Below are 115343 nucleotides of genomic sequence, written 5' to 3' on the forward strand. Positions count from 1 at the left end.
CTTTTCCTGGTCGGTCAGGCTGCGGACGAAACCCGGGTGGCGGAAGATGCGGTTGCCATAGTCCTCGATCGCCTTGCCATCCTTCGGCAGCGGCACGTCCAGCGACTGCAGCCGCCAGATGATCGGCGCCATCGCGCAGTCGGCCAGGCTCATTTCCGGATTGAGGAAGAACTTGCTGGCCTTGAACAGCGGCAGCGAGGCGGTCAGCAGTTCCTTCAGGCGCTTGCGGCCGGCCTCGGCCTGGGTCTTGTTGCCCAGCTGGATGGCCTGCACCTGCGGCACCCAGTCGTGCTCGATGCGCAGCATGGCCAGGCGGATGCGCGCACGCGAGAGCGGATCGACCGGCATCAGCGGCGGATGCGGGTAGCGTTCGTCCAGGTATTCGCTGACCACCGACGCGGCGTACAGCACCAGCTCGCGCTCGACCAGGGTCGGAACCGAGTGGTACGGATTGAGATCGATCAGGTCTTCAGGCGGGTTCTGCGGATCGACCGGAACGAAGTCGTAGGTGACCCCCTTGGCCGCCAGCACCAGGCGTACCCGGTGGCACAGTACGTCGTCGTTCGAGGAAAACAGCGTCAGTGTATTGCGCATGCGTACGCTCGCCGCCATCAAAGGCTCTCCCACGACAGGAGACCGCCTGCCGCATCGGCGCCGCCGGCACCGTGCCAGCGGTCGACTCCTCCCCGAGTGTGCAACCGACCATCACAAAAGCCAATAGGCCCGTGCGATGGCCGGCGGCAGAATCAGTGAACGTCCTTCCAGTATTCCTTCTTCAGCAGGTACAGCAGGAAGGTCAACAGGGCCAGGAACAGGATCACCCATACGCCCAGCTGCTGGCGCTTGAGCGCGGACGGTTCGCCGGCGTATTCGAGGAAGTTGGTGATGTCCCGCACGGCCTGGTCGTACTGGCCGGCATCCACCGAACCGGGCGTTTCGATGCGCAGGCCGGTCACCGGCGGGTCCATGCCGGGGGCCTCGGGCTTGCCATGCACGGCATGCTGCAGGCCCTGCATCTCCCACAACGGGTTGGGCATGGAGGCATTGGCGAACAGCGCGTTGTTCCAGCCCAGGGGCCGGCTGCTGTCCAGGTAGAACGACTTGAGGTAGGTGTAGACCCAGTCGCTGCCGCGTACCCGCGCGATCAGGCTGAGGTCCGGCGGCATCTTGCCGAACCACTTCTCGGCGTTCTCCTTCGGCATTGCCACCGGGATCGGGTCGCCGATCGCCGAGCCAGTGAAGTTGAGGTTGTTCATCACCTCTTCTTCGGTCAGGCCCAGGTCCTGCGCCATCCGCGAATAGCGCAGGTACTTCAGCGCATGGCAGCCGGAGCAATAGTTCATGTACAGCTGCGCGCCGCGCTGCAGCGAGGCGCGGTCACCGAGGTCGTTGCCGGCCTGCAGCAGCTTGGTGCCGCCCTCGGCGGCGGAAGCCAGGAAACTGCCCAGCATCAGGGTGGCCGCCAAGGCCAGCCGGACCATCCAGCGCTCAGTCATGCGTGGTCACCCTCTCCGGTACCGGCTTGGTCTTGTCCAACCTTGTCCATAGCGGCATGGTGATGAAGAACGCGAAGTACAGGAAGGTCAACACCCGCCCGATGTAGGTTTCGTGCACGTCGGTGCCCGGGCCGGAACCAATCACGCCCAGCCACACGAAGCACACCGCCAGCACGCCCAGCATCACCTTCGAGATCCAGCCGCGGTAGCGCACCGACTTCACCCGCGCCTTGTCCAGCCATGGCACCAGGAACAGGATCGCGATGGCCGAGAACATCACCAGCACGCCACCCAGCTTGTTCGGCACCACGCGCAACATCGCGTAGTACGGCGTGTAGTACCAGACCGGCTTGATGTGCTCCGGGGTCACCAGACGGTTGGCCTCGGTGAAGTTGTCATGCTCCAGGAACAGGCCGCCGAAACCGGGCGCGAAGAAGATGATGAAGGCGGCGATGATCAGCAGGAAGCCGGCACCGACGCCATCCTTGAGCGTGTAATAGGGATGGAACGGAATGCCGTCGGCCGGCGCGTTCGGCGACCAGCGATTGCCCTTCGGCCCCTTCTTGATCTCCACGCCATCCGGGTTGTTCGACCCCACTTCGTGCAGCGCGCCCAGGTGCAGCACCACCAGCAACAGCAGCACCAGCGGCAGTGCGATGACGTGCAGCGCGAAGAAGCGGTTGAGCGTGGCGTCACTGGGCAGGTAGTCGCCCATGATCCATTCGGTCAGGCCGTTGCCGATCACGGGTATCGCGCCGAACAGCGAGATGATCACCTTGGCGCCCCAGAACGACATCTGGCCCCACGGCAGCACGTAGCCCATGAAGGCTTCGGCCATCAGCACCAGGTAGATCATCATGCCCAGGATCCACACCAGCTCGCGCGGTTTCTGGTAGCTGCCGTACAACAGGCCACGGAACATGTGCAGGTAGACCACGATGAAGAACAGCGAGGCACCAGTGGAATGCATGTAGCGGATCAGCCAGCCCCACTCCACATCACGCATGATGTATTCGATGGAGCCGAACGCCTCGGCGGCGTTGGTCTTGTAGTGCATCGTCAGGAAGATGCCGGTGACGATCTGGTTGACCAGCACCAGCAGCGCCAGCGAACCGAAGTAGTACCAGATGTTGAAGTTCTTCGGCGCGTAGTACTCGGTGACGTGCTTGCGGTAGACCGGCATCAGGCCCGGCGCGCGGGCGTTGACCCAGTCGGCCACGCCGCTGGCGGTACGAGCGAGGATATTGGCCATCAGGCTGCCCCCTGCGGATCGACACCGATGATGATGGTGTTGTCGTCCTGGTAATGGTGCGCGGGCACCTTCAGGTTGATCGGCGCCGGCACGTCCTTGAAGACGCGGCCGGACATGTCGAAGCGCGACTTGTGGCAGGGGCAGAAGTAGCCGCCCTTCCACTGCGGGTCATAGGGCTCGGGCCGGATCTCGGCGACCATTTCCGGCGAGCAGCCCAGGTGCGTGCACAGGCCGACCAGCACGGAGATGTCCGGCTTGATCGAGCGCAGCTCGGGGTTCTGCTTCAGCACGTAGTCCGGCTGCTGGTCCTTCTCGCCGGACTCGGGGTCCTTGAGGCGGCCATCCAGCCCGTGCAGCGCATCCAGGATCGCCTTGGACCGCTTGACGATCCAGATCGGCTGGCCACGCCATTCCACGATCAGGCGTTGGCCTTCCTGCAGGGCACTGATGTCGGCCACCACCGGTGCGCCGGCAAGCTTGGCGCGGGCACTGGGGTTCCAGGATTTGATGAAAGGAACGGCGGTGAATCCGACGCCGACGGCGCCCACCACGGCTGTGGTGGCAGAAAGAAAACGCCGACGTCCGGTGTTGACTGGATCGTGTACCCCATCGTTGGCCATCCGGCACTCCGATATTGATTAGGTAGCTTTAAGGCTGCCAGCGGATCCGGTGGGGGCCAGAGCCGCATTGAATCATGGGCGAGTGTAGCGGAACCGTCGCGCGCCACACAACGCATTGCAACAACATTGATTGCGGGATTGCCGGCCAGCGGCCGGCACTACCCTTCAAAGAAGTGCCGACCAACGGTCGGCACCTACCGTTCAAGGCGTGCCGACTGACAGTCGGCACCTACCTGTTCAAGGTGTGCCGACCAACGGTCGGCACCTACTGGTGACTCAGGGCGGTGCGGTAACGCTCGGCCAGCTGCCCGACCCGGCGCACGTAGTACTGGGTCTCGCTGTAGGGCGGCACGCCACCGTGGCGGTCGACCGCGCCTTCGCCGGCGTTGTAGCCGGCCGCGGCCAGGGTCAGGTCGCCATTGAAGCGTTTCAGCAACCACGCAAGATACTGCACGCCGCCTCGGATGTTCTGCCCGGCATCGTAGGAGTCGCTGACCCCGAAACGGGCCGCGGTCGGCGGCATCAGCTGCATCAGGCCCTGCGCGCCAGCGCGGCTGAGCGCGGTCGGGTTGTAGGCCGACTCGGCGTGGATGATGGCGCGCACCACGGCTTCGTCGACGCCGAACTCGCGCGCGGCCGAGGTGATCTCGGTCTGGAACGCGGTGGTGTTCAAGCGCACCGAACCGAAGTCCACACGCGGGTTGACGCCGCAGGCGTAGCAGCGCTCCATGAAACTGTAGCGGATGGTGCGCACCGGGCCGAGGTTGGCCACCTGGGTCGGCCGCGCACTGGTGTAGTGGCGCACGCCATCCTTCATGAAGGAATAGACCTGGCCGCTGACCATGCGCCCGCTGCGCGAGGCGACCGGGGTCGCGGGTACGGCGGCTGGCGCAGCCGCCGGCGGGGACGCAGCCGCCGGTGCCGCAGCACTGGCTGCCACCGCCACCGGGTTGCGCTCGATGCTGGCCACGGTGGTCGGCGCCGGCTTCGCCGCGGCCACCACCGGGCGCGGTGCCGGGCGGAGGTCGCGGCTGTAGCTGATGGCGCTGCAGCGGGCCCCGGCCACGCGCTTGCTGACGTAGCTGGTGACGCCGTCGGCGCCCTGGCACTTGAACAGGGTGCCCGCGCTGGCCGGCGCAGCGGTCAGCGCAGCGATGATGATCGCCGTTGTCCCCAGTATCCCCTTCATGCCGGCGAGTGTCCCAGCTTCGCCGGGGCTTGCCAAGCGACGCGGCTCAGCCTGTGACCGGCGGCACAGCCAGCACCTGCCCCAATCCGGCCAGGCGCTGTGCCAGTTCATCGCGCAGGCCCGGCGGCGTGGTCCACAACGCCACCGGCACCCGGTCCAGGCTGAGGATCTGCGCCAGCATCATGCCGCGGCTCTCGGCGCCCATGCGCAGCAGGCAATGGTCGGGCCCATCGGCCTCCAGCACACCACACCAGGGCGGGATGCGGCCTTCCAGCTCGGCACGGCTGCCGGCCAGGCGGACGATCGCCTGCAGCGCGAACGGGGCCTGGCTGACCGCCTGCCGCACCATCACATCCGGCGGTGCGGGCGTACGTCGGTGCATGCCCGGCTCGGCGCATTCGCGCACCGCGCCCATCCGGTCCACGCGCAGGGTGCGCCAGTCCTGCCGGCCGAGGTCCCAGGCCAGCAGGTACCAACGCCGCCCGTAATTGACCAGGTGCTGCGCCTCGACCTCGCGATGGGTCACCGCTTCCTGGGCACTGCGGTATTCGAAGGCCAGCCGTGACGCCTGCCGGCAGTGCTGGGCCAGCCGTCCGAGCAGGCGTGCGTCGGTGGACGGAAGGTCGGACAGGGTGGCCGTCGCCGCATGCACCTCGCCGGCCTGCTGGCGGCGACGGGTCGGCACCAGCGGGTCGAGCTTGGACAACAGGCCGCGTGCGGTGTCGTCGATGCCGGCGACGGTCGCCGAGGCCGCGCGCAGGGCGATGGCCAGGGTGGTCGCCTCCTCCTCGTCCAGCAGCATCGGCAGCACCGGCGCCCCTGCCCCCAGCTGGTAGCCGCCGCCAACCCCGGACGAGGCCTGGACCGGATAGCCCAGTTCGCGCAGGCGCTCGATGTCACGGCGGATGCTGCGCCGGTCCACGCCCATGCGCTCGGCGAGCTCGGCCCCGGACCACTGGCGGCGGGCCTGCAGCAGGGCGATCAGGCGCAGCAGTCGATGGGCGGTGTGGCGCATGAAGGATCGAGGACAGAAGTCGTCCGCAATAGTGCCTCAGGATGGCCTCCAGTTCACCACCCACCGCAAGGAGCAATGCCATGACCTCACGCCAGATCACCCTGTACCACGCCGCCCGTTCGCGCTCGAGCGGCGCCGTGGCCCTGCTCGAGGCGCTGGGTGCGGACTACCGCATGCAGGTGCTGGACCTGAAGGCCGGCGCCAACCTGGCCCCGGCCTACCTGGCCATCAACCCGATGGGCAAGGTGCCGGCCATCGTCCATAACGGTGCGCTGGTGACCGAACAGGTGGCGATCTACCTGTACCTGGCCGACCTGTATCCGGAGGCCGGCCTGGCACCGCCGATCGGCGATGCCCTGCGCGGCCCCTACCTGCGCTGGATGGCCTTCTATGGCGCCTGTTTCGAGCCGGCGATGATCGACAAGGCGATGCACCGCGAGCCGCCGCCGCGCCTGATGTCGCCGTACAACGACGCCGAGACCGTGCTGCAGGTGATCGAGGCCCAGCTGGCGCAGGGCCCCTACCTGCTCGGCGAGACGATGAGCGCCGCCGACGTGCTGTGGGGCAATGCGCTGGCCTGGACCACGGCCTTCGGCCTGGTGCAGCCTGCGCCGGCCACGGCTGATTACATTGCACGGATGAGCGCGATGACCGCCTTCGACCGTTCGCGGCAGATCGATGCGGAGCTGGCAGCGGCGTAATCGCGTCGCGCCATCGCCGGGGCCGACCAACCACCGGCGGACGGCGGGAGGGCCGGGATGCGGGTAGAATTGCCCGCTTTCCCGCCACCCGAATGGATTAAGCGCCATGACCGGGACGCCAGACGTCTTTCCGCCCGCCACGCCGGGCGGTACCCCGCTCGTTGCCCTGCCCGCCGGTCCGCGCAAGCCCGACCAGGTGAAAGGCAAGCTGTACATCAAGACCCACGGTTGCCAGATGAACGAGTACGACTCGGCCAAGATGGCCGACGTGCTTGCCGCCAGCGATGGCCTGGAACTGACCGACAGCCCGGACGACGCCGACGTCATCCTGGTCAATACCTGCTCCATCCGCGAGAAGGCGCAGGAGAAGGTGTTCAGCCAGCTGGGCGTATGGAAGGGCCTGAAGAACAAGGGCCGTGAGGTCATCATCGGCGTGGGCGGCTGCGTTGCCTCGCAGGAAGGCGAAGCGATCATCAAGCGCGCGCCGTTCGTGGACCTGGTATTCGGCCCGCAGACCCTGCACCGCCTGCCGGAGCTGATCCGTGCACGTCGCGAGCAGAAGCGCCCGCAGGTGGACATCAGCTTCCCCGAGATCGAGAAGTTCGACCGCCTGCCCGAGCCGCGTGCCGAAGGCGCTTCGGCGTTCGTGTCGATCATGGAAGGCTGCTCCAAGTACTGCTCGTTCTGCGTGGTGCCCTACACCCGTGGCACCGAAGTCAGCCGCCCGTTCGAGGACGTGGTGGTGGAAGTGGCGCAGCTCGCCGCGCAGGGCGTGCGCGAGATCAACCTGCTCGGCCAGAACGTCAACGCCTACCGTGGACCCTATGGGGATGGCGAATTCGCCGACCTCGGCCTGCTGATCCGCACCATCGCCGAGATCGATGGCGTCGGCCGCATCCGCTTCACCACCTCGCATCCGCTGGAGTTCAGCGATTCGCTGATCGATGCGTTCCGCGACGTGCCGCAGCTGGCCAATTTCCTGCACCTGCCGGTACAGGCTGGCAGCGACCGCGTGCTGTCGGCGATGAAGCGCGGCTACACCGCGCTGGAATTCAAGTCGAAGATCCGCAAGCTGCGCGCGGTGCGCCCGGACATCTCGATCAGCTCGGACTTCATCGTCGGCTTCCCCGGCGAGACCGATGCCGATTTCGAAAAGACCATGAAGCTGATCGAGGACATCGGCTTCGACCACAGCTTCTCCTTCATCTATTCGCGTCGCCCGGGCACGCCGGCCGCGGACCTGGAGGACACGATCAGCGATGCCGAGAAGCACGCGCGCCTGTCGCGCCTGCAGGAACGCATCAATGCCCACGCCGCCGGCATCTCCGAAAAGATGGTCGGCACCGTGCAGACCGTGCTGGTGGAAGGGCCCTCGCGCAAGAACCCGAACGAGCTGACCGGCAAGACCGAAAACATGCGTTCGGTGAACTTCCCGGCGCCGGCGCGATTGATCGGCCAGTTCGTGGACGTGGTGATCACCGAAGCGCTGACCAATTCGCTGCGCGCGCGGGTGGTGGCGGAATAAGGCGTGCCGACCAACGGTCGGCACCCACCGAGAGAGATTTGCTGACCAACGGTCGGCACCCACCGAGAGAGATTTGCCGACCAACGGTCGGCACCCACCGAGAGAGATTTGCCGACCAACGGTCGGCACCCACCGAGAGAGATTTGCCGACCAACGGTCGGCACCTATCGGGGTGGATGCCGACCGTTGGTCGGCATGCCTTAATCCAGGCGTTTGCGGAAACGCAGGATGGCCAGGGTCATCATCACCACGATGAAGGCCAGCAGTGCCAGTGCGTCGTGCCACAGCTCCCACAGTGAGGCGCCGCGCAGCATGATGCCGCGCACCAGGCGCAGGAAGTGGGTCAGCGGCAGCACCTCGGCCAGCCACTGCACCGGCCGCGGCATGCCCGCGAACGGGAACATGAAGCCCGACAGCAGGATCGACGGCAGGAACAGGAACAGCGTCATCTGCATCGCCTGGAACTGCGAGCGCGCGCGCGTGGAGATCAGCAGGCCCAGCGCCAGGTTGGCCAGCACCAGCAGCACCGCAGCCAGGTAGATGTCCAGCAGGCTGCCGCGAATGGGTACCTGGAACAGCCAGGTGCCCAGCACCAGTACCAGCGTGGTCTGCAGCAGACCGATGGCCGCATAGGGCAGCACCTTGCCGACCATCAGCTCGCTGCGCGACACCGGTGTGGCGATCAGCAGTTCCATGTTGCCGCGCTCGCGTTCGCGCACCACCGCTACCGCCGTGAACATCACCAGGGTCATGGTCAGGATCACCCCGATCAGGCCCGGCACGATGTTCACCGCCGAGCGCCGTTGCGGGTTGTAGAAGCTGATCACGCTGACCGGACCACTGGCGATGCTGCCTTCGCGCAGCGGACGCGTGTTGCTGGTCGGACGCGTATCCAGCGGCACCTGCGCCAGCTGGATCGCCGCGCTCTGCACCACGGTGTCGCTGCCATCGACCAGCACCTGCACCGCTTCGCGACCGTCGAAGCGGCGACGCTCGAAGTCGGCCGGCACCACGATGCCGACACTGATCTCGCCACGGCGCAGCGCCTGCATCAGCTGGTCCGGCGTGTAGGCTTCGCTGCGCGGCGTGATCACGCCGGTGGCCACCATGTCCTGCACCAGTGCGCGCGAGGCGGCGCTGTTGGCCTGGTCGGCGACTCCCGCATCGAGATGGCGCAGGTTGAGATTGATCGCATAGCCGAACAGCAGCAGCTGCATCACCGGAATGCCGACGATCATCGCCAGCGTGATGCGGTCGCGGCGCAGCTGCCGCAGCTCCTTGAGCATGATTGCCCACAGCCGGCGCAGGTTCATGCCGCCGGCTCCCGGCCCCGACCGCGGGTGGCGGCCACGAACACGTCTTCCAGGTTCGGTGCGACGGCGTCGATCCGGGCCTGCGGATCAGCACTGGCCAGCGCCTGCCGCAATGCGGGCGTGTCGGCAGCCCCCTCGCTGCACAGCACGCGCAGCTGTGTGCCGATCTGCGCCACGCTCAGCACCCCGGGCAGTTCGGCCAGCGCGCGGCTGGCCTGGCGCGGCTGCGCAGACGTGACCTGCAGCGTGCGCCCTTCCAAACGCGCGCACAGCTCAGCCGGCGTGCCATCAGCCACCAGCGCGCCACGATCAAGGATCGCCAGCCGATGGCAGCGTTCGGCTTCGTCCATGTAATGGGTCGACACCAGCACCGTGGTTCCGGCATCGGCCAGCTCGAACAGCGCCTCCCAGAAATCGCGGCGCGATTCGGGATCGACCGCGCTGGTCGGTTCATCCAGGAACAGCAGTTCGGGCGAATGCACCACGGCGCCGGCCAGGGCCAGGCGCTGCTTCTGTCCACCACTGAGCGTACCGGCCAGCTGCGGCTGCCGGTCCTGCAGCCGGTACTGCTGCAGCAATGCGTCCACCCGTTGCCCAGCCTGCGCACGCGGCAGGTCCTGGATGGCGGCGAGAAACTCCAGGTTTTCGCGCACCGACAGGTCTTCATACAACGAGAAGCGCTGGGTCATGTAGCCGATGCGCCGGCGCAATGCCTCTGCCTGCTCGGGCACGGCCAGGCCCAGCACCTCGATCTGCCCCGCGCTGGGCTCCAGCAGGCCGCACAGCATGCGGATGGTGGTCGACTTGCCGGACCCGTTTGGGCCGAGGAATCCGTACACCTGTCCGCGTGGCACGGTCAGGTCGACGTTGTCCACGGCCAGAAGATCGCCGAAGCGGCGCGTCAGCCCGCGTGCGTGGACCGCAATGTCCTCGCCGGTATTCAGAAGCGCACCTGCACCGGCAGCCCGGCCGGAAGCTTCTGCATGTCGGCGGCCGCGTCCACTTCGATCTCGGCCAGATAGCTCAGCCGTTCGACGTCATCGCCGGTCAACGCGTAGTACGGGGTGAATGAAGGCTCGCTGCGGATCGCGCGCACGTGCCCCTTCAACACGGTGCTGCCGCCTTCCAGCTGTATCTGCGCGGCCTGCCCGACCTTGACCTGCAGGCGCAACGGCTGCGGCAGGTAGACACGTGCGTAGGGGCGTTCGCCGACCAGCATCACTGCCAGCGGCGCCCCGATCGGTGCCTGGTCACCCTGCCGGTACGGCAAGGCATCGACCACGCCATCGCGCGGTGCGCGCAGCTGCAGCTTCTGCAGGTTGACGCCCTGCACCACCTGCTGCGCCTGTGCAGCGTCGGCGGCTGCCTGGCCCTGGGCGATGTCCTGCGCGCGGCTGCCGTGCACCAGTTCCAGCCAGGCCTGCTCGGCGGCACGCACGCTGGCCTCGGCATTGCCGGCAGCGGCCCGCGCACGGTCCAGCTCGGCGGCGGCGATCAGGCGCTGCCGTGCCAGCGGCTGCACCCGGCGGTAGTAGGCACTGGCTTCGGCGGACCGCGCGCGCAACGCGGCCAGCTGCGCCTGGGCCTGTGCAATCTGTTCCTGGCGCGGGCCGATCTTCAGCTCTTCCAGCTGGGCCTGCGCGCGTACCGTGTCGGCCTGCGCTGCGGCGAACTGAGCGTCGCCGCGGGCGGGGTCGAGCTGCATCAGCACCGTCCCGGCCTTGACCTGCTGGCCCTCGCGCACCTCCACTGTGGCGATCACTTCGGCCGCCGGTGCCGGCACCGTGATCCGGTCCCACTCCAGCGTGCCGAGTGCTGCAGGCGGCGTCTGCCCACATCCCGCCAGCAGGCCGATGCCCGCCAGTCCGATTCCACGCATCCCGTTGCCGATGCCCATGCCATCCCCTCCTGCGACGGCGCCACGGTGCCATGCGCCCTGTGCACCCGCAATGATCCCGATCAGGGCTGACGGTTTTTTCACCACGCAGCGGCGAGCCGCTTGCCACAAGGCTCCGCGCCACCTATCCACAGGTTCGCTGCAACGCCGTCCACATCGCATGTGGAAAACCCGTTCGCGCCTGGCCATATTTTCACCACGGCATCATCTTCCTTGTGGCACAAGCGCTGCGAAGGACTATCCACAGCTTTCTGCAACGCCGGTCCACACCCGGTGTGGAAAACCGCGTGGCGCCACACCGTTCCGATGCCCGCGCTGGCCGCCCGCCCGGCACGCGCGTAACCTTGTCATCCCGAGTCCATCGCGGTGGACGGCGAACCCGCCCCACCCCAAGCAATGAAAAGCATCGAGCATCGAGACTTCACCCTGTCGCCGGAAGACAACGAGCGGCTGGCCAACCTGTGCGGCCCCTTCGACGGCCACCTGCGCCAGATCGAGCTGAAGCTCGGTGTGGAGATCGCCAACCGTGGCTTCGTGTTCCGCATCAGCGGGCCCGGCGAGGCGATCGTGGAAGCGCAGAAACTGGTCGAAGCGCTGTACGCCGAAGCCGGCGAGACCGTCTTCGACAACCATGCCATCCACCTGCGCCTCGCGCAGGCCAATGTCGAGCAGATCGCCGAGCGCTCCTACGAAGCGCAGGACGTGGCGATCAAGGTCAAGCGCGGCACGGTACGTGGCCGCGGCGCCAACCAGGGCCGCTACCTGCACCAGATCGCCACCCATGACATCAACTTCGGCATCGGCCCGGCCGGTACCGGCAAGACCTTCCTGGCCGTGGCCAGCGCGGTCGAAGCGCTGAACGAATCGCGGGTGCAGCGCCTGATCCTGGTGCGCCCGGCGGTGGAAGCCGGCGAGAAGCTGGGCTTCCTGCCCGGTGACCTGAGCCAGAAGGTCGACCCCTACCTGCGACCGCTGTACGACGCCCTGTACGAGATGATGGGCGTGGAGAAGGTGGTCAAGCTGCTGGAAAAGAACGTCATCGAGATCGCACCGCTGGCCTACATGCGGGGCCGCACGCTCAACGATGCCTTCGTGATCCTGGACGAAGCACAGAACACCACCATCGAGCAGATGAAGATGTTCCTGACCCGCCTCGGCTACGGCTCCACCGCCGTGGTCACCGGTGACCTGACCCAGACCGACCTGCCCAAGCACGTGAAGTCCGGCCTGCGCGATGCCATCGACGTGCTGCGCGAGGTCGAGGGCGTCAGCTTCACCTTCTTCGAATCCCGCGACGTGGTCCGTCATCCGCTGGTGGCGCGCATCGTCAGCGCCTACGACCGCCGCGACCTGCATCAGATCCAACCTGGAGCAACTCCATGACCCGTGGTCCCGTGCGACTGGACGTCGCCGTCAGTTATGCCCTGCCGCGCACCGGCCTGCCGGCGGCGGTGAGTTTCCGCAAGTGGGTGGCCGCTGCGCTGAAAGGCCGCATCCGCGAGGCCGACCTGGCCATCCGTGTGGTCGATGCCAAGGAAGGGCAGTCGCTGAACCGCCATTACCGCGGCAAGGACTACGCCACCAACGTACTCAGCTTCCCGGCCGAAGTGCCCGAAGGCCTGCCCAAGGGCGTGAAGTTCCCGCTGCTGGGCGACCTGGTGATCTGCGCACCGGTGGTGGCCCGCGAGGCCGATGAACAGGGCAAGGCGCTCAACGCCCACTACGCGCACCTGACCGTGCACGGCGTGCTGCACCTGCTCGGCTGGGACCACGAGGACGACAAGGAGGCCGACGCGATGGAACAGCTGGAGCGCGAGATCCTGGCCGAGCTCGGCATCGCCGACCCCTACGCCGGCGAACGCTGACGCCTGTGCAGCCGAGCCCACGCTCGGCTCCAATGCATCGCCCCCGCAAACCTGACCGAAATGCGGCCGAGCATGGGCTCGGCTCTACAACGGGAATTTCTTCGTGCTGCTGCGTATTGCCCTGCCCCTGCTGCTCGCCGTGTCCGCCCCGGCCGCCGCCCTGGACCTGCCGGCCCTGATTGAATGCCGTCAGGGCGTAGCCGATCACGCTGCGCTGGCGCCGCTGCTGGCTGATCCGCTGAAGGCCGTCGCCCAGGGCCTGCAGCCGCTACCGCAGGGCAACCAGTTCATGAGCGAGTACCGGCTGGCCCAGCCGATCAGCGTGTTCGGCACCCGCACCGAACGGGTCGCCGTGACCGGGTCCAGCGTCATGGCGATCCTCGACCAGGCCGATCCACGGCCGCTGGCCAAACAGCTGGGGCTGGAGACCGGCTACGACCAGGACGGCAAGTTCATGGCCGGCCGCGAGCTGGTCAGCCGCGACGTGACCGACCCGAAGTCCGGCGAGGCCCAGATCGAGTCGATCATCCTCAGCGTCTCCACCGTGGCCTCCCATCCCGGCAAGACCCTGGCCGGCTGCACCTACAGCCTGGACCTGCCCGAGGAAGAAGCGCCCGCCCGGCCTGAACTGGCCCCGCCGCCGATCACCGGACCGGGCAGCGACGGTCACTGACAGGCCGCTACATCCTGCTAGACTGGGGCCAACGCCCGGCCTGCCGGGTGCCTTTTTTCCAGAGATGTCAGAAGACGACAGTAGTAGCTCCGCACAGGAGCCCAGTGAAAAGAAGCGCGGCTGGCTTGAACGCCTGACCTCCGCCTTCTCCGGCGAACCCCATACCCGCGACGAGCTGGTCGCTGTCCTGCACACCGCGCAGGAAGAGGGCCTGATCGCCGCCGATACCCTGAAGATGATGGAAGGCGCCATTTCGGTGGCCGAGCTGACCGTGGGCGACGTGATGATCTCGCGCTCGCAGATGGTCTCGCTGCCGGTCGAAGCGCCCTTCCTCGAACTGATGAAGCAGGTGGTCGAATCCGGCCATTCGCGCTTCCCGGTGCACGGCGAGAACAAGGACGACATCCTTGGCATCCTGCTGGCCAAGGACCTGCTGCGCGGCGTGGTCGCCGACAACGGCCCGGCCAACGTGCGCGAGCTGCTACGCCCGGCGGTGCTGATTCCGGAGGCGAAGAAGCTCAACGTGCTGCTGAAGGAATTCCGCCTGTCGCGCAACCACATGGCCATCGTGGTCGACGAGTACGGCGGTGTCGCCGGCCTGGTCACCATCGAGGACGTGCTGGAACAGATCGTCGGCGAGATCGACGACGAGCATGACGAGGCCGAGGATCCGTCGGCGCAGATCGCCATCCAGTCCGACGGCCAGTACGTGGTCGACGCGCTGACCCCGATCGGCGACTTCAACGAACGCTTCGGCGCCACCTTCTCCGACGAGGACTACGACACCATCGGTGGCCTGGTCACCGAGGCCGTGGGCCACCTGCCGGAAGTCGGTGACGAGCTGGCGCTGGACCGCTTCATGTTCCGCGTGGCCCGCGCCGATGCGCGCCGGGTCCAGGCCTTCCACGTGACCGTGCTGCCGCCGGACGCGCAGGACGACGCTTGAAGCGCGGTGGCCCCCTCCTGGCACTGCGCCTGACGCTGTGGCTGGCACTGTGCGTGCTGGCCATGGCCCTGCCGCTGGCCGCCTTCGCGCAGCCGGCGGCAGCCACACCCACGCCTGTTGCGCGTGCCGCCGGCGCCGAGGCCCCCGCCCCACGCATCGGCGTGGTGACCATGCAGCCGGGCACGGTGTTCTTCGAGCGCTTCGGCCACGACGCCATCGTCGTGATCGATCCGGTCAGCGGCGAAGCGACGTCGTACAACTTCGGCTACTTCGATCCGTCCGAGGACGATTTCATCAGCCGCTTCGTGCGCGGCGACATGATGTATTACCTGGTGGCGCTGCCGCTGCAGCAGGACCTGTCGTACTACGATGAGACCGGCCGTGGCGCCAGCGTGCAGTGGCTGGACCTGCGCCCCGACCAGGCGCGTGCCCTGGCCGCCGACCTGGCCGAGCGGGCCAAGCCGGAAAACGCGCGCTACCACTACGACTACTACACCGCCAACTGCGCCACGATGGTGCGCGACACGGTGGACAAGGCGCTGGGTGGTGGCCTGCAGTCGCAGCTGTCGGGGCGCTCGCGCGGCAATACCTACCGCAGTGAATCGGTGCGCCTGGCCTCGCCGGCACCGTGGATGTGGCTGGGCTTCGATGTCGGCCTCGGGCCGTTCGCCGACCAGCCGCTGTCGCGCTGGCAGGAAGCCTTCGTGCCGATGCGCCTGGCCGACGCACTGCGCCAGGCGCGTAACAGCGATGGCCGGCCGCTGGTGCAGTCCGAACAGGAACTGCTGCCGCACCGCATCGACCCGGAGCCGAAGGAGTTCGCGCGGCGCTGGTGGCCGTGGTTGCTGTGTGGCCTGGTGATCGCCGCCGGCATACTGGCGCTGCGCAGCCGCCCGCGGCTGCTGGCCGGGCTGGCCCTGCCGTTCTGGCTGCTGTGTGCCCTCGCCGGCAGCCTGCTGGTGTTCCTGTGGGGCTTCAGCACCCACTACGCCGCTTGGGCCAACCGCAACCTGCTGCTGCTTTCGCCACTGGCCGTGCTGCTGCTGCCGGGTGCGATCAGCCTGCTGCGCAGGCGCGTGCCGGGCCGCATGTTCAGGATCGTGCTGTGGCTGCTGGCGGTGCAGGCGGTGGCGGCGCTGGTGCTGCACTGGCTGAGCCTGCAGGCGCAGTACAACGTGCAGTGGATCGTGCTGCTGCTGCCGGTGCATGTGGCGCTGGCGTGGGTACTGGGGCGCCATCCTCACTTGTCCGAAACACGGCACTGACGCACGATGGCGGGCATGTCATTGCCCGCCTCCGCTTCCGCCCCTGCCTCGGCCAACCCCGCCTGCGTCATCAACTGCGTCCACTACGATGACGAGGGCAAACGCCACGACATCAGCCTGGATGCCATCAGCGATGTCATTGCCAGTGGCAACGGCTTCGTCTGGGTGGGCCTGTACGACCCCAACGACGATGTGCTGCTGAAACTGCAGGAGGAATTCTGCCTGCACGACCTGGCCATCGAGGACGCGCGCAACGCACACCAGCGGCCCAAGGTCGAGACCTACGGCAACTCGCTGTTCGTGGTGGTGACCACCGCACAGATGGTCGACGAACGCATCCAGTACGGCGAAACCCACGCCTTCCTCGGCCCGCGTTTCCTGGTGACAGTGCGTCATGGCGCCTCGCTGTCCTATGCCCCGGTGCGGGCACGGGTGGAACGCGAGCCGCAGCTGCTGAAGATGGGCCCGTCGTACTGCCTGTACGCGGTAACCGACTTCGTGGTCGACAACTACCTGCCGATCGTGCACCGCTTCCGCGACACCCTGGACCTGCTGGAAAAAGACATCTTCGCCGACAACTACAAGCGCAGCACGGTGGTGCGGCTGTACGAGCTCAAGCGCGAACTGAACAAGATGCGGATGGCGGTGGCGCCGCTGCAGGATGTGCTGGCGCAGCTGCGCCGCTACCAGGGCGACCTGATTCCCGATGAAGTGAAGCTCTACGTGCGCGACGTGCACGACCATGCGGTACGCATCAGCGATGTGATCGACACCCTGCGCGAGATGCTGGGCACCGCACTGAGCGTGAACCTGTCACTGGTGACGCTGGCGCAGGGCGAGACGGTCAAGCGCCTCGGTGCGTGGGCCGCACTGCTGGCGGCGCCGACGCTGATCACCAGCTGGTACGGCATGAACTTCAGCCACATGCCGGAGCTGAGCGAACCGTGGTCGTACCCACTGATGATTGTTGGCGTGGGCGGCGTCTGCGTGGGGCTGTACCGGTTGTTCAAGCGCGCGAAGTGGTTGTAGGGCGTATCGACCAACGGTCGATACCCACCAGGCACGGAGGGCATCGATACCCACCAGGCACGGGGGCGTCGATACCCAGCAAACCGGTAGGCCACGACCGTTGGTCGTGGCACATGACCCGCCTTGGGTAGTGCCGGCCGCTGGCCGGCAACCAGGCAATGCCGGCCAGCGGCCGGCACTACCGTTGGGAATCAAGCCACGTAGACGGTCTTGATGTTCATGAACTCATGGATGCCGTGGTCGGCCAGCTCCCGACCGAAGCCGGACTGCTTGCTGCCACCGAACGGCAGCCGCGCGTCACTCTTGACGATGGCGTTGACGAACGCGGCGCCGCATTCCATGCGCTGTGCGAAGGCCTCGCCTCGCACCGGATCACGCGTCCACACGCTGCCGCCCAGGCCGAAGCGGGTGTCGTTGGCCACGCGCAGTGCCTCGGCCTCGTCCTTGACCCGGATCACCGCAGCCACCGGCCCGAACAGCTCCTCGTCGTAGGCCGGCATGCCCGGGCCGACCTGATCGAGCACGGTCGCCGGATAGCCGGCATGGGTGCCGGCAATCGGCTCACCGCCGAACAGAACGCGCGCGCCCTTGGCCACGCTGGCCTGCACCTGCTTGTGCAGTTCATCGCGCAGGTCCGCGCGCGCCATCGGCGCCAGCGTGGTGCCACGCTCATTGGGATCGCCGTACTGGCGCTCGCCCGCGGCTTCAACGAAGCGCCGGGTGAACTCATCGGCCACCGCATCGACCACGATGAAGCGCTTGGCCGCGATGCAGGTCTGCCCACTGTTGTCGAAGCGCGACTTCACCGCCGCCGCCACGGTCTTGTCGAGGTCGGCATCGTCGAGCACCACGAAGGCATCGCTTCCACCCAGCTCCATCACCGATTTCTTCAGCTGGCTGCCGGCATTGGAGGCGATCGAGCGCCCTGCCCGCTCGCTGCCGGTCAGTGTCACCGCCTTCACCCGTGCGTCGCGCAGCACCTCGGCGGCCTGGTCGTTGCCGATGTGCAGCACGTCGAACACACCGTCCGGCAGGCCTCCGTCCCGGCACACCGCCAGGATCAGGTCGGCGCACTGCGGCACGTTGCTGGCGTGCTTGAGCAGGGCCACGTTGCCAGCCATGAACGCCGGCGCGAGGAAACGGAACACCTGCCAGATCGGGAAATTCCACGGCATCACCGCGAACACGCAGCCGATCGGCTCGTAGCGCACGTAACTGCGCTGGGCTTCGGTATCGATCAGCTGCGGCTTCAGGTAGTCGGCAGCATGGTCGGCGTAGTACTCGCAAGCGGCCGCGCACTTGTCGACCTCGGCCAGCGCTTCGGCCTTGAGCTTGCCCATCTCGTGGGTCATCGCCTGCTGCAGATCGTCACGGCGCGCGCGCAGCTGCGCGGCAATCCGGCGCAGGATGGCACCGCGATCCTGCAACGAGTGATCAGCCCAGCCGGGGAAGGCATCGGCAGCAGCCTGCAGGCGCTGCTCGATGTCGGCAGCACCCATCAGTTCATGGCGGTAGGTCACCAGGCCGGTGGCCGGGTCGACAATCTCGACGGTCATGGGGGATCTCCATCTGGAAGATCCCCATTGTGCGCGGTTGCCCGTGAGCCGGATGTTGCCGGATCAGCCGGCAGGCCGCCGGCTCAGCCGTTGTCCTGCCGTGCCAGCTGCAGGTCGCGCTGGCGCCGTTTCTCGGCGCGGGCATTGATGTACCAGCCGATCACCGCGGCGATCGACACCGCCGACACCAGCAGCGTGGCCAATGCGTTGATCTTCGGGCTGATGCCCATGCGCACCGAGGCGAACACCTTCATCGGCAGCGTGGTCGAGCCCGGCGTGGCCACGAAGCTGGCCACCACCACGTCATCCAGCGACAGGGTGAACGCCAGCAGCCAGCCCGCCACCAGCGCCGGCGCAATGATCGGCAGGGTGATGCGGCCGAACACGGTCAACCGGCTGGCACCCAGGTCCATCGCCGCTTCTTCCAGCGACAGGTCCATTTCCTGCAGGCGCGAGGACACCACCACGGTGACGAAGCACAGGGTGAAGGTGACGTGCGCGATCCAGATCGTGGCCAGGCCGCGCGCCGGGAAGCCGGGGATCGCGCCCATCGAGGCCAGCAGCGCCATCAGCGAGAAGCCCAGGATCACATCCGGCATCACCAGCGGCGCGGTGACCAGCGCACCGAACATCGGCTTGCCACGGAATCGCTTGAAGCGGGTCATCACCATCGCCGCCAGCGTGCCCAGCACGGTGGCGGTACAGGCGGTCCAGAACGCCACCACCAGGCTGGTCCACATCGCATCCATCAGCGCGCGGTCGGCGAACAGGTCGCTGTAGGCGCGGGTGGAGAACCCGGCCCAGACCATCGCCAGCCGCGAGCTGTTGAACGAATAGAACATCAACAGCAGGATCGGCAGGTAAAGGAAGGCGAAGCCGAGCAGCAGCACGCCCAGCCCCAGGCCCTTGGCGGAACGCGGGCTCATGCCTGCTTCCCTTCCAGCAGGCGCTGCTGGGAACGGTTGAACAGCAGGATCGGCACGAGTAGCAGCAGGATCATCGCCACCGCCATCGCCGAGGCGCCCGGCCAGTTGCGGTTGTTGAAGAACTCGTTCCACAGCTGGCGGCCGACCATCAGCGTCTCCGAGCCACCCAGCATTTCCGGGATCACGAATTCACCCACCGCCGGGATCATCACCAGCATGCAGCCGGCGATGATGCCCGCCTTCGACAGCGGCAAGGTGATGCGCAGGAACGCCTGCCACGGCTTGGCGCCGAGGTCGTAGGCCGCTTCCAGCAGGCGGTGGTCATGCTTGACCAGGTTGGCGTACAGCGGCAGCACCATGAACGGCAGGTAGCAGTAGACGATGCCGATGTAGGCGGCGGTCGGGGTGTCGATCAACTGCAGTTTCGGCAGGCCCATCGACGTCATCAGCGACTGCAGGCCGGTGAACTGCAGGAACTGGTCGAGCAGGCCGTTGCGGTCCAGGATCGCCTTCCACGCGTACACGCGGATCAGGAACGAGGTCCACGACGGCAGCACCACCAGCATCATCGCCACGTTGCGTGCGGCCGGCGACAGGCGCGCGATGGCATAGGCCATCGGATAGCCGATCAGCAGGGTGAGGAAGGTGGAGATCGCCGCGATCTTGATCGAGCTCAGGAACGCCTGCGCATAGATCGAATCACGGAACAGCGCGAGGTAGTTCTCCAGGTTCAGCTTCAGCGAGAAGCCGCCGTCCGCGTACTGCAGCAGCCAGGTGTACGGCGGCGAGCCGACCCGGCTGAGCGAGAAGCTGATCATCAGCACGATCAGGAACGGCACTGCGAAGAACAGCAGCAACCACAGGTACGGAATGCCGATCACCGTGGCACGCAGCCCCGGCAGCCAGCGCTTCAGGCCGCTGACGCTCATGAGGTCAGCACCACGCCGTCGTTGTCGCGCCAGTGCACCCATACACTGTCGCCCCAGGTCAGGCCATCGCTGGCCCAGCGCTGCGAGTTGGCGAAGTTGGCCAGCACCTTGGCGCCGCTGGGCAGGCGCACGTGGTAGACCGAGTGGCTGCCGAAATAGGCGATGTCCTCGATCACGCCCTGCGCCTTGTTGGTATGCCCTTCCGGCTCGTCCTTGCCGATCATCACCTTCTCCGGACGCAGCGCGAACGCGACCGGCTGCCCTTCATAACCGGTGATGCCATGGGCGATGTAGATCGGTGCAGGGAACAGAGGCGAGCGCACGGTCACGTACTCGGGCAGGTCCTCGTCGATCACCCCGTCGAACAGGTTGACCGAACCGATGAACTCGGCGACGAAACGGTTGGCCGGCTGCTCGTAGACTTCGTCCGGCTTGCCGACCTGCTGGATCCAGCCAGCATCCATCACCGCGATGCGGGTGGCCATGGTCATCGCCTCTTCCTGGTCGTGGGTGACCATCACGCAGGTCACGCCCGACGATTCGATGATGCTGACCAGTTCCAGCTGCATCTGCGAGCGCAGCTTCTTGTCCAGCGCGCCCATCGGCTCGTCCAGCAGCAGCAGCTTCGGCCCCTTGGCCAGCGACCGCGCCAGCGCCACGCGCTGCTGCTGGCCACCGGACAGCTGGTGCGGCTTGCGCTTGCCCAGGTGGCCCATCTGCACCAGCTCCAGCATCTCGCCGACGCGCTTGCTGATCGCCTCCTTGCCCAGGCCGTCCTGCTTCAGGCCGAAAGCGATGTTCTGCTCGACCGTCATGTGCGGGAACAGGGCATAGGACTGGAACATCATGTTGACCGGCCGCTGGTACGGCGGCAGTGCGTCCAGGCGCTGGCCATCGAGGGTGATGCTGCCCTTGGTGGGCGTCTCGAAGCCGCCCAGGCAGCGCAGCAGGGTCGACTTGCCACTGCCGGAGCCACCGAGCAGGGCAAAGATCTCGCCCTTGCGCACGTCCAGGTTGACGTCGTCGACGGCGACGAAACCGTCGAATTCCTTGCGCAGGTCACGAATGGAGAGATAGCCGGGCGCACCGGTCGTGTCGACGACGGTGGCTACCGGCTGGGCTTCAACGGGCATGGGGGCTCCGGGAGCGGGCGGTGGACAGCGGCCGCCATTCTAACGGCCGGGGGCCGCAGGGGATATGACGGCGACGGGTGGCACCCACCGGGCCAGGGGGATCTGCAGATCTGGTGGGGGCCGACCGTTGGTCGGCCCTGCCGGAAAAGCATGCCGACCAACGGTCGGCACCCACCTGCCAGCCAGCCCTTAGCGCCCGGTCTTCACCTCGGTCCACAGCCGGGTGTAGAGCTTGTCAGTCTCCGGCGTGTTGATCGAATAGGTGAACATCTTCTCGGCCACGTCGGCCGGCGGGTAGATGGTCGGGTCGGTACGGATCGCCTCATCCACCAGCGGGGTCGCAGTCGGCACCGGGTTGGCGTAATGGATGAAGTTGGTGTTGGCCGCGGCAACCTTCGGCTGCAGCAGGTAGTTGATGAAGGCGTAGGCGGCTTCCGGGTGCTTGGCGTCCTTCGGGATCGCCAGCATGTCGAACCACTGCGGAGCGCCTTCCTTCGGGATCGAATAGGCCACGTGCACGCCATTGCTGGCTTCCTCGGCGCGGTCGCGGGCCTGGATGATGTCACCCGACCAGCCGACCACCAGGCAGGTACCGCCGTTGGCCAGCGAACCCACGTACTGCGAGGAGTGGAAGTTCTGCACGTACGGGCGGATCGACTTCAGCAGGTCGGCGGCCTTCTGCAGCTCGGCCGGGTCGCCGCTGTGCGGGTCCAGGCCCAGGTAATGCAGTGCGATCGGGATCATGTCCGCCGGCGTGTCCAGGATGGTCACGCCGCAGTCCTTCATCTTGCTGATGTTCTCCGGCTTGAACACCAGGTCCCAGCTGTTGGCGATGTCGGCGCTGCCGCCGAAGCGCTGCTTCAGCATGTCCACGTTGTAGCCGATGCCGGTGGTGCCGATCATGTACGGCACGCCGTACTGGTTGCCCGGGTCCTGGGTGGCGATGCGCTTCATCACCGCCGGATCGAGGTTGGCCAGGTTCGGGATCTTGCTCTTGTCCAGCGGCAGGAACACGCCGGCCTGGATCTGGCGGCCGAAGAAGTTCAGGGTCGGCACCACCACGTCATAGCCGCTGTTGCCGGCCAGCAGCTTGGTCTCGACCATCTCATCGCTGTCGAACACATCGTAGGTCACCTTGATGCCGCTCTCCTTCTCGAAGGTCGGAATGGTGTCCTCGGCGATGTAATCGCTGTAGTTGTAGACGTTCAGGACCTGGCTGTCCTGCGCGTCGCCGTTGCCACCGCTGCAGGCGGCGAGCATGGCGGAGGCCAGGCCGAGCGTGAGGATACGCAGCTTCATCGGGTGCTCCAGAATGCGGGAAGGGGGGCCGGCGGGGCCGGCGACGGGTGCCAGCCTACCCCCCGGCGGCGGATTTTTCTATTCCGGATGCTCAGACGTTCAGCAGCAGGAACTCGCGCTCCCACGAGCTGATGACGCGGAAAAAGGTCTCGTATTCCTTGCGCTTGACCGATATGTAGGCCCGGCAGAAGCGCTCACCCAGCAGGGCCTGCAGCTCGCTGCACTGCTCCAGCCCGTCCAGCGCCTCGCCCAGCGAGCGCGGCAGGTTGTACCCCAGTTCCTTGGCACTGCCGGTCACCGGCGCATCCGGCGCCAGCCGCTCGCGGATGCCGAGCAGGCCGCAGGCCAGGGTCGCGGCCATCGCCAGGTAGGGATTGGCATCGGACCCGGCGAAACGGCTCTCCACGCGCATGTTCTCCGGCGTATCCAGCGGCACGCGCAGGCCGCAGGTGCGGTTGTCGAAGCCCCAGTGGACGTTGCTCGGCGAGACTTCGCCGAACACCAGCCGGCGGTAGGAGTTCACGTTCGGCGCGAAGAACGCCATCGCCTGCGGTGCGTACTTCTGCAGGCCGCCCAGATAGTGGCCGAACACCGGGCTGAACTCGCCCTCGGCATCGGTCTCGCCGGCGAACACGTTGCTGCCATCGCTCACCCGCACCAGGCTCTGGTGGATGTGCATGGCACTGCCCGGTTCGTTCTCCATCGGCTTGGCCAGAAACGTGGCATACACCCCGTGGCGCATCGCTGCCTCGCGCATGGTGCGCTTGAACAGGAACACCTGGTCGGCCAGGTCCATCGCGTCGGCATGGGTGAAGTTGACTTCCAGCTGCGCCGCGCCGGATTCATGGATCAGGGTGTCCACGTCCAGCTTCATCGCATCGGCGTAGTCGTACATCAGGTCGAGGATCGGGTCGAACTCGTTGACCGCATCGATCGAGTACGACTGCCGCGCGGTCTCCGGCCGCCCGGAGCGGCCGGCCGGTGGCAGCAGCGGGAAGTCCGGGTCGGTGTTCTTCTGCACCAGGAAGAACTCCAGCTCCGGCGCCACCACCGGGCGCAGGCCCAGTTCGGCATAGGCCGCCAGCACGCGGCGCAGCACGTTGCGCGGTGCCAGCTCATGCGGCTCGCCGTTCTTGGTGTAGCAATCGTGGATGACCTGCGCGGTGGCGTCGGCCGCCCACGGCACCATCCGCACCGTATCCGGATCGGGGCGCAGCATCATGTCCGAGTCCGACGGCGAGGTCAGCTCGTAGTAGTCATCGGGAAACTCGCCGGTGACGGTGGTGGCGAAGATGCCTTCGGGCAGCCGCGTACCGTAGTCATGCGAGAACTTGTCGGCGGGAATGATCTTGCCGCGCGCGTTGCCGGTGATGTCCGGCACGAGGCATTCCACCTCGGTGATGCGCCGCTCCTTCAGCCAGCGCAGCAGCGTGCTTTCCTGCGGTGCGGGGGGCGTGGCCGTCTTGCGCGGGCGCGTTCGGGAACTCATCGGGAATCCAGTCGGTTCTGTTGGTGCTGCCGGCAAGCTTGGCCGAACGCACGGAAAATAGCGTGATAGAACGGCGCCTGCATGACATGCCACTCCGGGTGCCACTGTACGCCGAGCACGAAACGATGGTGCAGGCTGCGTGCCGCTTCGACCAGCCCATCGTCGGCCACGGCTTCCACCCGCAGCCCCTGCGCCAGGCGGGCGATACCCTGCCCGTGCACCGAATTGACCTGCGCGCGGCCACTGCCGTGCCACTGCGCCAGCCAGCCATCGGCGGCCAGGGTCACCGCATGGGCCGGCCCATACTGCACTTCCACCGGCGCCTGCGGGTCTTCGCGATGGTCGGCCAGGCCGGGCACCGCATGCACCTGCGGATGCAGGCTGCCACCCAGCGCGACGTTCAATTCCTGGAAACCGCGGCAGATCGCCAGCACCGGCAGATCCAGTGCCAGTGCCTCGTGCAGCAACGCAAAGGCATTGGCATCCCGGGCCGGGTCATGTGGATTGCCTGGCCAGCTGCGGCCACCCTCGTAGTGCTGCGGTTCGATATTGCTGACCGCGCCGGTCAGCAGCAGTCCATCCAGCCCCTGCAGCCAGTTGCCGGCCGGCAGCGGTGGCTGCAGGCTGGGCAACACCACCGGGGTCACCTCGGCCGCCTCGGCCAGCGCGCGAACGTACTTCTCGCCGGCCATCGCGAAACGGTGATGGCCGAGCACGGTGCTGTCGGTGGGCAGGCCCACCCAGGGCAGGCGGCGCATGGGAAAACTCCTTGGCGTGCCGCCACGTTACCCGTCGCCCGGCGAAGGCGGCAAGTAGGTGCCGTCACACCACAGCCGTCACGCATCGGCGAAACTAGGTTGGTGAACGCTGATCGACCTGCCCCGCTCCGTCCTCCTGCCCTGCACCCGCGAGGCCTGCAGTGAGCGCCGCCTTCCCGCCCAGCTGGTACGCCGCCAGTCTCCCCGAGCCGGCCGCGCTGCCCCCTTTGCAGGGGGATGTGCAGGCCGATGTGGCGGTGCTCGGCGCCGGCTACACCGGCCTGACCGCCGCGCTGGAACTGGCCGCCCGTGGCCAGCGCGTGGTGGTGCTGGAAGCGCAGCGGATCGGCTGGGGCGCATCCGGCCGCAACGGCGGGCAGGCGCTGGTCGGCTATGGCTGCGAGGTGGACGAGCTGGAGCGCCAGCTCGGCCGTGATGATGCGCGCCATCTGTTCGACTGGTCGCGCGATGCGGTGCAGGCGATGCGTACGCGCATCGACCGCCATGGTATCGACTGCCACTGGGTGGAAGGCCACGCCAGCGTCGCCATCCGCGAACGCCATGAGCGTGACCTGCTGGCCAACTGCGAGCACCTGCAACGCCACTACGACTACCCCATGCAGTGGTGGGACCGCGATGCACTGCGCGCGCAGCTGGACAGCCCGCGCTACCGCGCCGCGATGTTCGACCCACTCAGCGCGCACCTGCATCCACTGGCCTATGCGCGTGGGCTGGCCGATGCGGCGCGCGCGGCCGGCGTGGTGATCCACGAGCATTCGGCGGTAACCCGCGTGCAGCGCGGACCGCAGCCCACCCTGCACACCGCCCACGGCAGCGTACGCGCCGCGCATCTGGTGGTGGCCGGAAATGCCTGGCTGCAGGGCCTGCTGCCCGAGCTGGAACGGCGGATCATGCCGGTCGGCACCTATATCGGCGCCAGCGCGCCGCTGGGGGCCGAGCGCGCCCGCGCCTTGATCGGCAACGACATGGCCGTGGCCGACACCGCCTGGGCATTGGACTATTTCCGCCTCAGCCATGACCATCGGCTGCTGTTCGGGGGCCGCGCCAGCTATTCGGCCCTGCCGCCACCCGGCCTGCGTGGGGTGATGCAGCGGCGCATGCACCAGGTGTTCCCGCAGCTGGCCGACGTGGCACTGGACCAGGTCTGGGGCGGCTACGTCGACATCACCCGCAACCGCGCCCCGCATTGGGGCCGGCTGGACCGCAACCTGTACTTCGCGCAGGGCTTCTCCGGCCATGGGGTGGCCGCCGCCGGGCTGGCCGGCGAGGTGATCGCCGCCGCCATTGCCGGCCAGAGCGAGCGCCTGGACGTGTTCCAGCGCCTGCGGCATGCGCCCTTCCCCGGCGGCCGGCTGCTGCGCACGCCGCTGCTGGTGGCGGCGATGTCCTGGTACAAGCTGCGGGATGCGTTGTGGTAGCCGAGCCCTTTCCTGCCGCATGACTTGATCCGCTGCCGCCCTTTGTTTGCATAATCGGCGCAGGAGCTGGGGGAGCACGTGGATGCAGTGGTGGAAGGACGGCCTGCTGGTGAGGATCCGGGTCAGCCCCGAGGGGCTGGCGCTGGCGTTCGTCTATGCGCTCGCCTGCTGGGGGGCGCGCAAGCTGTCCATGGACCAGTTTTTCCTGCCCGCCGGCGTGCGGGTGGCCGCCCTGCTGTTGTGCCCACCCCGTCTCTGGCCCTATCTGCTGATCGGCGAGTACGCCTACTTCGCGCACCTGCGCATCCCCTTGCTGGGCAAATACGGCTTGACCTGGGTGATTCTCGCTTCGGTGTTCCTGATGCCTGCCGTGATGCTGATCATTCGCCTGCACCGGAAGCTGTTGGCGCGCACCACGATCGTCGGCGTGATCTCCATTGCGGCATGCGCCGCGATGGTCATCAGCCTGCTGAACCTGGGGATCTCCTACCTGATCTGGGAGCCGTTGCGTGAAGAGACATTTCTCACCAACCTGCTGCGCTATGCGCTGGGCGACTTCACCGGCATCCTGATCCTGGCGCCGCTGGCACTGCTTTGGATCCGCCGCGCCGAGGAACAATGGACGGCCCGGTCTGTCGCGACCACGGTCGGAGCAGTCGGAGCCATGCTGGTCATCGGCCTGCAGGCGACGCCCGTTCCTACCTCGATCCTGGCCGAAGGTTCGCTGCAGTTGCTGCTTATCCTGCCTATCCCCGCGATCGCACTGACCTGCCTGCTGGGATGGCGTGGTGCGGCCATCGGTGTCGCTGCCGTGAACATGATCCTTGGCCTGAGCACCCCTTCGGACCACCCCGCGTCATTCGATCAGGCGACCTTCGCCACCCAGCAGGCCATGGCCATCGCCAGCGTCGCCCTGTTGTTGCTGGGCGCACGCATCACCCACTTCCAGAGCCAGCACCGGTTGCGTGAGGAAGATGGCAGGGCAGCCCTGCAGCTTGCGCGGAATTCACACCTGGCCAGCGAGATGGACCTGCGTGAACGGGCGGCGCACCTGCGCCAGCTGGGCGATGGCATGGACCTGTCTCTGAACGAAATGGTGAACTGGCTGCACGCCCAGGGTCATCACGCCGTAGCCGATAGCCTGCGGCATACCTCGGAGGTACATTCACGCCTGTTCCGGGCCCAGGCCAGCATGATCTATCCCGCCGCACTGGAACGACTGGGCCTGTACGTGGCATTGCAGGCAGGTGGGGTGCGCGAGGCATGGGGCAATACCCACCGGGTCAATCAGCCCTGGTTGATGGGCGATCCATGCGCCCTCAGCCCCGGCTTGCAATTGGCAGCCTACCGCTCGATCGTCGAGGCGATATCCATCCTGCTTGGCAACGAATCCGGCCAGCTCACTGTGCGGGCGCGCTGCGGCCGCCTTGGCACACAGCAAGGCATCCTGCTCGTGGCGGCTACGCTCAATCCACGCCAACGTCTTTCGCAGGCGACGATGGCCATGGCCACAGATCAGTTGACCGGCCGCGTGCTCGCATACCGCGGCACGATTCAATGCCGGGGCAATCGCGTCCGGATGTTCCTCATCGAGGCGGTAGGTACTCCCCATGCCGAGTCCCGCCCGGTTCGTGAAGCCCACCAGGACAATACGCTCGGCCCGATTGTCCCTCCCTCACGGACCTGACCCGCGGAGCAGAAAACTGGGATGGACTTCACAGCCGCTTGGTGACTTCCCACGGAAGCGTCTTCACAGCTGATGAGAGCCCCCTTGGCGCCCCACAAAGTGCAAGATTGCACCCACCGGCATCAACAGATACTGTCGAGCCTGAAGGATACATTCGGTGTCGCCAGGACTGCGATAGCGCGGGACGAGCAAGGGAGGCTTGAGTTTGAGTTGGTTGAAGAGTGGATTTGAACTGAGCTTCCGTATCCGACCGGTCGGCCTCGCTCTTGCTGTGCTGTATGCCGTCGCCTGCTGGGGGGCGCGTCACTTCTCCGTCGATCAGTTCTTTCTGCCGGCCGGCATCCGTGTCGCCGCTCTGCTGCTGTGTCCGCCACGGCTTTGGCCGTACCTTATCCTGGGTGAGTACGCGTACTTCGCACAGCTGCGCTATCCCATGATTGAAGAGTACGGGATGAGCTGGGTGATCCTCGGCTCGGCATGCCTGATGCCGGCTGTCGCATTGATCATTCATCTCCACCGCAAGGCGATGGGGTCCATCAGCGAGAGCTGGCTGCTCTCCGTCGCGGCGTCAGCAGCACTGATCGCCAGCGCCCTCAAGCTCGGCCTTTCCCACGCGCTGTGGCCGGTCCCGCCGTCCATGCCGTTCTACACCAATGCAGCACTCTTTGTGCTGGGTGACTACATTGCCATCTTGACCGTGGCACCACTTGCCCTGCTGTGGATCCGTCGTCACGGCGGCTACGACTGGTCAGCCTGGCGGCTGCGGCCCACGATAGTGGCGCTCTGCGCATTGTGTGCGCTTAGCATCCTCATCGCCACGGCCGGCGCGCGCGATGACTCTGCACGGGCAATCCTGCAGTTGCTGATGACATTGCCCGTGATCGCACTGACATGCCTTCATGGCTGGCGCGGTGCCGCTGTAGGCGTACCACTGATGAACATGATTCTCAGCGTGACCATGCCCAGCACCGGCCTGCCGGGGTCGTTTGACCAGACGACCTTCTTCACGCAACAGATCATCGCGATCACGGGCACTACCCTGCTGGCTCTGGGTTCCCGTATCACCCATCAGTACCATCAGTACACGCCAGCCCAGGTGCAGGAGCCGCAGGCGACCATGCTCTCGCGCTCGGCTCATCTTGCCAGTGAAATGGACCTGCGCGAACGGGCGCTCGGCCTGCGCAGGGTTGCCGACGAGATTGAAGCAGCCCTCGACGAAACCCTGAAGCTGCTCAGGACACACGGCCAGGAAGGGCCGGCAATCGACCTGCTGCGGACATTCTCCTCACGCTCGCGCAAGTTCCGCGAGCTGACCAGCATGGTCTATCCCACCGAGCTCGAACACGCGGGGCTCTATGTAGCCCTTCGGGCAGGAGGCTTGAGCGAAGCCTGGGAAGACAGCCATCGCGTGGTCCGCCCGGTACTTCAGGGGGACCCCTGCCAGCTGGGCATAGGGCTGCAACTTGCGGCCTATCGTGTCCTGGCCGAGTCCATGTCTCTGCTGCTCAAGGAAGAACGAGGCCAGATCCAGCTCCGAGCCCGCTGCGGACGCTGGGGACGACACAAGGGGATCCTGATCACCGTGGCGATGCTCGACCGCAGCAGCACGTTGGCACCGGCAACCGTCGGTCTGGCAATTGACCGTCTCTCCGCACGTACACAGGCCTACTCAGGCTCAGTGGACTGCCGGGGCAACCGGATCCGGATAGTCATGCGGGATGCTCCCCGGGAGATGCTGGACGACAGCGTAAAGCCTCTGGCGGTAACGCCAGTTGATATGCCGGCCAAGTACTGATTCGCAGCGCTGCCAGCACATCATCGAGACCGTAGGAAACGGTAACCTGCGGCGGCCCTGGGCCGCCGCAGGCATCCTGTCTGCCGACCCGGGTCTTTCACTTTCCGCTGGCGGCAGGCTCTACGGACCAGATTGCCCCCTGACCTTCCCCATGGACGACCAACGAGAAGTCCGATGCCTGGAATACCAGGCGCCTGCGTGCCTTCGCCGGCACCGCCAACCGCTGCGACGGCAACGAGACACGGACCGACTCACTTCCGGCCGGCAGGGTCCAGAACGTGGAATCGATATTGCCGATGATCAGGACCACCTGGCCCACGGAATCATTGACCTGGTAGTACGTCACGCCATCGCGCTGGAAGGCATAGACGAACCAGGCCGGATCCAAACTCGAATTGACAGCAACAGGCTGGCTTTCGCCCAGGCCAGCGTTCGCCGTCTGAATACCATTACCTCCGGTCGTGCAGCAGGAAGCTGAAGCCAGCATAGGCAGGGACAACAGGACTGCAGTCGTCGCCGCAACGGAAAATCGGGAAAATCTCACAGGCATCTCCATGGTTGAATTGAAGTACTGCATCCAGGCGCTCCGCGTTGACGTTGGCCGAAGGGCGAAACGCCACTTCCTGACCGGATGGAATCGTCCACAGAAACAGTCAAAGCCCAGATATCCGCAGCATACCGGTGCACCCATGGGGGTGCCATCGCAGGCATCGTGGCCAGCGCTCCCGAGGGAAGTCCCCGCCGGGCCGTTGCACGGCTTTGCATCTGCCGATACCTTCGCGCTGGTCAAGTCATGTAGCGGCGGGACAACGATTCTCAACTGAGCCGGGGGTCAACAGTGAGCTGGTGGAAGGATGGAATCCAGGTAGACGTCCGCGTCCGTCCCGCAGGCTTCTTCATAGCCGTCCTTTATGCCGTTGCCTGCCTTGTCACCCGGCAGATGTCGCTTGACCAGTTCTACCTGCCTGCAGGCGTTCGGATCGCCGCACTCCTGCTGACGCCCTCGCGCCTGTGGCCGTATCTACTACTAGGCGAATATGCCTACTTCGCGCAGATTCGCGTGCCGATGGCGACAACTCATGGGCTGGCCTGGGTCATTCTGGGCTCGATTGGCCTGATGCCCGTGGCAATGCTGATCGTGCATTTCCATCGCAGACATATCCCTTCCGCGGGAGGACTATGGCTGCTCTCCCTGTCGTTCTCCGCAGGCATTGCAGTCAGCCTCCTGAACATGGGACTTGCGCGTCTGCTGTGGCCAGGCCCGGACCCGGAAATGATGCTCGAACGGGTGGGACGTACTCTGCTGGGCCAAACCACCGGCATCCTTACGCTTGCCCCACTGGCACTGCTCTGGCTGCGACGTCATTCCGAACCAGGATGGAGCACCCGCTTCGTTGCTTTCACCGCCACAGCCATCGCGCTGATCATGGTGCTTGGATTGGCAATGAAGCTGACACCAACTACGGCCAACACCACCCGTGAGCAACTCGTCCTGATGGCTTCGCTCCCGGCAATCTCACTTGCCTTCATGCATGGTTGGCGTGGCGCGGCAATCGCAGTGCCGCTACTGAATCTGATCGTGCTCGCATCCACGCCAAGCACTGGACTACCCGCTTCGTTTGACCTCGGAGCGTTCTCCACGCAGCAAAGCCTTTGCGTAATAAGCGTCGCGCTGCTCGCACTGGGATCTGGTATCAGCCACTACCAACGCAAATACCAGGAGCATGAAGATAGTGGCCGGAACACGGTAAAGCTGGCACGCGCCTCACACCTGGCCGGTGAGCAGGCCCTGCGCTCACGGGCACTGGAGCTGAAATCAATCGGCGACGGCATGGATATGTCGGTGCAAGGTGTCGTTGACTGGCTCAAGAACCATGGTCATCACGATATCGCGGCAGACCTGGTTCAGACATCTGCAATGCATTCATGGCAATTCCGCCAACAGGCCAGCATGGTCTACCCGACTGCAATTGAGCAGATCGGGCTTTACCTCAGCCTGCAAGCCAGCGGTGTGCGGGACGGCTGGGACTTCACCGGTCGCATGAGCCGACCACAGTTCTCCGGCGATCCCTGCCAGCTGAGCGTGGGCCTGCAACTATCAGCCTATCGCCTATTGATCGATGCAGTGCCGGTAATGCTGAGTCATGAACCGGGGCAGATGCACCTCCAGGCGCGCTGCGGCAGGCTCGGCCAGCGTCGCGGCATCATGTTGAACATCGCACTGTTGGATCGCGGTCGTCCACTGGCATCCGCCACCGAAGCTGCACTGGTTGATCGGCTCGGCGGGCGCCTGATTGCCTACGACGGACTGCTGCTATGTCGTCGCCATCGAATCACGATCATTCTCAGCGAATCCCTGCCGTCCCTGATCCAGGGGGGCAGCGCGCGACGCGCCGAGTTCGCCTAGCTCCAACCTCCCCGGCATGGCGTGGCGTGCGCCGTTCGATGCATTAGCCTAAAGTTGCGCCCGAAACCGCCGCTATCCGTGCCGAGCCCTCCCTCGTGAGCCACCGCATCATGCCCGTCCTGCCGCAGGCCGCCGTCGATGGCGACCTGGCCGATCCGCTGCCGCAGCGGATCCTGCTGGTCGAAAACTCCCGCGCCTTCACCGGCATGCTGCGCGAGGCCATCGAGCAGCGCCTGGAACTGCCGGTGGTGATCGCCTCCACCCTGGCCGAGGCCGATCGCCTGCTGAGCGAGGATGGGGGCTGGTTCCTGGTACTGACCGGACTGGTGCTGGCCGACGGCGACCGCGATGCGGTGGTTGAGTTCTTCCTCAAGCGCGGCCTGCCCACCGTGGTGGTCAGCAGCGTCTACGACGAGGACCTGCGCAAGCGCGTGCTGCAGCAGCTGATCATCGACTACGTGCTGAAGAATACCCCGGGCAGCATCGACTACCTGGTGTGGCTGGTGCAGCGGCTGGAACGCAACCGCCGCATCGCTGCGCTGGTGGTGGACGACTCGCCGTCCGCGCGCGGCTATGCCGCGGCCCTGCTGCGCATGTACGGCCACGAGGTGCACGAGGCCGCTGACGGCAACGAGGGCCTGGCCGCGATCGAGGCGCATCCTGCGATCCGCCTGGCGGTGGTCGACCAGGAAATGCCCGGCATGCAGGGCGTGGAGTTCACCCGCCGCCTGCGCACCCTGCGCTCGCGCGACAAGGTGGCGGTGATCGGCATTTCCGGTAACACCGACGCCTCGCTGATCCCACGCTTCCTGAAGAACGGTGCCAACGACTTCCTGCGCAAGCCGTTCTCGCGCGAGGAATTCTTCTGCCGCGTCTCGCAGAACGTCGACCAGCTGGAACTGATCGGCACCCTGCAGGACCTGGCCACCCGCGATTTCCTCACCGGCCTGCCTAACCGTCGCTGCTTCCTGGAACAGAGCCAGCGCCAGCTGCCGCAGCTGCAGCTGCATGGCCAATGCGTAGCGGTGGCGATGATCGACATCGACCACTTCAAGCACATCAACGATACCTACGGCCACGAGGCGGGCGACGACGCGCTGCGTGCCGTCGCCGGTGCGGTGGCCGCGCACGCCCGCAGCCAGGACCTGATCGCACGCTTCGGTGGCGAAGAGTTCTGCCTGCTGGTGCCGGACATGGAACAGGACGAGGCGCTGCAGTACTTCGAGGAACTGCGCCAGCGCATCGCCGCGCTGGAAGTGGACATCGGCACTGCCACCCTGCGCATGACGGTCAGCATCGGCCTGTGCTGCCTGCGCCCGCAGCGCGATGCACTGCACCGGCTGATCTCCGAGGCCGACCGCCAGCTGTACCTGGCCAAGGCCGGCGGCCGCAACCGGGTCAGCTGCACCACGGTGGCCAGCCCGCTGCGTCCACGCGAGCCTGCGCTGAGCTGACCAGCACGCTTTGATCCAGATCAACGCCGTCCCCGCACGGCAGCCCTACAGTCGACCCCGACATACGCATGAAGGGGAGCCGGGGATGGCACTACTGGTCTGGCAGGACGATCTGAACATCGGCATCGATGTGATCGATCAACAACACCGCCGCATCATCGAGATGCTCAACCACCTGCACGTGGCCCAGGCCAGCATGCAGCGTACGGCGGTCGGCGAAGTGATCGATGAAGTGGTCGACTACACCATGTCGCACTTCGCGTTCGAGGAAGAGCTGATGGAGGAAGCCGGCTATCCGTTCTGTGCCGCGCACAAGCGCGTGCATGAGGTCTTCATCAAGCGGGTATCGGAATACCGCATGCGCTTCCAGGCCGGCGAGGACATCAGCGACGAGCTGCGCACCATGCTCTCGCGCTGGTTGTTCAACCACATCCGCGGCGACGACCAGGCCTATGCCGAACAGGTCAAGGCGCACCTGAACCAGTTCGCCCGCGAACACCAGGGCGGCGGCTGGCTGGGGCGCACGCTCAAGCGCTTCTTTGGCTGAGCCGCAGCGCACGCCGGTGCAGTGCCACCAGCGCGCACAGGGTCGCTGCCGCCGTCAGGCACAGGTAGTAGCCAACCGCGACCAGGCCGAAGCGTTCGGCCAGCCAGGTGGCCAGGTAAGGCGCCGGTGCCGCCCCCAGGATGCCGGCCAGGTTGAATGACAGCGAAGCGCCGGTGTAGCGCACTTCCACCGGGTAGATCTCGGCCAGGAAGGTGCCGCAGGGGCCGTAGGTCAGCCCCATCAGGAACAGGCCCAGGCACAGGAACGCCGTGACCAGCCAGGGGCTGTGCGGCTGGAACAGCGGTGCGAACAGCACGCCGAAACCAATGATCAGCACGCTGGCCACGATCATCGTGCGGCGCGTGCCCCAGCGGTCGCCGTAGCGCGCCGAAAACGGGATGCCCAGCGCGAAGAACAGCATGCCGGCCATCTGCATCAGCAGGAACTGCTCGCGGCTGTAGCCCAGCACGGCGGTGCCATGGCCGAGGCTGAACACGGTCATCAGGTAGAACAGCACGAAGGTGGCGAACGCACCCAGCGTGCCCAGCAGCATCGGCACCGGGTGGTCACGCAGCACCGTCAGCATCGGCAGCCGCACCGGCGCCTTGCGTTCCAGCGCCCTCTTGAAGTCGGGGGTCTCGTGGATGTTCAGCCGCACCCACAGGCCGAGGCCGACCAGCAACGCGCTGGCCACGAACGGGATGCGCCAGCCCCACTGCAGGAAATCGGCCTGGCTCAGGCAGCGGCCCAGCACCAGGAAGATGCCGGCTGACAGCAGGAAGCCGAGCGGCGCACCCAGCTGCGGGAACATGCCGTACCAGGCGCGCTTGCCCGGCGGTGCATTCTCGGTGGCGAGCAGCACCGCCCCGCCCCACTCACCGCCCAGCCCCAGGCCCTGGCCGAAGCGGCACAGCGCCAGCAGCGCCGGCGCCCACAGCCCGATCTGCGCATGGGTCGGCAACAGGCCGATCAGCACCGTGGACAGGCCCATGGTCAGCAATGCGGCGACCAGGGTGGCCTTGCGGCCGATGCGGTCACCGAAGTGGCCGAACACCGCCGAGCCGACCGGGCGCGCGATGAACGCCACCGCGAAGGTCGCCAGTGACTGCAACAGGGCCGCCTGTTCGCTGCTGTCCGGGAAGAACAGGTGCGGGAACACCAGCACCGCGGCCGTGGCGTAGATGTAGAAATCGAAGAATTCGATGGTGGTGCCGATCAGGCTGGCCAGCAGGACACGGCGGGGGGAATTCACGGGCGGTGCGGCAGCGGTGATCGTCGACATCGGCAACACGGTTAACGGCGGATCGCCCGATTCTGCCACGGGCTGGTGGCCGCACGGGACGATGGTTTCAGCCGACACCGATGCCAACGAGGATGGCAGGCGCCATTCTTCTGTAGCGTCGAGCCATGTTCGGCTGCGGTTCGTTCTTCTGTAGAGCCGAGCCATGCTCGGCTGCTTCTCGCGAAAATCAGTCGAGCATGGCTCGACTCTACAAAGAGCGGACAGCGGTCAAGCAGCCGCGTCCTTACAGCTGGATCCAGGTGGCCTTGATCTCGCTGTACTTGTCGAAGGCGTGCAGCGATTTGTCCCGACCGTTGCCGGACTGCTTGTAACCACCGAACGGTGCAGTCATGTCGCCGCCATCCCAGCCGTTCACCCAGACGCTGCCGGCGCGCAGCTGGCGCGCAACCCGATGCGCACGGCTCAGATCGCGTGTCCAAAGACCGGCGGCCAGTCCGTATCGGCTGTCGTTGGCCAGGCGCACCGCTTCGGCTTCGTCATCGAAGCCCAGCACCGCCAGCACCGGTCCGAACACTTCCTCGCGCGCCAATGCCTGGTCGGGGCTGACCTGATCGAACACGGTGGGCTGCACATAGCAACCGCCTGCCTCGACCTCGGCGCGATGACCGCCCAGCAGCAAGCGGGCGCCCTCGCTTTCGGCGCGCGCGATATCCCCCATCACCTTGTCCAGATGCGCGGCATCCACCAGCGCGCCCATCGGTGCGTCGGCGTCAAGCGGGTGGCGCGGCTGCATGTGCTGGCCGTAGGCAACCACCTGGTGCACGAAATCCTCGCGGATCGAGCGCTGCACCAGCAACCGCGAACCGGCGGTACAGACTTCGCCCTGGTTGAAGAAGATGCCCTGTGCCACGGCCTTGGCCGCCGCGTCCAGATCGGGAGCGTCGGCGAACACCACGTGCGGGCTCTTGCCGCCACACTCCAGCCAGACCCGCTTGAGGTTGGACCGGCCGGAATACTCCAGCAGCCTGGCGCCGGTGGCCGTGGAGCCGGTGAAGGCCAGCACATCCACGTCCATGTGCAGGGCCAGCGGTTCACCGACGCGAGCACCATGGCCCGGCAGCACGTTCAGCACGCCCTCCGGCAGCCCGGCCTCGGCGGCCAGCGCCGCCAGCCGCAGCGCACTCAGGGGCGAGCGCTCGGAAGGCTTGAGCACCACCGAGTTGCCCATCGCCAGCGCCGGCGCGATCTTCCAGCAGGCCATCAGCAACGGGAAATTCCACGGCACGATGGCTGCCACCACGCCCGCCGCCTCGCGGGTGACCAGTCCCAGTTCGTGCGGCCCGGTGGGCGCGACCTCGCCATACAGCTTGTCCACCGCTTCGGCCGTCCAGCGCAGGCAGCGCACCACGCCCGGCAGGTCGATGCGCCGCGCGTCACGCACCGGCTTGCCCATGTCCAGGGTTTCCAACAAGGCCAGTTCATCGGCGTGCGTTTCCACCAGTGCGGCCAGCGCCAGCAGTACGCGCTTGCGGTGGGCCGGACTGGCCTGTGACCAGTGGCCGGCCTCGAAGCTGCGCCGCGCGGCCAGTACCGCACGCTCCACGTCCTGCGCGTCGCAGTCGGCAACCGTCCCCAGCACACGTCCGTCGATCGGGCTGATGCAGTCGAAACGGGCACCGCTGGCGGCGTCGGCGTAACGGCCGTCGATGAAGGCCTGGCCGGGTATCGACAGCTGAAGGGCCAGCGCCTGCCAGTGGCTGTGGTCGGGGAAATCGGCCATGGGAAGCTCCAACATTCAACGAGCCTTGGTTATACCGGGGACGCCGCGACTCCGCCGTGACGCGGCTGCGCTACATTCGTCGCATCGGACCCGATGGAGCTGGCATGAAGCGTCCCGAAAGCGACCTGCACGACCTGGCCACCCAGCGCCCTGAGTCACTGGACGCGTACTGGATGCCGTTCACCGCCAACCGCCAGTACAAGGCCGCCCCGCGCATGCTGGTACGCGCCGAAGGCATGCATTACGAAGATGTCGACGGCCGCCAGATCCTCGACGGCACCGCCGGCCTGTGGTGCTGCAACGCCGGCCACGCGCGACCGCGCATCGTCGAGGCCATCGTCGAGCAGGCACGCACCCTCGACTACTCGCCGGCCTTCCAGATGGGCTCGCCGCCGGCCTTCGCGCTGGCGCAGCGGCTGGCCGCGCTGGCGCCTGCCCCGCTCAACCATGTGTTCTTCACCAGCTCCGGTTCCGAGGCGGTGGATACCGCGATGAAGATCGCGCTGGCCTATCACCGCCAGCGTGGCGAGGGCCAGCGCACCCGCTTCATCAGCCGCGAGAAGGCCTACCACGGGGTCGGTTTCGGCGGCATGGCGCTGGGCGGACTGCCCAACAACCGCAGAGCATTCGGCCTGCAGCTGGGCGGCGTCGACTACCTGCGGCATACCCTGGACCTGCAGCGCAATGCGTTCAGCAAGGGCCTGCCACGCCAGGGCGCGGAGCTGGCCGACGACCTGGAACGGCTGATCGCGCTGCATGATGCCTCGACGATCGCCGCCGTGTTCGTCGAACCCATTGCCGGTTCGGCCGGGGTGATCCTGCCCGCGCCCGGCTACCTGCAGCGCCTGCGCGAACTCTGCGACCACCACGGCATCCTGCTGGTGTTCGACGAGGTCATCACCGGCTTCGGCCGGGTCGGCATGCCCTTCGCCGCGCAGCGCTTCGGGGTCACTCCGGACCTGCTGACCTTCGCCAAGGCGGTCAGCAACGGCGCGGTACCGCTGGGTGGCGTGCTGGCCAGCGACGCCGTGCATGCAACCCTGATGCAGGCTCCGCCACAGGCCATCGAGCTGTTCCATGGCTATACCAATTCGGGGCACCCGCTGGCCTGTGCAGCGGCGCTGGCCACGCTGGAGGTCTATGCCGAAGAGCGCCTGTTCGAGCGTGCCATTGAGCTGGGCGAGTACTGGCAGGAACGGCTGCATGCGCTGCAGGGCCTGCCCAACGTGATCGACATCCGCAACTTCGGGCTGGTCGGCGCGGTCGAGCTGGCGCCGCGCCGCGATACCCCCGGCAGCCGTGGCTATGAGGTGTTCCGGCGCTGCTTCCAGGACGGCCGGTTGCTGGTGCGCTGTACCGGCGACATCATTGCGTTGTCGCCGCCACTGATCGTGGACAAGGCGCAGATCGACCAGATCACCGGCACCCTGGGCGAGATGATCCGGGCCACTGCCTGAGACCGGGCCGGCGGTGGCGAGCGGGTACAATGGGCGGTTCCGCTCCTGCTCGCTGCCGTGCCCATGGATATCGTCGTCAAAGAAGAACTCAAGGCCTACATCGACCCGCTGACCGCGGACGAACATGACGCGCTGGAGCGCAGCATCCTGGCCGAAGGCTGCCGCGATGCGCTGGTGCTGTGGGGCGATGTACTGGTCGACGGCCACAACCGCTTCGGCATCTGCCAGAAGCATGGCCTGCCCTTCAACACCGTGCAGAACACCCGCTTCCAGAGCATGGAAGACGTGCACCTGTGGATGATCGAACAGCACCTGGGCCGCCGCAGCGTGTCCGACTTCCAGCGCGGCGTGCTGGCGCTGCGCAAGCGCGACATCCTGGCCGCCCGCAAGCAGGTCGAGCAGGCGCAGCTGCAGCGCGAGAGCGACGGCACCGCCGAAGCCGTCGAGGACGCGGGTGAGGACAGCCCGCCGTGGGAACCGGCACCGAAGATCAGCCGCGCCGAGCTGGCCCGCGAGGCCAAGCTGAGCACCAGCCAGGTCGGCATGATCGAACGCATCCATGCCCAGGCCGCGGCCGAGGTGGTGGAAGCGGTGAAGGCCGGCGTGATCTCGATCAGCGCCGCCGCGGCCGTGGCCGACCTGCCGGAAGACGAGCAGCGCGCCGCCGCCGCCGGTGGCAAGGACGAGCTGAAGCAGGCCGCCAAGCGCGTGCGCGAGTCCAAGCGCAAGCCGCGCGCACCGAAGCCGGAAGCAGCCGAGATGGACTTCGAGGAAGCGGACGAAGACGAGATCGCCAGCCGCGACGCCGAAGTACTGTCGGCACTGGAGCAGCTGGGCGAGGATGCACCGGCACTGCGCCGCCGCGTGGTCGCGCTGACCCGCGAGAACGACACCCTGCGCGCGCAGCTGGCTGCGTTGCGCAAGCAGCTCGAAGCGCTCTGAACCCGCGGGTAGTGCCGGCCGCTGGCCGGCAGCCTCATGAACGTTCCGGGTGCATTGCGGATGCCGGCCAGCGGCCGGCACTACCAGATGCTCATGCCGTGCCGGTTAGACTTCCGGCATGACGCCTGCCAACGATCCGCGCCGCGCTCAGCTGCGGCGCCTGAAAGCCCTCGCGCTGGGCCTGCTGCTGTTGATGCTGGCCGGTTTCGCGGTCAGCCACTGGCAGGGCGAGCGCGGTATCTGGGCCTGGGTCTCGGCCTTCTGCGAGGCGGCTGCGGTCGGTGCACTGGCCGACTGGTTCGCGGTCGTTGCCCTGTTCCGGCGGCCGATGGGCCTGCCGATCCCGCACACCGCCATCATCCCGCGCAGCAAGGAGCGCATCGGCGACAGCCTGGCCCTGTTCGTGCGCGACCAGTTCCTGGAACCGCAGGTGCTGCTGGCCAAGCTGCAGGTGTTCGATCCGGCCAGCCGCCTCGGCAGCTGGCTGGCCGACCCGGCGCGCTCGCGGATGCTGGCCGACATGGCCCGTGGCTGGGCCCTGCAGGCGCTGGACTTCTTCGACGAAACGGCGGTGCGCCGGCAGCTGCATGCCTTCGTGGTGCAGCAGCTGCGGCAGTGGAATGCCGCCGCCACCGCCGGTGAGCTGCTGGCCCTGCTGACCGCCGATGGACGCCACCAGCGCGTGCTGGACGAGGGCCTGCAGCGGCTCGGCCACTGGCTGGAACAGCCGGAGGTGAAGGAACGCGCCTCGCAGCTGATCGTGCGCTATATCCAGCGCGAATGGCCGACGCTGTCGAGTACGGTGAACTGGGTCAAGCCGATCGATGAGATCGGCGACAGCCTGGCCGAGCGCCTGGCGCGGGCGGTGCTGGAAGAACTGCAGCAGGTACTGGCCGAGCCGCAGCATCCGCTGCGCCAGGACTATGAGACCTGGCTGCAGAACTACGTGCAGCGCCTGCGCGAGGACCCGGCCCTGGCCGAGCGCATCGAACAGCTCAAGCAGGAAATGATCGACCACCCCGCCCTGCAGGAGTACGTACAGGGGCTGTGGGCGCGCATCCATGCCAGCCTGCGCGCAGACCTGCAGCGCGAGGACTCGGCGCTGGTCGGCCACCTGCAGCGCAGCCTCGCCTCGCTGGGCAGCAGCCTGCAGGCCGACCCGGCCCTGCGCGATGCCCTCAACCAGCACCTGCTGGAAGGCGCGCAGCGCCTGACCGGCCGCCTGCGCGAAGGCGTGACCACGCATATCGCGCAGACCGTGAAGGGCTGGGACGAGCGGCATCTGGTCGAGCAACTGGAGCTGAGCGTGGGCCGCGACCTGCAGTTCATCCGCTTCAACGGCACGCTGGTCGGCGGGCTGATCGGCCTGCTGCTGCATGCGGCGACGGTGGTGTTCAGGTTCTAGGCCTCAGCGCGCCCTCCGGGTCATCACGCTTGATTCATAAAATGCGAATGCCTATCATTTACTGATCGGTTGTACGCTTAGCCAATCGGGTGCGGATGACGCGCCCATCGCCCGTGTACATCCCCGACCTCTGGATTGCCCGTCTGCGCGGGCAGTGCTTCGTCGATGGGACACGCTGGGCGACATGCGCAGGGCGCAAGGGGGCCGCGGACGCGTTCCATCCCCTCTCCTACCTGCAGGAACGCCGTGGACCGCTCGCCCGCAACCGCCAGCCCCCGCACCTTCTTCTCCAACCCGCGCTGGGGCGTGCTGTCACGCTCGCTGGCCGCGATCTTCGGCGGCTATGCGCTGGCCTCGGTGACCAGCGTGTTCTGCGCGGTGGCGCTGCCCGGCGCACGTGGCCAGACCGTGCTGACCGGCATGCTGCTGGCCATCCTGGTGGCCGCCTGCGCAGCGCTGTGGGCGTTCGCGACCCGCAGCGCGCTGCGCGCCTGGGTCGGCATCCTCGCGCCCGCGCTGCTGATGGCCGCCATCGCGCGCCTGCTGGGGGCCTGGGCATGAAGAACGGATTCCGCCAGTCGATGGCCTGGCTGCACACCTGGACCGGCCTGCTGGTCGGCTGGTTGCTGCTGCTGATCTTCATGGCCGGCACGGCCAGCTACTACCGCGAAGAAATCAGCCGCTGGATGCGACCGGAACTGCCGTCCAGCAAGGTCAGCATCGATGTCGCCGCGCAGCGCGCGGTGGACTACCTGCAGGCCAACGCCACGCAGGCCGAGAACTGGTTCGTCACCCTGCCGCAGCCGCGCAACCCGGCCATGCAGATGTTCTGGCGGCTGCCACCGGAGCTGGCCGATCCCAGTCGTGGCCGCCGTGGTGGTTTTGGTGATGCCACGCTGGACCCGAACACCGGCCAGGCACTGAAAGCGCGCGAAACCCGCGGCGGCGACTTCTTCTACCGCCTGCATTTCGACCTGCACTACATCCCGGTGCTGTGGGCGCGCTACCTGGTCGGCTTCTGCGCGATGTTCATGCTGGTGGCGATCATCACCGGCGTCATCACCCACAAGAAAATCTTCAAGGACTTCTTCACCTTCCGCAAGGACAAGGGCCTGCGTTCCTGGCTCGATTTCCACAACGTCAGTGCGGTGATGGCGCTGCCGTACCACGCGATGATCACCTACACCGGCATCGTCACCCTGATGATCATGTACCTGCCGTGGGGGGTGAAAGTCGCCTACCCGCAGGACGAGGACAAGTTCTTCAGCGAAGCCTTCGGTGGCATGCCGGAGGTGACTGCGCCGGCCGAAGGCCGCGCCACGCCGCTGCCGATCGCGCAGCTGCTGGACAGCGCGCGAGCGCATTGGCACGGCGTGGAGGTGGCCGGCTTCACCGTATCCAATCCGGGCGCGGCCAATGCGGTGATCGACATCCGCCAGCGCGACGGCAAGCGCCTGTCCACCGACACCCCGGCGCTGCGCTACGACATGGTCAACGGCACGTTGCTGGAGGAAACGCCCCCTTCCGGCGGCGCCACCGCCACCCGCGGCGTGCTGTATGGCCTGCACCTCGCGCGCTTCGCCGACTGGGGCCTGCGCGCACTGTTCTTCCTGTCCGGCCTGGTCGGCTGCCTGATGGTGGCCAGCGGCGTGGTGCTGTGGGCGGTGAAGGAACGGCCCAAGCACGCCAAGAGCGGCCGTACCGGCTTCGGCCTGCGCCTGGTCGATGCATTGAACATCGGCACCGTGGCCGGCCTGCCGATCGCCTTCGCCGCCTACTTCTGGGGCAACCGCCTGCTGCCGCTGGACATCGCCGAACGCTCCAGCGCCGAGGCCAATGTGTTCTTCTACGCATGGGGCGGTGCACTGCTGGCCGCATTCATCTGGCCGAAGCGGATGATGTGGGCCTGGCAGCTGTATCTGGGGGCGGCCGCGTTCGCACTGGTGCCGGTGGTCAACGCGCTGACCACGCACGCCCACCTTGGCGTGACCCTGCGCAACGGTGACTGGGTACTGGCCGGCGTCGATCTGTCGATGATCGCGTTCGGTGCGATGCTGGCGATGTGCGGCTGGCGCATGCAGCGCTGGACGCCACCGCTGTCTGCAGCCGAGAAGAAGAAGCGTGCCGCTGCGGCGGCACCCAAGGCCGCGGTGGACACTGCGGAAACCGCAGAAGCGGAGGCCAGCGCATGATGCTGCTGGCGTTGACCCTGTCGTTCTCTGCGTTCACCGCGTTGTCGCTGGCGATGGAAAAGCACCAGCACGACCTGCACGGCAAGGCTGCCGCCTCGCCGGCACGGCGCACGCAATGGCGGATGCTGGGCTGGGCCCTGCTGACGGTGGCGTTCGCGTTGTGCGTGGTCGACCATGGCTGGGCGATGGGCCCGGTGCTGTGGCTGGGCACGATGACACTGGGCGGCGTAGCGCTGTCGTTCGGGCTGTACCCGTACCGGCCGAAGTGGATCGCCGCGCTGGCGATCACGCTGCCGGTGATGGGGCTGCTGGTGGCGTTGCTGTAGCAGAGCCACCGGGGTCAGAGCCCCTGCGCTTCGCGCAGGGGATCCGACCCCGGGCGTCGGCTTACCCCAACCGCTTCAATTCCCACGCGCGGTGGATGCGCGCGTTGCGTTCGAAATCCGGACCGATGGTGCGCGCGGTGATCTCGCGGCACTGGGCGAATTCGGCGATGGCGTTCTCTTCCAGCTTGAAGCGGCGGAAGTTGTTGGAGAAGTACAGCACGCCGCCCGGCGCCAGTCGCGCCACCGCCGCGCGCAGCAGCTTCAGCTGTTCGCGCTGCACGTCGAAGTCGTCGGCGCGCGCGGAGTTGGAGAACGTCGGCGGGTCACAGAAGATCACGTCGTACTGGCCACGGTCGCCTTCCAGCCACGCCATCGCATCGGCCTGCACCAGCAGGTGCTGGTTGCCGCCCTGCCCGTTCAACGCCAGGTTGTCGTAGCACCACTGCAGGTAGGTCGCCGACAGGTCGACGCTGGTGGTGCTGGCCGCACCGGCAACTGCCGCCTGCACACTGGCCACGCCGGTGTAGCAGAACAGGTTGAGGAAGCGCTTGCCACGCACCTGCTCGGCCATCATCCGGCGCAGCGGGCGATGGTCGAGGAACAGGCCGGTGTCCAGGTAATCGAACAGGTTCACCTGCAGCAGTGCGTGGTTCTCGCGCACCACGATGAATTCGTCACGCTGCTCGAAGCGGCCGTACTTGCTGCCACCCTTGCCGCGCTCGCGCGACTTCATCGAGACCTGCTCCGGCGGCACGCCGAACACTTCGCGCGCAGCGGCCAGCAGCTCGTTGCGGCGGCGGCGCACGTCGTTCTCCGGAATCGCGGCCGGTGCGGCGTATTCCTGCACATGCAGGAAGGTACGCCGCTTGCCACCGTCTTCCTCGTAGACATCGATGGCCGCCGCGTATTCCGGCAGGTCGGCGTCGTAGGCGCGGAAGCAGGTGATGTCCTCGCGGGCACGCCAGCTCTTGAACTTCTTCAGGTTCTTGCGCAGGCGGTTGGCCACCATCTGCGCACCTTCGCTCAGCTCGCGCGGCTGTGCCGGATCACGGCCCGGCACGGCGATCGGATCGCAGACGATCAGCGCGCATTCCAGCGCACCGTTGAACATCTGGTACTTCTTGCCCGCGCGCAGGCCGGTGGCGAAGGCCAGTTCGTCGTTGCCGCACAGCAGGCTGGCGCGCCACTGCGGCACCGCCTTCTGCAGGGCGTTGCCCAGCGCGCGGTACAGCGCCGGATCAGCGGCCAGGCGCTCGTCGTACGGCGGGTTGCAGACCACCGCACCGATCTCCTGCTCCGGCGTGGCCAGGTCAGCCACATCGGCGCGGGTGAAGCGGATCGCGTGGGCGACGCCTGCCACCTCGGCATTCTCGCGCGCCGCCTGGATCGCGGTCGGATCGATGTCGCTGCCGTGGATGACGGGCTTCAACGCGGCCAGGCCAGCCGCTTCGCGGTCACGCGCCTCGCTCTGGATGGTCTTCCAGGCCGCCTTGTCAAAGCCCAGCCAGCGGCTCGGCGGCAGGCTGCCATGGCGCATCAGGCCGGGAGCAACGTCGGCGGCCATCAGCGCGCCTTCGATCAGCAACGTGCCGCTGCCGCACATCGGGTCCAGCAGGCCACCACCAGCGGCGTGCAGGCGCGGCCACTGCGCGCGCAGCAGCAGCGCGGCGGCCAGATTTTCCTTCAGCGGCGCTTCGTGGGCGGCGCCACGCCAGCCACGGCGATGCAGCGGGCCACCGCCGAGGTCGATCGACAGCGACGCACGGCCCTTGCGCAGCGACAGGTTGACGCGCACGTCGGGCAGATCGGTGTTGACCGAGGGGCGTTCCAAGCCTTCATCGCGCATGCGGTCGACGATGGCGTCCTTGATCCGCTGTGCGGCGAAGCGGGCGTGGGTGATCTTGTCGCCGGACACGTGCGCGTCCACCGCCAGGGTCATCTCCGGCTTGATGTGCTCATGCCACGGCAGCGCACGCACGCCGTCGTACAGGGCCTGCTCGTCCGGGCACTCGAACTCGTCGATCGGCCACAGCACGCGGCTGGCCAGGCGCGACCACATCACGATCCGCAGCGCCTGCTCCAGTTCACCCTCGGCGTTGACGCCGGCAATGGTCGCAGTGGCCTTGCCAAGGCCCAGGGCCGACAGTTCATCGGCAAGCAGGTATTCCAGGCCCTTGGCGCAGGAGACGAAGAATTTCACAGGATCGGTTCGCAGGTGGTCGGGCGCGGCACAGGGGCCGGGCCAGTCGGAAAGGAGGGCCGTAGTCACGGCCGGCAGGCCCGCGCCGGGGGCGGCGGGGCTGCCATTGTAGTCAATGCGGGCGGGCGCGCCGTGCGCCCGGGCTTCACAGCTGGCGCAGCAGGCGCTCGAAGGCCTGCGCGGAGGCCTCCACGTGGTGCTCCAGGCGGTGGCCATCGTCGACCAGCAGCAGCTGCGCCGAGCGCGCCTGGGCCCAGGCGATCACTCCGGCGGCCGGGACCACGTCGTCATGCCAGGCCTGGACCACGGTGGTAGGCACGGCGGCGGCGTCCAGCGCCGGCATCGGGCCCATGGTGGTCGGCGGCACCATCAGGAACAGGCCGGCCACCGGCACCTGCAGCGAGGCGATGGCAGAGATGTAGGCGCCCAGGCTGGAGCCGGCCAGCACCACCGGGCCCTGCCGGGCCGCGATGGCGGTGCGCTCGACCAGGCGGCGCAGCCGGGTCGGCACGTCGCCTACCCGGCTGACCTCGCTCATCGCGTCCAGGTCGGTGTAGTCCGGGCGCTCATGGGTCCAGCCCAGCCGCTGCGCCACATCCGCCAGCGCGGTGACCTTGGTCGCTTCCGGGCCGCTCTCGAAGCCATGCGACAGGATGCAGTGGCCGCGGCTCATGCGCGTGCTCCGTGCGAGCGGGCCAACGAGGAAAGGGAAGGCAGGTTCATGCCGCAATGCTAGCATCGCCGGATGCCCAACCCGCTCCTGCCCGGCCTGCAGCTGCAGCCCCTGCCCTACGAAGACCGTCTGCCCCTGCGCGACCCGGCCACGCTGGAGATGGTGGTGATCCACTGCACCGAGCTGCCCGACCTGGCGATGGCCCGCGAGTACGGCGAGCGTGTGCTGTACGACAGCGGTGCCGGCAACAGCGGCCACTTCTACATCGACCGCGATGGCAGCGTGGTGCAGTACGTGGCACCGGAACGCGTGGCCCACCACGTGCGCGGCATGAACGCGCATACGCTGGGCATCGAGCTGGTCAATACCGGGCGCTATCCGGACTGGTTCGACAGCCGCCACCAGGCGATGGACGAGGCGTACACGGAGGCACAGCTGCAGGCGCTGGAGCAGCTGCTGCTGGCGCTGGTGGTGAGCTATCCGTCGCTGCAGCGGATTGCCGGGCATGACCAGCTGGATCTGGAGCAGGTGCCGGCCAGCGACGACGCGGCGCTGATGGTGGCGCGCAAGCGTGATCCGGGGCCGTTGTTCCCGTGGGCGCGGGTGCTGGCGAAGGTGCCACTGCAGCCGGTTGGGTAAGGGTTTGCAGGGCTGCGCCCTTCACCTGCAGAGGCAACGTCAACGTCAAACGCTGGCATTCCGTGGGATGGCAGGGCGGGTCCGGTTGCGGGGGACGCTGCAAGTACGTCCATGTAAGCTCGGTCGCCGCATCCATGCGGCTCACGCCCCCGCAACCGGACCCACCCCGCCTTCGACAGATTCCCGCTGCTGTTGGTGGGTGCCGACCGTTGGTCGGCACGGGATCGAATCGATCGGAACGGGCTTCTGTAGAGTCGAGCCGCGCTCGACTGCTTTTTGCTCGGATCGCTCAGGCGCCGGTCGCCACCGGGCGGCGGTTGTCGCTCACCCAACCACTCCACGAATCGGCGTAGATGCGCGCGCCCGACAGGCCCGCCGCTTCCATCGCCAGCAGCAGGTGGCAGGCCGTCACGCCGGAGCCGCACATCAGCACCACCTGCTGTGGATCGCGATTGCCGATCACGCCCTGCAGTTCGGCGCGCAGCTCCTGTGGGTCGCGCAGGTGGCCGTCGAGTACGTTCAATGCGAACGGGCGGTTGACCGCGCCCGGCACGTGGCCGGCGACCGGATCCAGCGGTTCGACGTCGCCGCGGAAGCGTTCACCCGCACGTGCATCGACCAGCCAACCGGGCGCATGCTTCAAGCGTGCAGTGATTTCATCGGCATTGGCGACCTGGGTGTTGTCGAAACGGCCCGGGTAAGCCGGCAGCGCGGTGACTTCGCCCTGCCCGGTTGCCAGCGTGTGACCAGCGGCCTGCCAGGCGGCGATGCCGCCGTCGAGCACGGCCACCTTGCTGTGACCGATCAGGCGCAGCAGCCACCACAGGCGCGAGGCGGCCATGCTGCCGTCGCTGCCGTCGTAGACCACCACCTGGGTATCGGGACCGATGCCCCACGTGCCGAGCTTCGCGGCGAACGCATCGCTGTCCGGCAGCGGGTGCCGGCCATGGCCGACGCGGCCCAGATCGGACAGATCGCGGTTGAGATCGGCATGCACCGCGCCCGGAACATGCCCTGCCAGATACTGGGCACCTGCCGCCTGCGGATCGGCCAGCGAAGCACGCGCATCAACCACGCGCACCGCGGTGCTGGCGGTGGCGCGCGCATCGACCACGCGCACGCCTTCGCCCAGCGCAGCGGCAAGGGTGGCGACATCGACCAGGGTGGTCCACGGCGGATCGATCGGCTTCATTGCACTTGCTCCAGGCGGCGACGCAGGTTGTAGAGGATGGCGGCGGTCGCGCCCCAGATGCGCTGGCCCGGCCAGCCATACTCGAGGACGTGGCGGACGCGGCCGCGATGATTGATTTCGACCTGGTGCAGGTTGTCGGCGGCCATCAGGTAGGCCAGCGGCACCTCGAACACTTCGGCCACTTCGCTGGGCTGCGGCACCGGCACGAAATCCGGATCGACCACCGCCACCACGGGCGTGACGCGGTAGCCGGTGATGGTGACGAAGGGATCGAGATACCCCAGCGCCTGCACCTGGCCGGGCGCCAAGGCGATTTCTTCCTGGCTCTCGCGCAGCGCGGCCGCCAGCGCGTCGCGGTCATCGGGTTCGGTGCGGCCGCCGGGGAATCCGACCTGGCCACCATGGGTGCGCAGTGTTTCGGTGCGACGGGTGAGGATGACCTGTGCGCCGTTGGCGCGCGGCACGATGCCGGCCAGCACCGCAGCCTCCACCGGAGGCCCGGGCGGCAGCAGGTCGATCAGCTCACTGCGGTTCCAGCCGTCGCCGGACGGCGGTTGGGCCAGGGGGTGCAGCGCGCGCATCAGTCGCTCGTGGTCGGCCAGCGAGCCACGCAGCGATTGCTGCAGCTGTTCGCGCAGGGGCTGCACGCGATGCAGGATGCGGCTGCGTTCCTCGTTGCTCATCGACGACCACCGCGCGATCTCATCGATATGCCGCCCGCAGCCGGTGCATTGCCGGTGCGGATCCAGCGTGCACACTCCGATGCAGGGACTTGCGACAACACGCGCCGTTTCTTCCATTGTTTGCACCCGGCAACAGTAGCGCGATCGGGCTGAATTTGCGCGCGATGTTGCGGCGCGCAGCGCACTGCGCAAACAAAAACGCGCCGGTGGGGTCACCGGCGCGTTTCGTTTGATGCTTCGATTTACTTGACGCTGACCAGCTTGATCTCGAACTGCACAGCCACGTTCGGCGGGAACGGGGTGCGCGGGTCGGCACCGTAGGCCTGGTCCGGCGGCAGGGTGACTTCCCACTTCGAGCCTGCCGGCATCTGCAGCAGGGTCTCGCGCATGGCCTTCATTTCGACTTCGCTGACCTTGATCGACGGGATCTGCTGGGCCGGGCGGGCTTCGGTCGGGCGCTGGCCGTACGGGAACGGACCGGCCACTTCCAGCTGCACGGTGCTGGCCTGGGTCGGCTTGGCACCCTTGCCGGCTTCGATCACGCGGTACTGGACGCCGCTCGGCAGGGACTGCACGCCGGCCTTGGCCTTGTTCGCCGCGATGAACTGATCGCTCTTGGTCTTGTTTTCGGCAGCAGCCTTTTCGTACTCGGCCTTGGCGGCCTGGGCACGGCCCTGCTCGCGCTTCTGGAAGGCTTCAACGGCCGGCTTCAGCTGCTCGGCGGTGATCGCCGGCTGCTTCTTGGCGTAGGCATCCTGCAGGCCCTTCACCACCGAGTTGATGTCCAGCTGCTCACCACGACCGGTCAGCTCCGCCAGGTTGTTGCCGTAGTCGTAACCGAAGTAGTAGCTCAGCTTGCCCTTTTCGGACGAGACGTCCTGGGCGAAGGCATTGCCCGTCAGGGCCAGGGCCGCGACGGCGACCGCGATAGAACGCAACTTCATCAAACAGTTCTCCAGGGGTGGTAACTCAGGGACGTTCTGCGCCGCCCTGAGGCGACGGGTTAGGATAACGGGCGCAACGTGTAACCGCTACTCACGATGCAGGCTATGACCCGTCTGCGTTTGCAGAGTTCAATATCACTTTTTTTTAACGTTCCAGGAGTTTCCCCGTGGCCGATGCCCTGATCGCTGTCGCCGACGACGGCGCCATCCGCACCGTGACCGTCCAGCGCCCGGACAAGCTCAATGCCCTCAACGCCGCGACCCTGCAGGCGCTGGCCGATGCCTTCAGGGACGCCGCTGCCGATCCGGAAGTGCGCGTGGTGGTGTTGACCGGGGCGGGCCCCAAGGCCTTCGTGGCCGGTGCCGACATCGCGGAAATGAACACCCTCAGCGCCGTTCAGGGACGTGATTTCTCGCTGCTGGGCCAGGCGCTGATGCGCCAGATCGAACGCATGCCCAAGCCGGTCATCGCACGCGTGAACGGATTTGCGCTGGGCGGCGGCCTGGAACTGGCGATGGCCTGCCATCTGCGCATCGCCGCCGATACCGCCAAGGTCGGCCAACCGGAAATCAACCTCGGCCTGATTCCCGGCTTCGGCGGCAGCCAGCGCCTGCTGCGCCTGTGCGGCCGCGCCGCCACCCTGGAGCTGTGCCTGCTGGGGGCGCCGATCAACGCCGCGCGTGCGCTGGAACTGGGCATCGTCAACGAGGTGGTGCCGGCCGACGCGCTGGACAACCGCGTGCAGGACATCGCCCGCCAGTTGGCACGCTCGGCCCCGCTGGCCCTGCGTGGGCTGCTCGACGCGGTGCACGTGGGCGGCGAATGCAGCCTGGAGGCCGGGCTGGAGTACGAGAGTGCGCAGTTCGGCCTGCTGTTCGCCACCGAGGACATGCGTGAAGGCACCAGCGCCTTCCTGCAGCGCCGCCCGCCGGCATTCCAGAACCGCTGACACCATGGCATCCCGACCCAACCCCGCGCAGCTGTTCGCCCGGGTCCAGGCAGACGATCTCGATGGCGCCCTGCAGGCCGGGCTGATGGACTACGTCGCCCGTGCCGGCGACGAACAGCTGCTGCCTGGCCACCCGGACCTTCCACGACGCCTGCAGCAGGCGCAACAGCAGCTGCATGCCGCCTGGGCTGCACGCGAACGCTACCGCGCCCGTGCGGTGCGCCTGGCCCGCCGCGAGGCCGAGCGCGACGCGCGCCGCACCCCGGCCCCGGCGCCGGACGTGAAGCCCGCCCTGCCCGCCGCGGCGGCCGCGATTCTCGCCCGGGCCAAGGCCCGCGCCACCGGCAAGGAACAATAATGGCCACCGCCAAGAAGCCCCCCCGCGCACCGGCGCGACGCGGCGGTCGCATGCCGCGCGCCGACGTGGTGGAGATGTTCACCCGCCTGCGCGAACTCAACCCGCACCCGAAGACCGAACTGGAGTACAACTCGCCGTTCGAGTTGCTGGTGGCTGTGGCGCTGTCCGCACAGGCCACCGACGTCGGCGTCAACAAGGCCACGCGTCGCCTGTTCCCGGTCGCCAACACCCCGGCAAAGATCCTTGCGCTCGGCGAGGATGGCCTGAAGCAGTACATCGCCACCATCGGGCTGTTCAACGCCAAGGCAAAGAACGTGATCGCCACCTGCGCGATCCTGCTGCAGAAGTACGGCGGCGAAGTGCCGCGCGACCGCGAAGCGCTGGAAGCGCTGCCCGGTGTCGGCCGCAAGACCGCCAACGTGGTGCTCAACACCGCGTTCGGCGAGCCGGTGATGGCGGTGGACACGCACATCTTCCGCGTCTCCAACCGTACCGGCCTGGCCCCGGGCAAGAACGTGCGCGAGGTGGAAGATGCGCTGGTGAAGGTGATTCCGGCCGAGTTCCTGCTCGACGCACACCATTGGCTGATCCTGCATGGCCGCTACGTGTGCAAGGCACGCAAGCCGGATTGCCCGGGCTGCGTGATCGCCGACCTGTGCCGGTTCAAGGAAAAGACCACGGCCGAGGCGTGACGCGGATCGTGTTGTGACGAAACGAAGACGGCGGGCACAAGGCCCGCCGTCTCCCTTTCAGACACTGTGCTTCAGGTGATCAGAACGACAGGTCGCCCCAGACGCCGAATTCCTTGGTCTTGTCGTTCTTCTTGTCGCCGGCGTTGGCCAGGTGCGTGTACTTGTACACGGTCGACAGCTTGAGGTTCTTCATGACCGGGAACTCGACGCCGACGTTCCAGTACTTGTCGCTCAGGGTCGGGTCCAGGGTCTTGCTGACGTCGGTGTCATCGTAACGACCGAACACATTGATGCCGCCATCGGTGACACGCACGCTGCCCCACACCGACCAGCCGCTGGTCTTGTCGGTGGCAACGGTCAGCACGTTGTTGAGGTTCTTGGCCTGGAAGTACTCGCCACCGACGCGGAAGTTGCTGTCGGCGTAGGCCACCATCGCGTTGGCGCGGGTGTAGGTGTTCTCGGCGCTCTGGATGTCGGTTTCCTTGCCCAGCTTGCCGCTGTAGCCGCCGACGGCCACCACGAAGTTCTCGTTCGGGGTGTAGGCCACGCGGCCTTCCACGTCCATGCCCTTGCTGCGGGTCGGGTTCTTGTAGCCGGCACCGGTCACGACCGACACGGCGTAGTTGAAGTTGTTGCCCAGGTTGCCGAAGCCATGCAGGCCCCAGTCGGACGAGTTGCCGTACTTCAGGCGGTCGGTCAGGGTGTTCTCGACATAGCGCATGCCGTAGAACTTCTCGACGTACGGGATCCACGGCATGTCGGCGGCACCGACGCGCAGGTTGAAGGCCGGGTCGAAGCTGCCCTGCACGTAGGCCTTCTTGACGAACAGTTCGGTGTTGCCGATGGCCGAGCTGTACTGGAAGTCGGTGGTCAGGTTCGCCGACCAGATGTCGTTGAACTTGTGGTCGACGGTCAGGTAGAAGCGCTTGACGTCCAGACCGGTGCCGCTGGCAGCGGTGTCCTTGCCGTTGCTGGTCTTGTCGATGTTGGTCAGGTCGAAGAACATGCGACCGCCAATCTTGTTGTCATTGACCAGCTTGGCCAGCTTGTCGACGCTGGTCTGGGTCTTCTGCGCACCTTCCAGGGCCTGCGCCTGGGTGATGTTCACTTCGGACTGCGCGTCGGACTGCGCCTGCAGCGCCTGCGAATCGTTCTGCAACTGCTGGACCTGGGCCTGCAGCGCAGCGATCTGTGCCTGCAGCTGCTGCAACTGTGCCTGGGACACGCCCGAGCTGGCGGGGGCTGCGAAGGCGTCGGCGGAAACCAGACCGAGGCTTGCAACGACCGCGGCGGCGAGCAAATGGGAACGCATTTTGGATTTCTCCAGAGGGTTGGAATGGCTTGGGCAGAACGCCACGCCGGCAGGCCGGTCAAGCGTTTTGCGAACGTTCCGTTAAAACCATGACAGCCGAATGACAGATTGAGCACCAACCACAGATTTCTTCGTGCGGTCATGCGTACGACTCATTTGCAGCCACATGCTTGTCGATCCCTTGCGGCATATGGCGTGCTGTATCCGCGCCGATACGCCAGCAGGTCGCCACACCGCCTTCGCCCGCCTCCCTGGTTTCGTGCGGATGACGCGGCATCGCTGCGGAATGCGCGGCCGCTGCGCCCGCCGGCACCATCACCGACATATGGAACGGCACCGGCATCCAGCGCCCCGGTCAGCCCGCGGTCGCACCGGGGCACGCGCACCCTTGGCGCGAAACCTTCACGCACGCGGCAGCGTGGCCGCCCGCCAGCGCTGTAATGGATGCGTCATACAACGGTCCCTGCGCTGTCATCGAACCGTTATGGAATGTGCGCCGGGCGGGTAACCCCGCATCCCAATCAACCCAGGAGCCACCCCGTGATCCACGCCTTCAAGTCGCGCGTTGCCGTTGCCGTCTTCGCAGCGTCGTCCGTGTTCGCCGCCAACGCCGCTGAAATCACCGGCGCGGGCGCCTCGTTCATCTACCCGGTGATGTCGAAGTGGTCGGCCGACTACAACGCTGCCACCAGCAACAAGGTCAACTACCAGTCGATCGGTTCCGGCGGCGGCATTGCGCAGATCAAGGCCAAGACCGTTGATTTCGGTTCGTCCGACGCCCCGCTGAAGCCGGAAGAACTGGCTGCTTCGGGCCTGGCCCAGTTCCCGTCGGTGATCGGCGGCGTGGTGCCGGTGGTCAACGTGGCCGGCATCGCCCCGGGCGCGCTGAAGCTGGACGGCACCGTGCTGGCCAACATCTTCCTGGGCAAGATCAAGACCTGGAACGACCCGGCCATCGCCGCGCTGAACCCGGGCGTGACCCTGCCGAGCGCCAAGATCACCGTCGTGCACCGTTCGGATGGTTCGGGCACCACCTTCAACTTCGTCAACTACCTGTCCAAGGTCAGCCCGGAGTGGAAGAGCTCGGTCGGTGAAGGCACCTCGGTCCAGTGGCCGGCCGGCATCGGTGGCAAGGGCAACGAAGGCGTTGCTGCCTACGTGAAGCAGATCAAGGGCGGCATCGGCTACGTCGAACTGTCCTACGCACTGCAGAACAAGCTGTCGTACACCGCGATGAAGAACGCCGCCGGCAAGTTCGTGCAGCCGAGCGACGCCTCGTTCGCCGCTGCTGCCGCCAGCGCCGACTGGGCCAGCGCCAAGGACTTCTATCTGGTGATGACCAACGCCCCGGGCGCCGAGTCCTGGCCGATCACCGCCACCAACTTCATCCTGGTGCACAAGAAGCCGAAGAATGCTGCCAACGGCAAGGCGACCCAGGAGTTCTTCCGCTGGGTCTACAAGAGCGGCGACGCCCAGGCCCGCCAGCTGGACTACGTGCCGCTGCCGGACAGCCTGGTCCGCCAGATCGAGACCTACTGGTCGCAGAACCTGAAGTAAGCGAGTTCCCCCGCAGGAACGGGATCGGCGGGTCCTCTCTCCCCCGCCGATCCCACCCGGGCGCGAGATCCTCGAGATCTCGCGCTCTTCTTGTTTTTTGGGGGTTGGTCGTGAAGAGCGTTTGCGCCTTCGCTGATCCGTCGGTGAGTCGGTGGGCCAGGACGTGCAGGACACGCCGTAAACCCGTCCTTGGGGGCTCGGCCACGGCATCCATGCCGTGGACGGTCCTGCACGCCCTGGCCCACCGCCTCTCGACAGTTCATCGCGGGCGCGGCGGGGTCATGAAAGGCAGGAGCAAAGGCAAGAGCGTTTGTAGAGCCACGGGCGTCATATCGGTGCGCAGATCCGGGGTCTCCGGGCGCCTCCCGGACCGCGGCCAACCCCGTGAAACCCTTGTCAGAACGTGATCCAGGACACCTCTGTCATGGTCGTAATACGGCTGTAACAAAAACATCATTTCATAGCCGCATCCGCCGACGACGTCGGCTCTTCCCCGCTATGGAGTGACCATGAAACTGCACTCGGCCGGCCTTGCCGCCCTTTCCCTGGCCATCGCCCTGGGCCTGTCGGCCTGCGGTGGCGACAAGCAGGCCGCGCAGCAGCCGGCTGCCGACGGTGCCGCTGCCCCGGCCGCTGCCGGTGCCAAGGTGACCGCCGAAGTGTCCGGCGCGGGCGCGTCCTTCATCTTCCCGCTGGTCTCCAAGTGGTCGGCCGACTACAACGCCACCACCGGTGCCAAGATCAACTACCAGTCGATCGGCTCCGGCGGCGGCATCGCCCAGATCAAGGCCGGCACCGTCGACTTCGGCTCCTCCGACAAGCCGCTGAGCAGCGAAGAGCTGGCCCAGGCCGGCCTCGCCCAGTTCCCGTCCGCCATCGGCGGCGTGGTGCCGGTGGTCAACATCGAAGGCCTGGAAGGCGGCAAGCTGCGCCTGAGCGGCGCCCTGCTGGCCGACATATTCCTGGGCAAGGTCAAGACCTGGAACGATCCGGCCATCGTCGCTGCCAACCCGGGCGTGAAGCTGCCGGACGGCAAGATCACCCTGGTCCACCGTTCGGACGGTTCGGGCACCACCTTCAACTTCTCCAACTACCTGTCCAAGGTCAGCCCGGAGTGGAAGACCAAGGTCGGCGAAGGCACCTCGGTGCAGTGGCCGGACGGCGTCGGTGGCAAGGGCAATGAAGGCGTCGCTTCGTACGTGAAGCAGATCAAGGGCTCGATCGGCTACGTCGAACTGGCCTATGCCCTGCAGAACGGCATGCCGTACACCGCCATGCAGAACGCGGCCGGCAACTGGGTCGAGCCGAGCGCGGAAACCTTCGCCGCCGCGGCCGCCAGCGCCGACTGGGCCAGCGCCAAGGACTTCAACCTGGTCATCACCAACGCCCCGGGCGAGCAGGCGTGGCCGATCACCGCCACCAACTTCATGCTGATGCAGAAGCAGCCGAAGGACGCCAAGCGCAACCAGGACACCTTGGCCTTCTTCAAGTGGGCCTTCGAGAACGGCCAGGCCCAGGCCAACGAGCTGCACTACGTGCCGCTGCCGGCCGAACTAGTCAAGCAGATCGAGGCCTACTGGGCGACCGACCTGAAGTGATGGACACGACGGTGCCCGCCCCGCGCGGGCACCGCTTCTTCCACGCCGTGCCGCCCCGCCCCTTCCTGGCCCTGCCGTCCCCATGAATGCCATCGCCCAGCCTGTAGCCGCCCCGTCCACGCGTGATGCGCGTGATGCCCGCAACGACAAACTGTTCCGATGGGTGCTGGTCGGCACCGTCATCTTCGTCCTGATCGCCCTGGCCTGCGCCGCGCTGTCGATGCTGTGGGGCGGCCGCCATGCCCTGCAGATGCAGGGCCTGAGCTTCTTCTTCTCCGCCGACTGGAATCCGGTCGAAAACAAGTTCGGCGCCCTCGCCCCGATCTACGGCACCCTTGTCACCGCGCTCATCGCGATGGTCATCGCCGTGCCGGTCAGCTTCGGCATCGCCTTCTTCCTCACCGAAGTCGCGCCGCGCTGGCTGCGTGGCCCGGTCGGTACCGCCATCGAACTGCTGGCCGGCATTCCCTCGATCATCTACGGCATGTGGGGCCTGTTCGTACTGGTGCCGGTGATGACCGAGTACGTCACCCCGTTCCTCAACGAGACGCTGGGCGAATGGCCGATCATCGGCCCGATGTTCCAGGGTCCGCCGCTGGGCATCGGCATGCTCACCGCCGGTTTCGTGCTGGCCATCATGGTCATTCCGTTCATCTCCTCGGTGATGCGCGAAGTGTTCCTGACCGTGCCGACCCGCCTGAAGGAATCGGCCTACGCGCTGGGCTCCACCAAGTGGGAAGTGAGCTGGGACATCGTCCTGCCCTACACCCGCTCGGCAGTGATCGGCGGCATCTTCCTCGGCCTCGGCCGCGCCCTCGGCGAGACGATGGCAGTGGCCTTCGTGATCGGCAACAGCGTGCGCCTGTCGCCGTCGCTGCTGGAGCCGGGCACCACCATCGCCGCACTGATCGCCAACGATTTCGGCGAAGCCACTGAAACCTACCGCTCGGCCCTGCTGCTGCTCGGCTTCGTCCTCTTCATCGTCACCTTCGTGGTGCTGGCCATCGCCCGCCTGATGCTGATGCGCCTGTCCCGCAAGGAGGGCAACTGATGTCCACCACCGCTGATTCGCTGTACCTGCGCCGCCGCATCGGCAACGTCGTTGCGATCACCGCGTCCTGTGCCACCGCCCTGTTCGGCCTGTTCTTCCTGGGCTGGATCCTGTTCACCCTGGCCTCCAAGGGCCTGGCCGGCATCAACCTGGACCTGTTCACCAAGATGACGCCGCCGCCGATGCAGGAAGGCGGTCTTGCCAACGCCTTCTTCGGCAGCGCGGTGATGTGTGCGCTGGCGATCGGCATCGGCACCCCGCTGGGCGTGCTGGCCGGCACCTGGCTGGCCGAGTACGGCAACGCCCGCAAGGCCGGCACCGTGGTCCGCTTCGTCAACGACATCCTGCTGTCGGCCCCGTCCATCGTGCTCGGCCTGTTCGTCTACACCCTGTACGTGATGCAGACCGGCGGCAACTTCTCGGCGTTCGCCGGTGCGCTGTCGCTGGCCTTCATCGTGCTGCCGGTGGTGGTGCGCACCACCGACGAAATGCTGCGCCTGGTGCCCTCGCAGATGCGCGAAGCGGCCCTGTCGCTGGGCATCCCGCAGTGGAAGGTGATCGTGCAGGTGCTGTACCGCAGTGCGTCGGCCGGCATCATCACCGGCATCCTGCTGGCCCTGGCCCGCATCTCCGGCGAGACCGCACCGCTGCTGTTCACTGCCTTCGGCAACCAGTACTGGAACAACAACATCTTCCAGCCGATGGCCTCGGTGCCGGTGGTGATGAACCAGTTCGCCGGCAGCCCGTATGAATCCTGGCAGGTGCTGGCCTGGGCCGGTGCCCTGGTGCTCACCGTCTTCGTGTTGCTGGTCAGCCTTGCCGCCCGCGGCATCCTGCTGCGCAACCGTATCTCCCATGACTGACCTTTCCGTGGATAACGCCATGAACGACCTTTCCAACGCCGTGCCGATGCAGCGCATCGCCGTGCCGTCCTCGCACGAGAGCCTGCACACGCCGTCGCCGGTGAAGCTGGCTGCGCGTGGACTGGACTTCTACTACGACAAGTTCCATGCCCTGAAGGGCATCAACCTGGAAATCCCGGAAAAGCGCGTGACCGCGCTGATCGGTCCGTCCGGTTGCGGCAAGTCGACCCTGCTGCGCATCTTCAACCGCATCTACGCGCTGTACCCGAAGCTGGAAGCGCGCGGTGAAGTGCTGCTGGACGGCGAGAACATCCTGTCGCCGAAGTACCCGATGAACCGCCTGCGCAGCAAGGTCGGCATGGTGTTCCAGAAGCCGGTGCCGTTCCCGATGACCATCTTCGAGAACGTGGCCTACGGCATCCGCCACCACGAGAAGCTGAGCAAGGCCGACATGGCCGACCGCGTCGAGCAGGCGCTGCGCCAGGGCGCGCTGTGGGACGAAGTGAAGGACAAGCTGGGGCAGAGCGCACTGGGCCTGTCCGGTGGCCAGCAGCAGCGCCTGTGCATCGCCCGTGCCGTGGCCCTGCGCCCGTCGGTGCTGCTGCTGGACGAGCCGACCTCGGCGCTGGATCCGATCTCGACCAGCCGCATCGAGCAGCTGGTGGAAGAGCTCAAGCACGAGTACACCATCGTGATCGTCACCCACAACATGCAGCAGGCCGCGCGCGTGTCCGACTACACCGCCTTCATGTACCTGGGCGACCTGATCGAGCACGACCGCACCGAAGTGATCTTCTCGCAGCCGTCGCAGCGGCAGACCGAGGACTACATCACCGGTCGCTTCGGCTGAAACGGCAGTCGAGTTACAGATAGCGTCAGTCGAGCGTGGCTCGACTCTACGGATAACGTCAGTCGAGCATGGCTCGACTCTACAGAGTGGAATGAACATGAACCTTCCCAACGACCACATCGTCAAGAGCTACGACGAAGAGCAGCAGCGCCTGGTGGCCGAAATCGTGCGCATGGGCGAGATGGCCGTCGCCCAGCTCGAAGCGGCGATGGACGTGATCGAGAAGCGCGACGAGAACGCTGCCCATCGCATCATTGCCAACGACGAAGCGATCGATGCGCTGGAGCAGCAGATCAGCCACGACGTGATGCGCCTGGCGCTGCGTGGCCCGATGGCGCGTGACCTGCGCGAGATCCTCGCCGGCCTGCGCATTCCGGCCGACATCGAGCGCATCGGTGACTACGCTGCCAACGTCGCCAAGCGCTCGATCGCGCTGGGCAAGGTACCGCCGCTGCCGCAGATCCAGGGCCTGCGTGCGCTGGGCCGCCTGGCCGCGCAGCAGGTCCGCCGTGCCATTGCCGCCTACCGCGACAACGACGCCGACGCCGCGCTGGAACTGCGCGAGGACGACGCCCGCCTGGACGCGCAGTACACCGCGCTGTTCCGCGAGCTGCTGACCTACATGATGGAAGACCCGCGCAACATCACCCCGTGTACCCACCTGCTGTTCATGGCGAAGAACCTGGAGCGCGTGGGCGACCACGCCACCAACATCGCCGAGAACGTGTGGTTCCTGGTGCATGGCGAGCAGCCGCTGCCGCCGCGTGAAAAGCGCGACGAGACCTCCAGCACCGGCCAGCCCTGACGCTGCACTGCAACACCGGAGTCGACTCCAAAGTGGCCGCTGTCCTCGTGACAGCGGCCTTCTTTTTTGGGCGTTCCGGCCACCGGTCTCCCCTTCTGTAACAAATCTCACGAAAATTTGAGTTCTTGGCGAGGATTCGTTGAGTAGGATCGCTGCACCATCGATTCACCCCGGGCACCTGCCCACCACCCAGGAGTAAGACCGATGAGCAGTTCCAACAAGACCCTGTCCCTGCTGACCGCTACCGCCCTGGCCGCCGGCCTGGGCATGACCGCCAGCGCCTCGGCGCTGAGCATGAGCGACCTCGCCCAGGGCTACCTGGTGGCCGGCCAGGCAGCCAAGGCCAGCACCGATGCCAAGGCCGCCGATACCAAGATGGCCGCCGACGCGAGCAAGCACGCCGAAGGCAAGTGTGGTGCCGATGGCAAGAGCGGCGAAGGCAAGTGCGGTGCCGACAAGGGCAAGGCCGCCGGTGCAGCAGGTGCCAAGGCCAAGGCCGGCGACAAGAAGTCGGCGGAAGGCAAGTGCGGCGAAGGCAAGTGCGGTGGCAAGCACTGACGTCCGCGCCAGCGTCGTCCACCCGCGGTCGCCGCTTCGCGCGGCGGCCGCCGGGTTGGGCCTGCGCCGGGCGCTGCTGCAGGATCTGCGTGACGCCCCGGCAGGCGACTTCGACTTCCTGGAATGCGCGCCGGAGAACTGGATCCATGTCGGCGGGCCTGCCGGTGATGCGCTGGCCGAACTGGCACACCGCCATCCGCTGAGCTGCCACGGCCTGTCGCTGTCGCTGGGCGGCAGTGCGCCACTGGATACGCAGCTGCTGGAGCAGGTCGGCCGGTTCCTCGAGAAGCACCGCGTCCCGCTGTACAGCGAGCACCTGAGCTACTGCAGCGACGACGGCCACCTGTACGACCTGCTGCCGATTCCCTTCACCGACGAAGCCGTGCGCCATACCGCGGCTCGCATCGCCCGCGTGCAGGACCTGCTCGGTCGCCGCATCGCGGTGGAGAATGTCTCCTACTACCTGGCGCCGGAACCGGCCATGGACGAACTGGCCTTTACCAATGCGGTGCTCGCCGAAGCCGGCTGCGACCTGCTGCTGGACGTCAACAACGTCTACGTCAACGCCTGCAACCACGGCTACGACGCCGACAGCTTCATCGCCGGGCTGCCCGCACAGCGCATCGTCTGCCTGCACGTGGCCGGGCACCTGGACGAAGCACCGGACCTGAAGATCGATACCCACGGCAGTGCGGTCATCGATCCGGTCTGGGCGCTTCTGGCACGGACCTATGCGCGCATCGGCGCGCGCCCGACCCTGCTCGAACGCGACTTCAATTTTCCGCCCTATGCAGAACTGCAGGGCGAGCTGCAGACCATCCGCCGCCTGCAGGCCACGCATGCCGGGGCTGCACATGGCTGATGCCGCCGATACCCTGCGCGCGCAGCAGCTCGCATTCACCGCGCATCTGCGCGACCCGCAGTCGGTGCCTGCGCCAGCCGGCCTGGATCCACGCCGTTTGGCGGTATACCAGCACCTGCTGTTCAACAACCTGCTCGGGCTCCTGAGCAATGGTTTCCCGGTCTGCGTTCGCCTGCTGGGCGAACCGGCCTGGAGCGCGCTGGTGCGCCACTACTTCGCCACCCATCGCTGCCAGACCCCCCTGTTCACCGAACTGGCCGCCGAGTTCGTGCAGTGGCTGCAGGCACAGCCTCAGCTGCCGCACCCGGCGCTGGCCGAGCTGGCGCACTACGAGTGGGTGGAAACCGCGCTGTATCAATTGCAGGCCGAGCCGCTTCCGCCGCCGCGCGACATCGACCCGTTGCAGGTGCCGCTGCAGCGTTCGCCGCTGGCATGGCCGCTGCTGTACCAATGGCCGGTGCACCGCCTCGGCGCAGAGGATGCACCGACCCAGCCGCCACCCGAACCCACCGGCCTGCTGGTCCGCCGCGAAGCCGACGGTGACGTGCGATTCGCCGCGCTCAGCCCGTTGGCGGTGTACCTGCTGTCCAGCATCGGTGAACAGCCTGGGCTGGAAGGTCGTGCCTACCTGCACCAACTCGCCAGCACGCATGGCCTGGCCGAAGACGCGCTGGCCGACCCCGGTGCCGCGCTGCTGCGGCAATTCCTGCAGGCCGGCGTGATCGGTCCGCTCACAGCCCCGCCCTGACACCCCCTTCGCGGAGATCCCCTGATGAACCTTCCGACCCTGGCCGCCGCGCGCGGCCAGCTGGACCGTCTCGCCCCCTGGTTGGCCCCGCTCGGCCTGCGCCTGCTGCTGGCCTGGGAATTCTTCGAATCCGGCCGCGAGAAGCTGCGCGGCCAGAACTGGTTCGCCGACCTGCAGGACGCCTTTCCATTCCCGTTCGACCAGTTGCCGGCCGCCCTGAACTGGCAACTGGCGACCTGGTTCGAACTGGTCGGGGCGGCCTGCCTGCTGTTCGGGTTCGGCACCCGTTTCGCCGCCGCCAGCCTGCTGGTGCTGACCGTGGTGGCCACCTATGCGGTGCATTGGCCGATGGAGTGGAACTCGCTGGCCGACCTGGCCATGGGCTATGCGATCAGCGACCAGGGCTTCGGCAACTTCAAGCTGCCGGTGCTGTTCATGGCCATGCTGCTGCCGCTGATCTTCACCGGCGCCGGCAAGCTGAGCGTGGACGCGTGGTTGGCCCGGTGGTCTCCCTCGGCCACACCTGCGCGGCCAGCGGTTCGGTAGATGCCGACCTTGGTCGACGCGCACCGTGCCAACCAAGGTTGGCAGCTACCGGGTTCTACCACCCGTGCGCCACGGGCCAGCCGGGCGCTCAGGATCGCTCTGCTAGAATTCACGCATGACTGACCCCACCCCCGCACCTGCCGCCGCTCCCGATTCCGCAGTCCCCCAGGCGCAGCGCGCGATGTCACAACGCTTCCGCGGCTTCCTGCCGGTGGTGGTGGATGTGGAAACCGGCGGCTTCGACAGCCAGCGCAACGCGCTGCTGGAAATCGCTGCGGTGCCGATCGAGATGGACGAGAACGGGCTGCTCTACCCCGGCCAGACCGCCAGTGCCCACGTGGTCCCGGCCGAGGGCCTGGAGATCGACCCGAAGTCGCTGGAGGTGACCGGCATCATCCTCGACCACCCGTTCCGGCTGGCCAAGGAAGAAAAAGCGGCGCTGGACCACATCTTCACTCCGGTGCGTGCGGCGATGAAGAAGTACGGCTGCCAGCGCGCGATCCTGGTCGGCCACAACGCCCATTTCGATCTCGGCTTCGTCAACGCCGCAGTGGCCCGCACCGGCCACAAGCGCAACCCGTTCCATCCGTTCAGCGTGTTCGACACGGTGACCCTGGCCGGCATCGCCTACGGGCAGACCGTGCTGGCGCGTGCAGCGACGGCCGCCGGGCTGGGCTGGGATGCCAACGAGGCACACAGTGCGGTGTATGACACCGAACAGACCGCGCGGCTGTTCTGCACCATCGCCAATGCCTGGCCGCGGTAAGGCAGCCAACGGCGGAGCCCCTCGTGGCGGGCTGACAGCGATTCCTGGTAGGGCCGGGCGGGTGGACTGCGCAGGGGACGCTGCAAGTACGTCCCTGTAAGCTCGGTCGCCGCATCCATGCGGCTCACGCCCCTGCGCAGCCCACCCGCCCGGCCACGGACAGTTTCCAGCGAGCGCCACGGAAAGATCAGAAAAAGCGGGAGCAACAGCGGGTCGCTGCGCTCGTTGGGAGCTGCCGATCATCTCTGTGGTGGGTCACTGCTCTGGTGGGTGCCGACCGTTGGTACGGCAACACCCGTAGATCCACGCCATGCGTGGGTGCTTTGCACTGGTTCAACCAATGCTCGTGCGATCCCGGCCATCGCTCTTGGCGCGGTACAGCGCGCGGTCGGCGCGCTGGTACAGCAACGCCGGGGTGCGGTCGTCGGCATCCAGCTCCACCAGGCCCGCGCTGAAGGTCACGCGCAGGCCCGGCACTTCTGCCCAGTCGGGATGGTCATGGAACAGGCCACGCAGGCGCGCGCACAGCTGCGCGGCTTCCTCCAGGCGAGTGTCGTTGAGCAGCAGCGCGAACTCTTCGCCGCCGGTGCGCGCCGGCAGGTCGGAGTCGCGGCAGGCCGCAGCGATCAACGTCGCCACCTGTACCAGCACCGCATCGCCGATGCTGTGGCTGTGGCGGTCGTTGACGTCCTTGAAGTGGTCGATGTCCAGCACCACCAGGCACAGCGGATGACCACTGCGCTGCGAACGGGCGAAATCACGCGCAAGCGTTTCGTCGAAGCCGCGGCGGTTGGCCAGGCCGGTCAGGGCATCCTCGCGGGCCTGCCGCTCGAAGGCTTCGGCCTGGCGCGCCAGGCGCTCGGCGAGTTCGGTCTTTTCCTGGTTCAGCGCCTGCAGGTGCACGGTCTTGGCCTGCAGGTCGAAGGTCGCTTCGTCCACCCGCCGCGCCAGGCGCAGGTTGCTGGCCTTCAGCTGCTGCAGCAGCAGCCGGTACAACGCCACCAGCCCGGCCAGCAGCAACAGCCCGGCAAGCACCTGCACGCTGCGGCGCTGCCACCAGAAAGGCTCCACGGTGAAGCTCCATACGGCTTCCTGCTGGCCCCAGGCGCCACCCGGATGTGCGGCCGCCACGTGCAGGGTGTAATCGCCCGGCGGCAGGCCGACGAACTCGACGCTGCGCTGCGGGCCACGCTCGACCCAGCCAGCATCGAGGCCATCCAGCCGCGTGCGGTAGCGGATCCGGTCGGACATCAGGTAGCTCAGGCCGACATAGCTCACCGCCAGCCGGCGGCCACCGGGAATGTAGTTGCGATCCGGTCCCTCCCAGTGCACCGGCGCACCATCCACCTGCACGCTCTCGATCGCCGCCGGCGGCGATGGCCGCTCGCGGAAGCGCTGCAGGCGCTGCGGATCGACCGTGCTCAGGCCTCCGGCGGTGACCACCCAGAACGTGCCGTCCTGGCGCAGGATCGCCGATGGGCTGGAGCTGCCGTTGGCCTGTGCATTGGCCATGCCGTCGATCTCGTTGTAGCGCTCCACCACCACCCGCGGCGTGCGGCCATCGGCCACCGCATTGAGGGTGCCCATGTCGGTGCGCAGCACGCCACGGTTGCTGCTGATCCAGACATTGCCAAGGCGGTCCGGCACCAGCTGGAACACCGCGTCCACCGGCATCCCCTGCTCCAGGCCGACCCGCGCCAGCGCGCCGTTGCGCCAGCGGTACAGGCCACGATCACTGCTGATCCACATCGCATCGCCCAGCTGGTGGAAGCCGAACACGCTGCGGCCGCCGCCCAGCGGGGCCAGGTCGATCGACTGCACGTGGTCGCCGCGCAGCACGCGGATGCCTTCGATGGTGCCGATCCACAGGTTGCCCTGATGGTCATGCTCGAGCGCGGTAATCAGGCCGCCGGGCATGCCCGGCACGTTCGAGACCTGCACCCGGTCGCCGTCGATGCGCACCACGCCCCTCTGCGTGCCGGCCCAGACCACGCCCTGCGGGTCAACGCTGATTGCACGGATGTTGCCGCCCGGCATGCCGTCAGCCGCCGCATAGTTGTGGCGCAGGCGCCCGTCGTGGCCCAGCCGGTAAACGCCATCGCCGAAGGTTCCCACCCACAGGTCACCGTCCGGCCCCTGTGCCAGGCTCAGTACCGAGGGCGCCTTGCCGCCGCGGTTGTGCAGCGGTACCGCGCGGAAACGGCCATCGCTGGTCTGCAGGTCAAGGCCGCTGGCGCTGCCGACCCACAGCTGGCGGTCGCGATCCTCGAACACCGTGCGCACGTAGTCGCCACTGAGCCCATCGCGCTCGATGTAGCTGCTGAACAACGTTTCGCGCAGGCGGTACAGGCCACCATTGGCCCCCACCCAGATGCTGCCTTCGGCATCCTCGCGCAGGCTGACCACGCGTCCGCCCGGCAGGTTCAGGCCGGCCGGCAGCCGCTCCAGGCCATGCGCGGAGATGCGCAGCAGGCCCTGATTCTCGGTACCCAGCCACAGGTCGCCATGCCGGTCCTGCAGCATCGCGGTCATGTGCAGCTGGCCCGGCAGGCGGTGCACCAGCACCAGCTGGTCGTCCTCCACCCGGTACAGGCGCTCGCCGGCGACGATCCACAGCGCGCCATCCGGTGCCCGGTACGGCCACGACAGGCCGCTGCCGGCGCCCAGCCCCCATGCGGCGGGCGCGCGCTTGAGCACGCCGTCGTTGTCGCGCAGCACCAGCCCGTCGAGCGTGCCGACCCAGACCCGGTCCTGTGCATCGACCACCAGCTTGGTGAAGCTCATCGCCATCGGCAGGTCCGCCGCCGGCGCCTGGTAGACGATGCCGGCATCCGGCGTCAGATAGCCGATGCCCTTGCCTTCGTACAGCAGCCACAGCCGGCCCTGGCTGTCCATCTGCATGGACTGGATCAGCACCTGCGGTGTACCGGCCTGGTGCTCCCAGACCCGCCATTGGCCGTCGCTGCCGCGGTGGCTGACGTTGCCGCGCGAATCGCTGATCCACAGCCCGCCCTGGCGGTCGACGAACAGTGCGCCGATGCCGTTGTCGCGCAGGCCCGGGCGCGTGCTGCGGTCGAACACGGTGAAGTCCAGGCCGTTGTAGCGCACCAGCCCTTCCCAGGTGGCGAACCACAGATGGCCTTCCGGCGTCTGTGCGATGTCGCGCAGCGAGTTGTGCGGCAGGCCGTTGCGCGAGGTCCATACATCGATGGCGTAGTCGCGCAGCGGGGGCGCGCCTTCCTGTGCAGCCAACGGCAGCGCGAGGGCCAGCAGCAGCCACAACAGGCCCTGCCGCAGTGCCCGCCTGAATCCTGATGCGCGGCGCTCCACCCAGCGCCTCTCGTCCCCCTGCCCGCTCATCACCGCAGCGGCGGCGGCCAGGTGCGGCTGCAGGATGCGGCAGCGTGCGGGAACAGCCGGGCAGCGTGCAATGGCATGCCGGCGGGAACGGGCTGGCTCATCGGGGGGAGACTGGGGAGATGTGCAGATGATAGGCCAAACCCCGGCCCCGGCGTCACCGCTCGCAGCCCGCCGGCTCAGCCGGCGCGGCCGGGCGCCACCACCTGCGCACTGGCCGGCCACTGCACCACCGCCTCCAGGCCACCCTCGGCCCGGTTGCGCAGCCACAGCCGGGCCCCGTCCTTCTCGGCGAGGGCGCGGGCGATGGTCAGGCCCAGGCCGGCCCCGCCGGTCTGGCGCGAACGCGAGGTTTCCACCCGCACGAACGGATCGAACACCGCCTCCAGCTGCTCCTCGGCCAGGCCGGGGCCGTCATCGGCCACCACCACGGTGATCGCACCGCCGCTGCGCTCGACCCGTACCCGCGCCCGCTGCGCATACATCACCGCGTTGTCCACCAGGTTCGAGAACAGGCGATGCATCGCCAATGGCCGCAGCATCAGTACCGAACCACTGCCGCCTTCGAACACCACGTCGGCGCCGCCTTCGGCGGTGTCCTCGACAATGCTCTCCAACAGCGAATCCAGGTCGAGTGCGGCGCGCTGCTCGGCACTCTCGGCACTGCGCGCCAGTTCCAGGCCCTCGCGCACCAGCGCCTGCATCGCCGCCAGGTCGCCGATCAGGCGCTCACGCAGGGCGTCGTCGCTGACATTCTCCAGGCGCAGGCGCAACCGGGTCAGCGGCGTCTGCAGGTCGTGGGTGATCGCCGCCAACATCTGCGTGCGTTCGGCCAGGTGCCGCTGCAGGCGGTGCTGCATGGCGTTGAAGGCTTCAGCGGCGCGCTGCACTTCGCGCGGCCCGCGCAGTGGCAACGGGTCGCGCTGCAGGTCATCGCCCAGGTCTTCGGCCGCCGCGGCCAGTTCCTGTAGTGGCGCACTGGCCATGCGCGCGACGATGTAGGCCAGCACGGCGATTGCCAGCACCAGCAGGGTCAGGAACCACAGGTCCACGGCGAGGATCCCGTTGTGCGCCACCGCCGGCGAGTCCAGCGCCAGCTTCAGCAGCGTGCCGTCGTTGAGGGTCACGTCCACTGCGCGGCATTTGGGCGGAATGAACGCCGGGTCGCGCTCGCGCGGCGGCCGCCGGTGGCCCGGCGGTGGCGGCGGCAGCAGGTCCTGCAGCTTGGGAATGCAGGAGCGGAACGAAGCGAAATGCACATGCGCGCGCGACACCGGTCCGGGGCGGTCTTCCAGCACTTCCATCAGCGCCGTGTCGGCACGCCCGATGCGGGCTCCGGGCTGCAGCGCGCGCACGCTCGGCCCGCCGATCGCCAGCAGGCGCTCGCGCAGCTCCGGATTGCCGTCCAGCAGGTTGACGTAGCCCTGCAGGCGATCGGCGATGCGGTTCAGGTTCTGCCGCTCGAACTCCTGCTGGCGCTTGGAGGTGGCCAGCATGGTCGCACCGATCGCAGCCACCGCCATGCCCAGCAGCAGGATCACGAACAACCGCCCGACCATCGAGGACAGGAAATGGCGCAGGCGCTTCATCGCGGCTTATTCCAGGTTGACCGACGAGGCCAGCACGTAGCCTTCATTGCGTACGGTCTTGATCAGTCCGTCCGGGCCACCATCGTCACCCAGTTTGTTGCGCAGGCGGCTGACCTGCAGGTCGATCGCGCGGTCCTGTGCCTCGTAGTTGCGGCCGCTGCTGAGCGCGACCAGCTGCTCGCGCGACAGCACCTTGTTGGCGTGGGCGATGAACACCCGCAGCAGGCGGAACTCGGCACCGGACAGCACCACCACGCGGTCATCCGGATCGACCAGGTGGCGATGCTCAAGGTCGAATACCCAACGCGAGAAGCGCGCGCGGCGTACCGCCAGCGGCTCCAGATTGGCCGGCAGCGCCTCGGTTCGGCGCAGCACGTTGCGGATGCGCGCCAGCAGCTCGCGCGGCTCGAACGGCTTGGCCAGGTAGTCGTCGGCGCCCATTTCCAGGCCCAGCACGCGGTCAATCGGCTCGGCGCGTGCGGTCAGCATGATCACCGGCGTGTTCGAACGCGCGCGCAGGTCACGGCACAGGGTCAGGCCATCCTCGCGCGGCAGGTTGAGGTCCAGCACGATCAGGTCCACGTGCTCGCGGTCCAGCAGCTGGCGCATGGCGGTGCCATCGGCCGCGGTGCTCACCTGGTAGCCGGCACGGCCGAGCTGCTCGGCCAGCAGCGTGCGGATGTCGTTGTCGTCGTCGACGATCAGCAGTCGATGCATCGGGTCTTCAGTCTCCATGTCGCGATCATCCCGTGTCGGCAGCTGAACCGCATCCGGGGCAATGCGTACCAGTGTATCCACCCATGGGCGGGATACCTGTGGATACGCGTATTCACCGACAGTGTTACATACAGACATACCCCGAGGATTGAGCCGTCCATCGCCCGGTCTTCACAATGCCCACCAACGCCGCCCGCGCGGCCCCGAGAGTGAAGCCACGACGTGACGTTCCGCCTGCTGCCCGCGACCCGCCGGAGTCGCCTGATACTGATCGCCCTGCTTGCCCTGATCGTCGCCGCGACCGCCTGGTGGCTGCTGCGCAAGCCCGCCGCCCCGGCGGTGGCCACCTCGCCGGTCAGCCGCGGTGACATCGAGCAGACGGTGGACGCCACCGGCGTGATCGACGCCTACAAGCTGGTCAGCGTCGGTGCGCAGGCCTCGGGCCAGATCAAGTCGCTGAAGGTGCAGCTGGGCGACACCGTGAAGGAAGGCGACCTGATCGCCGAGATCGACGCCACCACCCAGCAGAACCAGGTGCTCAACGCGCAGGCCTCGCTGGACCAGGTCACCGCCCAGCGCGCCGTGCAGCAGGCCACCCTGCGCCAGGCCGAACTGGAGTTCGCGCGCCAGCAGCAGATGCTGGCTGCCGAGGCCACCTCACGCCAGGAATACGATGCCGCCGAAGCGCAGCTGAAGACCGCCCGTGCCCAGCTGCAGTCCTACGAGGCGCAGATCAAGGGCCGCGAAACCGAGCTGGGCACCGCCCGCGCCAACCTGGCCTATACCCGCATCACCGCGCCGATGGATGGCACCGTAGTGGCGGTGGTGGCCGAGGAAGGCCGCACCGTGAACGCCAACCAGACCGCGCCCACCATCGTCATGCTGGCCCGGCTGGACGTGGTCACCGTCAATGCCGAGATCTCCGAAGCCGACGTGGTCAAGATCAAGGCCGGCATGCCGGTGTACTTCACCACGCTGGGCGACCCGGACCGCAAGTACCACGCCACGCTGCGCCAGATCAATCCGGCGCCGGCCTCGATCGCCAACGAGAGTTCGTCCAGTTCCAGCAGTTCGTCCAGTTCCAGTTCCAGCAGCGCGGTCTACTACAACGCGCTGTTCGACGTGGAGAATCCGGATGGCACCCTGCGCATCGACATGACCGCGCAGGTCTCGGTACTGCTGAAGCAGGCCAAGGGCGTGCTGATGGTGCCGGCGGTGGCACTGGGGCCGAAGCGTCGTGGCGACGAACGCATGGTGCGGGTACTGGATGACAAGGGCCAGCCGCAGCCGCGCAAGGTCACCGTGGGCATCAACAACGGCGCCTCCGCCGAGATCCTGTCCGGGCTGAAGGAAGGCGAGCGCGTGGTGGTCGGCGAAGCCAGCGCCGCCGCGGCCGGTGCCGGTGGCGGCAACCGCGGCGGCATGCAGATGCGGGTTGGCGGCCCGGGCATGGGGCGCCGATGAGCACGACGGCGCCGCTGCTGCGCCTGCGCGACCTGCGACGTGAATTCCCGGCCGGCGACGATGTGATCGCCGTGCTGCGCGACGTCCATCTCGACATCCACGCCGGTGAGATGGTGGCCATCGTCGGCCAGTCCGGCTCGGGCAAGTCGACGCTGATGAACATCCTTGGCTGCCTCGATCGCCCCACCCGTGGCAGCTACCAGGTGGCTGGCCGCGAGACCGGGAAGATGGAGCCGGACGAACTGGCCGAACTGCGCCGCGAGCATTTTGGTTTCATCTTCCAGCGCTACCACCTGCTGGGCGATCTGGATGCGCGCGGCAACGTGGAGGTGCCGGCGGTGTACGCCGGCAGCCCCGGCCCAGTGCGCAACGCGCGTGCCGAGCAGCTGCTGCAGCGGCTGGGCCTGAGCGACCGCATGCATCACAAGCCGGGCCAGCTGTCCGGTGGCCAGCAGCAGCGCGTGTCGATCGCACGTGCCCTGATGAACGGCGGCGAGGTGATCCTGGCCGACGAACCGACCGGTGCGCTCGACACGAAATCCGGCGAGGAAGTGATGGCGATCCTCGGCGAGCTGCACGCCGAAGGCCACACCATCATCATCGTCACCCACGACATGAGCGTGGCCGAGCACGCGCAGCGCATCATCGAGATCCGCGACGGCGAGATCATCGCCGACCGCGCCAACCCGAATGCGCCGACCTACCGTGCACAGCGCGAGGCCAGCACCGGCGTGGCCCGCGGCAACAGCTGGCGGGCGGCCCGTGACCGCTTCACCGAAGCATTCCGCATGGCCCTGCTGGCGATGAACGCACATCGGCTGCGCACCTTCCTGACCATGCTCGGCATCATCATCGGCATCGCCTCGGTGGTCTCGGTGGTGGCGCTGGGCAATGGCTCGCAGCAGCAGATCCTGCAGAACATCAGTGCACTCGGCACCAATACGATCGACGTCTATCCCGGCCGCGGTTTCGGCGACATGCGCTCGGCACGGGTGCAGACACTCAAGGCCAGCGATGCCGATGCATTAGCAAAGCAGAGCTACGTGGACAGCGCCACCCCCAGCGTTTCGACCTCGGTCACCGCGCGTTACCGCAACCAGTCGTCCACCGCCCAGGTCAGTGGCGTCGGCGAGCAGTTCTTCCGGGTCAAGGGCGTGACCCTGCTCAGCGGCAGCTTCTTCGATGCCGATGCGGTGAAGGGGCTGGGCCAGGTGGCGGTGATCGACGAGAACACCCAGACCCAGTTCTTCCCCGATGTCGATCCGGTCGGCCAGGTGATCCTGCTCGGCAACGTGCCGGCACGCGTGGTCGGCGTGGCCAAGCGCCAGAGTTTCGGCTTCGGCGGCAGCACCAGCCTCAGCGTATGGGTGCCCTACACCACGGTGATGTCGCGCATGCTCGGCCAGAGCCACGTGTCCAGCATCACCGTGCGCGTGGACGACGCCACGCCGATGGATGCCGCGCAGGAAGCGATCACCCGCCTGCTGACTCTGCGCCATGGCACCGAGGACTTCTTCCTCAGCAACAGCGCCGAGATCCGCGAGACCATCGAGCAGACCACGCGCACGATGACCCTGTTGATCGGCGCCATCGCCGCCATCGCGCTGCTGGTGGGCGGCATCGGCGTGATGAACATCATGCTGGTGTCGGTGACCGAGCGCACCCGCGAGATCGGGGTGCGCATGGCCGTCGGTGCACGGCAGAGTGATATCCGCCAGCAGTTCCTGATCGAAGCGGTGCTGGTCTGCCTGCTCGGCGGCGTGCTCGGCATCGGCCTGGCGCTGCTGTTGGGCTCGATGATCGGCCGCTTCGCCAGCGACTTCCAGGTGCTGTTCTCCACCGCCTCGATCGTCGCCGCGTTTGCCTGCTCGACCCTGATCGGCGTGGCGTTCGGCTTCCTGCCCGCACGCAATGCCGCGCAGCTCGACCCGGTGGAGGCCTTGGCCCGCGAATGAAGATGATGATGATCCGACTGCCCTTCCCTGCTTCCCCGCGCCTGCTGCTGGCGGGTGCTGTACTGCTCGCCTTGTCCGGCTGTGCGTCGGTCGGCCGCTATCCGGTGCAGGATCCCGACGTGGCGGCCCGCTACGGGCGCGGCGATGCCACCCTCAACGCCCCGGCCGACGATCCGCGCAGCAGCCTGGATACGCCCGGCCGCGACATCCGCCAGGACACCTGGTGGATCGGCTTCGGCGATGAACGCCTGGACCGCCTGGTGGCGCAGGCACTGGCCGCCAACAGCGATCTGGCCGCCGCCGGCCTGGCCGTGCAGCGTTCGCGCCTGCAGGCCGGCCTGGCCAGCAACGCGCTGTGGCCGCAGCCTTCGTCATCCGGCGTCAGCGGCAATGCCAGCCGCGCCACCGACCAGGCCGACGACTGGCGCCGCAGCTATTCCACCGGCGTCTCGCTGGGCTGGGAAGTGGACCTGTGGGGCCGCCTGCGCACCCAGCGCGACATCGCCCGCTGGGAAGCCGAGGCCAGCGAGGAAGACCGGCAGAACACCGCCCTGCTGGTGATCAGCGACACCATCACCCAGTACTGGAACCTGGCTTACCTGAACCAGTCGATCGCCACCGGCCAGGCCAACCTGGAGCGGCTGGAACGCACCCGCGAACTGGTGCAGGCCCGCTTCGACGCCGGTGCGGTATCGCGGCTGGAAGTGCGCCAGGCACTGCAGAACCTGCAGTCGCAGCGGTCCTCGCAGAGTGCGCTGGAGCAGCAGCGGGTGGAGGTGCGCAACGCGCTGACCGTGCTGCTGGACGGCACGCCCTGGCCCCAGCAGGACGAGCCACAGGACCTGCTGGGTGCACGCAGCCCAGGTATCAGCGAAGGCCTGCCGACCGACCTGCTCGGCCGCCGTCCCGACCTGCGCGCGGCCGAACTTCGCCTGCGCAACAGCCTGAAGACGATCAAGGTCACCGCCACCCAGTACTACCCGGCGCTGAGCCTGACCGGCAGCCTCGGTTCCAGCGCGACCTCGCTGGGCGATGTGCTGCGCAACCCGGTGGCCACGCTGGGCGCCGGCCTGTCGCTGCCGTTCCTCAACCTGCAGCGTGCGCAGCTGGATACCGATATCGCCGGCACCGCCTACCAGATCGCCGCCACCAACTTCCGCAAGACGCTGTACACCGCGCTCTCGGAAGTGGACAACGCGCTGTCGGCACGCGAGCAGCTGATGCGCCAGGTGGCCGCCTCACAGGCTTCATACGATGAGGCGGTGGAAGTGGAACGCGCGCAGGAAGTGCGCTACCGCGTGGGCGCCACCGACCTGCGCACCTGGCTGGAAGCGCAGCAGACCCGGCGTGATGCCGAGCTGTCGCTGGCGCGCGTGCGCCAGGGCCAGCTGAACAACGACGTGACCCTGTTCAAGGCGCTGGGCGGCAGCGCGGGGTGAGGCTTTGGGAGCGCCAACCAAGGTTTGCCACTACCCGGTAGGTGTCGCCCCTGGTCGACACGGCACATGAAAAAGGGGTCAGATCCCTCTCCAGCGGAGAGGGATCTGACCCCGATTACACGGCGCTGCCGATCAACCGCGCTGGCGCACGGCCTCGAACAGGCTGACGCCGGCGGCAACGGAGACGTTCAGGCTCTCGATCTCGCCCGGCATCGGGATCTTGACCAGGCCATCGCAGTTCTCGCGGGTCAGGCGGCGCAGGCCATCGGCTTCGCCGCCCAGCACCAGGGCGATGTTGCCCTTCAGGTCCAGCTGGTACAGCGAGGCGGTGGCTTCACCGGCCAGGCCGTAGATCCACACGCCCTGCTTCTGCAGGTCCTTCAGGCAGCGCGACAGGTTGGTCACCGCCACCACCGGGATGAGATCGGCGGCACCGGCCGAGGTCTTGCGCACAGTGGCATTGACCGTGGCCGACTTGTCCTTCGGGATGATCACTGCGGTCGCCCCGGCGGCAGCGGCCGAGCGCAGGCAGGCGCCGAGGTTGTGCGGGTCCTGCACTTCGTCCAGCACCAGCAGCAGGGCCTTGCCCTCGGCCGCGGTGACCAGGCCTTCCAGCTCGTTCTCGCTGTAGGTGCGGGCGGCGGCATAGCGCGCAGCCACGCCCTGGTGGCGCACCGAACCGCCAACACCGTCCAGCGCCTGGCTGTTCACCCTGCGCACGTCGATGCCCTTGCGACGGGCGTTCTCTTCGATCTCGGTCAGGCGCGGGTTCTTCGCACCGGCCTCGACCAGCACTTCGCGGACGTTCTCGGCGTCGTTCTCGATGGAGGAGGCGACGGCATTGACGCCGACAATCCACTGGCTGTTCTTGCTCATGCGGGCGGGGACCGGAAAGGGGGTGGCTATGGTAGAGCATCGGCGGGCCGGGCGCTGCGGCCGGCCGGCCCTCTGAAGCCTGGACCCAGGGCAGCCGAGCGTGGGCTCGGCGCTACAGGCGGGTCATCGGCTGCGCGGCGGCCAGTGTGGGGTGTCGTGGTCGGGGTGCTGGTGGGACACGATGGTGGCCAGGAACTCCAGCGCCGCGACGTCTTCCTCGGTGCGTCGTGCCGGCAGGCCGGACAGGCTGTCGACGAACGGCAGCTTGCGCTCCACCCCGTACTGGATCGTCGGTGGCAGGCGTTCCGGCTCGTCGAAGGCGCCGGCGGCCACGGCCACGCCATCCGGGGCTTCGTAGGTCAGGGGTGTGCCGCAGTCGGCGCAGAAGCCACGCCGCACCACGTTGGACGACTGGAAATAGCGCGGCTGGCCGCGGGTCCAGCTGAACTGCACGCCGCGCACGGATACCAGCGGCGCGTAATAGGCACCGAAGGCCTTCTGGCACATCCGGCAATGGCAGATCGAGCTGTCGGTCAGCGCACCGCGCGCCTGGAAGCGGATCGCGCCGCACTGGCAGCCGCCGCTGTATTCGGGTTGGCCCTGCATGGTGAGTTCCTCCGAAACGTCGTGCCAACCAACGGTTGGCACCTACCGGGTGAGGTTGGCACCTACCGGGTGAGGTGGATGCCTACCGGGTGAGGTGGATGCCTACCGGGTGAGGTGGATGCCTACCGGGTGAGGTGGATGCCTACCGGGTGAGGTGGGTGCCTACCGGGTGAGGTGGGTGCCGACCGTTGGTCGGCACACCTTTCAATACTGCTTTTTCGCGCGCTTGGCCGGCTTGCCACGCTCGGGCAGCGGCGGCAGGCCATCGCCCTCGTCTTCGCCCTTGTGCTCGACCAGGCGGAAGTCGATCTTGCGCTCTTCCATACTGGCCTTCAGCACCAGGATGCGCACGCGGTCACCCAGCCGATAACTGCTGCCACGGCGTTCGCCGGTCAGCGTCTTGCGGGTGGCGTCGAACTTGTAATAGTCCTGCGGCAGCTGGGTCACATGCACCAGGCCCTGCACCTTGGACTCGTCCAGTTCCACGAACAGGCCGAAGCTGGTCACGCCGCTGATCACGCCGTCGAACTGGCCGCCCACGTGCTTTTCCATCCACGCCGCGCGGTAACGCTCGTCGACTTCGCGCTCGGCCTCGTCGGCACGACGCTCACGCTCGGAACACTGCAGCGCCAGGGCTGCCATTTCGCGCGCGTTGTAGGTGAACTTGTCCAGCGGCTTGCCAGACAACGCATGCTTGATCGCACGGTGCACCAGCAGGTCGGGGTAACGGCGGATCGGCGAGGTGAAATGCGCGTACGCCTCCAGCGCCAGGCCGAAGTGGCCGTGATTTTCCGGGCTGTAGATCGCCAGGCTCTGGCTGCGCAGCAGCACCGATTCCAGCAGCGTGGCATCGGGGCGGTCGCGGATCTTCTTCAGCAGCTTGGTGTAGTCACCCGGGCGCACCTTCGACCACGGCGGCAGGCTCAGCTTGAACTCCTTGAGGAATTCCAGCAGGTCGGCGTACTTGGTTTCCGGCGGCTTCTCGTGGATGCGGTACGGCGCCGGCACATGGCGCGACAGCAGGTATCTGGCCGCCTCGACGTTGGCCGCGATCATGCATTCCTCGATCAGCTTGTGCGCGTCGTTGCGCACCAGCATGCCGGCCTGGGTCACTTCACCGCGGTTGTCCAGCACGAAGCGCACTTCACTGCTTTCGAACTCGATGGCACCGCGCTTGGCACGTGCCTTGGACAGCACCTTGTACAGCTGGTGCAGGCGCTGCACCTGCGGCAGCAGGTCGCCCATCCAGGCCTTGGTATCGGCATCGTCCTCGCCCACCGCCTTCCACACCTGGGTGTAGGTCAGGCGCGCATGCGAGTTCATCACCGCCTCGTAGAAGCGCGAATGCGTGACCAGGCCATCGCGGTCGATCTGCATGTCGCAGACAAAGCACATGCGGTCGACCTTCGGCATCAGCGAGCAGATGCCGTTGGACAGCGTCTCCGGCAGCATCGGCACCACGAAACCCGGGAAGTACACCGAGGTGGCGCGCTTCTGCGCTTCCTCATCCAGCGGCGTGCCGGGGCGCACGTAGTTCGAGACATCGGCGATCGCCACCACCAGGCGGAAACCCTCGGCATTCGGCTCGCAGTACACCGCGTCGTCGAAGTCCTTGGCATCCTCACCGTCGATGGTGACCAGCGGCGTGCTGCGCAGGTCGACGCGGTCGCCGATCATTGCCGGCTCGACCACCAGCGGCACCGAGGCCGCTTCGTCCAGCACCTCCTGCGGGAACTCGAACGGCAGCTCGTGGCCGTGGATGGCGGTCTCCACCACCAGCGACGCGGTCAGCTTGTCGCCGAGCACGGCGATGATGCGGCCGATCGGCGGACGGCGGCTGTCCGGCGCCTGGGTCAGTTCGCAGACCACCAGCTGGCCGTCGCGCGCGCCACCGGTCTGGTCCGGCGGCACCTGCACGTTGCGCTGCACGCGCTTGTCGTCGGGCACCACGTAGTTGATGCCCATCTCGATGCTGAAACGGCCGATCAGGCGGGTCATGCCGCGTTCGAGCACGCGGGCGATGCTGCCTTCGCGGCGGCCACGGTGATCGATACCGGTCACACGGGCGAGCACCTTGTCGCCGTGCATCACCTTGCGCATCTCATACGGCGGCAGGAACAGATCGTCGCCGCCTTCGACCGGGCGCAGGAAGCCGAACCCTTCCGGGTTGGCGATCACCACGCCGGTGACCAGGTTCAGTGTCTGGATCGGAGCGAAACCGCCCCGGCGGTTCTGCACCAGCTGGCCATCACGGACCATGGCGCCGAGCCGGCGCGACAGTGCTTCGGCCCGGTCCGGCGCGGTCAGGCCCAGGCGCGCGCCCAGTTCTTCGGCAGTCTGCGGCCCTTCGCAGCGCTCCAGCAGGGCCAGGATGGCCTCGCGACTGGCGATGGGCTGTTCGTATTTCTCGGCTTCGCGGGCGGCATAGGGATCGTCGATCACCTTGCCGGTCGGCGGCAGCTTGCGGCCCGGCGCCGGGCCCGGGGCGTCGGTGCTACGGGCCTTGCGGCCTCGCGGCGGTGCACCGCCGTCATTCAATTCGGGGAACCAGCCCGGCAACGGCTTGCCCGGCTTGGGGGTGCGGGCTGCGCCCGTCTTGGCGCCCTTCTTCGGGGCCTGGCTGCGGGACGTACTCCCGCCCTTGCTTGGTTTTTTGGTAGTCATCGCCCTACATGGTAGCCGCTGACGGCGTGCAGAACGGGTCAGCGGCCGCCTTGAAGGCCTTGCATGAAAAATATTCAGGAAGTCGTTGACAGCCTGCGGATTCATCTTCACAATTGCGCCTCTGGAACGCCCAGGTGGCGGAATTGGTAGACGCACTAGTTTCAGGTACTAGCGGGTAAAACCGTGGAGGTTCGAGTCCTCTCCTGGGCACCAACGAAAAAACTCCTCGCTTCGGCGGGGATTTTTTTTGCCTGCGATCCGGCGCCGGGGTCGGATTCCTTTCCACAGGAAAGGGCACTGACCCCAACGCGAGCCCCATGGGTTCAGAGCCCCTTTCGCAGGCGAAACATGATCCGACCCCGGATCTACGAAAGGTGTTGACACCCCCGTCACAGCACCCCATAATCTCGCTCCTCGACGCCCAGGTGGCGGAATTGGTAGACGCACTAGTTTCAGGTACTAGCGGGTAAAACCGTGGAGGTTCGAGTCCTCTCCTGGGCACCACGTCGAGAATGAGAAAAACCCGCGAAAGCGGGTTTTTTCATGCCCGGAATGCGGCATCAGAACAACGGCCGCAGCACCAGCTCCAGGCCGAGCAGCAGGAGGAACCCCAGGAAGCAGGCGCGGAACACGCGCGCACTGATCCGCTGCCGGATCACCTGGCCCAGCCACATGCCCAGCAGCGCCGGCAGCACCGCCAACGCACTCAGCCCCAGCTGCTGGATGCCGAACGCACCGTGCAGCACCAGGCCAGTAGTCAACGAAATCGTCGACACGGTGAACGCCAGCCCGAGCGCCTGCACCAGCTCCTCGCGCTGCAACCCCAGCGATTGCAGGTACGGCACCGCCGGCATCACGAACACACCCGTCGCACCCGTCACCACACCGGACAGCGCACCCACCAGCGGCCCCAGCCAACGCTCGCGCCGCTGCGGTACCCGGAACACCGGCGCGAGCAGCGCATACGCCGCGTAGACCACCAGCGCCACGCCCAACGCCACGCGCGACCAGGTGCGATCGACCCGCACCAGCAATGCTGCCGAACCCAGCGTCACCACCACCACGGCCAGCATCATCGGCCACAGGCGCCGCACGATGTGGCCCAGTGACGGCCCGGACAGCAGCTGCCACGCATTGGTGACGAAGGTCGGGATGAACAGCATCGACGCCGCCGCCACCGGCGACAGCGCGCCACCGAGCAGGCCCATCGCCACCGTCGGCAGCCCCATCCCCGTCACGCCCTTGACCACGCCGGCCAGCACGAACACCACCACCAGCAGCAAGTAGAAGTACATCGATTCATTCATGCCTTCATTGGATCGGGCCGTCGCCCGGCGCACAATGCGGTCTTCCCGGCCGAGCCTTCGGCTGACCCGAAGGCGCCGGATCAGCAATGAGGCACGACATGCGGATGGACATCGCCGACCTGCGCCTGTTCCTGGCCATCTCCGAAGCGGGCAGCATCACCGCCGGCGCGGCACAGGCAAACCTGGCGTTGGGTTCAGCCAGTGAGCGCCTGCGCACGATCGAAGCCGATGCCGGTACCCCGCTGTTGAACCGGCACCCACGCGGCGTCAGCCTGACCGAGGCCGGCGCCGCCCTCGCCCACCATGCACGGCTGATCCTGCAGCAGCAGGCACAGCTGCGTGGCGAAATGCAGGCGTTCGCGCATGGCGCGCGCGGCACCCTGCACCTGTATGCCAACACCGCCGCGCTGACCAACTACCTGCCCGCGCGGCTCGCACCGTGGCTGGCCGAACGCCCGCGCCTGCATGCCGAACTGATCGAGCGCACCAGCCCCGAAGTCGTACGCGCGATCAGTGCCGGCCAGGCCGAGGCCGGCATCATCAGCGACGCGGTCGACGCCGCCGGCCTGCAGCAGCACGTGGTCGCCGAAGACCCGCTGGTGATGCTGCTGCCGGCCGATCACCGCCTCGCCTCGCGGCGCAGCGTGACCTTCGCCGAGGTTGCCGGCGAGACCTTCGTTGCCCTGGCCGATGGCAACGCACTGCAGACCTACATCGAGGACCAGGCGCGCGACATCGGGCGACGCCTGGATGTGCGCATCCGCATGAAGACCTTCGAAGGCGTGTGCATCATGGTCGGCCACGGCATCGGCGTCGGCATCGTGCCACGGACCATTGCGCGCCAGCATCGGCGCAGCACGCACACCGTCGCCGTACCGCTCGCCGATGCGTGGGCGCAACGACGCCTGTGCGCCTGTTTTGCCGAGTGGACGCGACTGTCACCGGCGATGCGCAGCCTGCTGCATCACCTCGGCGTGCAGCCGCAGAAAAAAGTGTGAAATGTTGTTGACACATCTTCTGTCGCTCCCCATAATTCATCTCCTGAGTCGCCCAGGTGGCGGAATTGGTAGACGCACTAGTTTCAGGTACTAGCGGGTAAAACCGTGGAGGTTCGAGTCCTCTCCTGGGCACCACGACTCAAGATGATCAAACCCGCGAAAGCGGGTTTTTTCGTTTCCGGGGTCTGCCATGTCAACGCGATGGCGACGCTCATCCACGCATGGCGTGGATCTACCGAATTGCACAACGCTCCAAACAAAAACCCCGCCTTCCGGCGGGGTTTCTGCATTGGCGCTACCGAATGGCAGACCGGTCAGTGCCCGCCACCGGCGGCCGCACCTGCACCTGCGCCGAACGGCGGCTTGGCCAGCCACAGGAACGCGATGATCGCCAGGAAGATCCAGCCCAGCAGGAAGAAGATGTCGTTGAAGCCCATCTGCGACGCCTGGTGGTTGATCATGTTGTTCAGTACCGCTGCGCCGTGTTGCAGGTCGCCCTGCCCCATCGCGGTGACCTGGTCCTGCATGCCCGGCTGATAGGCCGAGATGTGCTCGGTCAGGTCGGCATGGTGCACCTGGGTACGCCGCGCCCACAGCCACGTCGTCAGCGACGCCGCGAAACTGCCGCCCAGCGTTCGCAGGAACGTGGCCAGGCCGGAGCCGGCCGCGATCTCGCGACCATCCAGGTCCGACAGCAGGATCTGCAGCACCGGCATGAAGAACAGCGCGACGCCGATGCCCATGATCAGCTGTACGCCGGCCACGTGCATGTAGTCCACCTGCAGGTTGAAGTTCGAACGCAGGAAGCTGGTCATCGACAGCACGATGAAGGCCACCGTGGCCAGCATGCGCATGTCGAAGCGCGATGCGTACTTGCCCACGAATGGCGTCATGATCACCGGCAGGATGCCGATCGGCGCGGTCGCCAGGCCTGCCCAGATCGCGGTGTAGCCCATGTCACGCTGCAGCCACTGCGGAATCAGCAGGGCCACGCTGAAGAACGCGGCGTAGGCCACCACCATCGCCAGCGTACCGGCGCGGAAGTTGCGATGACGGAACAGCTTCAGGTCGACGATCGGATCCTTGTCGGTCAGCTCCCAGATCAGGAACACGGTCAGCGTCACCACCGCCACGCAGGCCAGCACCACGATCTTCATCGACGAGAACCAGTCCTCGTCGTTGCCCAGATCGAGCACCAGCTGCAGCGCACCGACACCAATCACCAGAGTGATCAGGCCGACGTAGTCCATCTTCGGCTTCTCGATCTGCTCCGGGCGCCCTTTCAGCTGGTTGCCCACCACCAGCGCGGCGAAGATGCCCAGTGGCACATTGATCAGGAAGATCCATTCCCAGCTGTAGTTGTCGGTGATCCAACCGCCGAGGATCGGACCGCAGATGGGCGCCACCACCGTGATCATCGCCAGCAGCGCCAAGGCCTGTCCGCGTTTCTCGCGCGGATAGATCGAGACCAGCAGCGACTGCGTGATCGGGTACATCGGGCCGGCCACGAAACCCTGCAGCGCACGCGACAGCACCAGCATGCCCATGCTCTGCGCCAGGCCGCACAGCAGCGAGGTGATGACGAAGGCCAGCGTGGCCCAGACGAACAGCTTGCGTTCGCCGAAGCGGCGGCTGAGCCAGCCGGTCAGCGGCAGCGCGATGGCCGTGCTGACCGCGAACGAGGTGATGACCCAGGTCGCCTGCTGCGAACTGGCGCCGAGGTTACCGGCGATGGTCGGCAGCGAGACGTTGGCGATGGTGGTGTCGAGCACCTGCATGAACGACGCCATCGCCAGGCCCACGGTGCACAGGGCGACACTGGGCGGCAGGAACCCGGAGGCCGCACCTGGCGCCGCCGGTGCGCCCGGAGCGCCGGGCGCGGCTGGAGCTTGTGCGGACATGGCGACCTCAGCCCACCTTCGCCTGCTGCGGCAGGTTGCCCTGGATGATCGTGTGGATCACCTCGTCGGCATCATGCAGCTGCTTGGCATACACGTCGGTGTCGAACACCGTGCCCTTGGCCGGGGTGCTCGGCAGCACTTCGCCCTTCTGATCGCGCAGGCTCACTTCGGCCTTCATCGACAGGCCGATGCGCAGCGGGTGTTCGGCCAGCTGCTTGGCATCGATGGCGATGCGCACCGGCACGCGCTGCACGATCTTGATCCAGTTGCCGCTGGCGTTCTGCGCCGGCAGCAGCGAGAACGCCGAGCCGGTGCCCAGGCCCAGGCTCTGGATGCGGCCCTTGTACTTCACGTCACCGGCATACAGGTCCGACTTCAGCTCCACTTCCTGGCCCAGGCGCATGTGGCGCAGCTGGGTTTCCTTGAAGTTGGCCTCGACCCACATCTGCTCGGTCGGCACCACGGCCATCAGGGCATTGCCCGGCTGCACGCGCTGGCCCACCTGCACCGAACGACGGGCCACGTAGCCGGTGACCGGCGCGACGATGCCGGCGCGGGCGTTGTTGAGGAAGGCCTGGCGCAGCTGCGCGGCGGCGGCCTGCACGTCCGGCTGGGTGGCGATCACGGTGTCGTCGACCAGCGCGCGGTTGCGCTCGACGGTCTCGCGCGAACCGGCCACGGCCGCTTCGGCCGCAGCCAGCTCGTCGCGGGCGTGGGCCAGTTCTTCGTTGGAGATGGCGCCGGTGGCGGCCAGGTCCTTGCGGCGGGCGAAGTCGTCGCGCACGCGCTTCAGGGTCACCTGGCGGGCATTCAAGTCCGCCTGCGCGCCTTCCACGCTGCGGTACAGGCCACGGGTCTGGCGCACGGTCTTGGCCAGGTTGGCTTCGGCCTGCTGCAGCGCCACCGACGTGTCGGACGGGTCCAGCTGCACCAGCAGCTGGCCGCGCTCCACGCGCATGCCGTCATCGGCATTGATGGCGACCACGGTACCGGCCACCAGCGGGGTGATCTGCACCTGGTTGCCCTGCACGTAGGCATCGTCGGTCTCTTCGAACCAACGGCCGAACATGAAGTACCACAGCGCCAGTGCGGCAAGCAGCAGCACGACGATCACGAACAGGCCGCGCAGCAGGTTGCCGCGGCGGTTGGGGGCGGCCGGGGCCGCGGTGTCTTGGGTCTGGCTCATGGCGGGCGTCTTCAGGAATGCGAGGAATCGGAATGGGAGGCGATCGGTGCGCGGTCGGCGTCAGCGGGCTGGAAACCACCGCCCAGCGCCTTGCTCAGGCGCACCGAGGTCTGCACCTGCTGCGACTGCAGGCCGGCCAGCTGCTGCTGCGATTGCAGCAGGGTGGACTGCGCGGTCAGCACGTCCAGGTAGCTGCCGATGCCGGCGCGGTAGCGCTGCTGGGCCAGGTCGAAGGCCGAGCGTGCGGTGTCCACGGCCTGCTGCTGCGCGTGCGCCTGCTGCGCCAGCGAGCGCACCGCGTTGACCTGGTCGGCGACGTCGCGCAGTGCATCGAGCACGGCCTGGTTGTAGTTGGCCACCGCCAGGTCGTACTGCGCGTCGGTGTTGGCCAGGTTGGCGCGTAGCTTGCCGCCTTCGAAGATCGGCAGGCTCAACGCCGGGCCGATGTAGGCGAAGGTGGAGCTGCTCTTCAGCAGGTCACCCACGTTCGGGGCGACCACGCCGGCCAGCGCGGTCAGGTTGAAGCTCGGGTAGAACCTGGTCCTGGCAACCTTGATCTGCTTGTCGGCCGCTTCCACGCGCCAGCGCGCAGCCACGATATCCGGGCGACGGCCCAGCAGTTCGCTGGGCAGCACGCCCGGCAGCTGCAATGCCATCGGGTTCAACGGCTGCGGGCGCTGGATCGACAGGCCACGGTCCGGCCCCTTGCCGACCAGTGCGGCCAGCGCGGTGCGGGCGGCATCGATGCGCTGCTGCGCGGCCAGTACCTGCTGCTGCGCGGCCGGCACGCGGGCCTCGGCCTGGCGCACCTGCAGATCGCTGTCGATGCCGGCGCTGCGGCGCTGGCGGGTCAGCTGCAGCGACTTCTGCGAGCGGGTCAGTTCTTCCTCGGCCACGTCGTTGAGCTGCCACGCGTAAGCCAGATCGGCATAGGCCTGGGCAATGCCGGTGGACAGGTTCAGGCGTGCGGCCTGGGCTTCGACGGTGGCAGCATGCGCGCCATCCACGGCGGCTTCCCAGGCGGCGCGCTTGCCGCCCCACAGGTCCACGCCGTAGCTGAAATCGAAGGCGACCTGGCTGCTGCCGCCATAGCGGCCGCCCATCTCGCTGCCGACCATCGACTCGGGCAGGCGCAGGCCGGTGTAGCCACCGGACACCGACAGGCTGGGCAGCTCGTCGGCACGCGCGGTGCCAACCTGGGCCTGGGCCTGGCGCAGGCGCGCATCGGCGGCGTCCAGGCTCGGGTGACCGGCCAGGCCCTCGGCAACCAGCGCGTCCAGCTGCGCATCGCCCAGTGCCTTCCACCAGTCCTGCGCCGGGAAGCCGGCGGCGCTCAGGTCGGTGTCGGCCAGGGTGCGTTCGCTGTGCAGGCTGTCCACATCAAGCACGTGGCCCTGCGGGTTGAGGCCACGGCTGCTGGCGCAGGCGGCCAGGGCCAGGGCCAGCGCTGACACCAGCAGCGCGCGCCCGGACCGGCGGAGAGTGGAATGCGGGATCGGGTTCATGGGGTCGTCAGTGAATCGCGGATTCGGGTAAGGAGAGACAGCAGCAGCGTGCGCTCATCGGCGGAAAGATCGCGTAGGGCGTAATCCATCACCGCGTCGCCGCGCAGCTTCAGCCGCGCCCACAACGCGCGGCCTTCATCGGTCAGTACGATCTGCAGTGCCCGCCGGTCCTGCGCATGCGGCTCGCGGCGGACGCAGCCCAGCGCCTCCAGCTTGTCCAGCAGCCGGGTCACCGCGCTGGGCACCTGGTCGATGGCCTGGGCCAGTTCGTTGGCGGTGCACGGCGCCATGCTGGATAGCACCTTCAACCCGATGTAGTGGGTGAAGCCGATGCCCAGATCTTCTTCAGCCATGGACGCGTCGAGTTGGCGGACCAGGCCGTCGCGCACCTGGCGCAGCAGCAGGCCGAAGCTGGGGGGAGTGGTTGCAGGACAGATCATGGGAGAGCATTCTCTTCCAAAAAAAATATTTCTCAATGGAAATATTCGATCTGGCATCGAATGCTGTGTTGCAGCAGCGGGCTCGATCAGTGAAGGCGCCTACCTTAATGATCTGGTCAGGTGGCCCGGTAGTACAATCCAGCCAATGGATGACACATTTCAGCCAGTGGACATGATGAACAAGGCAGAAATTCAGGTTCCCAAGCGCCTGCTCAGGGATGACGCTCTGGACTGGTTCGAGCGCAATGACGGCCCGCCGGTCATCGCTTTCCGCTTCGACAGCCAGCAGGGCCTGGCCCGCGAGGTGGACTGGCACCACCACCAGCGTGCCCAGCTGATCTGCGTCGAACGCGGCCTGCTGACCACCCGTACCTCGCATGGCACCTGGTCGCTGGCGCCGGGCTCGGCCGGCTGGATGCCGCCGCTGGAACCGCACACGGTCACCCTCGACGGCCCGCTGCGCGGCTGGGGCATGGCGTTGGCCGCACCGGCCTGCGCCACCCTGCCCGCCGACCCCTGCGTGCTGGGCCTGTCCAAGCTGGCACAGGCGCTGGCCGACCGCATCTGCGAATGGCCGCTGGGCTATGACACCACGCCCGAGCGCCAGCACATCATCGACGTGCTGCTGGACGAGATCCGCAGCGCGCCGCGCCAGCGCATGCACCTGCCGATGCCCCACGACCGACGCCTGCTGAAGATCGCCTCGCAGTTGCTGGCCGACCCCTCAGACGAGCGCAGCCTGGCCGAATGGGCGCATTGGGCCGGCCTGTCACCGCGCAGCCTGACCCGTCACTTCCGCGACGAGACCACGCTCAGCTTCGCCCAGTGGCGGCAGCAGGCCCGCCTGTCCGAGGCGCTGCGCCAGCTGACCGACGGCCGCAGCGTGGCCGACATCGCCCACGCGCTGGGCTTCAGCAGCGCCAGCGCCTTCGTCACCGTGTTCCGCCGCCACTTCGGGTTGCCTCCCGGGCGCTACCTGGCACGGGCCGGGCACGGCCTGGAAACCGGGCTGGACCCTGCACGTGGCTTGGCATCCCCCGCCGCATCCGGATAATCACAGGATTGCGAGCGGCGACCGCCGTCGCCGCCTCCCGACAACAGGTAACAACGCCGCATGACCGAACTTGCCCGCCCCGTGTTCCACGGATTCGAACAACTGCCGCTGCGCGAGTACGCCGAACGCGCCTACCTCGACTACTCGATGTATGTGGTCCTGGACCGCGCCCTGCCGTTCATCGGCGACGGCCTGAAGCCGGTGCAGCGCCGCATCATCTATTCGATGAGCGAGCTGGGCCTGAACGCCGCGTCCAAGCCGAAGAAGTCCGCGCGCACCGTCGGTGACGTCATCGGTAAGTACCACCCGCACGGCGACAGCGCGTGCTACGAGGCGCTGGTGCTGATGGCCCAGCCGTTCTCGTACCGCTACCCGCTGATCGAGGGCCAGGGCAACTTCGGCTCCAGCGACGACCCGAAGTCGTTCGCGGCGATGCGTTACACCGAATCCAAGCTGACCCCGATCGCCGAAGTGCTGCTGGGCGAGCTGGGCCAGGGCACCACCGACTGGGCACCGAACTTCGACGGCACCCTGCAGGAGCCGACCTGGATGCCGGCGCGGCTGCCGCACCTGCTGCTGAACGGCACCACCGGCATCGCCGTGGGCATGGCCACCGACGTGCCGCCGCACAATCTCAACGAGATCGTCAGCGCGCTGCTGCACCTGCTGGACAACCCCGATGCCAGCGTGCGCGACCTGTGCGAGCACGTGCAGGGCCCGGACTACCCCTCCAGCGCCGAGATCATCACCTCGGCCAACGACTTGCGGAACATCTACGAGACCGGCAACGGCAGCGTGCGCGCACGTGCGACCTTCACCAAGGAAGCGCACAACATCGTGGTCACCGCGCTGCCGTTCCAGGTGTCGCCGTCGAAGGTGATCGAGCAGATCGCCGCGCAGATGCGCGCCAAGAAGCTGCCGTGGCTGGAGGACATCCGCGATGAGTCCGACCACGCCAACCCGGTGCGCGTGGTGCTGGTGCCGCGTTCCAACCGCGTCGACGCCGACCAGCTGATGGGCCACCTGTTCGCCACCACGGACATGGAGCGCAGCTACCGCGTCAACCTCAACGTGATCGGGCTGGACGGCCGTCCGCAGGTGAAGAACCTGAAGATGCTGCTCAGCGAATGGCTGACCTTCCGCAGCAACACCGTCACCCGCCGCCTGCAGCACCGCCTGCAGAAGGTCGAGCGCCGCCTGCACCTGTTGGAAGGCCTGCTGGTCGCCTTCCTCAACCTGGACGAGGTGATCCACATCATCCGGACCGAGGACGAACCGAAGGCGGCGCTGATCGCGCGCTTCGGCCTGTCCGAGGACCAGGCCGAGTACATCCTGGAAACCAAGCTGAAGCAGCTGGCCCGCCTGGAAGAGATGAAGATCCGCGGCGAGCAGGACGAACTGGCCAAGGAGCGCGAGAAGATCCTCGGCATCCTCGACAGCAAGGCCAAGCTGAAGAAGCTGATCCGCGACGAGCTGACCGCCGACGCCAAGAAGTTCGGCGACGCCCGCCGCTCGCCGCTGGTGCAGCGCCAGGCGGCACAGGCCATCGACGAGACCGAGCTGGTGCCGAGCGAGCCGATGACCGTGGTGCTGTCGGAGAAGGGCTGGATCCGTGCGGCCAAGGGCCACGACGTCGATGCGTCCGCCCTGTCCTACCGCGACGGCGACGCCCTGCAGGGCGCGGTACGTGCGCGCAGCACCCAGCAGGTCGCGTTCCTCGACAGCGAGGGCCGCGCCTACTCGACGCCGGTGCATACCCTGCCTTCCGCGCGTGGCAACGGTGAACCGCTGACCGGCCGCTTCTCGCCGGCACCGGGCACCAGCTTCGTGACCCTGGCCAGCGCCGAGCCGGACACCCGCTTCGTGCTGGCCTCCACCCACGGCTACGGCTTCGTCACCCGCTTCGAGAACCTGATCGGCCGCAACAAGGCCGGCAAGGCGATGCTGAACCTGTCGGCCGGTTCGTCGGTGCTGACCCCGTCGGTGGTCGCCAACGTCGCCACCGATCGCATCGTGGCGGTGACCAGCTCCGGCAACCTGCTGGCGATCGCCGCCAACGACCTGCCGGAACTGGACAAGGGCAAGGGCAACAAGATCATCGAGATCCCGAAGGCCAAGCTCGCCACCGAACGCGTGGTCGCCGTGGTTGCGATCAGCCCCGGCCAGACCCTGCAGGTACGAAGTGGCCAGCGCACCATGGGCCTGAAGTTCAACGAACTGGAAGCCTACCTCGGCGCCCGCGCCACCCGCGGCCACCTGCTGCCGCGCGGCTGGCAGAAGGTGGAAGGGTTGTCGGTGGAGTGAGGGCCGCGGCCCTGCTCCTGGTGGGTGTCAACCTTGGTTGACACGCCTTGCCCCGGTAGACGCCAACCCCGGTTGGCGTTTTCCATCCCAATGGGGTCAGAGCCGTTTTCGTTGAAAACGGATCCGACCCCGGACACGAAAAAGCCGGGGCTTTCCCCGGCTTTTTCGTTGTCGGCTGGCGGGCGGTAGAGCAGCTGGCGGGCGAAGGCTGGCTGGCGGTGCTCTGGTGCTGGCTGGCGACAGAACGCTGTGCTTCTTCTGGTAGAGCCGACCGCTGGTCGGCTGCTTTCTGCAGAGCAGCCGACCAGCGGTCGGCTCTACCGGGTGGTCACCGGGCATGGCCCGGCGCCACCTGCGGCTCAGTGCGCCGGAGCGCCGTTGCCGTCGATCTTGCTCAGCTGGTACAGCTCCAGGCCGATGCGCTTGATCAGGCCCAGCTGCTGCTCCAGCCACCAGGCGTGGTCTTCCTCGGTGTCCTTCAGCTGGGCCAGCAGGATGTCGCGGCTCACGTAGTCACCCTTCTCTTCGCACAGCTTCATGCCGGCGGCGAGATTGTTCCGAACCGCGTATTCAGTATCGAGATCCTTCTGCAGCATCTCCTCCACGGTCTTGCCCGGCTCGGTGGCGTGCGGGCGCATGTCCGGGTCGCCGCCCAGGAACAGGATCCGGCGCAGCAGCGCATCGGCGTGCTGGGTTTCCTCTTCCATCTCGTGGTTCAGGCGTTCGTACAGCGCGAACAGGCCTTGGTCCTCGTAGCGGCGGGAATGGATGAAGTACTGGTCGCGGGCAGCAAGCTCGCCGCGCAGCAGTTCCTTCAGGCAGGCGATGACGTCCGGGTTGCCTTTCATGGGGGGGCTCCTGTGAATCGATGTGACATAGGGTGCCGCATTTCAAAATACGGTGATCTAATCGGAATCAGTCGCAGTTGCGCCTGCGGCTACAATCAGCCCACGAGTTCGGAAAGGACGTGCGATGCGACGTACATGGCGTTGGGTGCTGGGCGTGTTGATCGCCATCGTGCTGGTCACCGCCCTGGTGCTGTGGCTGCTGCTGCGCGGCAGCCTGGCCGACCTGGATGGCGAGCATGCGCTGCCGGGCCTGGCCAAGCCGGTCACCATCGAGCGTGATGCGCTGGGCGTGGTCACCATTTCCGCCAGCAGCCAGGCCGACGCGATGCGTGCGCTCGGCCGCGTGCATGCGCAGGAACGTTTTTTCGAGATGGACCTGATGCGCCGCAGTGCCGCCGGCGAGCTGTCGGCGCTGTTCGGCCCCAAGGCCATCGATGCTGACAAGCGCATGCGCGTGCATCGCCTGCGCGCACGCACCGAAGCGCACCTGGACGCTGCATTGGGCGATAACGGCGATGCCGTACGTGCCTACGTGGAAGGCGTCAACGAAGGCCTGGCCGATCTCTCCGTGCGCCCGTGGGCCTACCTGCTGCTGCGGCAGTCACCGCAACCGTGGCAGGCCAGCGACAGCGTACTGACCGGGCTGGCCATGTACGCCGACCTGCAGGACCCGGACAACCAGACCGAGCTTGCGCTCAGCCGCATCCGCGCGGTGGTGCCGCCAGCGCTGTACGCACTGATCGCCCACGACGGCACTGAATGGGATGCACCGCTGTTCGGCGGACCCACCGGCAACGCCGCCCTGCCCGATGCCAGCCACCTGGACCTGCGCACGTTGAAGGGAAAAACGGGCACCGAGCAGGAAGAGGCCGACGTCATCGGCAGCAACAACTTCGCGGTGGCCGGTGCACTCACCGCCGACGGCCGCGCGATCGTCGCCGACGACATGCACCTGGGCCTGCGTGCACCCGGCCTGTGGTTCCGCGTGCGCCTGCGCTACCCCGACCCGCAGGCTGCCGGCGGCCAGGTCGATGTCACCGGCTTCTCGCTGCCCGGCCTGCCGGCAGTGATCGTCGGCAGCAACGGCCACGTCGCCTGGGGCTTCACCAACAGCTACATCGACACGGCGGACTACCGCACGGAACCGGCCAACGCCGCCGTGACCGTGCACGAAGAACGCATCGCCGTGGCCGGCCAGGCCGACGTGCTGTTCCCGGTACGCGAAACCGCCTGGGGGCCGATCCTGCATACCCATGCCGATGGCAGTGGCGATGCGCTGCGCTGGGTCGCACACCTGCCCGGCGCCGTGCGCCTGGACTTCGCTGATCTGGCCCGCGCCGGCGACCTGGACGGTGCACTGCACTTCGCCGACCGTGCCGGCATCCCCGCGCAGAACCTGGTGGTCGGTGATCGCAGCGGGCGCATCGCCTGGCGCCTGATCGGCGCCCGCCCGGACCGCGGCCCTGGCTGTGCACCGGCCGGCTTCAACGCCGCCAGCAACCAGGACTGCGCGCCGTGGCCGATCCGCAGCGATGCCTCACCGGCATTGATCGACCCACCCAACCATCGCCTGTGGACCGCCAATGGACGCGTCCTCGACGGCGCGGCACTGGCCAGCGTCGGCAACGGCGGCTATGACCTCGGCGCCCGCGCGCGGCAGATCCGCGACCTGCTGGCGATCCAGGAGCGCTTCGACGAGCACGACCTGCTGGCGATCCAGCTCGACGACCGCGCCGTGTTCCTGCAGCGCTGGTGGGTGCTGTTGCACGATGTGCTGGAGCACAGCGACGACCCGGCCCTGAAGCGGCTGGAAGCAGTCAGTCACCAGTGGGGCGGGCGCGCCTCGGCCAGTTCGGTGAGCTACCGGGTGGTGCGTGAATTCCGCACCCAGGTCATGGCCACGCTGTCCGATGCACTGCTGGCCCCGGCCAACGCGCAGCTGGGCGATGACTACCTGGACCCGCGCCTGGCACAGTTGGAAGGCGTGGCCTGGCCGATGCTGCAACAGCGTCCGGCCAACCTGCTGCCAGCCGCCTTCGACAGCTGGGATGCGCTGCTGATCGACGCGGCACGCCGCACCGAGCGTGAGCTGGCCAAGCAGGGCCCGCTGGCCAAGCGCAGCTGGGGCGAACGCAATACCGCGGCGATCTGCCATCCCATCGCGCGGGCACTGCCGGACATCGCCAAGCGCTGGCTGTGCATGCCGGCCGACCGCCTGCCCGGCGACCGGGACATGCCGCGCGTGCAGACGCCGAACTTCGGCGCCTCCGAGCGCATGGTGGTCTCGCCCGGCCACGAGGCCGACGGCATCGTGCATATGCCCGGCGGCCAGAGCGGCCATCCGCTGTCACCGTACTGGGGCGCCGGCCACGAGGACTGGGTGCATGGGCGCCCGACGCCGTTCCTGCCCGGCAAGGCGCAGCACACGATGACGCTGGTGCCGGCGCGGTAGCGCCAGCACGGTAGTGCCGGCCGCTGGCCGGCAACCTCATGATGCTGGACACACTTGCCTGGATGCCGGCCAGCGGCCGGCACTACCCTCCAGCACTCAGCCCCTGCGCCGTTCGATCAGGTTCAGCAGCGGCCCGGTCATCGCCGTGGTCACCAGCGCCATGATCACCAGCACCGCGAACAGGCGGTCGCCGAGCAGGCCCAGCTCGTAGCCCAGGTTGAGCACGATCAGCTCCATCAGGCCGCGGGTGTTCATCAGCGCGCCCAGCCGCCACGCTTCGCGCGTGGGCATGCCGGCACTGCGCGCGGCACTGAAGGTGCCCAGCAGCTTGCCTGTCGTGGCCACCGCGATCACCACCACGCACAACACGATGTCGCTGGCCTGCAGCGCATCGGCGCGCATGCGCAGCCCGGTCATGGCGAAGAACAACGGCAGCAGCAGGGTGACTGCGAACGGCTCGACACGGGCCATCAGCAGGTCACGCAGCTGCGCATTGGACGATACCGCGACGCCCGCAGCGAACGCCCCGAACAGCGCGTGGATGCCCAGCATCTCGGTGACCAGCGCACTGCCCAGCGACAGCAGCAGGATACCGAGCAGCCAGCGCCCCTCACGGCCCGGCGCAATCTGCTGGCGTGCGAACCACGGCTTCACCAGCCCCAGCATCAACGCCACGAACGCGACCACGCACAACAGGTTGAGGCTGGCCGGCAACCAGCCGCTGGCCTGGGCGGCGGCCACGATCAGCGCCAGCAGGCACCACGCGGTGGCATCGCCCAAGGCAGCGCAGGCGATCGCGGTCTGCCCCAGTGGCGTCTGTGTGATCCCGCGATCGGCCAGGATGCGCAGCAGCACGGGGAAGGCCGTGATGCTCATCGAGATACCCACGAAAAGTGCGAATGCGGTGAAGCCCACACCCTGTGGTCCGTGCTGCGGATATAGCCAGATCGCCAACGCGACGCCGAGCACGAACGGCACGGCAATGCCGGCGTGGCTGACCGTGAAGGCGAAACGCCGGCGGCCACGCAGCGCCGCCAGATCGAGTTCGGCACCGGCCACCAGCAGGAACATCAGCACGCCCAGCTGGCTGAGCATGCCCAGCGGACCCAACGAACTGGCCGGGAACAGCGCACCATGCAGCTGCGGCAGCAGGCTGCCGAGCACCAGCGGCCCCATCATCAGGCCGGCGGCCATTTCGCCGATCACCGCCGGCTGTCCAAAGCGCTTGAGCAGCGCCCCCGCGCCCTTGGCCACCAGCAGCAGCACCAGCAGCTGCAGCAGGAACAGGCCCAGCGGAGACGCCAGGTGCTGCACCCAGCTGCCTTCAGCGGCGGCGGTGGCACGGACGACCGCCTCGGGCGCCGCCGGCCCGGCATATCGCGCCAGCAGCACGCCAGCCAGCAACGGCACCCCGGCCCAGGCCAGGTAGCGCCAGCCCCACTTGATCGGCGGCGCCCGGCCCCCGGTCTGTACGTCCATGAACATTCCCCAATGTGCAGGGGGCGATGATACAAAAAGGGGACGGAGGGGATTAAGGCGTTAATGGCACAAACGACTTGATCCCCTCCGTCCCCTTTTTGACGCTTAGGCCAGTGCCTGCGCGTGCACGCCGGCGATCGCGCGACCCGAGGGATCTGCAGCGGCGGCGAAACTGGCGTCCCAGGCAATGGCCGCCGGCGACGAGCAGGCGATCGACTTGCCACCCGGCACGGTTTCGGCGGCCGCACGGCTCGGGAAGAACTGCTCGAACAGGTGGCGGTAGTAGTACGCCTCCTTGGTCTGTGGCGGGTTGTGCGGGAAGCGCTTGTCGGCCGCTGCCAGGACGCGGTCGCTCACCTGTGCTTCGGCATGCGCCTTCAGCCCATCGATCCAGCCGTAGCCAACGCCATCACTGAACTGCTCCTTCTGCCGCCACAGGATGCTGTCCGGCAGGTAGCCGTCGAACGCCTCGCGCAGCACCGCCTTCTCGATGCGACGGCCACCAAAGCCGGCACCGACCATCTTGTGCGCGGCATCGAAGCGCATCGCCACATCGAGGAACTCACGGTCGAGGAACGGCACGCGCGGCTCCACGCCCCAGGCCATCATCGACTTGTTGGCGCGCAGGCAGTCGTAGTTGTGCAGGGCGTCGAGCTTGCGTACCAGCTCGTCGTGGAATTCACGCGCATCCGGTGCCTTGTGGAAGTACAGGTAGCCACCGAAGATCTCGTCACTGCCCTCGCCGGACAGCACCATCTTCACCCCCATCGCCTTGATCCGCCGCGCCAGCAGGAACATCGGCGTCGATGCGCGGATGGTGGTGACGTCGTAGGTCTCGATGTGGCGGATCACTTCCGGCAGCGCATCGAGGCCTTCCTCGAAGGTGTACTCGAAGCCATGATGCACGGTGCCCAGCGCTTCAGCGGCGATCGCAGCGGCGGCCAGATCGGGCGAGCCCTTCAGGCCGATCGCGAACGAATGCAGACGCGGCCACCAGGCTTCGGTCTGCCCACCATCCTCGATGCGGCGACGCGCGTAGCGTGCGGCAACTGCCGCCACCAGCGATGAATCGAGGCCACCGGACAGCAGCACGCCGTATGGCACATCGCTCATCAGCTGGCGCTCCACAGCATGCTCGAACGCCTGGCGCAGTTCGGCCAGGTCGGCCTGGTGGCCCTGCACGTCCGCGTAGTCGCGCCACGGCTGCTGGTAGTAGCGCACCAGTTCACCGCTGGCACTGACGAAATAGTGCCCCGGCGGGAACTGCGCGACGTCGGCACAGGTATCGACCAGTGCCTTCATTTCCGAGGCAACGCGCAGGCGTCCCTGGGCATCGTGGCCCCAGTACAGCGGCACCACGCCGACCGGGTCACGCGCCACCAGCACGCGGCCGCTGTCGCGGTCCCACAGCGCGAAGGCGAAGATGCCGTTGAGCTGTTCCAGCCACTGCGCCGGCGCGCCGCCCTGGCGGTACAGCGCGTTGATCACCTCGCAGTCCGAGCCGGTCTGGAAGTCGTAGGCGGTGGTCAGCGCCGCCTTCAATGCCTGGTGGTTGTAGATCTCGCCGTTCACCGCCAGCGCCAGCTGGCCATCGGCCGACAGCAGCGGCTGCGAACCACCGGCCGGGTCGACGATGGCCAGCCGCTCATGGACCAGCAGCGCACCTTCGTCGAGGTACACGCCGCTCCAGTCGGGGCCACGGTGGCGCTGGCGCTGCGACAGTTCCAGCGCATGGCGGCGCAGGGCGGGAAGATCGTCACCGGCCTGCAGGCCGAAGATTCCGAAGATCGAACACATGGGAGAGCTCCTGTTGGGGGATTTCACGGGTGGGAAGGTGTTCGACCGGCCATCCAGGCCCGGGTGGGGCTGCGCCCGGGCACAAAAAAACCCGCATCGGCTGATGCGGGTTTTCTGGTGTCCGGGCGTGTGTTGCTGTCTATCTACCCAGGGCGCAGTCCCGCATCGGCCGCGCACGATTATTCGCGCGCAGATTATTGCGGTTGTTGTTATTGACGGCGGTGGCCAGGCGGATCGACATGGCATCGACCCTACCCCGGTTTCCGGCACGGCGCAACCGTTGCGTTGGCAACCACTCCCCGGCGCGCATAATGGCCCGCCGTGAAACGTGTAATGGAAATGCAACACCGCACTGGACGCAACGCGGCGCTGGCCGCCCTGCTCTGCCTGGGCCTGGCCGCCTGCCAGACCCTGCCCCCGCCTTCTACGCTGCCGCAGTCCCAGCAGCAGGCATTGGAACAACGCGGCACCGACGGCAGCTTCGAGGGCGCCTTTGATACCGCGCAGACCTTCGAGCGCTTCAACGATCCGCGCGCCATCGCCTACTACGAGCGTGCCGCAGCGGCCACGCCCTGGACCTTCCACAACACCAGGGCGGAAGAAGCACTGGGCCGGATCTGGATCTCCGGCACGCTGCGGTATGCCGACAGCCCCCACATCAACCCGGCTCCGGTGCTGCGCGCGTCCTGGCGACGCGGTGAACGTGCGTATCTGGCGGCTGCCAACCACGGCAATCCCTATGCGTTCCACGGGCTCGCCAAGAGCTATCGCCAGCGAGGCGACGTGCAACAGGCGCTGCGCTGGGACCTGCGCGGAATGATCTACGAGCGCTACCCGAGTTCATCGTCACGACTGCCGGATGCGGTCGCCGCACAGGGTGACACCGTGCATCCGCGGGTTGCGCAGATCCAGCGTCGCGCCGAGCGTGGCGATGCCGACGCACAGGTCGATCTGGGCGCGCTGCTGGAAAAAGGCGTAGGCCTGCCACGCGATCCTGCGCGTGCGCTGCAGCTGTACCAGCGCGCCGGTGAGCAGGGCAATGTGTTCGGCCAGTACTTCGCCGGGCTGCTGCTGGGCCGCGGTGCGCCGGGCGTGGAGAAGGACACCGACGCAGCGGCGCACTGGTTCGCCAGGGCCGAAGCGCAGCACTTCTACATGGCCGCGCCGAGTTACTGGAAGAAGGCGGTCGCGCCGCCGTTCTTCATTTTTTCTGAGTAGAGCCCGGCTGCAGTTCTGTAGAGCCGAGCCATGCTCGGCTGCTCCTGCCGGGATAACCCAGCCGAGCATGGCTCGGCTCTACGGGAAAGCAGTGCCGGCGAAAGGCGTGCCGACCAACGGTCGGCACCCACCGTCGCAGGCTCACGCCAGCAGCCGTTCCACCAGCCGCTGGTACAGCCCCGGCAACGCTTCCAGATCGTCCACGCGCACGTTCTCGTCCACCTGGTGGATGCTGGCGTTGACCGGCCCCACTTCGATGCACTGCGCGCCCAATGGCGCGATGAAGCGGGCATCGGACGTGCCGCCACCGGTGCTTTCCTCCGGTGCACGGCCGATGTGCTCGGCCAGCACCGCACGCGCGGTGGCGCGCAGCGTGCCTTCCGGGGTGTAGAACGGCTCGCCGCTGCGATGCCACTTCAGCGTGTACTGCAGGCCATGCCGTTCCAGCAGCGCGGTGATCTCCGCTTCCAGCTTCGGTGCATCCCAGTGCGGGTTGTAGCGGATGTTGAAATCCACCTCGAGCTCGCCGGGAATCACGTTGTTGGCACCGGTGCCGGCATGGATGTTGGAGATCTGCAGGCTGGTCGGCGGGAAACTCTCGTAGCCGTCGTCCCAGCGCCGTGCACTCAGCTCGGCCAGGGCCGACGCCGCCTGGTGGATCGGGTTGCGTGCCTTCTCCGGATACGCCACATGGCCCTGCACGCCCTCCACGCGCAGCCTGGCCGACAGGCTGCCACGACGACCCACGCGCAGCAGGTCACCCAGCGTCGCGGTCGACGACGGCTCGCCGGTGATGCACCAGTCGATGCGCTGGCCGCGCTCGGCGAACAGCCGTGCGACGTGGCGCACGCCATCGATGGCATCGCCTTCCTCGTCGCTGGTCAACAGCACCGCCAGCGTGCCGGGGTGATCAGGATGTGCGGCCACGAACTGCTCGGCCGCCACCACGAACGCCGCCACGCTGCCCTTCATGTCGGCAGTGCCACGGCCGTACAGCACGCCGTCACGGATCTGCGGCGTGAACGGGTCGCTGGCCCAGGCCTCGCGCGGGCCCGTCGGCACCACGTCGGTGTGGCCCAGCAGCACCAGCACCGGCGCGCCTTGGCCATGGGTCGCCCACAGGTTGTCGACCTCGCCCAGCCGCAGGTGATCGCACTGGAACCCGGCCTGCTTCAGGCGTGCCGCCAGCAGCGCCTGGCAACCGGCATCCTCCGGCGTCACCGAGGGCCGTGCGATCAGCTCGCAGGTCAGGTCGAGGACCGCGCTCATGCGTCACCCACGCCGAAGCGGGCCTTGAAGCCGTTGTCACTGAAACCCTGGCTGACCGCGCCGTCGGCGGTGACCACGAGCGGGCGCTTGATCAGCTGCGGGTACTCGCGCAGCAGCAGCTTCCATTCGGCCTCGGAGTCGGCGGCCTTGCGGTTGTCCGGCAGCTGCCGCCAGGTGGTGGAGGACTTGTTGACCATCGCGGCCAGGCCACCCAGCTGCGCCGCCCATGCCAGCAGCGTTTCCGGGCTGGGTTTGTTGTCGCGGTAGTCGACGAAGGTGTACGGCACGCCGAAGCGGTCCAGCCACTTGGTCGCCTTCTTGCAGGTATCGCAGTTCTTCAAACCGTAGACAGTGGTGCTCATGGCCATCTGTGATGCTGGAAAACAGAGGGCCAGAATCTCACAACAGGCGCTCGGACACGACCCGGAACGGTACCCTTGGCAGCCGGAAGGCCAGCCCCTCGTGCAGCGCCACGCCCATCGCCTGCAGGCGCGGGCACTGCGGTTCGCCTTCCAGCTGCAGCGGTTGCAGCTGTGCGATGTCCACCGGCAGAGCGATGCGGGTGCTGGCCCAGCGCTGGTCGCAGGTACGGGCGATGGCCTCGTCCTGGCAGGTCAGGAAACGCAGCAGGGCCTGATGGCTGCCGAAGGCCGCCGCCCACCCGGCATCGTGCCAGCCCGCAGCGGCCTGCCACTGCAGGTGCAGCGCCGGGGCACTGCCCTGCCCGCCCTCGATCCGCGTGTGGCCACTGCCTTCGGCATCCAGCGCATGCGTGAAGCGCACCGACAGGTGCGGCTGCATGGCATCGCTGAAAGCGCGCGCGCCGGCGACGAAGGCCAGCTGGTCCATCACGTTGCGATCGAACAGCACCACCGGCGCCCCGTCCGGATCGTCGTCACGACGCAGGTACCAGCGCCAGTTGCTCTGCCTGGGAGACGGCATCAGCGAGCGCAGCGGCCCGGCCAGCGCGGGCCCGAAGTGCCCGTGCAGGTAGCTGAGGATGGTGTAGGGCGTGCGTCCGGCATGGACCACGTAGTGATGGCCTGGTGGTGGCATCGGCGCGTGGCGCACGTCGACCCACCAGCTCACGTAGACCACGTCGCGTACATCGCTGACCAGCGCCGGCATCGGCCAGCGCCGCGACAGCGCGCGGCGCAGCCGGGTCCAGCGCGGGGCGTGCAGCAGGCGCGGCAGCATCCGCCCGAACAGGGTGTCGGACGGATGCTGGTAGATCGCGGACTGCGCCAGATCCTCCGGCGCCGTCATCCTCAGTCGGCCAGGCCGCGCAGCAGGTCGTTGACGCTGGTCTTGCTGCGGGTCTTGGCATCAACCTGCTTGACGATCACCGCGCAGTACAGCGAATGGGTGCCGTCCTTGCTCGGCAGCGAGCCGGACACCACCACGCTGTACGGCGGGATGTAGCCGTAGGTGATCTCGCCGGTAGCACGGTTGTAGATGCGGGTGCTCTGGCTGAGGAACACGCCCATGCCGATCACGCTGTGGTGGCCGACCACCACGCCTTCCACCACTTCCGAACGCGCACCGATGAAGCAGTGGTCCTCGATGATGGTCGGGCTGGCCTGCAGCGGCTCCAGCACGCCGCCGATACCGGCGCCGCCGGACAGGTGGCAGTGCTGGCCGATCTGCGCGCAGGAACCGACGGTGGCCCAGGTGTCGACCATGGTGCCTTCGCCGACATAGGCGCCGATGTTGGTGAAGCTCGGCATCAGCACCACGTCCTTGCCGAAGTAGGTACCGCGGCGGGCGATCGCGCCCGGCACCACGCGCACGCCGCCACGGCGGAACTTCGCTTCGTCATAACCGGCGAAGCGCGATTCGACCTTGTCCCAGAACGGCGCCGGGCGCGCATCGACCACCGCCATGTCGTTGACGCGGAAGTACAGCAGCACCGCCTTCTTCAGCCACTCGTTGACCTTCCAGCCACCCTGGCCGTCCGGCTCGGCGACACGGAATTCACCGGTTTCCAGGCCGTCGATCACGCGGTTGACCAGCGGACGGGTGGAACCTTCCAGCTCGTGCAGGGTCAGCGTCGCACGGCGCTCGAAGGCGCTCTCGATGCCGAACTTCAGCTCTTCCACGCCCGGTGCCGACGGCTTGCGCAGCGACTTGCGGGCGATGGTCTCGGCGCGGACCGCTTCGGCGCTCTTGGCCGGCACCGGCTTCTTCACAGCACGCTTCACCGCGGCCGTCTTCTTCGCCGGGGCCTTCACCGCAGCGGCCTTCTTCGGCGCAGGGGTCTTCTTCGCGGTCTGTGCGGCGGCAGCAGGTTTCCGGGCCGCTGCGCTCTTGGGGGTCGCGGCGGTCTTCTTGGCGGGCTTGGTGGCCATCAGGCGGGGTCTCCGGCGTTTCGATCAGGGTCCAGGCAGGCCAGCATCGCGTCATGCAGCTGCTGCCGGGCAGGTTCAGTCAGGGGGAGGTCGTGTTCGTCACTGATCACGAAGGTGTCTTCGGCGCGTTCGCCGAACGTTGCAATGCGCGCATCATGCACGCGCAGGCCCTGGTTGCGCAGCACGAACGCCACATCGGCCAGCAGGCCGGGACGGTCGGGGGCGACCAGGGCAAAACGGGTTGCGCCTGGCTCATCGCGGAACTCGATGCGCGGGGCGAAGCGGAAGTGCCTCAACTGCCGCGGCACGACCCGGCGCGACGGCCGCAGCCGCGACAGGTCACCGCTGAGTGCCTCGCGCAGGGCCCCCTCCAGGTTGGCACTGCTGCCATCGGCAAAGGTATCGGCCGGGTTCACTTCGAAGGTATCGAAGATGGTGTCGGCCGGACCGTCCAGCACGCGTGCGCGGTGGATGCCGTAGCCCTTGCGGTCCAGGGTCATCACGATCGCGGCAAACAGGCCGTCGCGGTCGGGCGAGTGCACGAACACTTCCAGCGCCGGGTCGTCGACGCTGATCCGGCGAACCTTCACCAGCGCCTGGCCCTGCTTCACCGGCACCAGCGCGGCAGCCTGCCAGGCCAGCTGCTCCGGGCGCAGGCGGATGAAGCCCTCATCGGGCATCACCGCGAACTGGCGGTCGATGGTGGCATCGTCGTAGCCCTGCTCGCGCACCAGTGCGCGCACGCTGTCACGTGCCTCGGCCACGCGCTCGGCGGCCGGTACCGGGTGCTCCAGCCCCTCGCGCAGCGCGCGCCGGGTGGCGAAGTACAGATCGGCCAGCAGGCGATCCTTCCAGGCATTCCACAGTTTCGGGCTGGTGCCGGCAATGTCGGCACAGGTCAGCAGGTACAGGTAGTCCAGGCGGTCGCGACTGCCGACCAGGGTGGCGAAGCGGTGGATCACCACCGGATCGGCGATGTCCTGCTTCTGCGCGGTCACCGACATGCGCAGGTGCTGTTCGACCAGCCATGCCACCAGCTCGGTATCAGTGCCACTGAGCGCATGCGCCTGGCAGAACGCGCGCGCGTCCACCGCACCCAGCTCCGAGTGGTCGCCGCCACGGCCCTTGGCGATGTCATGGAACAGGCCGGCCAGCAGCAGCAGTTCCGGCTTGCGCAGGCGCGGCCACACTTCGTGCGCGATCGAGAAGCGCTCGTCGGCGCGGCTGCTGGCGAACTGGCCGATGTTGCGCAGGACCATCAGCGTGTGCTGGTCGACCGTATAGACATGGAACAGGTCGAACTGCATGCGCCCGCTGACCTGGGCGAACGCGGGAATCCACTGGCCAAGCACGCCCAGCCGCGCCATGCGCGAAAGCGTATCGACCGGACGCTGGCCGCGCAGCAGGGCCAGGAACTGCTCGCGTGCATCGGTGTCGGCCTGGTCATATGCGGGCAGCAGCGGCAGCGACTCGGCCAGTGCACGCGCGGTCAGCGAGTGCAGTCCGCGCACCTGCGGGTTGTTGGCCCAGCTGGAAAACAGTGCGAACACCTGGCCGATGTCGCCGCGCGGCCAGTCGGCCTCGTTGGCGGCCAGGTAGCCACGGCGCAGGGAAAAGCCCACGGTCAGCGGTTCCGGCTGGGCCTCGCCATCGAACTGTTCCTCGAAGCGCTGCAGCAGGCGGTCGCTGATCCGGCGCACCACCAGCGCGGCGCGGTAGAAGCCCTGCATCATTTTTTCGACACCGAGATTCTCGGCATCGTCTTCGAAGCCCAGGCGCGCGGCCAGGGTCTTCTGGTAATCGAAACGCAGGCGTTCTTCCGGACGGCGCGCGACCAGGTGCAGGCCGAAGCGCAACCGCGCCAGCACGGCACGTTCGCGCTTCAACGCCGCGGCTTCGTCGGCGCCCAGATGGCCGAGCCCGACCAGGGCCTCCAGGTCGCGCACGCCGAAGGCACGCAACGCCATCCAGCCCAGCGTGTTGAGATCGCGCAGGCCGCCGGGGCCATCCTTCAGGTCCGGCTCCAGGTTGTCGGCGGTATCGCCGAAGCGCTGGTGGCGGTTGCGCAGCTCTTCCAGCTTGGCCAGGAAAAAGCTGCGTGCCGGCCACAGCTCGCGGTCGTCGATGGCCTCGCGCAGCGCGCGGCGCGCGGCATCATCGGCCAGGATCGGACGCGCCTCGATCAACGCGGTCAGCACGGTCTGGTCAGCTGCCGCCTCGCGGCACTGCGATGCAGAACGCACCGCATGGCTGACGGCCAATCCGCAGTCCCACAGCAGCGCGAACAGGCGCGCCAATGCCGCTTCGTGCGCCAGCTGTGCCGGCGGATCGCCGAACACCAGCAGGTCGATGTCCGAACGCGGGAACAGTTCACCGCGGCCATAGCCACCGACCGCGAACAGCGACAGGCCGCTGTCGGCCGGCAGGCAGCGCTGCCAGGCCAGGCGGATCAGATGGTCGGCAGCGCGCGCGCGCAGCGCCAGCAGGCGCTCGATGTTGTCGCCCTGGTCGAAGCGGCGGTACAGGCGCGCGTCGGCCTGCTGCAGCGCCTGGCGCGCGGCAGCAGCCCAATCCGGGTCGTTGAGCGACGCGGCCGGCGTGTCCAGCAGCGAACTCGCCGGCAGCATCTTCAGGAGACCTGCGACTCGCCTGGCGACAGGGTCAGCACGTCCACGCCGGTCTCGGTGACCGCGATCATGTGCTCCCACTGCGCCGACAACTTGCGGTCCTTGGTCACCACGGTCCAGCCATCCGGCAACACCTTGTTGTAGCGAGTGCCCTCGTTGATCATCGGCTCGATGGTGAAGGTCATGCCGGGCTGCAGCACCAGGCCCTGGCCCGGACGGCCGTAATGCACCACCTGCGGCTCGTCGTGGTAGACCTTGCCGATACCGTGGCCGCAGTACTCGCGCACCACGCTGAAACGCTCGCCTTCGGCATAGCTCTGGATGGCATGGCCGATGTCGCCCAAGGTGGCGCCCGGACGCACCGCACGGATGCCGCGCCACATGGCTTCGTAAGTGGTTTCCACCAGGCGGCGGGCCATCACCGACGGGGTGCCGACGAAGTACATGCGGCTGGTGTCGCCATGCCAGCCGTCCTTGATGACGGTGACGTCGATATTGATGATGTCGCCATCCTTGAGCACCTTCCCTTCGCTGGGGATGCCGTGGCAGATGACATTGTTGACCGAGGTGCACACGGTCTTCGGGAAGCCGCGGTAGCCGACGTTGGCCGGAATGGCGCCCTGCACGTTCACGATGTGGTCGTGGCAGATGCGGTCCAGTTCCTCGGTGGTGACACCGGGCTTGACGTGGGGGGTGACGATGTCGAGCACTTCGCTGGCCAGGCGGCCGGCGATGCGCATCATCTCGATTTCCTGCGGGGTTTTCAGATTCACGCTCATGGCACCCATTATCGCCGATCCGGCCGCAATCTGAACGAACGCCACCCAACTGGCGATCCGGGCCATGCACGGTTCCGGCAAGGAAAGTGAAAGCGTGATGGTCTCCACTCTTTCGCCTGCCTATTTATCACGGATTACAGACACTTACGCTGCCTAAGCTGGCCGCGACCGTCGTCAAAGCGGCGCCGAACGTGCCGCCTTCGCCTTGTTCAACGGACCTTCGGGTCAGGGAGGTTGTCCATGCGATCCCCAGTTCGATCCCTGCGCGCCTGGGGCCTGCTGGCCCTGCTGCTGGCCGGTCCGGCCCTGGCCCAGGCGGCCGACACCACCACCTTCAACGTCACTCTGGTGGTCACCAAGGCCTGCACCATCACGGCGGCAGCCGCCACCAACGTCGACTTCGGCACCGCCGCCTCGACCACCGCCACGCCCACCCTGGGCCAGGGCACGGTGACCGCGCAGTGCTCGGCACTGACGCCCTACACCATCTCGCTGAATGCGGGCGCCAATGCCGGCACCGCCAATGACGTCACCACCCGGCGGATGAAGAACACCAATGCTGCGGTGACCGCAAACAACTACGTCGGCTACCAGCTCTACCAGGACGCCGCGCATACCCTGGTCTGGGGCGCCACGTCCGGCACCAATACCCAGGCCGGCATCGGCACCGGCCTGGCCGTGCCCTACATCGTCTACGGCCAGATCCTGAACCTGAGCACCAACAACCCGGCCACCGGTAACTACCTGGATACGGTTACCGCCACGATCACCTATTGATGGAGCACGCCCGCATGGCCGGACCCCGCCCGTGGCGCGCCACCGGCGTGGCGCTGCTCGCCCTGTGCCTGCTGGCCGCCACCACCGCCGGGGCCACCAGCCTGCAGGTCGCCCCAACCAGCCTGCAGCTGGAAGCCCGCCAGCGTGCCGGCGAATTGTGGCTGACCAACAGCGGCACCTCGCCGGTGAAGCTGCAGGTGCGCGTGTTCCGCTGGGTGCAGCAGGACGGTCAGGAACAGCTGCTGCCCACCGATGAAGTGATGGCCACGCCGCCGATGCAGGAACTGGCCGCCGGCCAGCAGCAGCTGGTGCGGGTGATGCGCCCGGACCGGGAACCACCGCCAGCACAGCGGTACTACCGCCTGATCGTCGACGAGGTGCCCGATCTGGCCACGCGCGCCGGCGGCATGCAGTTCGTCCTGCGCTATTCGATTCCGGTGTTCGTGCAGCCCTCGTCCGGCACGCTGGCACCGCGGCTGCAGGCCCGCCTGGTGCAGTTGGCGGACGGCCGCAACGGCGTGGAGGTGGCCAATTCGGGCAACGGCTACGCGCAGATCGCCGATCTCGCGCTGGGCAGCGCCACGCGCCCGCGCATCGTCCATCCCGGGCTGCTGGGCTATGTGCTGCCCGGCCAGGTGATGCGCTGGCCGATCGAACGCACGGCAATCGACCGCGACAACGACCAGATCACGGCCAAGCTCAATGGCGAGTCGGAACAGACGCCACTGTCACCCCCACCGGCTCGCTGAGGCGTTGATGGGCGCGCTGCTGGCTGCCCTGGCTCCCGCGGCGACCGAGGCCGCCGATGTGTCCGGCGCGGCGGCTGATGTATCCGGCGTGTCGGCAGATGCCATCCTGCCGCCGCCGACCCCGCTGACCGCCAGCCAGGCGCTGTACCTGGATGTGTCGCTCAACAGCACGCCGCGCGGCCTGCTGCCGTTCACCGAGAACCGCGGTCGGCTGCAGGCCAGCCCCGACGTGCTGCGCCAGCTGGGCTTCAATGCCAGCGGCGACGCACCGGTCTACCTGGACCAGATCAGCGGCGCGATGGTGCGCTACGACGCACACATGCAGACGCTGGCGCTGGACGTCCCGCTGGACCAGCTGACCCTGCCCACCACCGTGCTCGGCCGCCCGCAGACGCGCGCGCCCACCGGCAACGCCTCGCCGGGCGTGCTGCTCAACTACGACGTCTACGGCAGCCGGGTGGACACGCTCGGCAACCTCAGCCTGAGTTCGGAACTGCGGGTGTTCGGCATCGGCAACGGCACCTTCGAGAACACCGCCATCAGCCGCCGCTACCAGCAGCCCGGCGACCGTCGCTGGCGCGGCGAGAGTGTGCGCCTGGACACACGCTGGAGCCTGGATTTCCCGGACAGTGCAACCACGCTGGAGGTCGGTGACTTCTACAGCGGCTTCGTCGACTGGACCCGCCCGGTGCGCCTGGGCGGCCTGCAGATCGGCCGCAACTACGGCCTGCAGCCCTACCGCGTGCTCACCCCCACGCCGAGCTTCCTCGGCCAGGCCGTGGTGCCCTCCACGGTCGAGCTGTATGTCGACGGCTTGCGCCAGTACAGCGGCCAGGTGCCGGTCGGTCCCTTCCAGCTGGCAGCACAGCCCGGCATCAGCGGCACCGGCAATGCGCAGGTGGTGGTGACCGACGCTTTCGGCCGCATGCAGACACTGGACTTCAGTTTCTACGGCACACAGCAGCTGTTGGCCAAGGGCCTGTCGGACTGGTCGGTCGGCGTCGGCCACCTGCGCCGGGATTTCGGCGAGCGCTCCTTCGCCTATGACGACCGCACGGTCGCCAGTGCCAGCTGGCGTGGCGGTGTCACCGACACGTTCACCGGCGAAGCGCATGCCGAAGGCGGCGGCGGCCTGGCCCAGGCCGGCATCGGTGGCTGGTGGCTGCTCGGCGCTGCCGGCGTGTTCAATGCCGCCTATGCACACAGTGATTACCACGGCCTGCAGGGCGGGCAATGGGCGCTGGGCTACAGCTGGAACAACCGTCGCTTCAACGTCAATCTGCGCAGCGTACGCAGCCACGGCGACTACCGCGACCTGGGCGCGCTGCAGGGCAACCTGCCACCGAGCATCAGCGAGCAGGCCACGGTCGGCCTGGACCTGCTGAAACTGGGCACGCTCAGCGCCAGCTATCTGCGCCTGCGATACCCGGATGGAGACGACAACCGCTACGCGAGCCTGTTCTGGTCACGCACCTGGAGCCAGCACTGGTCGGCCTACCTGTCGGTGAACCAGAACCTGGACCGTAGCGACGACCGCAGCATCTACCTGTCGGTGACCGCCAGCCTGGGCAACAACCGCCAGGCCAGCCTTTCGAGCCAGCGCAACGGCGACAGCCAGAGCTGGGTGGCGGACGTGACCCAGCCGGTGCCGGGCGATGGCAGTGCCGGCGGCGTCGGCTGGCGCGCGCAGCTGCGCCACGGCGAGGACGGCAACGGCGGCCTGGCCGAGGTCGGCATCCTCAACGATGTCGGCCGCTATTCGTTCGGCGCCTCGCGCCAGGGCGGGCTCAACTATGCCTACGCCAGTGCCAGCGGCAGCCTGGTGTGGATGGGCGGGCACGCCTTCGCCACGCGCGAGGTGTCCGACGCGTTCGCGGTGATCAGCACCAATGGCGTCGGCGGCGTCCCGGTGCGGCTGGAGAACCGCCTGATCGGCGTCACCGATGATCGCGGCCTGCTGCTGGTCAGTCCGTTGCTGTCCTGGCAGCGCAACCGGGTCTCGATCGACACCCTGGACCTGCCCGAAGACATGCGCGCCGACCGCATCGAGGACTGGGTGACCCCGCGCCAGCGCGCCGGTACCCGCGTGACCTTCCAGCTGCGCTCGCGGCCATCACTGAGCCTGACCCTGCTGGCAATGGACGGCCAGCCTCTGGAGGTGGGCAGCGAGGTGCAGCTGCCTGACGGTCGCCAGGCCACGGTCGGCTACGACGGCCTGCTCTACCTGGAAGATGTCACCGCCGGCAGCGTGCTGTACGTCACCACCAGCCTTGGTCCCTGCCGGGTGAAGGTGCCGGACCTGCCCAAGGTGGTGGCGTCCGGCGCCCGGCCGAAGCCGGCACCGCAGCAGTGCATCCCGGAGGTGGCGCCATGAGGGTACTGCTGCTCGTCCTGCTGCTGTGGGCCGGCCTGCTGGCAGCGGCGCCCGCCAGTGCCACCGCCGTCTGCACGGCGGTCGCCAATCCGACCCTGCCGTTCGGCAACATCAACAGCAATGCACCCGGCCCGAGCACGGCCAACCTCAACATCACGGTGACCTGCACCACCGCTGCGCTGAGCCTGCTGGCCACCACCGGCGTGCGCGTCTGCGTGGGCATCGGCGCAGGCAGTGGCGGCGGCAGCAGTTCCACGTTCCGCACGATGGCCACTTCCACCAGCGACACGATGAATTTCCAGCTGTACAACAACGCCAGCTTCGGCCAGGTCACTGGCCTGGCTCCGCACGGCACGCCCCCGGCGCAGGAACTGACCATGAGCTACAACGTGCCGCTGCTGACCGGTGGCAGCGGCGCGCAGACCGTGCAGCTGTTCGGGCAGATTCCGGCCAACCAGGTCCTGGCCTCCGGCGCGTACAGCAGTACCTTCAGCGGTGCCAGCGTGGTGCTGACCTGGGCCTGGAACGAAGTCCTGCTCGGCACTGCCACCGTCCCCGCCACCTGCAATGGCGGCGCCACCGGCACCAACAGCGCGAGTGCGGCCTTCAGCTTCACCGCCACCGCCAACGTGCTGCCGCAATGCGGCAGCTACGTCACCACCAACATGAACTTCGGCAACGTCACCGGCGGCATCCCGGCCAACATCGACCAGACCGCAACCCTGACCCTGACCTGCCTGAAGAACACCGCCTTCCAGGTCGGTCTCAACAACGGCCAGAACAATCCCACCGCCACCACCACCCGGCGCATGGCCACCACCATTGGCGGCAGCACCTATTACCTCACCTACGAGCTCTACCGGGACGCGGCACGGAGCCAGCGCTGGGGCAACACGTTGACCGTCGATACGGCCAGCAGCACCGGCACCGGCAGCGCGCAGCAGCTGACCATCTATGGCCGGGTACCGCCGGTCACCGGCCAGCCTCCGGCCGGCACCTACAACGACCTGGTGCAGGTGACGATCACTTATTGACCTGCGTGCCGACCAACGGTCGGCACCCACCGGTGGATGCGGGCATACGGATGCCGGGCAAGCGCGACGCTACAGTTCCGGCGCATCCCGCCGATACCGCGCAGCGAGTCTTTCAGTACGGTGGATGGCAGGTGGTTCGTGCATTTCTGATCGGGGCGATGCTGGCCGCCAGCCTGCCGGCATGGGCCGAACCCAGCAGCAGCACCCTGCAGATCCGGCTGACCGTGGTCGAATCCTGCAGCGACGATGGCGGTGGCGTCCGCTGCCCGGCGCCGCACCAGCGCAGTGACGCGCCCCAGGTGCCGCCCCAGGTCCGCGAGCTCGCACCACCGGCAACGGACGAGAACGCAACACCCTCCGTGACCCTCATCTACTGATGCGCGCGCTGCTGACCCTGCTGGCACTGCTGCTGGCACTGCCCGCCGCGGCGCTGGAGCTGTTGCCGACCACTCTGCAGCTGCCGGCCCAGGGCGGCCGCGCCGAACTGTGGCTGCACAACCCCGGGCCCGGCCGCTGGCAGGGCCAGGTGCAGGTGCTGGCCTGGGATCAGCACCTGGACGCCGAACAGCTGCAGCCAAGCGACCGGATCCGGGTCAGCCCGGCGCGCCTGGACCTCGCCCCCGGCAGTACCCAGCGCGTCTGGCTGCTGCCAGCCGAGCCGGCGGCGGCGGTCGGTGAACAGGCCTATCGGATCGTGCTGGCGCCGGCGCTGGCGGGGTTGCCGCGCTATTCCCTGCCGCTGTTCCGCGGGCCAGCGGCAACACCGCTGCGTGCCCGCCTGCAGGGCCGCGTCGAGACCCAGGCGTCGCAGCCCACACTGCGACTCAGCAATGCCGGTACCCTGCACGGCCGCCTGCACGATCTGCGCTTCATCACGGCGGACGGCCAGTCAACGCTGCTGACGGCTGGCCTGGCCGGCTACATCCTGGCGGGCCATGAACGCCGCTGGCCCCTGCCTGCCCGCGCCGATGGCTATGCTGGAGGCCGCTTCCAGGCACGCCTGCAGGACGGCCGCGAGGTCGATCTGGCCGCAGCAGACCCTGCAATTGCAGCAAGCGCCCCCAGCGGGCTATAATCGACCGGATTCCTGCCGCCAGCGTGCGCGGGAACCCGTCCACACCGGACGTCACCGGTGAATCCACACCTGCTGCCCCCATCCGTGCCGGGGTGCTCCGCAAGGAGTTCGGCCACGGAGGCAACAGGGAAGCCCAACCCCGGAACCGATCGCGCTTCCACGCGTCCCGCATACCTATCCCCGCGGGCGGAATCGCTGGTTCCATATCAGGAGTATTGCAATGCCCCAGGTCACCATGCGTCAGATGCTGGAAGCCGGCGTCCACTTCGGCCACCAGACCCGCTACTGGAACCCGAAGATGGCTCCGTACATCTTCGGCGCCCGCGGCAAGATCCACATCATCAACCTGGAAAAGACCGTCCCGCTGTTCAACGACGCGATGAACTTCATCTCGTCGGTTGCCCAGAAGCGCGGCACCGTCCTGTTCCTGGGCACCAAGCGCAGCGCCCGCGAAACCATCAAGGAAGAAGCCGAGCGTTGCGGCATGCCGTTCATGAACCAGCGTTGGCTGGGCGGCACCCTGACCAACTTCCGTACCGTCAAGCAGTCGGTTGCCCGCCTGAAGGAACTGGAAGCCGGTGAAACCGACGGCACCTTCGAGAAGCTGGTCAAGCACGAAGTGCTGGGCCTGCGTCGCGAGCGCGACAAGCTGGAAGCCTCGCTGGGCGGCATCAAGGACATGAACCGTCTGCCGGACGCCATCTTCGTGATCGACATCGGCCACGAAGACATCGCGATCAAGGAAGCCAAGAAGCTGGGCATCCCGGTCATCGCCGTGGTCGACACCAACTACAACCCGGAACTGGTTGATTACGCCATCCCGGGCAACGACGACGCCATCCGCGCTGTGCAGCTGTACGCCCGCGCCGCTGCCGACGCCGTGCTGGAAGGCAAGGCCGCTGCGCCGCACGCCGCTTCGGTGCGCGAGGAAGAGTTCGCTGAAGCCGCTGCTGAAGGCGAAGAGAAGCCGGCCCGCCGCGCTCCGGCCAAGAAGGCTGCCAAGAAGGGCGACGACGCCCAGGCCTGATCCAGGCCCCGGGGTGGACGCCCGGCGTCCACCCTCCCTGCACGCTGCCCTTGGCGCGTGACAGGACCGTGTCACACGGGCCGGCCACCATGCCGGCCCAACCCCTTTCTTTCGTGAGGTAATCCCGTGGAAATCACTGCTTCCCTGGTCAAGGAACTGCGCGAGCGCACCGGCGCCGGCATGATGGAATGCAAGAAGGCGCTTACCGAAGCCAACGGCGACATCAACGCTGCTGCTGAAGCCATGCGCAAGTCCGGCGCTGCCAAGGCCGACAAGAAGGCTGACCGCGTGGCCGCCGAAGGCCGTCTGGGCCTGGCCCAGGACGGCGGCAAGGCCGTGCTGGTCGAAGTCAACTCGGAAACCGACTTCGTCGCCAACGATGACAACTTCAAGTCCTTCGTCAACGCCGTCGCCGCCGCTGCCCTGGCATCGGGCGCCACCGACGTCGAAGCCGTGAAGGCTGCCAAGCTGGCCGACGGCCGCACCGTTGAAGAAGCCCGCGCCACCGCCGTGCAGACCCTGGGTGAGAACATCCAGATCCGTCGCATGGTGAAGGTGGATGGCAACAACACCATCGGCGCCTACGTCCACACCAACGGCAAGGTCGGCGTTCTGGTCGACCTGGTCGGCGGCGACGTCGAGCTGGCCCGTGGCCTGGCCATGCACGTGGCCGCGCTGAAGCCGCCGCACAACAAGGCTGCGGACGTCCCGGCCGAGTTCGTCGAGAAGGAAAAGGAAATCGAGCTGGCCAAGATGTCCGAGAAGGGCAAGGCCAAGCCGGCCGACATCCTGGAAAAGATCATCAGCGGCAAGATCAACAAGATCGTCAGCGACGTGACCCTGTACGGCCAGACCTACGTGCTGGGCGACACCACCGTCGAGCAGGTGGTCAAGGCCGCTGGCGCCGACGTGGCAGGCTTCAAGCTGCTGATCGTCGGCGAAGGCATCGAGAAGGTGGTGGAAGACTACGCCGCCGAAGTTGCCAAGGCGATGCAGGTCTGATTCCAGCCTTCCGGCTGTGAAGCGACCAGAAGGAGCCGCGGGAAACCGCGGCTCTTTTTTTTATTCCGGTGGGCCCGTGGGTGCGCACCGTTGGTGCTCACACCCACACCTTTGCGTTGCGCGCGAATCAAGCCGATACTCGGCGCAGGGAATCCACAGTCACATAGCAGGAACGAAAATCGCGGACTGTGATGCATTCCTAGGTATTCTTGTCCTAATGGAATTGAACGACCCGACATGCCTCCCGAGCTGACAGCTGCCCTGGCGCTCTGCCGCAACCTGCCTTCGCCACCCGGTATTGCCCTGCGCATCATCGAACTGGCCCAGGACCCGGAAGCGGACATCGCCACCGCCGCCGACATCATCGCCATCGACATGGCGCTGAGCGCTCGCATGCTGCGCATCGCCAATTCGCCGCTGTATGCCAGCCGCCGCCGCATCGAGAACCTCGGCCAGGCGCTGACCATGCTGGGCCTGAACGCCACGATCAGCCTCGCCCTGGGCTTCACCGTCACCCAGGGCCTGACCGGCGGCACCGGCGCCGACCATGACCTGCGCCAGCGCGCGTGGAAGCGCAGCATCCTCAGCGCCCTGGCTGCCAGCCAGCTGGGCCAGGCGCGCGGCCTGCGCCGGCTGGAGGAACTGATGCTGGCCGGCCTGCTGCAGGACCTGGGCGTGCTGTGCCTGGCCCAGGCCGAATCGGAGCGCTACCTGCCGCTGCTGCGCGAGGCACGCGACAACATCGACCTGGTCGCCCGCGAGCGCGACGAACTCGGCTGCAGCCATGCCGAGGTCGGCGCCTGGGTGGCCGAGCAATGGGGCCTGCCCCGCTACCTGGTCGAGAGCATCAGCCACAGCGAGGACGAGGACGCCGCCGAATCGCCGTTCCAGGCCTGCGTGCAGCTGTCCGGCGCGGTGGCCGACATCTGGCTGGATAGCGACGCCGATACCGCGCGTGAGCGCGCCCTGCAACAGGTGCACGACCGCCTGGAACTGGACAGCGCGCGCTTCGACCAGGTCCTGGCCCGCATCAGCGAGGCCCTGCCCGATATCGCCAGCCTGTTCGATGCCGGCCTCAATTCACCGTCCCGGGTGCGCGAACTGATCGATCACGCGCAGGAGCTGGCCACGCTGCGCAACCTGCGCGAACTGCAGGATGCCGACCAGGCACGCCGCCGCGCCGACGAGTTCGAGGCGCGCGCCAAGCGCCTCGCCGACCAGGCACATCGTGACGCGTTGACCGGCGTGCTCAACCGCCGCCAGCTGGAAGCGGTGCTGGAGCAGGAATTCCTGCGCGCCGGCCGCCAGGGCTGGCCGTTGTCGGTGGCCTTCATCGACCTGGACGACTTCAAGAAGATCAACGACGCCCACGGCCACCTGACCGGCGACGAGGTGCTGCGCGCCTTCGCCGGCAAGCTGCAGGGCCAGCTGCGCAACAGCGACACCGTCGCCCGCTTCGGCGGCGAGGAATTCGTCGCGCTGCTGCCCAATACCAGCGAAAGCGTGGCCCTGGACGTGATCCGCCGGGTACTGGCCAACATCGTGGCCACGCCGATGGCCGAGCTGGAGGGCGGGCCACTGTTCGTCACCTTCTCCGCCGGCGTGGCCACCCAGGGTGGCTACGAGCGCTTCGCCGACGTGCAGGACCTGCTGCGCGCGGCCGACGATGTGCTGTACCGCTCCAAGAACCTGGGCCGCAACCGGGTGATCGCCCGCTCACCGGGCGCCCTCGGCCACGACGAGCTGTCGGCCACCGCCGGCGCCGAGCTGGGCTGAACGGGAAGCCCCGGTTGACCGGGGCGAATCACCGGATTCTGCGCCGCAGTGCACAAAACACTTTGGCACGACGCCGCATGCGCGTAGAATCGCCCGCGATTTCCACGCACCCGAGGTCCCCATGTCCAAGCTCGCCTATCGCCGCATCCTTCTGAAACTGTCCGGGGAGGCGCTGATGGGAGATGAGGACTACGGCATCGACCCGAAGATCATCAATCGCCTGGCCCGTGAGGTCATCGAAGCCCAGCAGGCCGGTGCCGAAGTGGCGCTGGTGATCGGCGGCGGCAACATCTTCCGCGGCGCCGGCCTGGCCGCCGGCGGCATGGACCGGGTCACCGGCGACCAGATGGGCATGCTGGCCACGGTCATCAACGCCCTGGCCATGCAGGACGCCCTCGAGAAGCTGGGCGCCAAGGCCCGCGTGATGAGCGCGATCAAGATCAACGACGTGTGCGAGGACTACATCCGCCGCCGCGCCATCCGCCACCTGGAAAAGGGCCGCCTGGTGATCTTCGCCGCCGGCGTCGGCAGCCCGTTCTTCACCACCGATTCCGGCGCCGCCCTGCGCGCGATCGAGATCGGCGCCGACCTGCTGCTGAAGGCCACCAAGGTCGATGGCGTGTACGACAAGGACCCGAACAAGCACAGCGATGCGGTCCGCTTCGACAGCCTGAGCTACGACGAAGTGATCCGCCGTGGCCTGGAAGTGATGGACACCGCGGCCTTCGCACTGGCCCGCGACAGCGACCTGCCGATGCGCGTGTTCGACATGGGCCAGCCGGGCGAGCTGCTGAAGATCCTCAACGGCGCGAACATCGGCACCCTGGTCCAGGGCCGCGACCCGGCCTGAGCCTGAGCGCAAAGCGATGACCGGGCCGATTCAGGCCCGGCAGCGTCCCGTATTCGCCTATAATCGCCCGATTCCAGATACATCCAGGACCGGGCGATGCTCAACGACATCAAGAACAACGCGCAGACGCGCATGGCCAAGAGCATCGACGCTCTGAAGCACACCCTCACCTCCATCCGGACCGGGCGTGCCACGCCTGCCCTGCTGGACCGCGTGACGGTCAGTGCCTATGGCAACGCCAGCACCCCGCTGAACCAGGTTGCCTCGATCTCCAACGCCGACGCGCACTCGCTGCTGGTCACGCCGTTCGACAAGAGCATGATCAAGGAGATCGAGAAGGGTCTCTACAACGCCGAGTTCACCCCGAACACCCTGGGCACCGCGATCCGCATCAACATGCCGCCGCCGACCGAAGAGCGCCGCAAGGAGCTGGCCAAGCAGGTGCAGAAGGAAGGTGAAGGCGCCAAGATCGCGATCCGCAACATCCGTCAGGACGCGAACAAGGAAATCGCCAAGCTGGTCAAGGACAAGGCGATCAGCGAAGACGAGAAGAAGCGCGGCGAAGACGACATCCAGAAGCTGACCGACGCCAACATCAAGGACGTCGACAAGGTCGTTGCCGACAAGGAAAAAGAACTGCTGTCGGTCTGAAGTCGATGCCTTCAGCCCCGCCTCCGTTGCCGGCCGCCCTGCCCCGCCACATTGCCATCATCATGGATGGCAATGGGCGCTGGGCACAGCAGCGCCGTCGCCCCCGCGTGATCGGCCACCGTGCCGGCGCGCGCGCGGTCAACCGCACCATCGAGCGCTGCCTTGAACTGGGCATTCCGGCGCTGACCCTGTTCGCCTTCTCCAGCGAGAACTGGGGCCGGCCGCAGGAGGAAGTGGATGCGTTGATGAAGCTGTTCCTCGGCGCGCTCGACCGCGAAGTGGACGAGCTGCATCGGCGCGGCGTGCGCGTGCGCTTCATCGGCGAACGCGAGCGCTTCGGTGCCGGGCTGGTCAGCCGCATGCAGCTGGCCGAGCAGCGCACCGCCGACAACACCACCCTGACCCTGTCGATCGCCGCCAGCTATGGTGGCCGCCAGGACATCGCCCGCGCC

The 115343-nt window shown here is 67.4% G+C and carries 100 protein-coding genes, 3 tRNA genes and 1 pseudogene (2 of these 104 only partly in view); 58 read left to right on the plus strand and 46 right to left on the minus strand.

Going from position 1 to position 115343, the window contains the following annotated elements:
* The 6 genes from BKE09_RS03820 to BKE09_RS03845 form a co-directional block, all read right to left on the minus strand.
* Positions 1-612 carry the 5' portion of a glutathione S-transferase N-terminal domain-containing protein gene (locus tag BKE09_RS03820; protein WP_075674863.1) on the minus strand. The gene continues 24 nt to the left of window position 1, outside the view, so 612 of the gene's 636 nt are visible here — the first part of the coding sequence; its start codon is at positions 610-612; its stop codon lies off the left edge, out of view.
* A 134-nt stretch (positions 613-746) separates the two neighbouring features.
* The gene (locus BKE09_RS03825; protein ID WP_014036596.1) at positions 747-1496 is read right to left on the minus strand and encodes a cytochrome c1; all 750 of its coding nucleotides are present in this window, start codon (positions 1494-1496) and stop codon (positions 747-749) included.
* Positions 1489-2748, minus strand: a complete 1260-nt coding sequence (locus tag BKE09_RS03830; RefSeq protein ID WP_075674864.1) for a cytochrome bc complex cytochrome b subunit — start codon at positions 2746-2748, stop codon at positions 1489-1491. The genes BKE09_RS03825 and BKE09_RS03830 overlap by 8 nt, the downstream gene beginning before the upstream one ends.
* Entirely contained in the window at positions 2748-3368 is a 621-nt protein-coding gene (gene petA, locus BKE09_RS03835) for a ubiquinol-cytochrome c reductase iron-sulfur subunit (RefSeq protein ID WP_004151998.1), read from the minus strand. The genes BKE09_RS03830 and petA overlap by 1 nt, the downstream gene beginning before the upstream one ends.
* 265 nt (positions 3369-3633) lie before the next feature.
* Positions 3634-4557 (minus strand): lytic transglycosylase domain-containing protein, encoded by a 924-nt coding sequence (locus BKE09_RS03840; RefSeq protein WP_075674865.1) that lies wholly within the window; start codon positions 4555-4557, stop codon positions 3634-3636.
* A gap of 46 nt (positions 4558-4603) precedes the next feature.
* Positions 4604-5572: a WYL domain-containing protein gene (locus BKE09_RS03845; RefSeq protein WP_075674866.1), complete on the minus strand. Its 969-nt coding sequence runs from the start codon at positions 5570-5572 to the stop codon at positions 4604-4606.
* Between the two features lie 80 nt (positions 5573-5652).
* Between BKE09_RS03845 and BKE09_RS03850 the strand changes: the two genes are divergently transcribed.
* Positions 5653-6273, plus strand: coding sequence for a glutathione S-transferase family protein (locus tag BKE09_RS03850; protein ID WP_012510589.1), 621 nt, complete (start codon positions 5653-5655; stop codon positions 6271-6273).
* A 106-nt stretch (positions 6274-6379) separates the two neighbouring features.
* Positions 6380-7798 carry a tRNA (N6-isopentenyl adenosine(37)-C2)-methylthiotransferase MiaB gene (gene miaB / locus BKE09_RS03855; RefSeq protein WP_049399909.1) on the plus strand — a complete coding sequence of 473 codons (1419 nt, stop codon included), beginning with the start codon at positions 6380-6382 and terminating at the stop codon, positions 7796-7798.
* Positions 7799-7998: 200 nt separating this feature from the next.
* On the opposite strand, the gene BKE09_RS03860 is transcribed toward miaB, so the two are convergent.
* From BKE09_RS03860 to BKE09_RS03870, 3 genes are all read right to left on the minus strand, one after another.
* The gene (locus tag BKE09_RS03860) at positions 7999-9111 is read right to left on the minus strand and encodes an ABC transporter permease (RefSeq protein WP_049446108.1); all 1113 of its coding nucleotides are present in this window, start codon (positions 9109-9111) and stop codon (positions 7999-8001) included.
* Positions 9108-9986, minus strand: a complete 879-nt coding sequence (locus BKE09_RS03865) for an ABC transporter ATP-binding protein (RefSeq protein WP_075674867.1) — start codon at positions 9984-9986, stop codon at positions 9108-9110. The genes BKE09_RS03860 and BKE09_RS03865 overlap by 4 nt, the downstream gene beginning before the upstream one ends.
* Positions 9987-10051: 65 nt before the next feature.
* The gene (locus tag BKE09_RS03870) at positions 10052-11008 is read right to left on the minus strand and encodes an HlyD family efflux transporter periplasmic adaptor subunit (protein ID WP_075674868.1); all 957 of its coding nucleotides are present in this window, start codon (positions 11006-11008) and stop codon (positions 10052-10054) included.
* A 396-nt stretch (positions 11009-11404) separates the two neighbouring features.
* Here BKE09_RS03870 and BKE09_RS03875 point away from each other — a divergent pair, with 396 nt between their 5' ends.
* From BKE09_RS03875 to BKE09_RS03900, 6 genes are all read left to right on the plus strand, one after another.
* The gene (locus BKE09_RS03875) at positions 11405-12391 is read left to right on the plus strand and encodes a PhoH family protein (protein ID WP_014036588.1); all 987 of its coding nucleotides are present in this window, start codon (positions 11405-11407) and stop codon (positions 12389-12391) included.
* Positions 12388-12873: an rRNA maturation RNase YbeY gene (ybeY, locus tag BKE09_RS03880; protein WP_014036587.1), complete on the plus strand. Its 486-nt coding sequence runs from the start codon at positions 12388-12390 to the stop codon at positions 12871-12873. Before BKE09_RS03875 ends, ybeY begins: the two co-directional genes overlap by 4 nt.
* Positions 12874-12976: 103 nt before the next feature.
* Entirely contained in the window at positions 12977-13546 is a 570-nt protein-coding gene (locus tag BKE09_RS03885) for a hypothetical protein (protein ID WP_075674869.1), read from the plus strand.
* A 64-nt stretch (positions 13547-13610) separates the two neighbouring features.
* Positions 13611-14492 (plus strand): transporter associated domain-containing protein, encoded by an 882-nt coding sequence (locus BKE09_RS03890; RefSeq protein ID WP_014036584.1) that lies wholly within the window; start codon positions 13611-13613, stop codon positions 14490-14492.
* A 62-nt stretch (positions 14493-14554) separates the two neighbouring features.
* Positions 14555-15757 carry a DUF4105 domain-containing protein gene (locus tag BKE09_RS03895; RefSeq protein ID WP_139319672.1) on the plus strand — a complete coding sequence of 401 codons (1203 nt, stop codon included), beginning with the start codon at positions 14555-14557 and terminating at the stop codon, positions 15755-15757.
* Between the two features lie 6 nt (positions 15758-15763).
* A complete protein-coding gene (locus tag BKE09_RS03900) occupies positions 15764-16786 on the plus strand; it encodes a magnesium and cobalt transport protein CorA (protein WP_014036582.1) in 1023 nt (340 codons plus the stop codon).
* 191 nt (positions 16787-16977) lie between these two features.
* Here the strand turns inward: BKE09_RS03900 and BKE09_RS03905 are convergent, their stop codons facing one another.
* From BKE09_RS03905 to BKE09_RS03935, 7 genes are all read right to left on the minus strand, one after another.
* Positions 16978-18342 carry an NAD-dependent succinate-semialdehyde dehydrogenase gene (locus tag BKE09_RS03905; protein ID WP_075674871.1) on the minus strand — a complete coding sequence of 455 codons (1365 nt, stop codon included), beginning with the start codon at positions 18340-18342 and terminating at the stop codon, positions 16978-16980.
* An 83-nt stretch (positions 18343-18425) separates the two neighbouring features.
* Positions 18426-19268 carry an ABC transporter permease subunit gene (locus BKE09_RS03910; protein ID WP_075674872.1) on the minus strand — a complete coding sequence of 281 codons (843 nt, stop codon included), beginning with the start codon at positions 19266-19268 and terminating at the stop codon, positions 18426-18428.
* The gene (locus tag BKE09_RS03915) at positions 19265-20197 is read right to left on the minus strand and encodes an ABC transporter permease subunit (RefSeq protein WP_075674873.1); all 933 of its coding nucleotides are present in this window, start codon (positions 20195-20197) and stop codon (positions 19265-19267) included. Before BKE09_RS03915 ends, BKE09_RS03910 begins: the two co-directional genes overlap by 4 nt.
* Positions 20194-21330, minus strand: coding sequence for a polyamine ABC transporter ATP-binding protein (potA, locus tag BKE09_RS03920; protein ID WP_049446127.1), 1137 nt, complete (start codon positions 21328-21330; stop codon positions 20194-20196). Before potA ends, BKE09_RS03915 begins: the two co-directional genes overlap by 4 nt.
* A gap of 189 nt (positions 21331-21519) precedes the next feature.
* Positions 21520-22629 (minus strand): polyamine ABC transporter substrate-binding protein, encoded by a 1110-nt coding sequence (locus BKE09_RS03925; protein WP_075674874.1) that lies wholly within the window; start codon positions 22627-22629, stop codon positions 21520-21522.
* A 91-nt stretch (positions 22630-22720) separates the two neighbouring features.
* Positions 22721-24118, minus strand: coding sequence for a glutamine synthetase family protein (locus BKE09_RS03930; RefSeq protein WP_014036577.1), 1398 nt, complete (start codon positions 24116-24118; stop codon positions 22721-22723).
* Positions 24115-24876: a gamma-glutamyl-gamma-aminobutyrate hydrolase family protein gene (locus BKE09_RS03935; RefSeq protein WP_075674875.1), complete on the minus strand. Its 762-nt coding sequence runs from the start codon at positions 24874-24876 to the stop codon at positions 24115-24117. Before BKE09_RS03935 ends, BKE09_RS03930 begins: the two co-directional genes overlap by 4 nt.
* A 161-nt stretch (positions 24877-25037) precedes the next feature.
* Here BKE09_RS03935 and BKE09_RS03940 point away from each other — a divergent pair, with 161 nt between their 5' ends.
* The 3 genes from BKE09_RS03940 to BKE09_RS03950 all read left to right on the plus strand — a co-directional run bounded on the left by BKE09_RS03940 (position 25038) and on the right by BKE09_RS03950 (position 29797).
* Complete coding sequence (locus BKE09_RS03940) at positions 25038-26315, plus strand: FAD-binding oxidoreductase (RefSeq protein WP_075674876.1); 1278 nt, start codon at positions 25038-25040, stop codon at positions 26313-26315.
* Between the two features lie 82 nt (positions 26316-26397).
* Positions 26398-28002: an MASE1 domain-containing protein gene (locus tag BKE09_RS03945; protein WP_075674877.1), complete on the plus strand. Its 1605-nt coding sequence runs from the start codon at positions 26398-26400 to the stop codon at positions 28000-28002.
* A 205-nt stretch (positions 28003-28207) separates the two neighbouring features.
* Entirely contained in the window at positions 28208-29797 is a 1590-nt protein-coding gene (locus BKE09_RS03950) for an MASE1 domain-containing protein (protein WP_083663106.1), read from the plus strand.
* A 97-nt stretch (positions 29798-29894) separates the two neighbouring features.
* Here BKE09_RS03950 and BKE09_RS03955 read toward each other — a convergent pair whose 3' ends face one another.
* On the minus strand, positions 29895-30374 hold the full coding sequence (locus tag BKE09_RS03955; RefSeq protein ID WP_083663053.1) for a hypothetical protein: 480 nt from the start codon (positions 30372-30374) through the stop codon (positions 29895-29897).
* 261 nt (positions 30375-30635) lie between these two features.
* On the opposite strand from BKE09_RS03955, the gene BKE09_RS03960 reads away from it, so the two are divergent.
* From BKE09_RS03960 to BKE09_RS03970, 3 genes are all read left to right on the plus strand, one after another.
* Positions 30636-32204: an MASE1 domain-containing protein gene (locus BKE09_RS03960; RefSeq protein ID WP_075674879.1), complete on the plus strand. Its 1569-nt coding sequence runs from the start codon at positions 30636-30638 to the stop codon at positions 32202-32204.
* 110 nt (positions 32205-32314) lie between these two features.
* Complete coding sequence (locus BKE09_RS03965) at positions 32315-33658, plus strand: diguanylate cyclase (RefSeq protein ID WP_075674880.1); 1344 nt, start codon at positions 32315-32317, stop codon at positions 33656-33658.
* Between the two features lie 85 nt (positions 33659-33743).
* Complete coding sequence (locus tag BKE09_RS03970; protein WP_049446143.1) at positions 33744-34205, plus strand: bacteriohemerythrin; 462 nt, start codon at positions 33744-33746, stop codon at positions 34203-34205.
* Here the strand turns inward: BKE09_RS03970 and BKE09_RS03975 are convergent.
* Together BKE09_RS03975 and BKE09_RS03980 are read right to left on the minus strand one after the other, a co-directional pair.
* The gene (locus BKE09_RS03975) at positions 34186-35487 is read right to left on the minus strand and encodes an MFS transporter (RefSeq protein WP_075674881.1); all 1302 of its coding nucleotides are present in this window, start codon (positions 35485-35487) and stop codon (positions 34186-34188) included. The genes BKE09_RS03970 and BKE09_RS03975 overlap by 20 nt on opposite strands.
* A 244-nt stretch (positions 35488-35731) precedes the next feature.
* On the minus strand, positions 35732-37228 hold the full coding sequence (locus BKE09_RS03980; protein WP_075674882.1) for an aldehyde dehydrogenase: 1497 nt from the start codon (positions 37226-37228) through the stop codon (positions 35732-35734).
* A 104-nt stretch (positions 37229-37332) separates the two neighbouring features.
* On the opposite strand from BKE09_RS03980, the gene BKE09_RS03985 reads away from it, so the two are divergent.
* The 6 genes from BKE09_RS03985 to BKE09_RS04010 all read left to right on the plus strand — a co-directional run bounded on the left by BKE09_RS03985 (position 37333) and on the right by BKE09_RS04010 (position 43550).
* The gene (locus tag BKE09_RS03985) at positions 37333-38685 is read left to right on the plus strand and encodes an aspartate aminotransferase family protein (protein ID WP_075674883.1); all 1353 of its coding nucleotides are present in this window, start codon (positions 37333-37335) and stop codon (positions 38683-38685) included.
* Positions 38686-38748: 63 nt separating this feature from the next.
* Complete coding sequence (locus BKE09_RS03990; protein WP_075674884.1) at positions 38749-39627, plus strand: plasmid replication/partition related protein; 879 nt, start codon at positions 38749-38751, stop codon at positions 39625-39627.
* 118 nt (positions 39628-39745) lie between these two features.
* Positions 39746-41032 carry a DUF445 family protein gene (locus BKE09_RS03995; RefSeq protein ID WP_075674885.1) on the plus strand — a complete coding sequence of 429 codons (1287 nt, stop codon included), beginning with the start codon at positions 39746-39748 and terminating at the stop codon, positions 41030-41032.
* Positions 41033-41278: 246 nt separating this feature from the next.
* Positions 41279-41593 carry a DUF3649 domain-containing protein gene (locus tag BKE09_RS04000; protein WP_075674886.1) on the plus strand — a complete coding sequence of 105 codons (315 nt, stop codon included), beginning with the start codon at positions 41279-41281 and terminating at the stop codon, positions 41591-41593.
* On the plus strand, positions 41590-43224 hold the full coding sequence (locus BKE09_RS04005; protein WP_075674887.1) for a PepSY-associated TM helix domain-containing protein: 1635 nt from the start codon (positions 41590-41592) through the stop codon (positions 43222-43224). The genes BKE09_RS04000 and BKE09_RS04005 overlap by 4 nt, the downstream gene beginning before the upstream one ends.
* Positions 43221-43550 (plus strand): DUF3325 domain-containing protein, encoded by a 330-nt coding sequence (locus BKE09_RS04010; protein WP_075674888.1) that lies wholly within the window; start codon positions 43221-43223, stop codon positions 43548-43550. Before BKE09_RS04005 ends, BKE09_RS04010 begins: the two co-directional genes overlap by 4 nt.
* Before the next feature lie 61 nt (positions 43551-43611).
* Here BKE09_RS04010 and rlmKL read toward each other — a convergent pair whose 3' ends face one another.
* Both rlmKL and BKE09_RS04020 read right to left on the minus strand, forming a co-directional pair.
* Positions 43612-45750: a bifunctional 23S rRNA (guanine(2069)-N(7))-methyltransferase RlmK/23S rRNA (guanine(2445)-N(2))-methyltransferase RlmL gene (gene rlmKL, locus BKE09_RS04015; protein WP_075674889.1), complete on the minus strand. Its 2139-nt coding sequence runs from the start codon at positions 45748-45750 to the stop codon at positions 43612-43614.
* A 145-nt stretch (positions 45751-45895) separates the two neighbouring features.
* Positions 45896-46423, minus strand: a complete 528-nt coding sequence (locus BKE09_RS04020) for an alpha/beta hydrolase (protein WP_014036558.1) — start codon at positions 46421-46423, stop codon at positions 45896-45898.
* 72 nt (positions 46424-46495) lie between these two features.
* Here BKE09_RS04020 and BKE09_RS04025 point away from each other — a divergent pair, with 72 nt between their 5' ends.
* Positions 46496-47062, plus strand: coding sequence for an N-acetylmuramoyl-L-alanine amidase (locus BKE09_RS04025; RefSeq protein WP_075674890.1), 567 nt, complete (start codon positions 46496-46498; stop codon positions 47060-47062).
* 289 nt (positions 47063-47351) lie between these two features.
* Here the strand turns inward: BKE09_RS04025 and BKE09_RS04030 are convergent, their stop codons facing one another.
* The 3 genes from BKE09_RS04030 to BKE09_RS04040 form a co-directional block, all read right to left on the minus strand.
* A complete protein-coding gene (locus tag BKE09_RS04030; RefSeq protein WP_075674891.1) occupies positions 47352-48254 on the minus strand; it encodes a sulfurtransferase in 903 nt (300 codons plus the stop codon).
* A complete protein-coding gene (locus BKE09_RS04035; protein WP_049446173.1) occupies positions 48251-49054 on the minus strand; it encodes a CoA pyrophosphatase in 804 nt (267 codons plus the stop codon). The genes BKE09_RS04030 and BKE09_RS04035 overlap by 4 nt, the downstream gene beginning before the upstream one ends.
* A 125-nt stretch (positions 49055-49179) precedes the next feature.
* Positions 49180-49881: an FKBP-type peptidyl-prolyl cis-trans isomerase N-terminal domain-containing protein gene (locus BKE09_RS04040; RefSeq protein WP_005408797.1), complete on the minus strand. Its 702-nt coding sequence runs from the start codon at positions 49879-49881 to the stop codon at positions 49180-49182.
* A gap of 167 nt (positions 49882-50048) precedes the next feature.
* Here BKE09_RS04040 and BKE09_RS04045 point away from each other — a divergent pair, with 167 nt between their 5' ends.
* The 3 genes from BKE09_RS04045 to nth are packed head-to-tail and all read left to right on the plus strand — an operon-like array spanning position 50049 to position 51881.
* Positions 50049-50831, plus strand: a complete 783-nt coding sequence (locus BKE09_RS04045) for an enoyl-CoA hydratase-related protein (RefSeq protein ID WP_014036554.1) — start codon at positions 50049-50051, stop codon at positions 50829-50831.
* Between the two features lie 4 nt (positions 50832-50835).
* Positions 50836-51189 (plus strand): hypothetical protein, encoded by a 354-nt coding sequence (locus BKE09_RS04050; protein WP_075674892.1) that lies wholly within the window; start codon positions 50836-50838, stop codon positions 51187-51189.
* Entirely contained in the window at positions 51189-51881 is a 693-nt protein-coding gene (gene nth / locus BKE09_RS04055; RefSeq protein ID WP_075674893.1) for an endonuclease III, read from the plus strand. The genes BKE09_RS04050 and nth overlap by 1 nt, the downstream gene beginning before the upstream one ends.
* Before the next feature lie 79 nt (positions 51882-51960).
* Here the strand turns inward: nth and BKE09_RS04060 are convergent, their stop codons facing one another.
* Both BKE09_RS04060 and BKE09_RS04065 read right to left on the minus strand, forming a co-directional pair.
* Positions 51961-53193 (minus strand): porin, encoded by a 1233-nt coding sequence (locus BKE09_RS04060; RefSeq protein WP_075674894.1) that lies wholly within the window; start codon positions 53191-53193, stop codon positions 51961-51963.
* Between the two features lie 139 nt (positions 53194-53332).
* On the minus strand, positions 53333-53536 hold the full coding sequence (locus BKE09_RS04065; RefSeq protein ID WP_139319608.1) for a hypothetical protein: 204 nt from the start codon (positions 53534-53536) through the stop codon (positions 53333-53335).
* Between the two features lie 197 nt (positions 53537-53733).
* Between BKE09_RS04065 and pstS (BKE09_RS04070) the strand changes: the two genes are divergently transcribed.
* The 11 genes from pstS (BKE09_RS04070) (at position 53734) to rnt (ending at position 63397) form a co-directional block, all read left to right on the plus strand.
* Positions 53734-54750 (plus strand): phosphate ABC transporter substrate-binding protein PstS, encoded by a 1017-nt coding sequence (gene pstS / locus BKE09_RS04070; RefSeq protein ID WP_014036550.1) that lies wholly within the window; start codon positions 53734-53736, stop codon positions 54748-54750.
* Positions 54751-55259: 509 nt separating this feature from the next.
* Complete coding sequence (gene pstS / locus BKE09_RS04075; protein ID WP_075674896.1) at positions 55260-56348, plus strand: phosphate ABC transporter substrate-binding protein PstS; 1089 nt, start codon at positions 55260-55262, stop codon at positions 56346-56348.
* A gap of 82 nt (positions 56349-56430) precedes the next feature.
* Positions 56431-57399, plus strand: coding sequence for a phosphate ABC transporter permease subunit PstC (gene pstC, locus BKE09_RS04080; protein ID WP_008267250.1), 969 nt, complete (start codon positions 56431-56433; stop codon positions 57397-57399).
* Entirely contained in the window at positions 57399-58262 is an 864-nt protein-coding gene (gene pstA / locus BKE09_RS04085) for a phosphate ABC transporter permease PstA (protein ID WP_006428262.1), read from the plus strand. Before pstC ends, pstA begins: the two co-directional genes overlap by 1 nt.
* Positions 58263-58281: 19 nt before the next feature.
* Entirely contained in the window at positions 58282-59112 is an 831-nt protein-coding gene (pstB, locus tag BKE09_RS04090; RefSeq protein WP_005408788.1) for a phosphate ABC transporter ATP-binding protein PstB, read from the plus strand.
* A 91-nt stretch (positions 59113-59203) separates the two neighbouring features.
* On the plus strand, positions 59204-59917 hold the full coding sequence (gene phoU, locus BKE09_RS04095; protein WP_087944217.1) for a phosphate signaling complex protein PhoU: 714 nt from the start codon (positions 59204-59206) through the stop codon (positions 59915-59917).
* Between the two features lie 204 nt (positions 59918-60121).
* Positions 60122-60475: a hypothetical protein gene (locus tag BKE09_RS04100; protein WP_075674897.1), complete on the plus strand. Its 354-nt coding sequence runs from the start codon at positions 60122-60124 to the stop codon at positions 60473-60475.
* Positions 60462-61337, plus strand: coding sequence for a DUF692 domain-containing protein (locus BKE09_RS04105; protein ID WP_075674898.1), 876 nt, complete (start codon positions 60462-60464; stop codon positions 61335-61337). Before BKE09_RS04100 ends, BKE09_RS04105 begins: the two co-directional genes overlap by 14 nt.
* Entirely contained in the window at positions 61330-62085 is a 756-nt protein-coding gene (locus BKE09_RS04110) for a putative DNA-binding domain-containing protein (RefSeq protein ID WP_075676566.1), read from the plus strand. Before BKE09_RS04105 ends, BKE09_RS04110 begins: the two co-directional genes overlap by 8 nt.
* A 24-nt stretch (positions 62086-62109) precedes the next feature.
* A complete protein-coding gene (locus BKE09_RS04115) occupies positions 62110-62631 on the plus strand; it encodes a DoxX family protein (protein ID WP_049446192.1) in 522 nt (173 codons plus the stop codon).
* A gap of 181 nt (positions 62632-62812) precedes the next feature.
* The gene (gene rnt, locus BKE09_RS04120; protein WP_005408782.1) at positions 62813-63397 is read left to right on the plus strand and encodes a ribonuclease T; all 585 of its coding nucleotides are present in this window, start codon (positions 62813-62815) and stop codon (positions 63395-63397) included.
* A gap of 333 nt (positions 63398-63730) precedes the next feature.
* Here the strand turns inward: rnt and BKE09_RS04125 are convergent, their stop codons facing one another.
* From BKE09_RS04125 to BKE09_RS04135, 3 genes are all read right to left on the minus strand, one after another.
* Positions 63731-66757, minus strand: coding sequence for a ligand-binding sensor domain-containing diguanylate cyclase (locus tag BKE09_RS04125; RefSeq protein WP_075674899.1), 3027 nt, complete (start codon positions 66755-66757; stop codon positions 63731-63733).
* Between the two features lie 176 nt (positions 66758-66933).
* Positions 66934-68343: an ATP-binding protein gene (locus tag BKE09_RS04130; RefSeq protein ID WP_075674900.1), complete on the minus strand. Its 1410-nt coding sequence runs from the start codon at positions 68341-68343 to the stop codon at positions 66934-66936.
* Between the two features lie 6 nt (positions 68344-68349).
* Positions 68350-69078: a response regulator gene (locus BKE09_RS04135; protein ID WP_075674901.1), complete on the minus strand. Its 729-nt coding sequence runs from the start codon at positions 69076-69078 to the stop codon at positions 68350-68352.
* A 204-nt stretch (positions 69079-69282) separates the two neighbouring features.
* On the opposite strand from BKE09_RS04135, the gene BKE09_RS04140 reads away from it, so the two are divergent.
* Genes BKE09_RS04140 through BKE09_RS04150 form a run of 3 tightly spaced genes read left to right on the plus strand, consistent with a single transcriptional unit; the run spans position 69283 to position 73918 of the window.
* Entirely contained in the window at positions 69283-70524 is a 1242-nt protein-coding gene (locus tag BKE09_RS04140) for an efflux RND transporter periplasmic adaptor subunit (RefSeq protein ID WP_075674902.1), read from the plus strand.
* Positions 70521-72479: a MacB family efflux pump subunit gene (locus BKE09_RS04145; protein ID WP_075674903.1), complete on the plus strand. Its 1959-nt coding sequence runs from the start codon at positions 70521-70523 to the stop codon at positions 72477-72479. The genes BKE09_RS04140 and BKE09_RS04145 overlap by 4 nt, the downstream gene beginning before the upstream one ends.
* Positions 72476-73918 (plus strand): TolC family protein, encoded by a 1443-nt coding sequence (locus BKE09_RS04150; RefSeq protein ID WP_075674904.1) that lies wholly within the window; start codon positions 72476-72478, stop codon positions 73916-73918. The genes BKE09_RS04145 and BKE09_RS04150 overlap by 4 nt, the downstream gene beginning before the upstream one ends.
* 132 nt (positions 73919-74050) lie before the next feature.
* On the opposite strand, the gene rlmB is transcribed toward BKE09_RS04150, so the two are convergent.
* From rlmB to rnr, 3 genes and pseudogenes are all read right to left on the minus strand, one after another.
* Positions 74051-74794 (minus strand): 23S rRNA (guanosine(2251)-2'-O)-methyltransferase RlmB, encoded by a 744-nt coding sequence (rlmB, locus tag BKE09_RS04155; RefSeq protein WP_075674905.1) that lies wholly within the window; start codon positions 74792-74794, stop codon positions 74051-74053.
* A 123-nt stretch (positions 74795-74917) separates the two neighbouring features.
* Complete coding sequence (locus BKE09_RS04160) at positions 74918-75400, minus strand: GFA family protein (RefSeq protein WP_075674906.1); 483 nt, start codon at positions 75398-75400, stop codon at positions 74918-74920.
* Between the two features lie 204 nt (positions 75401-75604).
* A pseudogene (rnr, locus tag BKE09_RS04165) lies at positions 75605-77833 on the minus strand (ribonuclease R); the annotation flags it as partial.
* A 359-nt stretch (positions 77834-78192) separates the two neighbouring features.
* Here rnr and BKE09_RS04170 point away from each other — a divergent pair.
* Positions 78193-78277 (plus strand) — tRNA-Leu (locus BKE09_RS04170).
* Between the two features lie 206 nt (positions 78278-78483).
* Positions 78484-78568 (plus strand) — tRNA-Leu (locus tag BKE09_RS04175).
* Positions 78569-78624: 56 nt separating this feature from the next.
* Here BKE09_RS04175 and BKE09_RS04180 read toward each other — a convergent pair.
* A complete protein-coding gene (locus BKE09_RS04180) occupies positions 78625-79371 on the minus strand; it encodes a sulfite exporter TauE/SafE family protein (protein ID WP_075674908.1) in 747 nt (248 codons plus the stop codon).
* Positions 79372-79469: 98 nt separating this feature from the next.
* Here BKE09_RS04180 and BKE09_RS04185 point away from each other — a divergent pair, with 98 nt between their 5' ends.
* Positions 79470-80369 (plus strand): LysR family transcriptional regulator, encoded by a 900-nt coding sequence (locus BKE09_RS04185; RefSeq protein ID WP_075674909.1) that lies wholly within the window; start codon positions 79470-79472, stop codon positions 80367-80369.
* A gap of 50 nt (positions 80370-80419) precedes the next feature.
* A tRNA-Leu gene (locus BKE09_RS04190) sits at positions 80420-80504 on the plus strand.
* Between the two features lie 179 nt (positions 80505-80683).
* Here the strand turns inward: BKE09_RS04190 and emrB are convergent.
* Genes emrB through emrR form a run of 4 tightly spaced genes read right to left on the minus strand, consistent with a single transcriptional unit; the run spans position 80684 to position 85401 of the window.
* On the minus strand, positions 80684-82270 hold the full coding sequence (emrB, locus tag BKE09_RS04195; protein WP_014036530.1) for a multidrug efflux MFS transporter permease subunit EmrB: 1587 nt from the start codon (positions 82268-82270) through the stop codon (positions 80684-80686).
* A 7-nt stretch (positions 82271-82277) separates the two neighbouring features.
* Positions 82278-83456, minus strand: a complete 1179-nt coding sequence (emrA, locus tag BKE09_RS04200) for a multidrug efflux MFS transporter periplasmic adaptor subunit EmrA (RefSeq protein ID WP_014036529.1) — start codon at positions 83454-83456, stop codon at positions 82278-82280.
* Between the two features lie 11 nt (positions 83457-83467).
* Positions 83468-84961 carry a multidrug efflux transporter outer membrane subunit EmrC gene (gene emrC / locus BKE09_RS04205; RefSeq protein WP_075674910.1) on the minus strand — a complete coding sequence of 498 codons (1494 nt, stop codon included), beginning with the start codon at positions 84959-84961 and terminating at the stop codon, positions 83468-83470.
* Positions 84958-85401, minus strand: coding sequence for a multidrug efflux system transcriptional regulator EmrR (gene emrR, locus BKE09_RS04210; RefSeq protein ID WP_014036527.1), 444 nt, complete (start codon positions 85399-85401; stop codon positions 84958-84960). The genes emrC and emrR overlap by 4 nt, the downstream gene beginning before the upstream one ends.
* Positions 85402-85573: 172 nt before the next feature.
* Here emrR and BKE09_RS04215 point away from each other — a divergent pair, with 172 nt between their 5' ends.
* Both BKE09_RS04215 and parC read left to right on the plus strand, forming a co-directional pair.
* Positions 85574-86455: a helix-turn-helix transcriptional regulator gene (locus tag BKE09_RS04215; RefSeq protein WP_170871761.1), complete on the plus strand. Its 882-nt coding sequence runs from the start codon at positions 85574-85576 to the stop codon at positions 86453-86455.
* Positions 86456-86515: 60 nt separating this feature from the next.
* Complete coding sequence (parC, locus tag BKE09_RS04220) at positions 86516-88759, plus strand: DNA topoisomerase IV subunit A (RefSeq protein WP_075674912.1); 2244 nt, start codon at positions 86516-86518, stop codon at positions 88757-88759.
* A 359-nt stretch (positions 88760-89118) separates the two neighbouring features.
* Here parC and bfr read toward each other — a convergent pair whose 3' ends face one another.
* Positions 89119-89607 carry a bacterioferritin gene (bfr, locus tag BKE09_RS04225; RefSeq protein WP_005408763.1) on the minus strand — a complete coding sequence of 163 codons (489 nt, stop codon included), beginning with the start codon at positions 89605-89607 and terminating at the stop codon, positions 89119-89121.
* Between the two features lie 124 nt (positions 89608-89731).
* Here bfr and BKE09_RS04230 point away from each other — a divergent pair, with 124 nt between their 5' ends.
* Positions 89732-92059 (plus strand): penicillin acylase family protein, encoded by a 2328-nt coding sequence (locus BKE09_RS04230; protein WP_075674913.1) that lies wholly within the window; start codon positions 89732-89734, stop codon positions 92057-92059.
* Between the two features lie 96 nt (positions 92060-92155).
* On the opposite strand, the gene BKE09_RS04235 is transcribed toward BKE09_RS04230, so the two are convergent.
* Entirely contained in the window at positions 92156-93544 is a 1389-nt protein-coding gene (locus BKE09_RS04235) for a cation:proton antiporter (protein ID WP_075674914.1), read from the minus strand.
* A gap of 99 nt (positions 93545-93643) precedes the next feature.
* Positions 93644-95335: an asparagine synthase B gene (gene asnB, locus BKE09_RS04240; RefSeq protein ID WP_075674915.1), complete on the minus strand. Its 1692-nt coding sequence runs from the start codon at positions 95333-95335 to the stop codon at positions 93644-93646.
* Between the two features lie 339 nt (positions 95336-95674).
* Between asnB and BKE09_RS04245 the strand changes: the two genes are divergently transcribed.
* Positions 95675-96553 carry a tetratricopeptide repeat protein gene (locus tag BKE09_RS04245; protein ID WP_075676568.1) on the plus strand — a complete coding sequence of 293 codons (879 nt, stop codon included), beginning with the start codon at positions 95675-95677 and terminating at the stop codon, positions 96551-96553.
* Between the two features lie 141 nt (positions 96554-96694).
* Here the strand turns inward: BKE09_RS04245 and dapE are convergent, their stop codons facing one another.
* From dapE to map, 6 genes are read right to left on the minus strand one after another with little or no spacing between them, the layout of a single operon-like run.
* Positions 96695-97822: a succinyl-diaminopimelate desuccinylase gene (gene dapE, locus BKE09_RS04250; RefSeq protein WP_075674916.1), complete on the minus strand. Its 1128-nt coding sequence runs from the start codon at positions 97820-97822 to the stop codon at positions 96695-96697.
* Entirely contained in the window at positions 97819-98190 is a 372-nt protein-coding gene (locus BKE09_RS04255; RefSeq protein ID WP_170871724.1) for an arsenate reductase, read from the minus strand. The genes dapE and BKE09_RS04255 overlap by 4 nt, the downstream gene beginning before the upstream one ends.
* A 31-nt stretch (positions 98191-98221) precedes the next feature.
* On the minus strand, positions 98222-99088 hold the full coding sequence (locus tag BKE09_RS04260; protein ID WP_075674917.1) for a hypothetical protein: 867 nt from the start codon (positions 99086-99088) through the stop codon (positions 98222-98224).
* 2 nt (positions 99089-99090) lie between these two features.
* The gene (dapD, locus tag BKE09_RS04265) at positions 99091-100170 is read right to left on the minus strand and encodes a 2,3,4,5-tetrahydropyridine-2,6-dicarboxylate N-succinyltransferase (RefSeq protein WP_075674918.1); all 1080 of its coding nucleotides are present in this window, start codon (positions 100168-100170) and stop codon (positions 99091-99093) included.
* Positions 100170-102797, minus strand: a complete 2628-nt coding sequence (locus BKE09_RS04270; RefSeq protein ID WP_075674919.1) for a [protein-PII] uridylyltransferase — start codon at positions 102795-102797, stop codon at positions 100170-100172. The genes dapD and BKE09_RS04270 overlap by 1 nt, the downstream gene beginning before the upstream one ends.
* Positions 102798-102799: 2 nt before the next feature.
* The gene (gene map / locus BKE09_RS04275) at positions 102800-103642 is read right to left on the minus strand and encodes a type I methionyl aminopeptidase (protein ID WP_014036515.1); all 843 of its coding nucleotides are present in this window, start codon (positions 103640-103642) and stop codon (positions 102800-102802) included.
* Between the two features lie 174 nt (positions 103643-103816).
* Here map and BKE09_RS04280 point away from each other — a divergent pair, with 174 nt between their 5' ends.
* The 12 genes from BKE09_RS04280 to uppS form a co-directional block, all read left to right on the plus strand.
* The gene (locus BKE09_RS04280) at positions 103817-104353 is read left to right on the plus strand and encodes a spore coat U domain-containing protein (protein ID WP_075674920.1); all 537 of its coding nucleotides are present in this window, start codon (positions 103817-103819) and stop codon (positions 104351-104353) included.
* Positions 104353-105102, plus strand: a complete 750-nt coding sequence (locus BKE09_RS04285) for a molecular chaperone (protein ID WP_075674921.1) — start codon at positions 104353-104355, stop codon at positions 105100-105102. Before BKE09_RS04280 ends, BKE09_RS04285 begins: the two co-directional genes overlap by 1 nt.
* A gap of 7 nt (positions 105103-105109) precedes the next feature.
* Positions 105110-107476 carry a fimbria/pilus outer membrane usher protein gene (locus tag BKE09_RS04290; protein WP_075674922.1) on the plus strand — a complete coding sequence of 789 codons (2367 nt, stop codon included), beginning with the start codon at positions 105110-105112 and terminating at the stop codon, positions 107474-107476.
* Entirely contained in the window at positions 107473-108510 is a 1038-nt protein-coding gene (locus tag BKE09_RS04295) for a spore coat U domain-containing protein (protein ID WP_075674923.1), read from the plus strand. The genes BKE09_RS04290 and BKE09_RS04295 overlap by 4 nt, the downstream gene beginning before the upstream one ends.
* A 158-nt stretch (positions 108511-108668) precedes the next feature.
* Positions 108669-108887, plus strand: a complete 219-nt coding sequence (locus BKE09_RS04300) for a hypothetical protein (RefSeq protein ID WP_075674924.1) — start codon at positions 108669-108671, stop codon at positions 108885-108887.
* Positions 108887-109585 (plus strand): pilus assembly protein, encoded by a 699-nt coding sequence (locus BKE09_RS04305; protein WP_075674925.1) that lies wholly within the window; start codon positions 108887-108889, stop codon positions 109583-109585. The genes BKE09_RS04300 and BKE09_RS04305 overlap by 1 nt, the downstream gene beginning before the upstream one ends.
* A 220-nt stretch (positions 109586-109805) precedes the next feature.
* A complete protein-coding gene (gene rpsB, locus BKE09_RS04310) occupies positions 109806-110612 on the plus strand; it encodes a 30S ribosomal protein S2 (RefSeq protein WP_005408748.1) in 807 nt (268 codons plus the stop codon).
* Between the two features lie 126 nt (positions 110613-110738).
* Positions 110739-111614 carry a translation elongation factor Ts gene (gene tsf / locus BKE09_RS04315; RefSeq protein WP_075674926.1) on the plus strand — a complete coding sequence of 292 codons (876 nt, stop codon included), beginning with the start codon at positions 110739-110741 and terminating at the stop codon, positions 111612-111614.
* A gap of 237 nt (positions 111615-111851) precedes the next feature.
* Positions 111852-113390, plus strand: a complete 1539-nt coding sequence (locus BKE09_RS04320) for a GGDEF domain-containing protein (protein ID WP_075674927.1) — start codon at positions 111852-111854, stop codon at positions 113388-113390.
* Positions 113391-113511: 121 nt separating this feature from the next.
* Positions 113512-114240 (plus strand): UMP kinase, encoded by a 729-nt coding sequence (gene pyrH / locus BKE09_RS04325; RefSeq protein ID WP_005415854.1) that lies wholly within the window; start codon positions 113512-113514, stop codon positions 114238-114240.
* 96 nt (positions 114241-114336) lie between these two features.
* Positions 114337-114891 (plus strand): ribosome recycling factor, encoded by a 555-nt coding sequence (gene frr / locus BKE09_RS04330; RefSeq protein WP_014036506.1) that lies wholly within the window; start codon positions 114337-114339, stop codon positions 114889-114891.
* 5 nt (positions 114892-114896) lie between these two features.
* Positions 114897-115343 carry the 5' portion of a polyprenyl diphosphate synthase gene (gene uppS, locus BKE09_RS04335; RefSeq protein WP_032956844.1) on the plus strand. 321 nt of this gene lie beyond the right edge of the window, so 447 of the gene's 768 nt are visible here — the first part of the coding sequence; its start codon is at positions 114897-114899; its stop codon lies beyond the right edge, outside the window.

This window comes from Stenotrophomonas sp. TD3 (genome assembly GCF_001939825.1).
Taxonomy (GTDB): Bacteria; Pseudomonadota; Gammaproteobacteria; order Xanthomonadales; family Xanthomonadaceae; genus Stenotrophomonas.

Coding starts and splice junctions, on each gene's coding strand:
- BKE09_RS04145 (WP_075674903.1), top strand. CDS start 70,521: ATGAGCACGACGGCGCCGCTGCTGCGCCTGCGCGACCTGCGACGTGAA.
- BKE09_RS04285 (WP_075674921.1), top strand. CDS start 104,353: ATGGAGCACGCCCGCATGGCCGGACCCCGCCCGTGGCGCGCCACCGGC.
- emrR (WP_014036527.1), bottom strand. CDS start 85,401: ATGATCTGTCCTGCAACCACTCCCCCCAGCTTCGGCCTGCTGCTGCGC.
- BKE09_RS04100 (WP_075674897.1), top strand. CDS start 60,122: ATGAGCAGTTCCAACAAGACCCTGTCCCTGCTGACCGCTACCGCCCTG.
- BKE09_RS03860 (WP_049446108.1), bottom strand. CDS start 9,111: ATGAACCTGCGCCGGCTGTGGGCAATCATGCTCAAGGAGCTGCGGCAG.
- BKE09_RS04020 (WP_014036558.1), bottom strand. CDS start 46,423: ATGAGCCGCGGCCACTGCATCCTGTCGCATGGCTTCGAGAGCGGCCCG.
- BKE09_RS03935 (WP_075674875.1), bottom strand. CDS start 24,876: ATGCGCCGCCTGCCCTGGGTGGGCCTGCCCACCGACAGCACCGTGCTC.
- BKE09_RS03945 (WP_075674877.1), top strand. CDS start 26,398: ATGCAGTGGTGGAAGGACGGCCTGCTGGTGAGGATCCGGGTCAGCCCC.
- ybeY (WP_014036587.1), top strand. CDS start 12,388: ATGACCCGTGGTCCCGTGCGACTGGACGTCGCCGTCAGTTATGCCCTG.
- miaB (WP_049399909.1), top strand. CDS start 6,380: ATGACCGGGACGCCAGACGTCTTTCCGCCCGCCACGCCGGGCGGTACC.
- BKE09_RS04125 (WP_075674899.1), bottom strand. CDS start 66,757: ATGAGCGGGCAGGGGGACGAGAGGCGCTGGGTGGAGCGCCGCGCATCA.
- BKE09_RS03985 (WP_075674883.1), top strand. CDS start 37,333: ATGAAGCGTCCCGAAAGCGACCTGCACGACCTGGCCACCCAGCGCCCT.
- rnt (WP_005408782.1), top strand. CDS start 62,813: ATGTCACAACGCTTCCGCGGCTTCCTGCCGGTGGTGGTGGATGTGGAA.
- BKE09_RS03910 (WP_075674872.1), bottom strand. CDS start 19,268: ATGAGCCCGCGTTCCGCCAAGGGCCTGGGGCTGGGCGTGCTGCTGCTC.
- BKE09_RS03975 (WP_075674881.1), bottom strand. CDS start 35,487: ATGTCGACGATCACCGCTGCCGCACCGCCCGTGAATTCCCCCCGCCGT.
- BKE09_RS03895 (WP_139319672.1), top strand. CDS start 14,555: ATGGCCCTGCCGCTGGCCGCCTTCGCGCAGCCGGCGGCAGCCACACCC.
- BKE09_RS04025 (WP_075674890.1), top strand. CDS start 46,496: ATGCCCAACCCGCTCCTGCCCGGCCTGCAGCTGCAGCCCCTGCCCTAC.
- BKE09_RS03890 (WP_014036584.1), top strand. CDS start 13,611: ATGTCAGAAGACGACAGTAGTAGCTCCGCACAGGAGCCCAGTGAAAAG.
- bfr (WP_005408763.1), bottom strand. CDS start 89,607: ATGAAAGGCAACCCGGACGTCATCGCCTGCCTGAAGGAACTGCTGCGC.
- BKE09_RS03995 (WP_075674885.1), top strand. CDS start 39,746: ATGACGCCTGCCAACGATCCGCGCCGCGCTCAGCTGCGGCGCCTGAAA.
- BKE09_RS03970 (WP_049446143.1), top strand. CDS start 33,744: ATGGCACTACTGGTCTGGCAGGACGATCTGAACATCGGCATCGATGTG.
- pstC (WP_008267250.1), top strand. CDS start 56,431: ATGAATGCCATCGCCCAGCCTGTAGCCGCCCCGTCCACGCGTGATGCG.
- emrC (WP_075674910.1), bottom strand. CDS start 84,961: ATGAACCCGATCCCGCATTCCACTCTCCGCCGGTCCGGGCGCGCGCTG.
- rlmB (WP_075674905.1), bottom strand. CDS start 74,794: ATGAGCAAGAACAGCCAGTGGATTGTCGGCGTCAATGCCGTCGCCTCC.
- BKE09_RS04180 (WP_075674908.1), bottom strand. CDS start 79,371: ATGAATGAATCGATGTACTTCTACTTGCTGCTGGTGGTGGTGTTCGTG.
- potA (WP_049446127.1), bottom strand. CDS start 21,330: ATGCCCGTTGAAGCCCAGCCGGTAGCCACCGTCGTCGACACGACCGGT.
- BKE09_RS04065 (WP_139319608.1), bottom strand. CDS start 53,536: ATGCCGGTGCCGTTCCATATGTCGGTGATGGTGCCGGCGGGCGCAGCG.
- dapD (WP_075674918.1), bottom strand. CDS start 100,170: ATGGCCACCAAGCCCGCCAAGAAGACCGCCGCGACCCCCAAGAGCGCA.
- BKE09_RS04280 (WP_075674920.1), top strand. CDS start 103,817: ATGCGATCCCCAGTTCGATCCCTGCGCGCCTGGGGCCTGCTGGCCCTG.
- BKE09_RS04185 (WP_075674909.1), top strand. CDS start 79,470: ATGCGGATGGACATCGCCGACCTGCGCCTGTTCCTGGCCATCTCCGAA.
- BKE09_RS04150 (WP_075674904.1), top strand. CDS start 72,476: ATGAAGATGATGATGATCCGACTGCCCTTCCCTGCTTCCCCGCGCCTG.
- BKE09_RS04130 (WP_075674900.1), bottom strand. CDS start 68,343: ATGAAGCGCCTGCGCCATTTCCTGTCCTCGATGGTCGGGCGGTTGTTC.
- BKE09_RS03980 (WP_075674882.1), bottom strand. CDS start 37,228: ATGGCCGATTTCCCCGACCACAGCCACTGGCAGGCGCTGGCCCTTCAG.
- BKE09_RS04035 (WP_049446173.1), bottom strand. CDS start 49,054: ATGGAAGAAACGGCGCGTGTTGTCGCAAGTCCCTGCATCGGAGTGTGC.
- BKE09_RS04235 (WP_075674914.1), bottom strand. CDS start 93,544: ATGTTCATGGACGTACAGACCGGGGGCCGGGCGCCGCCGATCAAGTGG.
- BKE09_RS04060 (WP_075674894.1), bottom strand. CDS start 53,193: ATGCGTTCCCATTTGCTCGCCGCCGCGGTCGTTGCAAGCCTCGGTCTG.
- BKE09_RS03830 (WP_075674864.1), bottom strand. CDS start 2,748: ATGGCCAATATCCTCGCTCGTACCGCCAGCGGCGTGGCCGACTGGGTC.
- petA (WP_004151998.1), bottom strand. CDS start 3,368: ATGGCCAACGATGGGGTACACGATCCAGTCAACACCGGACGTCGGCGT.
- BKE09_RS04230 (WP_075674913.1), top strand. CDS start 89,732: ATGCGACGTACATGGCGTTGGGTGCTGGGCGTGTTGATCGCCATCGTG.
- BKE09_RS04260 (WP_075674917.1), bottom strand. CDS start 99,088: ATGACGGCGCCGGAGGATCTGGCGCAGTCCGCGATCTACCAGCATCCG.
- BKE09_RS04320 (WP_075674927.1), top strand. CDS start 111,852: ATGCCTCCCGAGCTGACAGCTGCCCTGGCGCTCTGCCGCAACCTGCCT.
- phoU (WP_087944217.1), top strand. CDS start 59,204: ATGAACATGAACCTTCCCAACGACCACATCGTCAAGAGCTACGACGAA.
- BKE09_RS03850 (WP_012510589.1), top strand. CDS start 5,653: ATGACCTCACGCCAGATCACCCTGTACCACGCCGCCCGTTCGCGCTCG.
- BKE09_RS03900 (WP_014036582.1), top strand. CDS start 15,764: ATGGCGGGCATGTCATTGCCCGCCTCCGCTTCCGCCCCTGCCTCGGCC.
- nth (WP_075674893.1), top strand. CDS start 51,189: ATGGCCACCGCCAAGAAGCCCCCCCGCGCACCGGCGCGACGCGGCGGT.
- BKE09_RS04135 (WP_075674901.1), bottom strand. CDS start 69,078: ATGGAGACTGAAGACCCGATGCATCGACTGCTGATCGTCGACGACGAC.
- BKE09_RS04040 (WP_005408797.1), bottom strand. CDS start 49,881: ATGAAGTTGCGTTCTATCGCGGTCGCCGTCGCGGCCCTGGCCCTGACG.
- BKE09_RS04300 (WP_075674924.1), top strand. CDS start 108,669: ATGCTGGCCGCCAGCCTGCCGGCATGGGCCGAACCCAGCAGCAGCACC.
- rpsB (WP_005408748.1), top strand. CDS start 109,806: ATGCCCCAGGTCACCATGCGTCAGATGCTGGAAGCCGGCGTCCACTTC.
- map (WP_014036515.1), bottom strand. CDS start 103,642: ATGGCCCGGATCGCCAGTTGGGTGGCGTTCGTTCAGATTGCGGCCGGA.
- BKE09_RS04160 (WP_075674906.1), bottom strand. CDS start 75,400: ATGCAGGGCCAACCCGAATACAGCGGCGGCTGCCAGTGCGGCGCGATC.
- parC (WP_075674912.1), top strand. CDS start 86,516: ATGACCGAACTTGCCCGCCCCGTGTTCCACGGATTCGAACAACTGCCG.
- BKE09_RS04295 (WP_075674923.1), top strand. CDS start 107,473: ATGAGGGTACTGCTGCTCGTCCTGCTGCTGTGGGCCGGCCTGCTGGCA.
- BKE09_RS04005 (WP_075674887.1), top strand. CDS start 41,590: ATGAAGAACGGATTCCGCCAGTCGATGGCCTGGCTGCACACCTGGACC.
- BKE09_RS04110 (WP_075676566.1), top strand. CDS start 61,330: ATGGCTGATGCCGCCGATACCCTGCGCGCGCAGCAGCTCGCATTCACC.
- BKE09_RS03875 (WP_014036588.1), top strand. CDS start 11,405: ATGAAAAGCATCGAGCATCGAGACTTCACCCTGTCGCCGGAAGACAAC.
- pstA (WP_006428262.1), top strand. CDS start 57,399: ATGTCCACCACCGCTGATTCGCTGTACCTGCGCCGCCGCATCGGCAAC.
- BKE09_RS04245 (WP_075676568.1), top strand. CDS start 95,675: ATGCAACACCGCACTGGACGCAACGCGGCGCTGGCCGCCCTGCTCTGC.
- BKE09_RS03925 (WP_075674874.1), bottom strand. CDS start 22,629: ATGAAGCTGCGTATCCTCACGCTCGGCCTGGCCTCCGCCATGCTCGCC.
- BKE09_RS04290 (WP_075674922.1), top strand. CDS start 105,110: ATGGGCGCGCTGCTGGCTGCCCTGGCTCCCGCGGCGACCGAGGCCGCC.
- pyrH (WP_005415854.1), top strand. CDS start 113,512: ATGTCCAAGCTCGCCTATCGCCGCATCCTTCTGAAACTGTCCGGGGAG.
- BKE09_RS03845 (WP_075674866.1), bottom strand. CDS start 5,572: ATGCGCCACACCGCCCATCGACTGCTGCGCCTGATCGCCCTGCTGCAG.
- dapE (WP_075674916.1), bottom strand. CDS start 97,822: ATGAGCGCGGTCCTCGACCTGACCTGCGAGCTGATCGCACGGCCCTCG.
- pstB (WP_005408788.1), top strand. CDS start 58,282: ATGAACGACCTTTCCAACGCCGTGCCGATGCAGCGCATCGCCGTGCCG.
- emrA (WP_014036529.1), bottom strand. CDS start 83,456: ATGAGCCAGACCCAAGACACCGCGGCCCCGGCCGCCCCCAACCGCCGC.
- BKE09_RS04270 (WP_075674919.1), bottom strand. CDS start 102,797: ATGCTGCCGGCGAGTTCGCTGCTGGACACGCCGGCCGCGTCGCTCAAC.
- BKE09_RS04115 (WP_049446192.1), top strand. CDS start 62,110: ATGAACCTTCCGACCCTGGCCGCCGCGCGCGGCCAGCTGGACCGTCTC.
- BKE09_RS03915 (WP_075674873.1), bottom strand. CDS start 20,197: ATGAGCGTCAGCGGCCTGAAGCGCTGGCTGCCGGGGCTGCGTGCCACG.
- BKE09_RS04305 (WP_075674925.1), top strand. CDS start 108,887: ATGCGCGCGCTGCTGACCCTGCTGGCACTGCTGCTGGCACTGCCCGCC.
- BKE09_RS03905 (WP_075674871.1), bottom strand. CDS start 18,342: ATGACCGTCGAGATTGTCGACCCGGCCACCGGCCTGGTGACCTACCGC.
- BKE09_RS03990 (WP_075674884.1), top strand. CDS start 38,749: ATGGATATCGTCGTCAAAGAAGAACTCAAGGCCTACATCGACCCGCTG.
- frr (WP_014036506.1), top strand. CDS start 114,337: ATGCTCAACGACATCAAGAACAACGCGCAGACGCGCATGGCCAAGAGC.
- BKE09_RS03840 (WP_075674865.1), bottom strand. CDS start 4,557: ATGAAGGGGATACTGGGGACAACGGCGATCATCATCGCTGCGCTGACC.
- BKE09_RS04215 (WP_170871761.1), top strand. CDS start 85,574: ATGATGAACAAGGCAGAAATTCAGGTTCCCAAGCGCCTGCTCAGGGAT.
- BKE09_RS03965 (WP_075674880.1), top strand. CDS start 32,315: ATGCCCGTCCTGCCGCAGGCCGCCGTCGATGGCGACCTGGCCGATCCG.
- pstS (WP_075674896.1), top strand. CDS start 55,260: ATGAAACTGCACTCGGCCGGCCTTGCCGCCCTTTCCCTGGCCATCGCC.
- emrB (WP_014036530.1), bottom strand. CDS start 82,270: ATGTCCGCACAAGCTCCAGCCGCGCCCGGCGCTCCGGGCGCACCGGCG.
- BKE09_RS04010 (WP_075674888.1), top strand. CDS start 43,221: ATGATGCTGCTGGCGTTGACCCTGTCGTTCTCTGCGTTCACCGCGTTG.
- BKE09_RS03930 (WP_014036577.1), bottom strand. CDS start 24,118: ATGAGTTCCCGAACGCGCCCGCGCAAGACGGCCACGCCCCCCGCACCG.
- BKE09_RS03955 (WP_083663053.1), bottom strand. CDS start 30,374: ATGCAGTACTTCAATTCAACCATGGAGATGCCTGTGAGATTTTCCCGA.
- BKE09_RS04050 (WP_075674892.1), top strand. CDS start 50,836: ATGGCATCCCGACCCAACCCCGCGCAGCTGTTCGCCCGGGTCCAGGCA.
- BKE09_RS04030 (WP_075674891.1), bottom strand. CDS start 48,254: ATGAAGCCGATCGATCCGCCGTGGACCACCCTGGTCGATGTCGCCACC.
- BKE09_RS03870 (WP_075674868.1), bottom strand. CDS start 11,008: ATGGGCATCGGCAACGGGATGCGTGGAATCGGACTGGCGGGCATCGGC.
- BKE09_RS03825 (WP_014036596.1), bottom strand. CDS start 1,496: ATGACTGAGCGCTGGATGGTCCGGCTGGCCTTGGCGGCCACCCTGATG.
- BKE09_RS04255 (WP_170871724.1), bottom strand. CDS start 98,190: ATGGCCATGAGCACCACTGTCTACGGTTTGAAGAACTGCGATACCTGC.
- asnB (WP_075674915.1), bottom strand. CDS start 95,335: ATGTGTTCGATCTTCGGAATCTTCGGCCTGCAGGCCGGTGACGATCTT.